The following is a 115,343-nucleotide window of genomic DNA, read 5'->3' on the forward strand; positions in this document are numbered from 1 at the left end:
GCCATCAGGATATGTCACAGTCACTGTAGAACCAGGTTCTGCTGTACCGCTCACTGGGTCAGTTGCATTGATTGGATCAAGTACAGGTGCATTTGGTGCGGTGGTATCAATTGTTACCACTGCTGTATCTGTACCTGCATTGCCTGCTGCATCTGTTGCAGTCACGGTAATGGTGTGTGGACCATCAGTTAATGCAGGAAGTGTATTGTCTGCAAGCGTCCAGGTGCCGTCACCATTGTTCACTGCCGGATAATCAACACCATCCACGTTCACAACCACAGTAGCTGTTGGATCGTTCACTGTACCGGTTAACGCAGGTGTACTGTCATTCGTTAATAGATCAGTTATAACAACTGCTGGTGCAACTGCATCAACAGTAGCTGTACCTGGTAAAGATGGGTTGCCTGCTGGATCTGTAGCAATTGCCTCAACTTCGTCACCATCATTAAGGCCAGGGTTTGGTACTGACCAGCTGCCATCCGGTCCTGCTACAACTGTTGCTGTGTCACCATTAGGATAAGTTACTGTTACGGTTGAACCAGGTTCTGCCGTACCTGTAATCGGGTCTGTCCCGTTAACCGGGTCAATTACTGGTGCTGAAGGAGCAGCTGTATCCAGTGTATAAGTTTGTGTATCGTTAACTGTGCTGCTATTACCTGCTGCATCAGTGAAGGTTACTTTAGCATCAATCGTTTTATCAGCATCAGCAACCAAACCGCTACCTGGTACACTTACTGTCCATGTACCTGCTGCACTGTCTACAGTTGCAGTATAAGTTACCCCATTAATAACAACTGTAACGGCTGTAGTAGCCGCATCTGAAGGAACGTTTTTCAATACACCTGTAACAGTGACATTGCCTGACGCTTCTGATGCATTAATTACATTATCAGAAGTAACAGGATCAACTGCAAAGTTAACACCAGCTGTATTTGGTGCAGCTGTGTCAACAGTCACAACACCTGTATCAGTACCTTTATTACCTGCTGCATCAGTTGCAGTCACGGTAACAGTGTGTGGTCCATCGGTGAGTGTTGGCAATGTATTGTCTGCAAGCGTCCAGGTGCCGTCACCGTTATTTACTGCAGGATAATCAACACCATCAATAGTAACCACAACAGTCGCTGTTGGGTCACTTACAGTACCTGTTAATGCAGGAGTATTATCATTAGTAGAAACATCTTCAAGTACAACCGTTGGTGCAGTCGTATCAAGTGTATAAGTTTGTGTATCGCTAACCGTACTGCTGTTACCTGCTGCATCTGTAAACGTTACAGTAGCATCAATGGTTTTATCTGCATCAGCCTCTAAGCCATTGCCGGGCACATTTACTGTCCATGTTCCTGCTGCACTATCTACAGTTGCAGTATAAGTCACCCCATTCACAACAACTGTTACTACAGTATTGGTTGCATCTGACGGAATATTTTTCAAAACACCTGTAATAGTGACATCACCAGCCGCTTCTGATGCATTAATCACATTGTCAGCTGTTACAGAATCAACCGAAAAATCAACCTCATCCGTATTAGGAGCAGCAGTATCAATCGTATAAGTTTGTGTATCTTTAACAGTACTGCTATTACCTGCCGCATCTGTAAACGTTACAGTCGCATCAATGGTTTTATCTGCATCAGCTGTTAAACCACTACCAGGCACACTTACTGTCCATGTACCCGCTGTTTTGTCTACAGTTGCATTATAAGTTACCCCATTCACAACAACTGTTACTACAGTATTGGCCGCATCTGCTGGAATGTTTTTCAAAACACCAGTAATCGTGACATTACCTGCTGCTTCTGATGCATTAATTACGTTATCTGAAGTAACAGGATCAACAGAGAAAGTGACTCCATCTGTATTTGGTGGAGTGGTATCAGCAGGTGTTGAGTCATCATCATTATCACTATTCGATGCTGCAGCGATAATACCGCCCGCAACTAAAGGAATAGCTGCCCACAACCATGGGTTTACACCCGCATCGTGATAAAGTAATGGTTCAATTGAAGAAATAGGTTGGTAAATAACATCAGATACCAACTCTTGTGGTGCTTCTGCCGGTAAAGCAGCAGGTAAATCCTCAGCTACCAGAGCTTGTGGTTCAACATCACTGTCTGCGTCAGCGTCCGCATCAGCATCGGCGTCCGCATCATTTTCAGCATCTTTGAATTTTGCCCAAATCAACTGTCCATTTTCATCTTGAAAAACAAGACTGTTATCTTTAGGCTCAGCTGTTCCACTAAAGAAGCCTTCAATAACAATAGTCTCGCCATTTTTCAGGCGAATGACTGCATTGGTACCCTCCCTATTCACTACCAATACATCACTGGCAGCCACTTTTACCAATACGACCGACGCTTCCGAAAGCTTTGCAGAAGTTCCCTTGATTGTTGACAAGGTATCGTGACTATCCTTGGCAATAATTTGTATTTCAGGCATATCTGTATTCCTTTTATATTATTGATTTAAATGATTTTATGTATAATTCTTTTTACTTAATCTTTCTAAGTTTTTGACCTATAACTTAAAAACATTAAGTAATGTGATCATTTTTACATTAAACACTTTAAAATAAAAAAAACAAATACTAAAGTACCTAAAGAAAAAATTTTAATTAATAGAAATTATATATAAGTCTTAGTTAAGTTTTTCTTATGTTAATTTAATGAAAAATTACGTTAAACGTTTTATATATAAAACAAATTTATTGTTTTTCTATTTACCATTTGTTGAAAAATCATTTAATTAAAATATTCATATAACAATTATTAATATCTTAATAAAATAAAATATATTATTAATGATATATATAGAAAAAAAAGGCTTTAGGTAATATTTTACTATTACACTAAAACCTCATTTTTAAATATCTTATAAATTTTAAAACTATTTATATTTAGAAATTATCTGGACTCTCAAATCTTTTTACTTCTTGTAACTTATTCGGGTCATGCATTGTCGCAATTCCATCCTCAGTTTTTTGGTCTACAAGAATATCTGGATTATAAACGGTGATTGTTTCTCTACCCAGCGCATCCTCTCCCACAATATACTGAAAACCTCTTCGGTTCATCTTATGGCACAACCTTTGATAAAAGCCTTTTAAGCCTTCAGTTTCTTCGTTGGGGTTGTAATAAAAAGCATTCATCACAGCTGGTAAGCCTAGGCCGCACACAATACCTGATAACAATACACTAATAAATGTATATCCAATCAGGATACTACTATAGGGACTTAAGGCAGGGATATTGGCTACTGCCAAAATCAATGCAAGTGAAATTCCTCCTCGTACCCCACCCCAAGATAAAATAGTCAAACTACCGTTGTAGCTTTTAGTTCTACGCATTGTGGGAAAAAAAGCGAAAGCCATAAAGTTGGCAGCAAAACGAGAAATATGAAGGATAAAGAACGCAACAATACCGCCTAAAATCAGGCTAAAGTTTAGATCAAGAATAAATAACTCTAAGCCAATTAAAGTAAATAAGAATGAGTTAATAATTCCTTCTACAGTGTGCCAGAAATGGTTAACTTCTTGAATCTCTCGCTCTTCTCGTATTTCCTTCCATTTGTTTCCAACAATTAAACCGCCAATTACACAAGCAATCGGTGCTGATGCATGCGCAAACAAAGCAACCAAATATGCTCCACTTGCAAGTAAAGCTGTTGTTAAAATCAGGGACTCCATTTCGTGTTTACCACGTAATAGACGCAACACCCCTACCCCAAATGCCCAACCAATCCCGACGGCGACAACAATTTCATAAAGTAGAGCTTCTAATGTTGCCACCAATGAAAAATGTTCACCCTGTAAAACATTAAGTAAAGTCATAAACAATGCAATACACATTGCATCATTAAATAATGATTCACCTTCTAGCTTAACAATTAAATGATGTGGTGCTCGAATCGAACTAAGTACACCTTTAATACCAATTGGGTCTGTTGCCCCTAAAGCTGCACCTAAAAGTAATAGCACCAGAATTGGCACATGATATCCAACCAGTAACTGGAATCCGTAAAGTAAACTACCAAATAATACGGCGCAAAGTACTAAGGCAATTGTTGCCAAAATACTAATTTGCTTCCAATAACTTTTTAGATCTGAAATTTTAAATTTGAGTGCAGAAGAAGTTAGAATAAAACAAATAACACCATTAATTAAAAAATCATAAAAATCGATATGGCGTACTGCTTCTTCAATATTATGAATGTTAATGGTAATAAATTGGTTACCATTTAGTAGGCTGGCACCCCACTGTAGAATAAAGACAAAAATTGCTGAGACCAGAGGAACACCAATCGCCTGTGGAAAGCCTAAAATACGCTTATTAAAGATTGTGGTTGCAATTGATAGTGCAAAAACCACTGTAAACGCTTGTAATAGAAAAAAATTACCCATGAATACCCTTCTTCTGGGTCAATGACCAAATGAACAACTTTGCTAGATCGACCAAACTTAATAAAAAGCTGACATAAACAATGCCATAATCATAAAAATAGAAATTAGGACACAAGTTTACCGAATTGATTGAACAATCTATCAATCTGTTAAATTTCTTAACATTATTTATAGTTATGATCTAAAAAAAGATGAGCTTATTAAATTATGTTTAACAAGACTCATCCTATAAAATTTTAAACTGGATTATTAAAAGTATCACATTGGTTAATATCACCAGTTTTTAAACCAACCTGAAACCAATGCATTCGCTGTTCACTACTACCATGAGTAAAGCTGTCTGGAACGACCTGCCCCGTAGAGCGCTTCTGTAAATAATCATCTCCAATTTTTTGAGCAGCATCCATCGCTTCTTCAATGTCACCTTGCTCTAAAAATTGAGTTCGCTGTTGATTATGACTCGCCCAAATACCCGCTAAACAGTCAGCTTGCAATTCTTGACGAACAGATAATTGATTACCTTCTCTTTGGCTGACTTGTGCACGGGCTTGCTGTACTTGTGACGAAATACCCAGCAAGGTTTGAACATGGTGCCCTACTTCATGTGCAACCACATAAGCTTGTGCAAAATCCCCAGCTTGATCTTCTCTAGAAAGTTCAGTTTGGTTCTGCTCACCAGAAATTCCCATTTGCTGACGCATATCTTTAAAGAATTCTGTATCGATATAAACTTTCTGGTCTGCCGGACAATAAAATGGCCCCATAGCAGATTGAGCTGTGCCACATCCTGACTGAATCATTCCACTAAACAAAACTAATTTAGGTGGCGTATAACTTTTACCTAACTGTTTAAATATAGGGGTCCAAGTATCTTCTGTATCAGCCAAAACCGTTCCAACAAAATCCGAGGCTTCTTTTTGCTCGGCCGTTAAACTTTCTGGCGCAGTTGCATTTGATTGTTGTGAAGCAGTAACTTGCTGCGTTGCTTGATAAGCCTGTTGTGGATCAACACCAAAGAACTTCCACGCAACAAATGCAACAACCAAACCAATAATACTGATACCACCGGCTCTAACCCCGCCACCACCTCGACGGTCCTCAACATTGCTACTAATTCGTCGACCTTTCCAGCGCATAATTTCCCTCTTCTTTTTAGAATGGCATCATGAACCTGATGCTTTTTTAGGCCACATTTTTTGTATTAAGCTCACAATTAATAGAACAATTGCACCTGCAACAAGTCCTATTCCAAAGTTAATCAATGTTGGTGTTAAAGCACCAATAATATTACCCACTGCTGGTATTGTTTCCACATGATCCACTGTGTCTTCAGTTAAGTGATGAAGTAATGGAATCGTATGATTAATAATCCCGCCACCCACTAAAAACATTGCAATAGTGCCCACAATTGAAAGTAATTTCATCAAAATAGGAGCAAAAGCTAATAGGCCTCGACCTATAGTTTGTTTAAATGAGGTCGACTGTTCTGTTAAATATAATCCCAAATCATCAATCTTAACAATCATACCAACCAGGCCATAAACGCCAATCGTCATTACAACTGCAATAACACTTAAAACGCTTAACTTTGTCATTAAAGTAGCCGTAGCAACTGTACCGAGCGTAATCACCACGATCTCAGCCGATAAAATAAAATCAGTTCTTACTGCTCCTTTTATTTTTTCTTTTTCAAAAGTTGCTAAGTCTAATTCTTCATTTTCAAGCTCTGCTTTTGCTTCCTCTGATGTAGAAGCTTTTTTATGCATAATCGTATGAAGAACTTTCTCTACGCCCTCATAACATAAAAATAAGCCCCCGAGCATTAATAGCGGATTAATAAGCCAAGGTGCAATCACACTAATCAACAATGCTAAAGGAACTAAAATAAGCTTATTAACAAATGAGCCTTTAGCCACTTTCCAAACAATAGGTAGTTCGCGATCTGCGCGCACACCTGTTACTTGCTGAGCATTTAAGGCCAAATCATCACCTAAAACTCCGGCAGTTTTCTTGGCTGCCATTTTGCTCATTAAAGCAACATCATCTAAAATTGTTGCTATATCATCTAGTAATAAAAGTAAGCCACTCGCCATTTCTTATCCAAGTTTGTATTTATTAAGGCTATTGTAAGATGATTTTTTTGAATTTCTGTAATTTTACTGAATAAATTCACAATATTATTTTAAGAAAAGTTTCCCCAATCGCTGACGAAAAAAATTTATTTCCCGTACAATAATGCCAATCTTTTATATTACAGGGCTTACTACCCCTGATTAAGCCAATACGATAGTGGAATAAATAATGAGTAATGTTGATCAGCGTCCAATTATTTTGACAGGCGACCGCCCAACCGGACAACTTCACCTTGGGCATTTTGTCGGTTCTTTGCGTTCTCGTGTAGGTTTACAGGATAGCCATCATCAACATCTCTTGTTAGCAGATGCACAAGCATTAACAGATAATGCAGATAATCCAGATAAAGTTCGTCGTAATATTCTAGAAGTTGCTCTAGATTATTTAGCTGTAGGCATTGATCCAACAAAAACTACTATTTGTGTTCAATCTTGCTTACCAGCACTCAATGAACTCACAATGCTCTATCTTAACTTTGTGACAGTTGCGCGTTTAGAACGTAACCCGACCATTAAATCTGAAATTCAAATGCGTGGTTTCGAACGTGACATTCCAGCTGGTTTCCTCTGCTACCCTGTTGCACAAGCGGCTGATATTACTGCTTTCAAAGCAACTGTGGTTCCAGTGGGTGAAGATCAGATTCCAATGATTGAACAAACGAATGAAATCGTACGTCGAGTAAATCGCCAAATCGGTCAAGATCTTTTGCCTGAATGTAAAGCGTTGCTTTCTAATATGGCACGTCTACCAGGTTTTGATGGTAAAGCGAAAATGTCTAAATCATTAGGCAATACCATCGTTTTAAATGCTTCTGATAAAGACATTAAAAAAGCTGTTAATGCGATGTACACCGATCCAAATCACCTTCGTATTGAAGATCCAGGTCAAGTTGAAGGCAATATTGTATTTACTTATTTAGATGCATTTGATCCAAATAAAGAAGAAGTTGAAGAATTAAAAGCTCACTATCGTCGCGGTGGTCTTGGTGATGGTACGGTTAAAAAACGTCTTGAAGGTGTCTTAAAAGAGTTAATTACACCTATTCGTGAACGTCGCGAAGAACTTGCTAAAGATCCTGACTATATTATGGATGTTTTACGTCAAGGTACAGATAAGTGCCGTCTTATTACTCAACAGACTTTAGACGAAGTTAAAGATGGTTTAGGTTTATTTAAATTTTAATCCTTTTTGAAAACTAAAAGCCCTTCGGGGCTTTTTTTTATTTATTAGATTCAATAATATTTATTTTTTAGAATTACTAATGTATTGATAGCCATTCACAGGCCTTTACCCTATTAACGTGAAGTAACACTTATTAACGCTAATAGCGATGAAGAATATCTTATCTTTATCTATTATCCTCTATGTAGGTTACATCATATGAGCCTCACGACATTTCTCCTTAAACCGAAACTGTTTTTACAGATTCGTTGTTCTACGCAATGATCACCCCAATCATTGCGTATTTTTTTGCCTATAATAATGTTGGCAATTTAGGTTGAAATTCAACTGATTTACAGTAATGTTTCTTTTGAAAATGCTCAAACTTCTTTGTCTGATCAAGTGGTGAATAGCGCGCTACGCTATCGCTCACAAGCACCTTTGATTGATAACTTAATAAATGAATTGGGCTTACAGGGTGGTGATGTCAATGGTTTGACTCAAGGGTTGAAACCAAAAGCTGAGTAAGGGTGATACACTCTGTTTAGTACTCCTATTTCAATGTAGACCGAAATGCTAAATGTTCGATCTACAATTTTCATCTTCCGTTTCACCCATTCCTATGGTGAAAATGAGTAATTAGATACCAAGTTCAGTATAAGGTTAGCAAAATATCAAACAGGGCATCTCTTCCCTTGAATTAAATCTCGCGTTGAAAAAGTATAGCGAAACAGATGCCCAACGTTTAATAAGAGAGGTGCTGACTGCTAGCGACCTCTCGATGGATGAATAAACCTGAGGAACTAAGCTTTATGGACTAGAAGCTGGTAGTAAAGAAATTTGTTTAAGAGGCTCGCGTTTTGCCCCAAGTTCGCGAAGCTTTTCCATAAAACTAGATTCCTTTATTGGTAGACCACCAATGATTTTCCCTACTTCAGCATTGATGATAGCAGCAACAATCAATCCACCGATTGCTCCCCCTGCAGCGCCAGCTCCTGCGGCTTGCCCGTAGCTCATATTTCCTGAGGAAAAGTTCTTACCAATTATGGCACCAGTAGCGCCTCCTACTGCGCCAGCTGTGGCAAAGGATACTAGACTAACCTTATGGGATGCAGACTCTTTAGTATAAGCTAGAGTATTACACGTCACATTGTCAGATGGAACTTCAACAGGTACTGCCTTTGTTGTGAAGTAGCGATAAATTTTGACTGGCTCCTTAGGGTCTTTTGGTAAGTAAAAGCCACCATCAGTTGCTGCAGGTTGTCCTGGAATTGATGGATAGTCTGGGCTTCGAATTGAAATACTACCAGGTGCCCCTCGAAAGAACGTGCCCTTTTCATCTATCTTTTCTGACCAATATGGTCCCCGTTCTAGACGAGTGGTCCACTCCACATTAAGTGGACCATAGAGCCCTGTAGTTGAAAGAGGCTCTTTGAGGAAAATACAAGTAAGTTCAACTGGTGTCTGTAACTTTTCTGGATTTGTGGCACACCCCGAAATTAAAGTGCAGAAGAGAATCACACTAGATATTTTCACATACATGATGATTACCTTTGTCATTGATATTTTTGTAAAGATACGATTAGTCTACTAGATTTTATTTAGTAGACTAAGTCCATGAATACTCCAATTATATTTCCCAGTAAAAAAACTAATATCTCCATTGGGGTTTTAAGATTAAAATCTAATGAATGAGACTAAACATTTCTCTTAAAAAGGTAATATTTATAAGCGATTGAATATTAAGTTATTTATGAAAATTAGTATTAGTCATAAGGCTCTTCTTTTTCATCTTAAAGAATGAAAATAGACAATATGTGGAATTTAAATATCATTGAAAAAAATTAATATTTTTTTTCAATTCTAAAATCACGTCATCTTCACCATACAAGTACTCATCACCTTCAGGACATATAACGCTAGAATTAGCATCATACTTTCTATTATCTCTTCCTCTGAATTTAAGTCATCAAGAAGAACTTCTATTCTTTGTGTATTCTTGATAGAGATATCATTTTTATCTATAAATTTTTCGATACAATAAATTAACTCTTCTCTACTCATTTATTTTTCCCTTGAATTAATTATGTTAATTATTCAATGTTCTACTAGAATTAATATCATTTCATTTTAATAAAAAACCCCAATGTCTCCATTGGGGTTTTTTTAAAGATCAAAATCTAACGAATTACGCTAAACCTTTCTCTTTTAAAACTTGCAACATAGTTGAACCAAGCTCAGCTGGGCTACGAGTGTAAGCCATACCTGCTTTTTCAAATGCAGCGAATTTCTCTTCAGCAGTACCTTGACCACCAGAAATGATCGCACCAGCGTGACCCATACGCTTACCTTTAGGAGCAGTTACACCAGCAATGTAACCTACTACAGGCTTAGTCACGTTAGATTTGATGAATTCAGCAGCTTCTTCTTCCGCTGTACCACCGATCTCACCGATCATGATGATTGCATCAGTATCTGGATCGTCTTGGAACAATTGAAGCGCTTCGATTTGGTTCATACCTGGGATTGGGTCACCACCGATACCGATACAAGTAGACTGACCTAAACCAAGCTTAGTTGTTTGAGCAACAGCTTCATAAGTCAATGTACCTGAACGCGAGATGATACCAATACGACCTGGTTGGTGAATATGACCAGGCATAATACCAATCTTACATTCACCCGGAGTGATCACGCCTGGACAGTTAGGGCCAACTAAACGAGTACCGTTACCGTTAGTTTCTAAGTAGCGTTTTGCTTTAAGCATGTCGATTGTTGGAACACCTTCAGTGATCACAACGATTAGGCCAACACCTGAATCAACCGCTTCAACGATTGAGTCTAAAACGAATGGAGCTGGTACATAGATTACAGATGCATCTGCATTTGTTTCACGTACAGCTTCTTTCATTGTGTTGAATACTGGTAGGTCAAGGTGAGTAGTACCGCCTTTACCTGGAGTAACACCACCAACAACTTTTGTACCGTAGTCTAAAGCTTGTGCAGAGTGGAAAGTACCGTTTTTACCAGTAAAACCTTGTACCAATACTTTAGTGTCTTTATTAATTAATACGCTCATGATTGATACTCCCCTTACGCTTTAACTGCAGCTACAACTTTTTCTGCGGCATCAGACAAGCCGTTCGCAGAAATTAATTTCAAACCAGATTCATCAAGTAATTTAGCACCTAACTCAGCGTTGTTACCTTCTAAACGAACAACAACTGGAACAGTTACGTTTACTTCCTGAACCGCTGCAATAATCGCTTCAGCAATCATGTCACAACGTACGATACCACCGAAGATGTTGATTAAAACACCTTGTACAGATGTATCAGCAAGGATGATTTTGAACGCTTCGATTACGCGCTCTTTAGTTGCACCGCCACCAACGTCAAGGAAGTTTGCAGGCTGACCACCATAAAGTTTAATGATGTCCATAGTTGCCATTGCAAGACCAGCACCGTTAACCATACAACCGATGTTACCTTCTAAAGCAACATAGTTAAGATCAAATTCAGATGCTTTTAATTCACGCTCATTCTCTTGAGATTTGTCACGTAAAGCAGCAACTTTAGGTAAACGGTAAAGCGCGTTAGAGTCGATACCTACTTTCGCGTCTACACATAAAATTTCGCCATTTTCACGAACTGAAAGTGGGTTAATTTCAAATAAAGCAAAATCATTTTCAACAAATGCTTGGTAAGCAGCTGTCATGATTTTTACAAATTGACCGATTTGTTTGTCTTTCAAACCTAAAGCAAACGCAACTTCACGTGCTTGGAATGGTTGTAAGCCAACTAATGGATCAACTTCAACTTTGATAATTTTTTCTGGAGTTTCTTCTGCAACTTTCTCGATTTCTACACCACCTTCTGTAGAAGCCATGAAAGTAATACGACGGCTAGAACGGTCTACAACCGCACCTAAGTAAAGCTCACGCTCAACTGGGTATACGTCTTCAGCAACAATAATACTGTTTACTGGTTGACCATTTGCATCTGTTTGATACGTTACAAGACGAGTACCAATGATATTGTTTGCAAATTCGATAACGTCTTCTTTAGATTTTGCAACTTTAACGCCACCAGCCTTACCACGACCACCAGCATGAACTTGCGCTTTCATTACCGCGAATTTACCACCAAGCTGTTCAAATGCAGCAACTGCTTCGTCTGCATTGGTAGCCAAGATACCTTCTTGTACTGGCATACCATATTCTTTCAATAACGCTTTAGCTTGATACTCATGTAAGTTCATTTAGTTACCTACTTAACTTTGTTTGTTGTCTTCAATTTGCGCAACATTCTCATGTTACATATGCAAATTGCTGTCTACGTCTTTCACCTTGATGCTTTTTTAATCACACCATCGAATGTGAAAAAGAGCGGAGAACCGCTCTTTATTTTATTTACGCTTACGTTGAATCGCGTGAATTGCACGACCATCTACAGCAAGTGCAGCTTCATGAACAACTTCAGAGAATGTTGGATGACCAAATGTCATTAACTGAAGATCTTCAACAGAAGATACAAATTCAAGAGCGATCATACCTTGGTGTACGATATCAGATGCCGCAGGTCCAATAACATGCATACCTAATAAACGGTCAGTTTTTGCATCAGCAACAAACTTAACAAAACCAGCACCTTCACCCGCCGCTAAAGCTCGACCATTTACAGCAAAACCGAATTGACCAGTTTTAACTTCATGACCTTTTTCTTTAGCTTGTTCTTCAGTTAAACCAACCCATGCCGCTTCCGGATGTGTATAGATAACAGAAATGATTGTGTCATAGTTCACTTGAGCTGCATGACCGTGAATACGCTCAACAGCCATTACGCCTTCTTCCATTGCTTTATGAGCAAGCATTGGACCGCGAACCAAGTCACCAATCGCGTATACACCTTCTACAGAAGTTGCACAGTGATCATTTACTTCAACTAGACCACGTTCAGTCAATTTAATGCCTGAATCATCTGCCAATAAACCTTCTGCATAAGCTTTACGGCCTACACAAACGATTAATTTGTCAAAAGTCTGAGTTTTTTCTTCGCCGCCTTGAGTGTATTTAACAGTCACTTCACGACCATTAATTTCAGTACCAGAAACTTTAGCACCGATACGAATATCAAGACCTTGCTTAGTTAAAAGTTTTTGGTAGTCTTTTGCCAAAGCTTTATCAGCCATTGGTAAGAATGCATCCATTGCTTCAAAAACAACAACTTCAGCACCAAGACGACGCCAAACAGAACCAAGCTCTAAACCGATTACACCTGCACCAATTACACCTAAACGCTTAGGTACTTCTGGGAAGTTCAATGCACCAGTTGAATCAACAATAATATCTTGATCTACAGGAGCTACTGGAATATTTACAGGCACAGAACCAGACGCAAGAATAACGTATTTAGGTTCTAAAACTTGAGTTTCACCTTCATGAGAAACGAACTCAACTTTTTTACCAGCAAGTAATTTACCAGTACCTTTTAACCATTCAATGCCATTGCCTTTAAGCAATTGATCGATACCACCAGTTAATTGGTCAACAATTTTGTCTTTACGAGCAAGAAGCTTAGCAAGATCAAAATTCACTTCACCTGTAGTGATACCGTGATCAGCTAAGTGATGTACTGTATCTTCGTAACGGTGAGAAGAGTCAAGTAATGCTTTAGAAGGAATACAACCTACGTTTAAGCATGTACCACCCAAAGATGGCTTACCGTTGTGAATACGTTTTTCGATACAAGCGACTTTAAAACCTAGTTGAGCAGCGCGAATTGCAGCTTCATAACCACCAGGACCACCGCCAATAACAACAAGATCAAATTGTTGAGACATTGTTTATCTCCATGGTCCGAGATAGAGGATCACTCTACCTCGGTAATATTATTCGAAGAAATTAAAGATCAAGGATGAGTTTAGCTGGCTCTTCTAACAATTCTTTGATTGCTACCAAGAAACCTACAGCTTCTTTACCATCGATCATACGGTGGTCATAAGAAAGTGCTAAATACATCATTGGCAAGATTTCAACTTGACCATTTACAGCCATAGGACGCTCTTGGATTTTGTGCATACCCAAGATACCAGTTTGTGGCTGATTCAAAATTGGAGTTGAAAGTAATGAACCGAAAGTACCACCGTTAGTGATTGTGAAAGTACCACCAGTCATTTCTTCGATAGATAATTTACCATCACGTGCTTTAGCAGCATATGCACCAATACCAGATTCAACTTCTGCATAGCTCATACGATCAGTATCACGTAATACTGGTACAACAAGACCACGATCAGAAGATACTGCAACACCGATGTCGTAGTAACCGTGATAAACGATATCGTCGCCATCAATTGAAGCGTTTACAGCTGGGTAGCGTTTAAGCGCTTCAGTTGCTGCTTTAACGAAGAATGACATGAAGCCTAAACGAGCGCCATGACGTTTTTCAAAAGCATCTTTATATTGCTTACGCAATTCCATGATTGGCTTCATGTTAACTTCGTTGAATGTAGTTAACATTGCAGTTTCTTGAGTTGCAGCAAGAAGACGCTCAGCTACACGTTTACGTAAACGAGTCATTGGAACACGTTTTTCGATACGCTCACCAACAGCTACACTTAACGGAGTAACGTTAGCAGCTGGTTTAGCTTGATGGTTTGCAACATCTTCTTTAGTGATACGACCACCACGACCAGTACCTTGTACGTCAGCAGCAGCAATACCAGATTCAGTTAATGCTTTACGAACTGCAGGAGCTTGATCAGATACAGTTTCTGTACGCTCAACAACAGGCGCTGCACCAGCTTGAGTTTGAGCAACTGCTTGCTCTACTGCAGGAGCAGCCGCTGCTGCACCAGCACCAGCTTCAAACTGAGCAATTACTTCGTCAGAAAGAACTGTATCGCCTTCATCTTTAATGATTGCAACTAAGCTACCATCAGCAGGAGCAACAACTTCTAAAACAACTTTGTCGGTTTCAATATCACAGATTACTTCATCACGTGATACAGGTTCACCCACCTTTTTATGCCAAGTTGCGATGGTGCCATCTGCAACAGACTCTGGGAATACCGGTGCTTTAATTTCGGTTGCCATTATTGAGAATCTCCTGATTGTTCAGCTTCGATTGCCAATGCATCATTAATTAGCTGAGCTTGTTGTTTTGCATGCAAGTACGGTGAGCCACAAGCTGGTGCAGCAGAAGCTTCACGACCTGCAAAACTGATACGGATTTGTTTGCCAGATTTTAAGATATCGTCATATAAACGCGGTGCAATAAATAACCATGCGCCTTGGTTCTTCGGCTCTTCTTGTGCCCAAACAAGTTCTTTGACGTTTGGATATGCAGCCAAGATTTCCGCAAGACGTTGCTCTGGGTATGGATACAACTGTTCAATACGTACGATTGCAACATTAGTTAAGTTTTGTTCACGACGTTTTTCAAGTAAGTCGTAATAAACTTTACCGCCACAAAGTACAAGACGAGTTACATCTGACTTGTTAATTTGATCGATTTCATCAATTACAGTTTGGAATGAACCATTTGCAAGCTCTTCTAAAGTAGAAGTCGCAAGCTTATGACGAAGTAAAGATTTCGGTGACATTACAATCAATGGCTTACGAATTGGGCGTACAGCTTGACGACGTAATGCATGGAAAATCTGTGCAGGTGTCGTTGGAGTGATCACTTGCATGTTGTCTTCAGCACATAACTGTAAGAAACGTTCTAAACGAGCTGATGAGTGTTCTGGGCCTTGACCTTCGAAACCGTGTGGTAACAACATTGTTAAACCACAAACACGTTCCCATTTAGTCTCACCAGAAGCAATAAACTGGTCAATCACAACTTGAGCACAGTTTACGAAGTCACCAAATTGTGCTTCCCAAATAATCAAGCTCTTAGGAATTGTAGTTGCGTAACCATATTCGAATGCAAGAACTGCTTCTTCAGATAAAAGAGAGTCATAAATCGCAAAACGTGGTTGGTTCTCTTTCACATGACAAAGTGGAATGTACGTTGAACCATCAGCTTGGTTATGCAATTTCGCATGACGGTGTGAGAAGGTACCACGACCCACGTCTTCACCAGTAATACGAACTAGATAATCTTCATCTAATAAAGTTGCATAAGCTAAAGTTTCTGCTGCACCCCAGTTTAATGGAGTTTCACCAGTTTGCATTTTTACGCGGTCTTCAATTACTTTTTGAACCTGACGCTGCATTACAAACCCTTCAGGAAGTTTGCTCATGCCCTCGCCTAATTCTTTTAAGCGATTTAAGTCAAATGAAGTATCCCAATCGTCTGTGTAGTCATGGCCCAAATATGGAGTCCAATCAACAAACATTTTGGTATTTGGTTCAAGAATCAATGCATTTGCTACATGATTACCCGCTTCTAGATCAGAACGGTAATCTTCAACCATTTGGTCTGCTTCAGCACGATCAAGTACTTTCTCTTGAACAAGTTGATCAGCATAAAGTGTACGAGTAGTCGCTTTCTTCGCAATTACTTGATACATCAATGGCTGTGTACCAGATGGCTCATCTGCTTCGTTATGGCCACGACGACGATAACAGAACAAATCGATAACAACATCTTTACGGAATTCGTGACGGAAATCATGTGCTAATTGAGTAGCAAAGATAACAGCTTCAGGATCATCGCCATTTACATGGAAAATTGGCGCCTGAATCATTTTAGCAACGTCTGTACAGTATTCTGTAGAACGTGCGTCACGAGGATCAGAAGTTGTGAAACCTACTTGGTTGTTCACAATAATATGAACTGTACCACCAACCGTATAGCCACGAGTTTGTGACATCTGGAAAGTTTCCATGTTCACGCCCTGACCTGCAAATGCCGCATCACCATGAACAATAACTGGTAAAACGTCATCACCGCCAATGTCTCTACGACGTACTTGACGTGCACGTACAGAACCTTCAACTACAGGACCAACAATTTCCAAGTGAGATGGGTTAAATGCCAATGCCAAGTGAACTTCGCCGCCTGGAGTCATTACATTACTTGAGAAACCTTGGTGGTATTTAACGTCGCCAGAACCTTTTTTATGAATTGATTTACCTTCGAACTCACCAAATAAGTCCGCAGGGTTTTTACCCATAATATTCACAAGAAGGTTTAAACGGCCACGGTGTGGCATACCGATAACAACTTCTTTACAACCTACAGCACCAGCACGCTGGATAATCTCGTTTACCATAGGAATAAAAGATTCGCCGCCTTCAACACCAAAGCGTTTAGCACCGACGTATTTATTACCAAGATATTTTTCAAGACCTTCTGCAGCAGTTAAACGCTCTAAGAAGCCTTTCTTTTGGTCATTTGAGTAATTGAATTTACCACGGGCACTTTCAAGACGTTGTTGAATCCAACGTTTTTCTTTTGTGTCCACGATATGCATGTATTCAACACCGATCGAACCACAATAGATTGCTTCCATTGCTTCAATCATTTCAGCAAGCGTTGCTTCGCTTTTGCCGATTTCAAGATTGCCGGTATTGAATACAGTGTCTAAATCTGATTTGGTTAAACCGTGAGCTGAAAGATCTAAATCTGGAATCTCTTCACGCTTAGCAAGACCTAATGGATCTAATTTAGCTTTTTGATGTCCGCGATTACGATAAGCAGCAATAAGTTGTAAAACGCCAATTTGACGACGCTCATGCTCAGTACTTACAGTACTTTGTACAACAGGTTGAACACGATTAGCATTACGTCCTAGTAATAGGAATTGCTCACGCACAGCGCTGTGTGGTTGGTCACCCTTTGGATATTTATCGAAATATTGGCGCCAGTCCTCAGCTACAGAGGTTGGGGAAGTCAGGTACTGCTCGTAAAGTTCTTCAATATACGCTGCACTATCAGCGGAAAGTTCAGTGTCAAGACGCAATGCGTCAGCAACTTCTTGCATTTGTGGACCCATTTCCTATTGCAAAAAATATTACAGGCTGCCTTTTAAGCACACCCATGATGCATAATGCCAAATTGGTAAAAAAGGCATTACTTACCCAACAGGTCTCTAAGACCATGGGGCGTCATACTACCTAGAGAGAAAACTCCATAGGTAATTAATGAATCACAACGCCCTCAATGGCATCATCACTCACCTTATACTCGATTAAAACCGAGCAATTTTTTGCAAATCTTTTTAGAAAAATTAACTTTAAAATTAACTTTTCTAAAATGACTTTAACCATAAAAATTAAGCACAGATCTAAGATCGTGCTACTTAAATTAATTTCACTAGTATACGCTTTTTTCACCTATAACTTTGTGGCAAATCGTATCATGTTCTTAAACAACGATTGATTTTTTTGACACATACCACCTATAAATTGGCGAAATACATAAGCGATTTTATCTTTTAATATATGGTGCAATATATAAAATCCTCGCTCATTTCGACCAAAGTCTAAAGTTTACATTATAAAATTAAAAAAAAACGCACATCAAGGATGCGCGTTTTCTATTTGTGCAGAATTAACCCGCTTGATCTAATAGCATGTTACGGATATGACCGATTGCTTTAGTAGGGTTTAGACCTTTAGGACATACTGACACACAGTTCATAATACCTTTACAACGGAACAAACTGAATGGATCGTCAAGACGAGCCAAACGGTCTGCCGTAGCAGTATCACGAGAGTCGATGATAAAACGGTATGCATTCAACAATGCTGAAGGACCCAAGAATTTATCAGGGTTCCACCAGAATGATGGGCATGAAGTTGAACAACATGCACAAAGAATACATTCATACAAACCATTTAAGTGTTCACGCTCTTCAGGAGACTGTAAACGCTCTTTAGGTGGAGCTGGTTGGTTATTGATCAAGAATGGCTGAATTTTGTCATATTGATCATAGAATTGGTTCATATCAACAACCAAATCTTTAACAACCGGCAAACCTGGTAATGGACGAATTACAATTTTCTCAGGCAGGTCGTTTAAATTCCATAAACAAGCCAAACCATTTTTACCATTAATGTTTACACCATCCGAACCACAAATACCTTCACGGCATGAACGACGGAACGTTAATGATTCATCTTGAACCTTCAAAGCAAGTAATGCATCAAGCAACATACGGTGCTTATCAGTCAATTCAAGCTTGAAAGTTTGCATGTACGGCGCTTTATCCTTATCAGGATCATAGCGGTAGATTTCGAATGTACGAGTACCTCTACTCATCTTTATACTCCCGATTAGAATGTACGTGGTGCTGGTGGAATTGCATCAACAGTCAACGGCTTGAAGCGCACAGGCTTATATTCCAAACGATTGTCTGATGAATACCATAAAGTATGCTTCATCCACTCATCATCACGGCGACCGTATGAATAAGTTGGGTGATCAGCTGGCAATTCATAATCAACTACAGTATGCGCACCACGACACTCTTTACGCGCAGCAGCTGAAATTAATGTAGCTTTTGCAACTTCATATAAGTTTTCAACTTCAAGCGCTTCAACACGTGCAGTGTTAAATACTTTAGATTTATCTTTCAAGTGAATGTTGCGCACACGTGGTTCAAGAGCAAGAATCTCTTTAACACCTTTATCAAGCAAAGCTTGAGTACGGAATACACCAGCGTGGTCTTGAACGATATCACGAATCGCATCAGCAACTTCTTGTGCATTTTCACCAGAAGTTGATTCATCCAACTTACGTACGCGATCTAAAGTTTGCTCTAATACGTTTGTTGGAAGTGGCGCATATTCATCACCATGATGCTTAGTTACGTAGTCGATAATGTGCTCACCAGCAGCTTTACCAAATACAACCAAGTCAAGAAGTGAGTTAGTACCTAAACGGTTTGCACCATGTACTGATACACAAGAACATTCACCAATTGCATAGAAACCTTTTACAGGTTTAGTGTAGTTATCTGTACCTGCTTCAGGTAAGCACACTTGACCATGCATATTTGTAGGAATACCGCCCATTTGATAATGGATTGTTGGTACTACAGGAATTGGTTCTTTAGTAATGTCAACGTTCGCGAATTTTTTACCAATCTCAAATACAGATGGTAAACGCTTCATGATTGTGTCAGCGCCCAAGTGAGTCATATCTAGTAAGATATAATCACCTTTTGGACCACAACCACGACCCTCTTTAATTTCTTGGTCCATAGAACGTGATACGAAGTCACGTGGAGCCAAGTCTTTTAAAGTTGGTGCGTAACGTTCCATGAACGGTTCGCCGTCTTTGTTACGAAGGATTGCACCTTCACCACGACAACCTTCAGTTAACAATACGCCTGCGCCCGCAACACCCGTAGGGTGGAATTGCCAGAATTCCATATCTTGTAATGGAATACCAGCACGAGCAGCCATACCAAGACCGTCACCAGTATTGATATAAGCATTTGTTGATGCACGGTAAACACGACCAGCACCACCGGTCGCAAACAATGTCGCTTTTGCTTGGAATACTGCGATATTACCAGTTTCTTGGTCAATCGCTGTTACACCAAGAACATCACCTGCTTCGTTACGGATCAAATCAAGCGCGATCCATTCAACGAAGAACTGAGTACCCATTTTCACGTTGCTTTGATAAAGCGTGTGCAATAATGCGTGACCAGTACGGTCAGCAGCAGCACAAGCACGTGGAACTGGTTTATCACCATAGTTCGCAGAGTGACCACCGAACGGACGCTGGTAAATTGTACCATCAGCGTTACGGTCAAACGGCATACCCATGTGTTCAAGTTCATACACAACTTTTGGTGCTTCACGACACATAAATTCAATTGCGTCTTGGTCACCTAACCAGTCAGAACCTTTTACCGTATCGTAAAAGTGGAAATGCCAGTTATCTTCTTGCATGTTACCTAACGACGCACCGATACCGCCCTGAGCAGCAACTGTATGTGAACGTGTTGGGAAAACTTTAGTAAGTACTGCAACTTTCAAACCTGCTTGAGCAAGTTGGTAAGAAGCACGCATACCAGAACCACCACCACCAACGATAACTGCATCGAAAGTGAGGTTTTGAATATTTGAATAATCTTCTTTAGGGGTTATCGCGCCCATGATATCTTCCTATCAATTCGCCCAGAAAATCTGGATACCCCAGATTGCGTACACAAACACTGCAATAATGACAGCCGTCGTCAGTACAAGGCGTAAACCTTTCGCTGAAGGACCCATTTGACGAGTAGTGACATAGTCAGTGAAAACTTGCCACATACCAATCCATGCGTGTGCGATAAGCGATAAAATTGCCAATAAAGAAAAAATCTTCATTGGTAATGTCATCATGAAGCCAGCCCACTGTTGATAGTCAAATCCACCTTTGCAGAGAATCCAACCAAAAAGAACAACAGTATAAGCTGCTAATACAACCGCACTTACACGCTGGATAAACCAATCACGAGAACCTGAACCAGTTAAACCTGTAGCACTTTTCATTAGAACATAATCCATACAAAGGCTGCGATAATGGCTACCACAGATAAGATCAATGAAATTGTCGCTGCAATACGACCACTTTGCAGTTCTTCAGCAAAACCTAAATCTGCAAGTAAGTGCTTAACTCCAGCAATAAAGTGGAATATTAAGCCGGCTGCAAATACCCAAACAACAAAACGTACAAGGATATTTCCAAAAACGACATTTTTAACGTAGTCAAATCCTTCTGGTGAAGATAATGATTTATCTAGAATCCATAAGAGAACTGGTACTAATAAGAAAACGATGACACCTGATAAACGGTGTAAAATTGATGCAATAGCCACGGGTGAGCGTAAATTTACCGCTAACACCTGACCCATGGACAAATTGACAGGTCTGTTGCTTTTCACAGCGGGCATCCTGTAGGTAGAAACTCCGACCGGAGTTTGTTGAATTAATTCCAAGGAAAGCTGGCATTGTTAGGCAAGCACAGCTCATGCCTAACCTATAAACGACACTGAATTATAAAACGCGAAGTATCAAAATACAAACAATCCACTTTGCCATTTCAGCAAAAAACCATTAAATAAGAATCATTCAAAACAATATTACATTATTAGGTCAATAAAAAAACTATACCTACATACATCATGTCCTTGTTTAAAATAACTTTTTATTTAATTTCATTTTTTCTGAAATTTCTTTTAAATAAGCCGATTTTAGACTAAAGATAAAGTTATAAATTCCTCATATCAATAGAAAAATGATCGCAATACTCTCCTATTTTCAATGTAAGCCACATTTCAAATAAGTGAACAGACTTATATTTCAGATAGATATTAAGCGATCTATACTAATTTTTCGAAAGTGAATTTCATTAAAAAACAGTTCTTATGATTTTAAAGTCGTCTGATGAGCTATTTTTTATACAATTAAACTTAAAAAAAGAACAATATTCTTTGTTACAACTAAATAAAAATACCATTTTTTTTGAGTATAAATTTGAAATTACACCATGAGTTTTATGATTTTTTTAAGCAGATTGGCATTTTCTACCGCCTTATTATTCTAAATTGCAATTTATAAATTTGCTTACAATTGTACTCATCCTTCATTTTTTTTCTGCACGTTCTTGTTGAATTGACTTATTATACCATCCCGATGCAGTGATTTTACTGACTTTTTTGCTCGGGTCTTGATGACTAACTCTCTGTGGGAACGTCATTTTTTATCCATAAGTATAATTGACAAAATTTCAGTACTCACTAATCTTATAGCAAATTTTGACACCGTCTGATTCGCACATGAGAACATTAGGATTTCGAGTCAGATCAACATTCACCAGGACAGGAGATCTATTGAATGTCTGAAGCAAATGGCAAAAAAGCCGTATTACATCTTGATGGCAAAGAAATTGGATTACCAATCTACAGTGGCACTTTAGGTCCAGATGTAATTGATGTCAGCAGCATACTGAAAGAAGGTCATTTTACTTTCGATCCTGGTTTTATGGCGACAGCCGCATGCGAATCTAAAATTACTTTCATTGATGGTGACAAAGGTATTTTATTACACCGCGGCTACCCAATTGATCAGTTAGCAACTCAAGCAGACTACCTTGAAACTTGTTATTTATTATTAAATGGCGAGCTCCCAACTGCTGAACAGAAAGTTGAGTTTGATACGAAAGTACGTGCTCACACTATGGTTCACGATCAAGTTAGCCGTTTCTTCAATGGTTTCCGTCGTGATGCTCACCCAATGGCAATCATGGTTGGTGTTGTAGGTGCATTATCTGCGTTTTATCACAACAACCTAGATATTGAAGACATCAACCACCGTGAAATCACTGCAATTCGCTTAATTGCAAAAATTCCAACGCTTGCTGCTTGGAGTTACAAATACACAGTAGGCCAACCATTCATCTATCCACGTAACGATTTAAGTTATGCGGAAAACTTCTTACACATGATGTTTGCTACTCCTGCTGACCGTGATTACAAAGTTAATCCTGTTCTTGCTCGCGCAATGGATCGTATTTTCACGCTTCATGCTGACCATGAGCAAAATGCTTCTACATCTACAGTACGTCTTGCTGGTTCTACTGGTGCAAACCCGTATGCATGTATCTCTGCTGGTATCTCTGCACTTTGGGGACCTGCTCACGGTGGTGCAAACGAAGCAGTTCTTAAGATGCTTGATGAAATCGGTAGCGTTGAAAACGTTGCAGAGTTCATGGAAAAAGTTAAACGCAAAGAAGTTAAGCTTATGGGCTTCGGTCACCGCGTTTACAAAAACTTCGACCCACGCGCTAAAGTAATGAAGCAAACTTGTGACGAAGTTCTTGAAGCTTTAGGTATCAACGATCCTCAATTAGCACTTGCTATGGAACTTGAGCGTATCGCATTGAACGACCCGTACTTCGTTGAGCGTAAACTTTACCCTAACGTAGACTTCTACTCAGGTATCATCCTTAAAGCGATTGGTATCCCAACAGAAATGTTTACTGTAATCTTCGCTCTTGCTCGTACAGTTGGTTGGATCAGCCACTGGTTAGAAATGCACAGCGGCCCTTACAAAATCGGTCGTCCTCGTCAGCTTTATACTGGTGAAACTCAACGCGACATCAAACGTTAATATTCGAAAGAAAATTAATGAAAAAAAGCTGCCAAAAGGCAGCTTTTTTATTTACGTCTTTTTCTACTCTAGACTTATTCTTCTTCATACATAGTTAACAAGTGATGGCTAATTCCATCTGCTCGCAACCAAGCCAACTCATAGCTCGCTTTAGCCAACGCTAAAACGCGTCGTTCAAACTCAACCCATATCGTTTTGACTTGAGACTCCGAAATACCCAAACCACTCTCATGTGCTAGATGTTTATTCTTTTCACATATTTTTAAGGCATGGTAAAGCTTACGGCCCTGGCTCGCCCCTTCCATTAACCGAACACGCTTACTTAAAATAAAGCCCTCAACATGCTGTAAGTCTGCATGAGGCAGCATCGGTACTAAGATTTGATTCAATTGATCATCTAAACGCTTCCATACAGCTAAACGCTGCTCTGCCGTATAAGTGTTCCATTGAATCACCTCGTGGTTAAAACGGCGACAACCACGACAAACCTGATCACCAAAAACTGTTGAACAACGCCCTGCACATGGGGTGTGAGAGAGCGTTCGATGATCATTACTCAAAACAAACTCCTTAAATAAACCATATACTTTTTATGGTTTTCTCGCTTATTACAAATTTTCGCGCTAAAATATGCGCCTTAAATTTCTATCTTAATACATTTGGAGTTTTCCATGAACGCTACTGTAGAACAGCTTGCACCTGTAGAACAGCAAGCGACCGCAGGTTGGGTTGTTGCAGCACTATATCAATTTAAAGAAGTTCAAGATCCTGCCGATCTTCAACAACGTTTATTAGACCTAGTGAAAACAATTAACCTCTGTGGAACTCTGATTGTAGCAGGTGAAGGAATTAATGGTACTGTTGCTGGTGATCGCGTAGCAATTGATACACTACATCAGTTTTTGCTCAATGAAGGCTTTGGTGCTATGGAATACAAAGAATCCCATAGTTCTGATAAACCTTTCCGCAAAATGAAAATTAAACTTAAAGAAGAAATTGTGACTTTAGGTGTTGAGGTTAAACCTCGTGACTTAGTCGGTCACTACCTTGATCCTAAAGAGTGGAATGATTTAATCGCACGTGATGATGTAATTTTAATCGACACACGTAATGATTACGAATATAAAGCGGGTACATTTAAGGGTGCAATTGATCCTAAAACTGAAACATTCCGTGAGTTTCCAGAATACGTCAAGAAAGAATTAGAGCAACATAAAGACAAAAAAATTGCGATGTTCTGTACTGGTGGTATTCGCTGTGAAAAATCAACTTCTTTACTTCTTCAAGAAGGATTTAAAGAGGTTTACCATCTTAAAGGCGGTATCCTTAAGTACCTAGAAGAAACCCCTGCTGATGAAAGCTTATGGGAAGGTGAATGTTTCGTATTTGACGGACGTACTGCTGTAACTCATGGTGTACAGGAAGGCGTAAATATTAAATGTCATGCTTGCGGCTGGCCTTTAACTCCTGAAGAGTCTGCTCTACCAAGTTACGAACACGGTGTTTCTTGCGTTTATTGCATCGACAAAACCACTGAAAAGCAAAAAGCTGGTTTCCGTATGCGCCAGTCACAAATTGCTGCTGCAAAGCGTAAACGCCTATAAAACTATAATATAGTTTTTAAAGGGCATTTAGATTTCTAACTGCCCTTTTTTATTTATACCACTAATTTTTTTACAATAAAAAACGCCCTAGAAAGGACGTTATTTATTATTTCTTCTAATAAGTTAATTTGGCGTATGATACATCAAGTATAATTCATTCAAATTATCTGGGATTTCTTCTGCCAGTTCATCCATTAACTGTCCATTACGACGGAAAGATTCCATCTGTGGATCTTCTTCATCAATTCCACTAAATACCATCATTGGTAAAGTTAAATCAATTAATTGTTCTTCATATTCAGGTGCAAACCATGCATCTTCATTTAAGAACATCGCATCAACAAATCCAACACTCCAGTCGCCTAAGCTAGACTCAACATCCGCTTCCTCAATTTCAAACGGAAATTCAATTCCATTTTCATTTGCTAAGTCTTGTCGAATTGACTCTAACCACGCTTTGATCTGCTGAATAATTTCGGCAGGAACTTTTTTATGGTTATTATCAAACAATTCATCTAACCAACGATCGAACTGAGGGCCTACTGCAATTGCACACAGAAAACCATGAGTTGCAGCGAAATCCAGACCATACTCATTGTGGTCTCCATCTAGATATTCACTTAATTGGTCTAAATCTAACGCACTCATTGTGTTACCTGACTATAAAAAAGAAATCTACGATAGCATAGCATCTAAGCTGACGATGCCCTATTCAGATTTGATTAGTCTTCATCATCAAGATCATCATCGTCTAAATCGTAATCAAAATCTTTTAACTCACGCTCTAAACGGCGTTGAGCCAATAGATCATCAATTAATCTACGTTTTTCTAATGATTCTTTCGCAGTGATTTTGCCTGATGACTCATCAAAACCGACATCATCATCATCACCGTAGTTATCATCTAATTCAAAATCTGTAGAAGACACTAAAACTACCTCTAATGAAAAAATGTGAATGGGTCTAGCCGCTATTTATCTTGGTTATTAAATCGTGTCAAGTTTTATTTATATTTTTTTCATTAAACTGCATATTTGTACTTTTTTTCGCCCAAAAAATTGTGTATTTATAAAGCTGAACTATTTTTTTGATCAAAAAAAAATTCTATGATTTTTTCGATGATTTAAGCTTGAAAAAAATGATTTTATCCCAATATTCAAAAAACAGAAGTGAATTCAAAGATATTTTTTATTTAACGGTTACTGATCAAAGCCAAAACATTTCAAGCAAATTGTGCTATCATGCACGGTTTTTCACTGCCACAGATTCAACAAAGAGTAAGCAAAGATGAGCGATATGCATTCCCCTACTTCTCAAGTAGCGGCTCTGATTAGCCGAGGCAAAGAACAAGGTTACTTAACTTACGCTGAGGTTAACGATCATCTGCCGGACTCGATTACTGAAAGCGAACAGATTGAAGACATTATTCAAATGCTTCAAGACGTTGGTATTCCTGTACACGAGCGTGCACCTGAATCTGACGATACCATGTTCGGTGAGTCGGCTGACGCAACTGATGAGGTTGCTGAAGAAGAAGCTGCTGCCGTACTTGCATCGGTTGAAAATGAGCCTGGGCGTACGACAGATCCTGTACGTATGTACATGCGTGAAATGGGTACAGTTGAACTGTTAACCCGTGAAGGTGAAATCAGCATTGCCAAACGTATTGAAGAAGGTATCCGTGATGTCCTTAATTCAATTGCTTACTGGCCAAATGCTGTTGAAGTTGTATTAAAAGAATATAATGATTTTTTAACTGGCGAACGCCGTCTTGCAGATATTTTATCAGGCTACCTCGATCCTGAAACTGATGAAGATATTCCAGAAGTTTTAGAAGAAGTTGAAGAACTTGAAGAAGAAGACGAATCATCTTCAAAATCAACGAAAGAAGTTAAGCTTGATGATGACGATGAAGAAGAAGAGTCTGAAGGTGATGATGACTCTGAAGGCGATTCAGGTCCAGACCCTGAGGTTGCAAAAGTTCGTTTTACTGAACTAGAAGCTGCTTGGGCTAAAACAAAAGCTGTTGTTGAAAAACATGGTCGTAACAGTCCAGAGGCTGAAGAAGCTTTAGAAGCTTTAGCTACTGTGTTCATGATGTTTAAATTTACACCACGTTTATTTGACATCATCTCTGAAATGATTCGTGGTACACATGAGCAAATTCGTGCCAATGAACGTGAAATCATGCGTTATGCAGTACGTCGTGGCCGTATGGACCGTACTCAATTCCGTACATCTTTCCCTAAACAAGAATCTAATCCAGCTTGGTTAGATGAACAAATTGCTAAAGCACCTGCTGAAATTAAGGCGCATTTAGAAAAAGTTCGTCCAGATGTTTTAGCATTCCAACAAAAGATTGCAGATATTGAGAAAGAGCTTAGTTTAAGCGTTGCTGAAATTAAAGATATCTCTAAACGTATGGCGATTGGCGAAGCGAAAGCACGTCGCGCTAAGAAAGAAATGGTAGAAGCCAACCTCCGTTTGGTAATCTCGATTGCGAAGAAATATACCAACCGTGGTTTACAGTTCCTTGACTTGATTCAAGAAGGGAACATTGGTTTGATGAAAGCCGTAGACAAGTTTGAATACCGTCGTGGTTATAAATTCTCGACTTATGCAACTTGGTGGATTCGTCAGGCGATTACTCGTTCGATTGCCGATCAGGCTCGTACGATTCGTATTCCAGTACACATGATTGAAACGATTAACAAGATCAACCGTGTATCTCGTCAATTGTTACAAGAAATGGGCCGTGAACCAACACCTGAAGAATTAGGTGAACGTTTAGAAATGGATGAAGTTAAGGTTCGTAAAGTACTTAAAATTGCTAAAGAACCGATTTCGATGGAAACACCTATTGGTGATGATGAAGATTCACATCTTGGGGATTTCATTGAAGATCAAAACATCACTTCTCCAATTGATGCTGCGACTTCAGAAGGCTTAAAAGAAGCAACTCGTGAAGTATTGGAAAACTTAACTGAACGTGAAGCAAAAGTATTGAAGATGCGTTTTGGTATTGATATGCCGACCGATCACACACTTGAAGAAGTTGGCAAACAATTTGATGTAACGCGTGAACGTATCCGTCAGATTGAAGCGAAAGCATTGCGTAAATTACGCCACCCTTCTCGTTCTGAACATTTACGTTCTTTCTTGGAAAATGACTAAGTTTTGAAAGCTTGAAATTTCAAAACCAAGCCCCATTTAATAGAAAGAGCTATAAACGCCTGCGATAATGCAGGCGTTTCAAATCATGAGGTAACTTATGTTAGACCGCACTCCATCTCGCGAACTACAAGAACATCTTTGGGTATTTCCGATGGATTATCCAATTAAACTTATTGGCGATGCGGGTGAAGAATTACGTGTTGCTGTAGTTGATATTTTGGTAAAACATTTTCCAGACTTCGATGACTCAACATTAAAAGTTCAAGAATCTCGCACCGGCAAGTATCATTCTTTAACAGCACAATTGCGCTTTGAAGAATTAGAACAAGTTCATGCACTTTATGCTGACTTGGCTGCTTGTCCGCAGATTAGAACTGCGCTTTAATTTTAAGTTCTTCAATCAATACCACAGTCAGGCATTCTTACTGTGGTATTTTTTTGGAAATTTTAAAAACCTCCCTACCACGAAAAACCTTACAAATATTTAGAATTCCTTTTATAAAATCCTTTAAAATTACAAGGTTTTCGGCTTTTATCTAGTAGATATTAACTGGGCGCCGCATAAACTAATTATAGGAAGAGATTGTGATGAGCCTTGATAAACCTAACTTAATCATTCGGCAATGGAACGATTTACAAGATTATCAAAGCAAGTTTGAAACTATGAAACTCTTAACAAATGAGCGAGATCAAGATACGCCTGATGAGTTATGGTTACTTCAACATCATAATGTTTTAACTCAAGGTCAAGCTGGTAAACCTGAACACATCCTAATTTCATCAGATATTCCTGTAGTGCAAACTGACCGTGGTGGACAAGTGACTTGGCATGGACCTGGTCAACTTGTTGCTTACTTCATGTTTGATCTTAATCGTCTAAAATGGAACGTACGAACATTGGTCAGTTTTGCTGAACAATTCATGATAGATGTTTTAAAAAAATACGGAATTGAAGCGTATGCTAAGCCTGATGCACCAGGAGTATATGTAGATGGCCGTAAGATTGGTTCCTTAGGCTTTAAAATTCGTCGTGGCCGTAGCTATCATGGATTAGCATTAAACTTGGACTGTGCTTTAGATGGGTTCCAAACTATTAATCCTTGCGGTTACGCAGGCTTAGAAATGGTGCGTATACAAGATTTGGTGACTCCTTATCCATCATTCACTCAACTTTGCCAAGACTTTATTGAGTATATTAAGAACACGGGGTACTTTAATGACCCAGAAGTCAAAACCGAATAAATCGCTTTGCGATGAAATAAAAATGGATTAGAGTAATTACTCTAAATTTGCTTTTGCATAATTTTAACAAGGGATACGCGAGTGATTTCGACAAAAGCTGTAAAGCCTACTCTGCAACTTGCCTACGTTAAGCTCATGATGGATGTTGTTGGTCGTGGCTTAGTCATGGCAAGTCAAGTGGACACTGAAATACAAGAGGAAGTATCTAAATTTCCTGTTCACTTTGTACTTTCAATGAATGTTTTCCCAAATGGACCAGCATTTTTTGCTCGAGTCACAGAAGACAAACAGTTAGAGCTACTCAAAAGAGCTGAAAGAAAGCCAGACTTAACTATTACATTCAAACATGTAACTCATGCCTTTTTAGTATTTTCTTTTCAAGAAAGTACTGCCCAAGCATTTGCGAATGACCGAATGATTGCTGATGGCGATGTATCTGCTGCCATTCGCTTAGTACGCTGTCTAAATAAAATGGAATCTCTCATTTTACCTAAATTGGTTGCGTCTCTTGCAGTCAAAGAATACCCAACCGAACTCACCCTAAAAGAAAAATTCAACGAAGCTGCAAATATTTACTTAAAAGTAGCTAAGTCCTATTTCAAGCGGAGCGCATAACATGGCTAAACCATATTACGAATTCTTTTGTCCTGTAAAAGTCATTGCCGGTAATGCTGCGTTAGAACATATTCCGTTTGAACTTGCGACTTTAGGTGCAAAACGTCCGCTCATCATTACAGATAAAGGTGTGCGCGCAAATGGTTTACTCAACCCGATTGAAGCTGCGTTCAGTACGACTGATGCTGTCATTGGTCATGTGTTTGATGATGTTCCACCAGACTCAAGTTTAGAAGTCGTTCGTCTTGCCGCAGAAGCTTATCGCAAGAATAAATGCGATGCGATTATTGCTGTAGGTGGTGGTTCAGTTATCGATACTTCTAAAGCAACTAACATTTTAGTATCTGAAGGTGGAGATGACTTACTTCAATATTCTGGTGCACACAACCTACCAAAACCATTAAAACCATTTTTCGTAATTCCGACTACATCAGGTACGGGATCTGAAGTGACTATGGTTGCCGTGGTTTCAGATACGCAAAAGAATGTTAAATTGGCATTTGCCTCTTATTACTTAATGCCACATGCAGCGATTTTAGATCCGCGCATGACACTTACATTGCCACCTCATTTAACTGCAATGACAGGTATGGATGCCTTAACACATTGTGTTGAAGCCTATACATGTATGGCTGCCAATCCACTTAGCGATGCTTATGCAAGTGCTGGAATTAAAAAGATTAGTGAAAACCTATTTAATGTCCTAGAAAACCCAAATGACTCACAAGGTCGTTTAGAACTAGCACAAGCCTCTACAATGGCAGGTATTGCATTCTCAAACTCAATGGTAGGCCTTGTACATTCCTTAGGTCATGCTTTAGGTGCTGTTGCTCACCTGCCCCACGGTTTATGCATGAATTTATTCTTACCGTATGTGCTTGAATATAATAAGCAGGTAAATGGCCAGAAAATTGGTGAATTACTATTGCCGTTAGCTGGTGCTGATATCTATGCACAAACTCCAGCAACTCAACGTGCAGACAGAGCGATTGCAACAATTTTAGCAATGCGTGATCGTTTATTTACTTTAACCAAGTTACCACGTACTTTACGTGAAACTGGCAAAGTAACGGAAGCACAGCTCGATGAAGTTGCAGAAAAAGCACTAAATGACGGCTCAATTATTTACAACCCTAAAGAAGCAAGCCTAAAAGATATCCGAGAGATCTTACAAAAGGCATGGTAATTCGATAGGTTAAACTCGAGACTTAAATATAAAGACCTGATTTTTATATAAAATCAGGTCTTTTTTATCACTGTGAATTTTTATTCATCTTTTTATTTGGAAATATGGCAAAAAATTTGCTAAAAAATCGATGAAAGTACTGACAATTTGCATCAATTTAGGATAGATTGGCGCACTTTATCTTTTTCTGTAGGGGGGATCGTTCGTCTCAAACGATCCTTAACACCAAGCTGATCCTTGATCAACGATTATGAGGATAACGCCGTTGACAAATTTATCTGGGACTAAACCAACAGCTAAACTTCAAAAGAATCTTGTGCTTTGGCACATTATTATTATTGGTTTAGCTTATATTCAGCCATTAACGTTATTCGATACTTTTGGTTTAGTATCAGAGCGAAGTGGCGGTCATGTACCAACTTCCTACATCTTTGCATTAGTCGCAATCTTATTAACATCGATCAGTTATGGACATATGATTAAGCGCTACCCTTCTTCTGGGTCAGCTTATACGTATGCTCAAAAATCAATTCACCCTAATGTTGGTTTTATGGTGGGTTGGTCTTCTTGGTTAGACTATTTACTGTCACCGCTTGTTAATATTATTTTGGCAGATATTTATCTAAGAGCTCTTTTTCCAGAGGTAAATAACTGGTTATGGGTGATTGGTTTAACCACCCTAATGACTGTTATTAACTTATTTGGTGCACGATTTGTCGCACGCTTTAACAGTACAATCGTTATTATTCAGCTTGGCGTAATTTTTTATTTCGTTTATCAGGTATACATTTTACTCACTCAAGGTGTATATGCAGATGGAACTTTAAATCCAGATAAAGCTGCCTTGTGGTCATTAACTCCTTTTTGGAACGACATGACATCCGTAAGTGCTTTAATTGCTGGTGCAACTGTACTCTGCTTCTCTTTCACAGGGTTTGATGCCTTATCTTCTCTTGCTGAAGAAACAAAAGATGCAGAGAAAACGCTTCCAAAAGCTATTTTTACGACAGCATTACTTGCAGGTATTATTTTCATTGTAAGTACTTACTTCATCCAATTATATTTCCCTAGTAACCCAAATACTTATTTTAATCCTCTCGATGAATCACAGCCTGTAATGGTTGCTGCGATTGGTAGTATTGCATTTAAAACTTTGGTTTTATATTTTGCTGTAGTTGCTGTTATGGCATCAGGTATTTCTGCTCATGCAGGTGTATCTCGTTTAATGTATGTAATGGGACGTGACGGCGTAATCAATAAGAAATTATTTGGTCACATTAGTCCAAAATTGCATACTCCAACTTACAACATTCTTATTGTGGGTGTAGTTGCTTTATCTGCTGGTTTCTTAGATCTTGAGCATATTGTCAACTTGATTAGTTTTGGTGCTTTAACCGCTTTTAGTTTTGTTAACTTCTCTGTTATTTCTCGCTATGCATTAAGAGATGGCAAGAATAAAACGTTTAAAGACATCATCAATTATATTGTTATACCAACACTTGGTTTTGCCAGTGTGTTCATGATGTGGCTTGAGATTGATAAGCTTGCCTTACAAATTGGCTTAGCTTGGGCCGTTATTGGTGTAGGTTATTTGGCCTACAAAACCAAAGGCTTTAAATATAATGCTCCGCAGCATAATGAACATGAATAATAAAAAAGGCGCTTAAAGCGCCTTTTTTATGGTCAAATTGTCAAATTAACCAAAAATTTTGTTCACAATCTTTTGTACACGTTGAGCATAAAGCTTCGCTGTTTCAAGGTCGCCAGTAGGAACTTCCTCTACACTCGCATCAGAAGGTGATTGAACCAAAAGCCCAACTGAACCGCCTAAGTTATTTATATCTTCGCGTGTTGCATCTTTTGTATTCGCTGGTAATAAACCAAGGCTCACCCAAATTCCACCATGCTGCGAAGCTAAAGTTTGTAATTGAATAAGAGTAACCTGCTTATCTCCATTTAAGCTCGCGCTGTTTGTAAAACCTGCAAATACTTTATCTTGCCAACCACGTGTAAACCAAACTTTCGAAGTTGCATCAGCAAACTTTTTAAACTGCCATGGTGCTGTGCCCATATAAGTCGGAGCACCAAAAACAATCCCCTTCGCATCATTTAATGTCTGCCAATCTTGATCAGTAATATTACCTTCTTGATCAATTTGGATGAGCTGAGCATTAATTTCGTTTGCAAACGTTTCAGCCACGACTTTAGTGTGGCCATAACCAGAGAAATATACAACCGCGATATTAGAGTTAGACATGGGAGCAAACCTTTGTTTTATTAAATTCTACTTTATGATATATTTTAGAAACTAGGTGTCAATTAGTTACTAACTGGTAACTATGGTAATTTTTTAAGAAATTAGCAGGTAAAAAGTATGAATGAATGTCTAAAATATAATGTTTTTCAACAACATTGCCCTGCTCGTTTATTTTTTGAAAAAATTGCAGATAAATGGGTTTTATTGATTTTAAATGTGCTTGAAGAGGAAACTCAGCACTTCAATTTGCTCAAAAAGAATATACAAGGCATCTCTCCTAAAGTCTTATCACAAAAACTAAAGATGCTAGAAAGAGATGGTTTTATTGAGCGTAAAATTCAGAATACGTCTCCTATTCGTGTTGATTACTCACTCACTTCTCTGGGGCAAAATGTCGCTTCAATGGCGTTCCAATTAAAAGAATGGGCTGAAACCAATATTGAACAGGTTTTAGCAGCCCAAATGACTTATGACGAAAAAGTGCTAGAGCAAGCTTAACTCATACTTCCTCTAAAATTTTATCGCTCATGAATGGTTCAACTTAATTAATTTTAATCGGTTCAGGTGGTGCACTTATTTTAAATTGGATAGTTAAAGGTTCACATTGTTTTAACTCTTGATCACTCTTCAAATAAGTGCTTTCTAGACCATATTTCCAAGTACCATTCATGACGTCAAATGCTGGATAATTGACAATAAAAGTTTTGGTTTCACCTGGCAGATATTCGTAAGTTTGAGTCTCTTTACACTCATTTTCTGGATAAGAGCGCTTCATGTTTCCAAGTAAATAGAGTTCTAAAGGTACATAACATGCAGGTTGTTTTTCTTGTATTTTCTCTAATCCCTTATTAGTTTGAGTAATCTGCAAAGCCAGAGTACCGTTTAGAGTTAACTGCTGTGCATATTTAAAAACAGTTTCTTTTTCTATGGGTTCACGCGTTACATTATTGAGAAACTGTAATTTGCGATGCAAGCCATTACAGTCATCTTCAACGGGTGCAGGCAACCAAATTTCATTATCTTTTGAGTCGCCTTTCTCACCATCGGCCGGTGTTTCAAAATCACCCGGTTTACCAGGTTTAGTCGGATATCCTGATCCCCCTAAACTTGCACCACCTGCGAATAAATCCTCTCCACAAGCGGTTAAAAGACCACTTGTCAAAATGAAGCTCATGGATATTATTAATTTTTTATAAGTTGTTTTCGTCATATTGATAAGCTCCGAAACGGAAAGTTTTAGTTGCACCCTCTTTTCCTTCATCTAGTGCACAACGTTCAATAGCTAATTTAAGTACTTGTAGCGATAAATCTTCCCATAAGCGCAAACTTGCTTCTTTGAGTAAAGTAATCGATTCATCTGTTAGTTCATCAGCAAAAATTGCTTGTTCTAAATAGGGTTCTTTTTCTGGCTGAAATAAATTATGAACTCCTGCAGCCAAATGTGCCTCTAAGTTATTTGCTAATAATTTTCGAACCTCGAATTGCTCAACATCAGGCATAAAACTACGCTGCTGCAACACCACAAGGCCATTTTCTTCTTTCACAATATTTAGGCGTTCGAGTTCATTCAAAATAGATCTTGGATGCTTTTCAGTTGAGACTTTCTTTACTAAATTTTCAAAACAAATTTGATCATTACTTACAAATGGAATTTTTTCTGCCAATCCCTCTGCAAGCCACAAACCAATCACCCGAGCAGGAACACTTACTGGCTCTGCTACTTTTGCTTCTGTTAAAGGCTGCCCAGCCTGCATCGCCTTTTTAAATGCATTCACATCTTTGCGATGTAACCCTGAAAGTAAACTGACCGCTGAATCAGTTGGCTTTTGCTCTATACGCTCTAGCTCAGTTAAAGCTTGTTGATAGAAAACAGGTTTTAAAGCAGTTACAAAGTCGTTATATCCAACTCCCGAACGAATTAACCATTGCGTCAGGTATTCCATTAACATTAATACCTGCTTTTGATTAAGTTCTGCATTGTTCGTTTGGAGTGTGGTCATAGGGTAACAATTTTCCTTCATATTTGAAAACAGTATGGGCCGAGCAATTGTCACACTGAACGGTTTAAGATGCAATTTTCATTCTTAGACCTCTTTGGGAAACCGATCAATATAATGATTTGGTGCATTAAAATGGGTAAAAGAAATACTGATTGAGACATCCAAACTTTCTACGCTATGCCACCAACCAATCGGGATGAATAGAGCTTCCCCTGCATTCAAAATACATTCAACAGGAGTAATTGATTTTGCTAAAGGATATTTTTCAAAATCAATTTTATTTGTATCACTCAACTCACTAAATACCCAATGATCGTTATATAGATGAGGAACTTGCAATGCAGGAATTAAAGTTACTTTTTTGCTTCCATAAATTTGAACTAACATATTATTCGTTAAATCATGATGTAAGGGCGTAAATGTTCCTTTAGGTCCAAACCATAAAAAACTACGGTCATCCTTTAAAGCCAAATCACAGTAACCATCTGCAAAATCCTCTATATCTGAAAATAATTCTTGAAGCATCTGATGACTATTTGATGCATTATTTGCAGTCATATAAAAATCGTTACTAGCATCAACTGACATAACTTTTGATACAAACTCTGACATCTTCATTTTCTGCTTTAATGATGGAGAATGTCTTTCAAACTGTTCATCTAAATTTCTATTCATCTGAACTTCAACTAAATGATGACCAAATTTAGAAGCAAAATATTGCGGAGACCATTTGTGCAAAGCTGGCCAATGTTCTATTCCTTTTTTTAAAATCACAGGGCGATGTTGACTATAGTAATCCTTTATAAAACTAGAGAACCGTGGAGCAGTAATTGAAGGAATTTCTTTACTATAGTCAGAGTTTAGCTGTGCTAATTGATCTACAGTTTCTATTAACCATTCACGTTTTTTAAGTTGATGATGCTTTTTCTTCAAAATTTTATATAACTTATTATTTTCTAAATTATTTAAATATTCTTTTACTTTTAAACCATCATGCCCCTGCTCTATTAATATTTTTATAATTTTCGCAGACGTTATCTCATTTAAAACTTGTTCAATTATCCACTCTTGATCATGATCCAATAAAGTCTGAAATTTCAAATCATTCATTTCAAACTTTGGTTCAAAACCATTTGCTTTTAATACATCGACTAATTGTTCAACCCCACACCCTTTTTCTAAGTTTTCTTCAAGCCAGTTTTTCCACTCTAATGGCAACTGGTCAAACCATTTTTGGCTTTGTTCGAATATTTCAATTTGATTATAAGCTGCCATGTTGAACCTTTTTTCAAATTTGATCTTTACAACTGCATTATAATTGATCTATTTTAAAATGTTAAATTTTCACATTTTTAATAAAAAAAGGGTTCATGTGATGAATAACATAGTAAAAGGAAGCAGCATTGCTTTGATTTTTATAGCTTTAAGTGGTTGCGGATCTGATGATAACGATTCGGAACCGACACCGACACCGACACCGACACCGACACCGACACCAACACCAACACCAACACCAACACCAACACCAACACCAACACCAACACCAACACCAACACCAACACCAACACCAACACCAACACCAACACCAACACCAACAAGTGTAGCGGATCGCTTTGTTGGAAGTTGGTTAGCAGGTAAAGGAGGTTGTATTAACGGCTCTGCTCTAAAAATGAATGTCATTAAGGTTTCTGATAACAGCGTGCGATTTGCCAGTGAAACAGTACGTTATGAGAATGAATCGAACTGTACAGGTAACATTGTTGCAAGTTACCGCCAAGCTGAAGATTTTAGTCTGGTTTCAAATATTGGAGCACCTCAGACAGTACAAACCTCAAGCTATAACAAAGTAGATTGGCAGCTTGTAGTAGCAGGAAAGCTAACGCAGAAACAGCCAGCTATTCTACGGTTTAAAAATGCAAACCAATTCTGTCTAGTTCCTACAGATGAACCAAATGCGATACATAATTATTTGCAGCAAGCAAACTTTGATCTCACAAATACCTGCTTCACAAAAACAAATCCACCAGCAAGCATGCAAAAGCCAACTCAAGTATTGGCAACAGCAAGTTTTAGACTAGGAGATAATAAGGAATCTTGGGCAGACGTATTAAGTCAACTTAATGATCAAGGACGCCAAGGCTACGCTCTTCTCACGCCATCTGTAAGATTAGATAATCCGGATGGAAGCTTTGCGCTGTATAAAAATTTATATGTTAAAAACAATAAATCCACTGACACATACACCTATAAAACAGTTGATGTTAAAACTAATTCGGTAGCTAACCGTTATTTACTATGGGTGAATGAGTTAAATAAACAAGGTAGCTTAGGCTATATATATAAGCTTTCATTTGGTGAAGTTACATCTGATACAGATAAATATTTATTTGTGAAAAATGATAAGAAACCTGCAACCTATTCGTATTCTAATCGCTTCTTAACCAACACTTCTCGCACAAGTATTCTAAATGCCTTCAATGAACTTGGTGCACAAGGTTGTAAGCTAATTTACGCAAACTCAGAATTCACTAATAATGGCACAACGAATGGAACCTTCTATGTACCTACTTGCGTAAATAGCAGTACCCATAACGGAACCTATGCATATCGCTATTTTGAAGTTCCACAACATATTCCTTTCAACAAGGATGATGCAATTAAACTTGAAAAACTTCTTAAAGAACAGGCAGCTGAAGGTTATAGATTAGTCGACGCGAACAATAACCTAGGCTTCTTTAATATTGATGGTTATCTATTTGAGCGCGACAGTGAAAATACAGGACCTATTGAATATAAAGTATTTATTGAAGATGCTGCATCCGAAACAGATGAGCCTTATATCTTTGAAAATCGGATTCAAGACCAAGGTACATTAGGCTGGTTCTTTGCAGTTCGACTTGGATCGGTCTATACCAACTCACCAACAAATTATGATTTAGCAAGTGGTGTTGTTTTCCCTAAATAAGACATCTAAAAACAAATAAGGCCACAACTGTGGCCTTATTTTTATTTAAAAACTATTAACTTATCCTAAGTCTTTAAAACCCTGCTGACGCCATGCTTCATAAACAATCACAGCCGTTGCATTAGATAAATTTAAACTTCTTGAGTTTTCAGCCATTGGCAAACGAATCCACTGTTCTTGTGGAAACATCAAGCGAACATGCTCAGGCAAACCGCGTGTTTCTGGTCCCATCAGTAAAGCCACAGGTCGATTCAAATCAACTGTATGCGGAGTTGCAGAACCTTTAGTAGTGAGTGGAAAAACATGCTCAACCCCTTTAGCTTTCAGGTCAGCAAGGCAAAGTTCTATGTTGTCCCAAATTTGCATACGTGCCCATTCATGATAATCAAGGCCTGCTCGTTTGAGCTTTTTATCATCTAATTCAAAACCTAAAGGCTTGACCAAATGTAACTGTGCACCAGTATTAGCACATAAACGAATGATATTGCCTGTATTGGCAGGAATTTCAGGCTCGTATAGGACAACATGAATCACAAATTTTCTCGACTTTAATGACCAACAATAAACTCAAATGAACTTATTGCCATTTTAACTGTTCACGTAAATTCACCACTTCACCAATAATGGTTAAAGTCGGTGCTACGATATGATGTTCAGACACTTTTGTTGCGATATCAGCTAATGTTCCAACTACAACTTTCTGGTCTGGTGTGGTTCCTTTAGAGATTAAAGCTACCGGCATATCAGCACGTTGACCATGAGCAATAAGTTGCTCACAAATGCGTTCTAAACCAACTAACCCCATATAGAGGACTAGAGTTTGATTTTCATAAACTAGTTCATTCCAAGGGAGTTCAGGGGAACCTTCCTTTAAATGCCCAGTCAAGAAACGTACACTTTGTGCATAGTCACGATGAGTTAATGGGATCCCTGCATAAGCTGAACAGCCTGATGCTGCAGTTATCCCCGGCACAACTTGAAAAGTGACATTCGCCTCAACTAGCTCTTGAATCTCTTCACCACCACGCCCAAAGATAAATGGATCACCACCTTTTAAACGACAAACACGCTTTCCTTTTTGAGCATATTCAACCAGTAAAGCATTGATACCATCTTGAGGAACAGAGTGATTTGAACGGGCTTTACCTACATAAATTTTGGTCGCATCGCGACGGCAAAGCTCTAAGATCGGTGCAGACACCAAACGATCATAAATCACGACATCTGCTTGCTGCATAAGACGCAATGCTTTTAATGTCAGTAGCTCAGGATCACCTGGTCCAGCACCTACCAAATAAACTTCACCTTTAGGAGCAGTCCATTCTGTTAAGGCTTGCTGAATCAAACCATTTGCAACTTCTAAATTGTCATTGAAAACTTGTTCTTTTAATGGGCTAGCATAGAGATTTTCCCAAAAAATCCGACGCTCATCTGGATTGGGAATTTTTTCTTTTACCTGCTTACGCCACTGACCAGAAAACTCAGCCAACTTACCCATGCCATGCGGAACTATTGTTTCTATTTGAGTACGAAGTTGTCTCGATAAAACTGGTGATGCACCATTTGAAGCGACAGAAATAATTAACGGAGAACGATCAATAATAGCTGGAACCATAAAGCGACAATGTGGAATATCATCAACACTATTGACCAATAAATTACGCGCTTCGCATTGTTCAAAAACAGCTTTATTCACTTGCGCATCATTAGTTGCAGCAATCACCAATCGATATGGTGTATTTAATATTTTTTCAGCAAAGGACTCGGCAAAATACTCTCCGCCTGTCGTTTTGACTAACTGTAAAAGCTGCTCTTCAATTGCAGGAGCAATAATATCGATTACTGCTCCCGCTTTGGCTAAAAGGTTTGCTTTGCGCAATGCAATATGCCCACCACCCACAATCAGACAATGTTGCTGTTGCAACTTTAAAGAGATTGGAAAAATATCCACCTTAAACCTCTACATTAATCATCTGATTTGGGTTAAGCAAAAATCGTGCACAATTTAGATGCAAAGCTTAGTCAATAAACGTTGCACCACCCATATATGGGCGTAATACTTCTGGAATCTCGATAGAACCGTCTTCACGTTGGTAATTTTCCATTACAGCAAGCAAAGTACGTCCAACTGCCAGACCTGAACCATTTAGTGTGTGCACCAATTCGGTCTTCTTTTGATCCATTCTGTAGCGTGCTTTCATGCGGCGTGCCTGAAAATCACCCATATTAGAGCAGCTAGAGATTTCACGATAAGTATTTTGGCTTGGAACCCAAACTTCTAAGTCGTAAGTCTTAGTTGCACCAAAGCCCATGTCACCACCACAAAGCAAAATCTTGCGGTATGGCAAACCTAGTGCCTGCAAAATGCCCTCAGCATGTGCAGTAAGCTCTTCAAGTGCTTGCATAGATGTTTCAGGTTTAACGATTTGCACCATCTCAACTTTATCAAATTGATGCTGACGAATTAAACCACGGGTATCACGACCATAAGAACCAGCTTCACTACGGAAACATGGCGTATGCGCTGCATATTTTAAAGGCAAACGTTCGGTATCAATAATCTCATCGCGAACGAAGTTAGTAACTGGAACTTCTGCTGTAGGGATGAGGTAATATTCTTTTTCACCTTGAAGTTTGAATAAATCTTCTTCAAATTTTGGCAACTGACCAGTACCACGAAGTGAATCAGCATTGACCAAATAAGGCACGTAAGCTTCTGTGTAGCCATTCTTTAAAGTATGGGTATCAAGCATGAACTGTGTTAATGCACGTTGTAGGCGTGCTAAAGAACCTTTCAATACGCTAAAACGTGAACCAGTCAATTTAGTAGCGGTTTCAAACTCTAAACCACCCATCCACTCACCTAAATCAGTATGATCTTTGATTTCAAAATCAAACTGACGAGGCGTACCCCATTTTGAGATTTCAACGTTATCATCTTCATCTTTACCAGCAGGAACAGACTCATCTGGTAAGTTAGGAATACTCAACGCTTTTTGTTCAATCTCGTTTTGTAACTCTGACAAAGCAACTTCAGCAGCTTTGATTTCGTCGCCAATGGCTTGCATACGCGCCATGATTTCAGAAGCATCACCACCGGATTTTTTAATCTGACCCACTTGTTTTGCACCGGCATTACGTTCTGCCTGCAATTTTTCAGTTTTTGATTGCAAATCTTTACGGCGAGTTTCTAAAGAAGCCCATTCTTGAACATCTAATTGAACACCGCGTTTTGCCAAAGCCGCATTAACGGCTTCAATATTATTTCTGAGTAACTTAGGGTCGATCATAATCAATCATAATATGGGTAAAAAACTGGCTATAGTGTAAGGCCTTAACACTAAAAAATATAGTGATCATCTTCATAACGAATAGCTTTCACACAATTCTTAGAATAGATCACTTATTTTAAAAGTTATAGTTTGGCACACTTGGCAAATACTCAGGTTTAATGAACTTACCCGCTTCAAAATATGGCAGCGTTAATTCAGACATTCCCTCTGCATATGAAGCTAGCTCATAAATTGGATAGACAAATACAATGCCATTAGCGCCATAGTAAAAATTATCGCTTAGCTGAAGTTTTTCACGGCTAATATTATGTGCTTGAAGCCAATTTGTATTTGCTTCAAAAAGAGCATCAACCAACTGTTTTTCAACATCTGGCTGAATAAGTTCAGCAACAGTAATGTGCTTTTTATTTAATAAATCAAAATTTACAAATTCTTGATGAGACATGCCATGTGCAGCACCAGCTGAGTATGAATAAGTCTGTAATGCAAAGGTAGCAAGATTATAGTTTTGCCCTAAATAGCGAACATAAATTGCACTTTGACTTGAACTTGGTTCACCTTCAGGTACTTCAACTGGTTGATCGGCTAAATTTGCAAAAGCATTCGGATCTGCTTTCTTTATACGATTGGTGAAGTAATCATTAATCCATTTTTGATTGGTCTGTACTGTTTGAAAATCATACTCAGTACAACCATCTTCTAAGCAAACTTTTGATTTTGGCAATTTTACTGGGATTACTTTTGCTTGAATTACAGGAACACCAGCCTCTTTCGTTTCTTTAACTTTTGCAGTCGAAGCAGCCTGCTCTTCTTTGGCTGCCGACTTTGGTTGGCAACCAGTCACCATTGCCATTGCAGCCATTAATGGAAGAATACAAATAATTTTCTTATCGTAAAGTCGCATAATAATCCCCATGAATTTACTTCTAACACTATACAAAGCGTAAGAATAAGACGGGGTTAAAAAATGTATCTGTTTCTCTTATATAAAAAAAGCTACCTTTTACGGTAGCTTTTTTGAAGAGGCTTTAATTATTGGTCAATAACATCCGTACCCTTTGGCGGTGTAAAGTTAAAGACTGATGCCGGAATTGAAGCATTTACTTTAACGTTCTTAAAGCGTACATAGGTGGTTTGACCTAATGAGTCTTGTAATACCATAAGTGTAGGCGCTTTATTTGCTCCAAAGCTAATCGTTAAGCTTTGGAATGCCCCATCTTCTTTCTTAGGGAATAATGTGAAATAAAGTTTAGATTTATCAGGTTGTGTTACACGATAAGACTTCATGATTTGGTTGGTATTACCAGAGAGTAATAATGCTGGTGTATCTGCAACCTGATCATCTAAGCTTTGGCGGACCGCTTGTTGTAAATCTGGATCATAGATCCAAACTGTTTTTCCGCTCGTTACAATAGTTTGTTTAGCAGGACTTACTGTTTCCCAATAAAATTTCCCCGGACGCTCAACTTTCATTGAGCCTTTAAATGTCTGGTTCATATGCTGTGCACTTAAACTCTTTTTCTGTGCCACAGTTTTTGTATTGGCTTTAGTTGTTTGTTCAAAGTCGGCAGTTAAACGCTGTAAACCTGATAACTGATTAACCAGGTTCCCAATTGCCTGTTGCTCCGGTGCTGCTACAGGCGCAGCAAACACTGTAGTACTCATTACAGGAGCAAGCACTGACGCGCTAAGTGTAATAGCACACATAGTTTTACGAAGCATATTCATGTCATCACCTTTTTAGTTGCTGTAAGACAACTTACTCTCTTTCATAGTTATGAAACTGAGTAAGCTCTTAATTCAAGACTCATATTAACCGACAAACTCTGTGCTAATCATTGAGAAAATAAGATATTTTGTTATGTTATTCATGTTGTTTGTAGAATTTCATTCATCATGATGAAGATGAATAAAAATAAATGCCATAAAAAAAGCCCACAAAATGTGGGCTTTTTTCGAGCTAAAACTTATACAGTTTCAACTTTTACGTAGCGACGGCCAAATTGACCTTTCACTTCGAATTTTACTACGCCGTCAGCAGTAGCAAATAAAGTATGGTCACGGCCCATACCAACATTTGCACCAGCATGGAACTCTGTACCACGTTGACGAACGATGATGTTACCAGCAGTTACAGCTTGACCGCCGTAAACTTTAACACCTAACATTTTTGGGTTTGAATCACGACCGTTCTTCGTCGATCCACCGGCTTTTTTAGTTGCCATGTCTCTTACTCCTCGTGATTAGCCTGAAATACCAGTAATTTTCAACTCAGTGAACCATTGACGGTGACCTTGTTGTTTACGGTAGTGTTTACGACGACGCATTTTGATGATGCGGATTTTGTCGTGACGACCATGACCAATCACTTCTGCAGTTACTTTAGCGCCAGCTACAACTGGAGCACCGATTTGAATGTTGTCACCGTTTACAACCATTAATACATCATCAAATGTAATAGTCGCACCAGATTCAGCTTTCAATAATTCAACTTTAAGGGTTTCGCCCTCAACTACACGGTGCTGTTTACCACCGCTTTGGATTACTGCGTACATAATGTACTCCAATCAGCCCGTGTCGTCGTGTCGATAAAGGGATATATCGATCTTAAAACGATCGCCACTGGGGTTATACAAGGCGACAGATTTTAAGTGAAATTTGATCAAACGACAAGTATTTTCTATCTATCAGTAAAGCATGATCCCCTATTCTTACAAAATCAAACAGCTTGGACTGGAATTTAGCAGTTTTCATTGATTCTGAATGAAAATTAAAATACAGTTCCAAACACAAATTGCGTCAAGAACAAGTTGTATTAATGCTGATGTCATTAAATTTATTGTTTTGCCGAAAACATCGTATTTTGCTTAAATAAAGAACAAAAAACGCTTAAAAACAATAGAAATGATTAATATCAGCCACTTGTTAACCTGTGCAACACATCTTTAATTGATACACTAACGCCACTTATCTACCAATACGGGGTTTTTCTTCATATGGTCATCGATTTCAAGCAAGACATTCTTGCGCCTGTTGCTTCAGACTTCGCTGCGATGGATCACTTGATTAATGAAGGAATTAGCTCAAAAGTCGGTTTAGTCATGTCTGTCAGCAAACACGTCGTTGAAGCTGGCGGAAAGCGTATGCGTCCAATCATGTGTTTGCTTGCAGCACGTGCTTGTGGTTTAGATAACATGGCAAATGCACAGCGTTTAGCTGCAATCATTGAAATGTTACATACCGCGACACTGGTCCATGATGATGTGGTAGATGAATCTGGCCTTCGTCGTGGTCGCCCTACAGCAAATGCTACATGGAACAATCAGACAGCTGTTTTAGTCGGTGACTTCCTGATCGCCCGTGCTTTCGATTTACTGGTCGATTTAAACAACATGACTTTATTGAAAGACTTTTCAACAGGTACATGTGAAATTGCTGAAGGTGAAGTATTACAACTTCAATCACAGCATCAACCAGATACAACTGAAGAAACTTATTTAAAAATTATTCATGGTAAAACGTCTCGCCTGTTTGAGCTGGCTACAGAAGGTGCTGCTATTTTGGCGGGGCAAGAAGCGTATCGTGAGCCATTAAGATTGTTTGCCGGTCATTTTGGTAATGCATTCCAAATTATTGATGATATTTTAGACTACACCTCTGATGCTGAAACATTAGGTAAAAATATTGGTGATGATTTAATGGAAGGTAAGCCAACTTTACCGTTAATTTCTGCATTAGCACGCTCAACAGGTGAAGAGCATGCGATTATTCGTCGCAGTATCGCAACCGGTGGAGTAGACCAACTATCTCAGGTCATCGAAATTGTACAGAAGTCTGGTGCTTTAGATTATTGCAACCAACGTGCCCAAGAAGAAACAGAAGCAGCACTGCAAGCTTTATCAAACCTACCCGATACACCGTATCGTCAGGCTTTGATTAACTTAACTCAGCTTGCGTTACATCGAATACAATAGATATTATTTTGCCTATGCATATAAATTTTTCAGATCTTTTTTTAAAAATAGAGAAGCAGCTTGAGGATCCTCAAGCTGTCATTGATGAAAATCTACTGATTGAACTCGTCAATGTCATCCGACCATCCAACCCACAAGATACGGATGAAATTAAGAAAAAAATACAGGCTTTTATTGAAAGTCTTTTGCGCACACCTACAGCGCCCTTCTTACTACAAACTTTTTTATTACGTTTAATTAATCGCTATAAGCAAGTTAGTTTATATGCTGATAGTGGAATTTTGTCTTTAGATGGTTTCTGGAACCAGCTTGGGCAAAGACTCGGAGCACATTTTTTACCGCTAATTGAAGACTCAAGCCAACTCAAAATATTAATTGGTAAAATTTTCTATTTAGAAAGTGACAAAATTTGGCTCAATAATATTGATGATGAAGATTGGGCAAATTTATTTAGCCTTATTGGACAAAGCCAAAGTAATGTCGATGAGAAGTTAGTCATTCAAAGTGAAATGATTAAAGCCATTACAGTCCTATCTTATCGAATTAGTGGAATTGGTCTTTATCCCGAATTTATTAACGCTCAGCCAGAATTAACAGAATATGAGTCGCCATTTTTAGTTCAGAACCGTGAAATTATTGAGTTTATTGAAAAGTATAAAAAACAAGAAATTTCTGAACATGAAATTGCAGTTATTTCCCCGCCCGATGCATCACAAGCATTTGTTATGTTGGAACAGTGCCGAGATGTGGTTTTAAAGATTCGCCGTGCGACCAAAAGAATTGGTGTCAGCTTAAGTTTGACTTACTTACTGTCATTACTTGAGCAATGTCTTGATCGAATTGAGTTATTACTTTATCTGGTCGTAGATAACACTAAAGGAAAATATGTTTCTTTAGGACATCTGATTTCCGATTTAACCAAGGCACATTACAGCGAAAAAAGTGTTCGCTCATTACTCAGTACGACCAGTGAACTCATTGCTTTTCAGGTAACAGAAAATGCTAGCCGAACAGGTGAACATTACGTAAGTACAGATACCAAAGGCTTCTGGGGAATGTATAAAGCTGCCGCTGGTGCAGGTGTCATTATTGCCTTTATGGCATCTTTAAAAATTCTTGCTGCAAGAATGACAATGGCCCCGCTCATGCAAGCCTTTACTTTCAGTATGAATTATTCCCTAGGTTTCATTCTGATTCATGTTCTGCATTTTACAGTTGCGACCAAGCAACCCGCTATGACGGCGGCAGCTCTTGCTGCAACAGTACAGCAACGTAAAGGCTCTAAAACGGCTCAAATTGCAGAGTTAGCGGCGCTTATTATTAATATTATCCGAACGCAATTTATTGCTATTTTAGGCAATATTTCAATTGCAATTCCTACTGCCGCACTCATCACTTTTGCATGGCAATTTTATCTTGATGAACCGTTATTAACCCATACTAAAGCCACTTATCTTCTACACAGCCTAAATCCATTCACTTCATTAGCAGTTCCACATGCAGCAATTGCTGGAGTATGTCTGTTTTTGTCAGGTCTCATTGCAGGATACTTTGACAACATGGCTGTTTACCGAAAAGTCGGCCCGCGTCTAAGAGCACATCGCCGTTTAGCTAGCTGGTTTGGGCAAGATCGCCTTAACCGTTTTGCTGAATATATTGAACGTAATTTAGGTGCGTTAGCCGGTAACTTCTTATTCGGTATTATGTTAGGAAGTATGGGAACCATAGGCTTTATCCTAGGTCTACCTTTAGATATTCGCCATATTGCCTTTGCATCCGCTAACTTTATTCAAGGTTTAATGACTATTAACGGCAGCCCAGATATCGGACTGATTATCGTGTCCTTTCTCGGTGTGTTATGTATTGGTCTCACCAACTTATTTGTGAGTTTCACCTTAACAATTATTGTGGCATTACGAGCGCGTCGAGTCCGCTTTGAACAATGGAAACCTTTAGCCAAATTGGTCATGACTCATTTTTTAACTCGTCCAAGTGATTTTTTCTGGCCACCGAAACAACCATTAGAACTTGAAGAAAACACCTCAACAAATAACGGGAAAAAAGCAGACCACTAAGAATTTTGCTTTGTACACAAAATGTGATTTTCGTCAATTTTGTTGTGATTGTTTTTCCAAATGTTAAAAAATTTTCAAAATGAATTTACGATGATCTATCAGGCTTGAAAAAAAGTGTACTGGCAAGTACACTTTTAACGGCTTTCAGTAGTAGACACTGCTTGAACAAGCAAAGGTATATACATGCCCTATTTATTGCTTTTTATTGGTTGTATTTTTTTAGGATTAGGTGTTCTTGGTCTTTTTGTACCAAGACTTCAATCTTTGGATCTTCTCACCGTTCAAATATTGAGTGAAAATCGATCAGATTATCTTAACTCTATTACGACCTTTCTAGCACGTGTAGGTGGTATGCCTTTTGTATGTTTTTTATCCTTATTGGTGTGTATATATCAAGCATGGTATAAAAAATATATTACTGTTATTTTCATTAGCGTGGGTGTTCTTGGCAGTATCATCACGGGTTGGCTGCTCAAGTGGTGTGTTGACCGTCCAAGACCTCCACAGGTATATCATATTGTCGAAAGTTATGGTGCATCGTTCCCAAGTGCACATAGTGTTTATGCATCAACACTGGCTTGTATGGCAATGATAATGTTATGCCATAAGCCCAACACTAACTCTCCTTATATCATTTTGATTTCCTGTCTTTGGTTTATCTGCATGGGGCTTTCAAGAATATATGCTGGAGTTCATTTTCCAACAGATGTACTCGCCGGTTGGGGCATAGGTTTTATTTGGATTGCACTGCTTTGGCTCTGGTTATTACAAACACAAAGTAGGTTAAGTAGAAAACAAATATATTTTTAGATTTTATCTAAACGAGGTGGAACAATGATGTCGGCTAAGCTTTGGGCTCCTGCCCTTACTGCTTGCGCATTAGCAACAAGTATCGCACTTGTTGGTTGTAGCAAAGGCTCCGATGAGAAACAGCAAGCTGCTGCTGCTCAGAAAATGCCGCCTGCAGAAGTAGGTGTTATTGTTGCTCAACCACAAAGTGTTGAACAAAGCGTTGAACTCTCCGGCCGTACTTCAGCATATCAAATTTCTGAAGTTCGCCCTCAAACAAGTGGTGTGATTTTAAAACGCTTGTTTGCTGAAGGAAGTTACGTTCGTGAAGGACAGGCTCTATATGAACTGGATTCTCGAACTAACCGTGCAACGCTTGAAAATGCAAAGGCTACCCTTTTACAACAACAGGCAAATCTAGCTTCACTACGTACTAAGTTAAACCGTTATAAGCAACTTGTTTCAAGTAACGCTGTATCTAAACAAGAATATGACGACTTACTTGGTCAGGTTAATGTTGCCGAAGCACAAGTTTCTGCTGCAAAAGCTCAAGTAACGAATGCAAATGTTGATCTTGGCTACTCTACAATTCGCTCACCAATTTCTGGTCAGTCTGGACGTTCTTCTGTAACAGCAGGTGCTTTAGTCACTGCTAACCAAACTGACCCTTTAGTGACGATTCAACAGTTAGATCCGATCTATGTTGACATTAACCAGTCTAGTGCCGAGTTATTACGTTTACGTCAACAACTTAGCAAAGGCAGTTTGAACAATAGTAACAACACGAAAGTGAAATTGAAGCTCGAAGATGGTTCAACTTACCCAATCGAAGGACAACTTGCTTTCTCTGATGCCTCTGTAAATCAGGATACAGGAACGATTACTTTACGTGCCGTATTCTCAAACCCGAATCATCTGTTACTTCCAGGCATGTATACCACTGCACAGATTGTTCAAGGTGTAGTTCCTAATGCTTACCTGATTCCTCAAGCTGCAATTACACGTTTACCTACAGGTCAAGCTGTAGCAATGCTTGTTAATGCCAAAGGTGCTGTTGAGAGTCGTCCTGTTGAAACCTCTGGTGTTCAAGGACAAAACTGGATTGTGACTAACGGTCTTAAAGCTGGTGATAAAGTGATTGTTGACGGTGTTGCCAAAGTTAAAGAAGGGCAAGAAGTTTCAGCAAAACCTTACCAAGCTCAACCAGCGAATCCACAAGGTGCAGCTCCAAATGCGACAAAACCGGCTCAATCAGGTAAACCTCAAGCAGAACAGAAAGCATCTAATGCATAAGGGGTAGATTGAATGGCACAATTTTTTATTCATCGCCCCATTTTTGCGTGGGTGATTGCATTAGTCATTATGTTGGCAGGTATTCTCACGCTAACAAAAATGCCTATTGCACAGTATCCGACGATTGCACCACCGACAGTTACAATTGCTGCAACTTATCCTGGTGCATCTGCTGAGACTGTTGAAAACACTGTAACCCAGATCATTGAACAACAAATGAATGGTCTAGATGGTTTACGCTACATTTCATCTAACAGTGCTGGTAACGGTCAGGCCTCTATTCAATTAAACTTTGAACAAGGTATTGATCCAGATATTGCACAGGTTCAGGTTCAAAACAAATTGCAATCTGCAACTGCGCTTTTACCTGAAGATGTACAGCGTCAAGGTGTAACAGTAACTAAATCTGGTGCAAGCTTCTTGCAAGTTATTGCATTCTACTCACCAGATAACAGCCTTTCTGACTCGGACATTAAAGACTACGTAAACTCATCAATTAAAGAACCACTTAGCCGTGTTGCTGGTGTGGGTGAGGTACAGGTCTTTGGTGGTTCATACGCAATGCGCATTTGGCTTGATCCAGCTAAGTTAACCAGTTATCAACTAACTCCTAGTGATATTGCGACAGCTTTACAAGCGCAAAACTCACAAGTAGCAGTAGGTCAATTAGGTGGTGCACCAGCTGTACAAGGTCAAGTGCTTAATGCAACAGTGAATGCACAAAGTTTGCTGCAAACACCTGAACAGTTTAAAAATATCTTCTTAAAGAACACAGCATCTGGTGCTGAGGTTCGTTTAAAAGATGTTGCGCGTGTAGAGTTAGGTTCTGATAACTATCAGTTTGACTCGAAGTTTAACGGTAAACCTGCTGGTGGTCTTGCAATTAAAATTGCAACTGGTGCCAACGCACTTGATACCGCAGAAGCTGTTGAACATCGTTTATCTGAATTACGTAAGAACTATCCAACAGGTCTTGCAGATAAACTAGCTTATGACACGACTCCATTTATTCGTCTTTCAATTGAAAGTGTTGTACACACATTAATTGAAGCGGTAGTTTTAGTATTCATTGTGATGTTCTTGTTCTTACAGAACTGGCGCGCAACGATTATTCCAACACTTGCTGTACCTGTTGTTGTGTTAGGTACATTCGCTGTTATTAATATCTTTGGCTTCTCAATTAACACCTTAACCATGTTCGCCATGGTATTGGCAATTGGTCTTCTGGTCGATGACGCCATCGTTGTCGTCGAAAACGTCGAACGTGTTATGAGTGAAGAGCATACCGATCCAGTCACGGCGACGTCACGATCAATGCAACAGATTTCTGGTGCGTTAATTGGTATCACAAGCGTATTAACAGCGGTATTCGTACCAATGGCATTCTTTGGTGGTACAACTGGTGTAATTTACCGTCAGTTCTCGATTACCCTTGTAACAGCAATGGTTCTATCGTTAATTGTAGCGTTAACATTTACACCGGCACTTTGTGCAACCATTTTAAAACAGCATGATCCAAACAAAGCACCAAGTAATAATATTTTTGCTCGTTTCTTTAGAGGCTTTAACAATGGTTTTGACCGCATGTCGCATAGCTACCAAAATGGTGTTAACCGCATGCTTAAGGGCAAAATCTTCTCTGGCGTGCTTTACGCTGTAGTTATTGCTTTATTAGTGTTCTTGTTCCAAAAACTCCCATCTTCATTCTTACCGGAAGAAGATCAGGGTGTGGTAATGACACTTGTTCAATTACCGCCAAATGCAACGCTTGACCGTACAGGTAAAGTGATTGACACCATGACAAACTTCTTTATGAATGAAAAAGATACAGTGGAATCGATTTTCACCGTTTCGGGCTTCTCATTCACAGGTGTTGGTCAAAATGCTGGTATCGGCTTCGTTAAATTGAAAGACTGGAGTGAACGTACTTCACCAGAAACTCAAATTGGCGCATTGATTCAGCGTGGTATGGCATTGAACATGATCGTTAAAGACGCATCTTACATCATGCCTTTACAGCTTCCAGCAATGCCTGAACTCGGTGTAACAGCCGGATTCAACTTGCAACTTAAAGATTCAAGTGGTCAAGGCCATGAGAAACTTATTGCCGCACGTAATACGATCTTAGGTTTGGCTGCACAAGATAAACGTCTTGTGGGTGTTCGCCCTAATGGTCAAGAAGATACACCTCAGTATCAAATTAATGTAGACCAAGCTCAAGCTGGTGCCATGGGTGTGAGTATTGCCGAAATTAACAATACGATGCGTATTGCATGGGGTGGCTCATACATTAACGACTTCGTTGACCGTAGCCGTGTGAAAAAAGTTTATGTTCAAGGTGATGCGGGTAGCCGTATGATGCCTGAAGACTTAAACAAGTGGTATGTACGTAATAACAAAGGCGAAATGGTACCGTTCTCTGCATTTGCTACTGGCGAATGGACATATGGTTCTCCACGTCTTGAACGTTATAACGGCGTATCATCGGTTAACATTCAAGGTACACCTGCACCTGGCGTGAGCTCTGGTGACTCGATGAAAGCGATGGAAGAAATTATTGATAAGTTACCATCTATGGGCTTACAAGGTTTCGACTATGAATGGACAGGTTTATCACTTGAAGAACGTGAGTCTGGTGCTCAAGCTCCATTCTTATATGCGCTTTCATTGTTAATCGTTTTCCTTTGCTTGGCTGCATTGTATGAAAGCTGGTCTATTCCGTTCTCGGTTTTACTTGTGGTACCACTCGGTATTATTGGTGCAATCGTATTAACTTACTTGGGTATGATTATTAAAGGAGATCCAAATCTCTCAAATAACATTTACTTCCAGGTGGCGATGATCGCGGTAATCGGTCTTTCTGCAAAAAATGCGATCTTAATTGTTGAGTTCGCAAAAGAGCTGCAGGAAAAAGGTGAAGACCTGATTGAAGCAACTTTACATGCTGCAAAAATGCGTTTACGTCCAATCATCATGACTACCCTTGCCTTCGGTTTCGGTGTACTTCCGCTTGCCCTTTCAACAGGTGCAGGTGCAGGAAGTCAGCACTCTGTTGGTTACGGTGTACTCGGTGGCGTACTCAGTGCAACGTTCTTAGGTATCTTCTTTATCCCTGTATTCTATGTGTGGATTCGTAGTATCTTTAAGTACAAACCAAAAACCATAAACACTCAGGAGCATAAATCGTGATGCAAAACGTATGGTCTATTTCAGGTCGTAGCATTGCGGTATCTGCACTTGCGCTTGCTTTGGCAGCTTGTCAAAGCATGCGCGGCCCAGAACCAGTCGTGAAAACCGATATTCCACAAAGCTATGCATATAGCGCTTCTGGTACGTCTATTGCTGAACAGGGTTACAAACAGTTCTTTAGCGATCCTCGTTTGCTCGGAGTGATTGATTTGGCACTTGCCAACAACCGCGACTTACGTACAGCAACGCTCAATATCGAACGTGCTCAACAGCAATATCGAATTACACAGAACAATCAGCTTCCAACAATCGGAGCAAGTGGTAGTGCAATTCGTCAGGTTTCTCAAAGCCGTGATCCGAATAACCCCTACTCTACTTATCAAGTAGGTCTGGGTGTAACTGCCTATGAGCTTGATTTTTGGGGCCGCGTACGTAGCTTAAAAGATGCTGCGTTAGATAGTTATCTTTCAACGCAAAGCGCACGTGATTCGACTCAAATCAGTCTAATCAGTCAAGTGGCTCAAGCATGGTTGAACTATTCTTTCGCAACTGCCAACTTAAGACTTGCAGAGCAAACACTTAAAGCACAGCAAGATTCTTACAATCTCAACAAAAAACGTTTTGATGTGGGCATCGACAGTGAAGTTCCACTACGTCAGGCACAGATTTCTGTAGAAACTGCGCGTAATGATGTAGCAAACTACAAAACACAAATCGCTCAAGCGCAAAACTTGTTGAACTTGTTAGTTGGCCAATCAGTTCCACAAAACTTGTTACCAACCCAACCTGTAAAACGCATTACTCAACAAAATGTATTTACAGCGGGTTTACCAAGCGACTTGCTTAACAACCGTCCAGATGTAAAAGCTGCTGAATATAACTTAAGCGCTGCCGGTGCGAATATCGGTGCTGCAAAAGCACGTTTATTCCCAACCATTAGCTTAACGGGTTCTGCAGGTTATGCATCAACTGACTTAAGTGATCTATTTAAGTCAGGTGGTTTTGTATGGTCAATTGGACCAAGCTTAGACTTACCAATCTTTGACTGGGGCACTCGTCGTGCTAATGTAAAAATTTCTGAAACTGATCAGAAAATTGCATTGTCTGATTATGAAAAATCAGTTCAGTCTGCGTTCCGCGAAGTTAATGACGCGCTTGCAACTCGTGCCAACATTGGTGAGCGTTTAACAGCTCAACAACGTCTAGTAGAAGCAACTAACCGTAACTACACACTTTCAAATGCCCGCTTCCGTGCTGGTATTGATAGTTACTTAACAGTTCTTGATGCACAGCGTTCATCTTATTCAGCAGAACAAGGTTTGTTATTGCTTCAACAAGCAAACTTAAACAACCAAATCGAGTTATACAAAACTCTAGGTGGTGGTTTAAAAGCAAATACCTCAGATACAGTGGTTAATCAACCATCTAGTGCTGAACTTAAAAAGCAATAAGTTTTAAATAACTTATTCACAAAAGCTCACTTCGGTGGGCTTTTTTATTGCAACTCATCTGAATATTTTTTATCTTGAAACCTTAAGAATTTAGATTGATAAAAAACAATGTTATTAAGTAATTTAGAAAGTGTTCCAGGCCACCAGATTGTAAAGCAGCTGGATGTTGTTTACGGAAGTACCGTTCGTAGTAAGCATGTTGGCCGTGACTTGATGGCAAGTTTAAAAAATATCGTGGGTGGCGAACTGACGGGTTATACCGAATTATTAGAAGAATCTCGCCAAGAAGCCATGCAGCGTATGATTGTAAAAGCCCAACAACTTGGTGCGAATGCAATTGTGGGTATTCGCTTTTCAACTTCCAATATTGCACAAGGTGCTTCTGAGTTATTTGTGTATGGCACAGCAGTGGTTGTGCAGCCTCAAGCACCTCATCTACCTGATCCATTTAATGCATAGGTAGAAAATGGACAATCTTATTTTTCAGCTTGTTATTTTTCTCATTCTTTTCAGCATTGGTTGGGCTTTTGGCCGCCATATTGAACGAAAACATTTGAATGAACTTCTAGAAAAAGAGCAACAATTTGCCCATATCAGAATTGATACCAATCGCTTTACAACAAGCGATCAGCTAGGCCACTTTATTAGCAGTAATGTTGTGATTTCTCATGATTACTTTAAATATGTATTGGCATCTATAAAAAATGTTTTGGGCGGAAGACTGACCAGTTATGAAAGTATTGTTGAGCGTGCTCGCCGAGAGGCAATTGTACGTTTAAAACAACAAGCTCAAAGTGTCGGTGCTACTCATATTATGGGAGTTCGGTTGAGTACAACCGAACTTGGTATGCAAGGCGGAATGGTCGAAGTTTTTGCTTATGGAACAGCAGTTAAAGATTAATACTGCCCAACCTCAGAAAAATGAATGCGCGGGTTGCCAATATTTTTAGTTAAGTGTTGGCAAATTCGGGTAATTTTCCATTGGTCTTGTTGTTTTGCCAAAGTAAAATAATAACGACCAAAAGAATGAAAATAATCATTTTCTGAAAAACGATAAATTTGATAATTACATTCTAGCCATGCTTGATCTTGTTCAATCCGAATTAAAGGATTGCTCAAATTGTGCTGTAGTCGTAAATGGGATAAAGCTTGTTGCCGAGAACCTTTATATTCATGACAAGACACGACACATAAAGGCTCTCCTCTAAATTGGAAATAGTCCACCTCAAGTTGATCTGCCAACAACTCATCAAAAGCATCCCAATTTTTCTGGTCAAAGACCAATTGAAAACGCGTGACGACTTCTAAAATACGGTGATAATCCTGATCCATGGTGAACCTTCTATGCGGGTTTTTCACCAATTTAGCACGGCGAAATCACTTTTTTATTTTACTTTTGTTTTCCGAATCATTTTATAAAGAAGTTTTGGTGACATCCGAGAAACCATCACCCCTAGTTTTTCTTTGGCCCCACCCACAACAATATATTCTTGCCCCTGTACTAAAGCTTTTACAGCTTGCTCTGCAAAAACATCTGCCTCTAAACCATTTTCAATTGCTTCATCTTGATGGCCTTGAGGTTGCCCTGCGCCATTGAGTGCATTAAAAGAAACATTAGTTTTTACGAAACCAGGGAAAATAACTGAAACTTCAACACCTTGATCTGAAACCTCAGCACGTAAACTATTTGCCCACATGTGAATTGCCGCTTTAGCAGCCGAGTAGCTTGCACGGTACTGTGTACCTAATAAACCCGCTACACTCGACACAAATACAACTCTGCCAGACTTCTGTTTTAGCATAGTTGGTAGGACGGTTTTGGTGAGTGCAACTTGTGAGAAATAATCGACTTCCATGATGGCGCGTTCGGTTGCCATGGTCGTGTCTTGAATTAAAGCACGTTGACTCAAACCTGCATTATTGATGAGCCAATCAATACGACCTTTCGCCTTTAAAATCTGCTTATAAGCCTCTTGAACCTGCTTTTCATCAGTAATATCTGCGACCACAGACAAATGATGGTCGGGATTTAATAAACCAACCCGAACCTCTTCTAATTCTTCAAAACGACGCGAGGTCAAAATCAGCTTTGCGCCTTGTAAAGCGAGCTCTCCTGCTAAGGCCTTACCCAAACCAGAAGATGCGCCCGTAATCCATACCACTTTATTTTGCAAAGTATCAAGTTTGGCCATGTGATGTTCCTATTATCTTTTTAAATTATGCTGCTTGATGCATGAAGGCCAAAAAGTGGTTGATATAATGAGTTGCTGTGGTCTGATCGACCTGTGTCCCTAACTTTTCCAAACGTTTATAGCCCAAATGCGTCGTCATGTTGATGACTCCGTTAAGAGTTTTATCGACAACCAAATTAAATTTTAAACGCTTTTTAGGTTCACGTACTAGGCTTGTTACGCCTAAATCCACAATTTGTATGAGCGTTTCAAATGCAGCCGTAATGCTTTGCATATTACCGTCACGAATTTGCTGGGTAAGGGTTTCGGCTTGTTGTACGAGTTGAAGTGTGACCGGATAGGTAATATAAACTTGCTGCCCTTGCTCTTTCATGAGAGATGTCATGTAGTCAACTAAAGGTAAAAGACGTTCATTTCCAAAGAATGAAACTGACCAAGGCATGTATTTTCGAAAAGTCTCTAAAACTTGCTGAATAACTTTTTCAGACTCAGCTTGTTGTTTTGGAGACATGCTTGCATTTCCTGACTGTAAAAGCACAGAAAAAACCTGCTCAATAATTTCACAAGAAAGGTCAGACAATACATCCCCCAAAACTTTTGCCTGACTTTGGCTTACTCCATCATGTAGTTTTTGCCGAATGGCCTCGAATTGGGTATAAGTCGAATCGGAAATTTTCAAAAAAACTTCATAACTCATCAGCAGCATCCTTTTTCAATTCTTTTGTAATTTTTGTGCCGTGTCGCCACACGATTAAATTGTGATCCATCTTTCATAAATCTACCGTTTTTTGAAAAAAATACAAAACCGTTTATCTGTTTTCAGCACATTAATTTCGAGGCATTTTTTTGCTACAATAGATGCAATTTTTTATGCATATTCGATCTAAGCTACTATGACTGACGCTCAAACCGCTCAAAATATTGCAACCACATACGATCCAACCGAGATCGAAAAGAAGTGGTACAAAACGTGGGAAGAACAAGGTTACTTCAAACCTTCTGGTCACGGTGAATCATTCTGTATCATGATTCCGCCACCAAACGTCACTGGTAGTTTGCACATGGGCCATGGTTTTAACAATGCCATTATGGATGCCCTGACCCGTTATAACCGCATGATGGGTAAAAACACTTTGTGGCAACCGGGTACAGACCATGCTGGTATTGCAACTCAAATGGTTGTTGAGCGTCAACTTGGCCTACAAGGTGTAACTCGTCACGACTTAGGCCGTGAAAAGTTCATTGAAAAAGTTTGGGAATGGAAAGAACAATCTGGCGGCACAATTACGAAACAAATTCGTCGCTTAGGTTCTTCGGTAGACTGGTCACGTGAACGCTTCACGATGGACGAAGGTTTATCAAACGCAGTTAAAGAAGTATTCGTTCGTTTGCACGAAGACGGTTTAATTTACCGTGGTAAGCGCCTTGTAAACTGGGACCCTAAACTTCAAACAGCACTTTCTGACCTTGAAGTAGAAAGCAAAGAAGAAAAAGGCTCACTTTGGCACTTTAAATATTTCTTTGAAGACAAATCAGTTAAAACTCAAGACGGCAAAGACTATTTAGTTGTTGCAACAACTCGTCCTGAAACTTTACTCGGCGATACTGCCGTTGCCGTTCATCCAGAAGATGAGCGTTATGCACACCTTGTTGGTAAAAATATTGTATTGCCAATTACGGGTCGTTTAATTCCGATCGTTGCTGACGACTACGTTGAAAAAGACTTCGGTACTGGCTGTGTAAAAATCACGCCTGCTCACGACTTCAATGACTATGACCTAGGTAAACGTAATAGCTTGCCAATCATTAATATCTTCAACAAAAACGCCGAAGTTTTAGGTGAGTTTGAATATATTGCAAAAGCTGGCGAACAAATTTCTAAAACTATTATTGCACCTGCGGACTATGCTGGTTTAGAGCGTTTTGAAGCACGTAAAAAATTAGTTGCTCAAGCTGAAGCTGAAGGTTGGTTAGATCAAATCCAACCGTATGACTTAAAAGCGCCACGTGGCGACCGTTCAGGCGTGATCATTGAACCGTTACTGACTGACCAATGGTATGTAAAAATTGCGCCTCTTGCTGAGCCTGCAATTGAAGCAGTTCAAGATGGCCGTATTAAGTTTGTTCCAGAGCAGTACAGCAACATGTACATGGCGTGGATGCGTGACATTCAAGACTGGTGTATTTCACGTCAGCTTTGGTGGGGTCACCGTATTCCAGCTTGGTACGATGCGAATGGCAACATCTATGTGGGTCGTAACGAAGAAGAAGTACGCGCGAAAAACAACATCGCTGCTGACGTTGAACTTAAACAAGACGAAGATGTTCTTGATACATGGTTCTCATCTGCACTTTGGACATTCTCAACTTTAGGTTGGACTGGCGACGCACAAAAAGATGCAGCAAATGATTTCTTAAAAACTTTCCACCCTACAGATGTGTTGGTGACTGGTTTTGACATCATTTTCTTCTGGGTTGCCCGCATGATCATGATGACCCTACACTTCATGAAAAATGAAGATGGTTCATCTCAAGTTCCATTTAAGACTGTTTACGTTCACGGCTTGGTACGTGATGGTGAAGGTCAAAAAATGTCGAAGTCTAAAGGTAACGTACTCGACCCATTAGACTTGATTGACGGTATTGATTTAGAAAGCTTAGTTGCGAAACGTACAACTGGTCTCATGAACCCGAAAGATGCAGCGAAGATTGAAAAATCAACGCGTAAAGAGTTCCCAGAAGGCATTAATGCTTATGGTACTGACGCAGTTCGTTTCACGTTCTGTGCACTTGCAAACACTGGTCGTGATATCAAGTTCGACTTAAAACGTGTTGAAGGCTACCGTAACTTCTGTAACAAAATCTGGAACGCAACTCGTTTCGTTCTCATGAATGTTGAAGGCCAAACTGTTGGTCAAGAAGCGCGTCCTGATCTATGGGAACTTCCAGAACAATGGATTATCAGCCGTTTGCAAAAAGCAGAAGCTGCTGTACATCAAGCGTTTGCAACGTATCGTTTAGACCTTGCTGCTCAAGCGATTTACGACTTTATCTGGAATGAATACTGTGACTGGTACGTTGAGTTAACTAAACCAGTTCTGAACGATGCAGAAGTTTCAGAAGAGCGTAAAGCTGAAGTACGCCGTGTATTACTTGCAGTGATGGAAGCTTCTTTACGCTTGGCTCATCCGTTAATGCCGTATTTGACAGAAGAAATCTGGCAGACTCTTGCACCAATGCTTGGTCAAGGTGGCCCAACGATTATGACTGCTCAATACCCTATTCCTGAGCAAGCGAAAATCAATGAACAAGCTGAAGCAGATATGCAATGGCTTCAAGGTTTGATTGGTGCAGTACGTAACATTCGTGGTGAGTTAGGCTTAGGTAATGCGCGCTTGTTGCCAGTATTACTTCAAAACACATCTGACGCTGAACGTGAACAAATCATTCGTATTGAAGCATTGTTCAAAGCATTGGCTAAAGTTGAAAGCATTGAGTTCTTGAATAAAGACCAAGAGCCACCTTTGTCTTGCTCTAGCGTTGTTAGCCATGCATCGGTATTTGTACCAATGAAAGGTTTAATTGACCCTAAAGCTGAGCTTGCTCGTTTGCAGAAAGACTTGGATAAAATCCAAAAGCAACACGACCAAATTGCGGGCAAACTTGCAAACGAAGGCTTTGTATCTAAAGCACCAGCAGCGGTGGTTGAAGGTGAAAAAGCGAAGCTTGCTGAGTTTGCTGCTCAGTTAGAGAAAGTTAAAGCGAATATGGAACAGATTGCTGCGCTTTAATACAGTAATTTGATTCAAAAAATCCCCTCTTAGCGAGGGGATTTTTTTTAATTCCAATATGTTTGGATAATTTCTTTCATCCAATTAAATAAGGGAACTATCAATACCATTAACACCTGCTGCCAATATCGCGAACTTTTTGGTTGCTCTTTAATAATGATGATTGGCTGAGGTTTAGCAATATTAGTTCGCTTTTTAGCTTTTGACTTTTTACGTCTAGCCATGAATTCTTTACCTTATAAATAGAATTTTGGACTACACGTTTGAGTTTTTTAATGATATGTCCCAAACGTGTAAATAAATACAGTTTGGTCATAACTCAGGTCTCAAGCAGAAATAGAGAGATTTTTTTGAATGGAAAAATTACGAGTAGTTATAAAAATAATTGGTAAAAATATTAATAGAAATAATTTAAGAATTAATAAAAGTATGCCTGCATTTAATGCACGTTTTTCTAAATTTTTAAGGCATACCACCAAAGCTGACTTTGCAATCTCTTGTTTAACTTCAGACTCGAAATCAAAATAGGATAAAAGTTCAGTTCGTCTAGAATATTTCGAATAAATTTGGTTACTTAGGTACTCTCGATCTTCAAAAGCCCTAAAACTCTGATCTAAAATATGTGATAAAGCGTCTAAGTAATGTTTTAAAGATAGAACTGGTACACCATCCTTAGCCTGTTTAGGCTGATGGCTTTCTTTCTCTTTCAATCTAGTACTTCTATAAGAAATCCAAGATTGTCTGAAACTTATAGCTCTTTCCAAATTTAATATTCTCCAAGTTTAAAAAATTAAAGTTAAAGTATAAACTCCATATATTGTTATCAGGTTAAATAATAAATACTATATATAGGAAAATCAATCTTCAAAATTATACATTGAATCTCTTCCACTCTACCTGAGTGAGCTAGACTAAAGCACCCCATGCCCCAACAACATCTCTACCCCACTCACCTTTTTCATGTGCTTTAAACGTTCCTTTTCCCACTTCAACTGCTGCTTTAACTCAGCACAATCAGCATCTACAGCTTTATAAACATCACTGATATGTACATGCTCTGCTTTTACATTCTTGGCTAGCTGAAAAGAATCTAAAATCTCAGCTATTTGACTTTCAAGCTGCTGACTTTGTGCATCTAAAGCCAGTTTATAAAACCGCAACTGCTCAGCAGATAAGTCTTTAGCACCTAGCCCTTTATTCTGTTCAAGCTGTAACTGGAGTTTGAGTAAATAAAACAAATCCTGCTTTTCGTAGGCCTGACTGGCCTGTTGAAACAGCTCGGTTTTTTCTAATTTTTTAGTTTCATCTTGCTCACGGTCTGGGTGAATCATCGCGGCAATTTTTAAATAAACTGTTTTGAGTGACTGCGCTGCCATTTGCTCAGCTTGTTCACGTTTCTGTTGCTGTCTTTGCTGCTTGGCTTGTTCTCGTGCTTGTTGTTGCTCTGCAGCATACTGTTCAAAGTCTTCTTCTAACTCTGCACTTTGCTCAGTACTTTCATCATATTCAGATTTTATTGGCTGAATTTTTTTAGTCTTTTTTACCAACTCCCCCACATGTTGCTGATAAAAGGTATCGATCTGCTTTACCAGCTCTAACTGTTCAGCAGATAGCATTTTGGAGCGCTTCAACGTTTGTGCAAGTTGGGCAATTTTTTCATCTAGTTGTTGTATATCCGCTTTGGAAAACTCATGGCTATGTAACATATTCCAAAGTTGAGACAACTGCTGAAATAAGACTTCATGTAAATCACTATACACAGGCATCAGTTTTTGCCGTATGTGCTGTTGAATCTCGGCTTGCGCATTTTGCCAAGTGCTCAGGCTAACTTTTTGCTGTTCTATTTTATCAATCAGGCGATTCAGTTTTTTCTGCTGTACAGACGGTTCAGACCTTTGCTGCAAGCTCACTTTGAGATCAAAGGACATACTCATCCACCTGAAAAAGAAAAAAGTGTAGCAATAATCAGATGAGGAAGGTAGCAAAGCATTCTTTAAATACGACTTATCTAAAATTTATATCTTAAGAAATCCACCAAATCACTAATGGCAAGGTTACTGCGGCACATAGAGTTTGAAAGCTAATCACGGCTGCCATGAGCTGACTATCGCCACCCAAAACTTTGGTTAAAATGTAGGAAGCGGAAGCAGTCGGTAGTGCAAAGAAAATAACTAAAATTTGTGTTTGCAAACTTGGCAAACCAAACCACATGCAGACCGCGTAAGCCAAAGCAGGCACTGCTAAAAGTCGTGCAAAAGTGTCTGCCGCCAACACGACAATATCTTTTTTAATTTGCATAAACTGTAAAGCTGCACCAACACATAACAAACCTAATGGCAAACTCGACACTGAAAAAAGCTTAATAAACTGACTAAAGCCTTCCCAAATCGGGATGTGAAGTGCATTGACTGCTGCCCCTACTACACACGATGCAATTAAAGGATTTTTAAGAAGTGCAATTAAAATAGGTTTAATTGCCATGTGTTCTTTAGAAGTTAATGCAAGTACCGAAATAATGTTCACAAGTGGAATGCAAAGCGCCAATAAAATTGCCAGTATTGCCATTCCTTCACTTTTAAAAAGCGAAGTGACTAAAGCCAAACCAATATAGGTATTAAAGCGAACCATACTTTGTACATGCACACCAAAACGTGCAGGCGGTATGTGCCAAAACATTCGGAGTATGTATAAAAAGATAGTCACAGCTAAAACCACAATCACCATCGCAATAATGGCTGTACTTAAGCTTTGTAAGTCAATTTTTGTGGTCGATAGCGTACTAAAAAGCAAAGCTGGAAATAAAATATAGTAATTTAGCTTCTCTGCCCCAGCCCAAAACTCATCGCTAAAAAAACGATATTTTTTAAATAAGTATCCCGATGCAATTAATGCAACTAAAGGAAAAAGAGATAAAACAATACTATTCATTTCTTTACTCGAGTTTTGTTGGAACTTGCTGGTTTGGCAACTAGCATGGCTTACTCATATATTAAAGATAATGAAAACTCATGATAAAATGAGTTTTTACTCATAACAAATACGACATGACATTTACCCAGCTTGAAATTTTTGCACTCATTGCTGAACTAAAAAGCTTTACTGCTACAGCAGAAAAGTTGGGCATTTCACAGTCGGCAGTTTCCCATGCACTTAAATCATTAGAACAACAATGGGGCATTAACCTAATTTCAAGAACCCAAAGTGATATTGAACTCACCACGACAGGTCAGCAGCTTCTTACTCATGTAAAAGAGTTATTGAGTATTTCCGATACATTAGAAAAAGAAGTGGCGGCCATCCACGGTTTAAATGAAGGAACATTACGTATAGGGTCTTTTGGAGCTTCATCATCCATTTATCTATTACCTGAAATTTTAGAAAGCTTTCGGCAACGCTACCCTAAAATCGAAATTTATATCGATGAAGGTGAAGATAAAGAAGTTGCTCAGTGGTTATTGGAACGGCGCATAGAGGTTGGTTTTTTGATTATGCCAGATGAGCGTTTTGATACATTTCCATTAATTGAAGATCGTTTTGTTGCCTTAATTCCGAGTGGTTACCCGCTCGCGCAGCAGCTCTATATTGATCCAGCACAGCTAGAAAATTGCCCTTTTATTATGACGATGGCTGGCAGTCGACATCAGGTCGAATTAATTTTAAAAAACTTTAATGTGAAACCAGACATCAAATTTTATGTGTCACAAATTCTAAGTATCGTTAGCATGGTTCACAATCAATTAGGGATTTCGATTGTCTCTGATATGGTACTCACTAAAGAGTTACTCTCACTTTATCCCAACGTGGTTAAACGTCCTTTTAAACCAAACCTTAAACGTTCTATTGGTCTCGCAGTCAAAAATAAAAAGCACATGAGTCCCGCTGCGAAAGCTTTTATTGAAGTCGCGCAATCGGTTTGGTCTGATCATTAATTGAATATAGATAATTTTTAAAAAATTTAATAACGATCTCTTTCAGGACAATTTATAAGCGTATTAGATGACTTATAACGTAAAAAGCGCCAAAACTGCCCCTCTTTAACCAAATCAACGCACCATTTATCGCCAAAAAACCCTTATTTAATCCAAATTGGTGCGCTTATTGCATATTCACTTTTATGCAATTGAGTTTGTTTCGACAAGCTTAGGTTTTTAGATTCCTTAAATCTATTTTGGTGCAATTTACAGACCCAGATTTGTTCCAAAATGGAATTTAGCACTTTTTTCGAGCATGCTATGCAAAATGTAGATCTATTTTTCTTATTACTTGGTGCAGTTTTGGTTCTTGCCATGCACGCAGGTTTTGCATTCTTGGAACTTGGTACGGTTCGCCATAAAAATCAGGTGAACGCACTTAGTAAAATTCTGACTGACTTTGCCCTTTCTGCAATCGCATATTTCTTTGTTGGCTACTACATCTCTTATGGCCAGCACTTCTTCCATGATGGTACGGTTTTATCAAGTGATCATGGCTATAACCTTATGCGTTGCTTCTTTTTACTCACTTTTGCTGCGGCAATTCCTGCCATTATTTCTGGTGGTATTGCTGAACGTGCAAAAATGCGTTCACAAGCAATTGCCACACTCGCTTTAGTTGCGTTGGTATATCCATTTTTCGAAGGTATGGTCTGGAATGGCAACTACGGTCTGCAAAAGTGGTTAGAAACAACCTTTGGCGCAACGTTTCACGACTTTGCGGGTTCAGTCGTAGTTCATGCCATGGGCGGTTGGATTGCACTTGCTGCTGTGATTTTATTGGGTGCACGTTCTGGCCGTTATAAGAAAGATGGTCGTGTAAGTGCTCATCCCCCTTCTTCTATTCCATTTTTAGCGCTTGGCTCATGGATTTTAATTGTTGGCTGGTTTGGCTTTAATGTGATGAGTGCGCAGCGTGTTGATGCTATTTCTGGGTTAGTTGCTATTAACTCGCTCATGGCAATGGTTGGCGGTACAATTACAGCCAATGCGATTGGGAAAAATGACCCAGGCTTCTTACACAACGGTCCTCTTGCTGGTTTAGTGGCAATCTGTGCAGGCTCTGACATTGTCCATCCAATCAGTGCACTTGTGATTGGTGGTGCAGCTGGGGCTATGTTTGTGTATCTATTCACCTATACTCAAAACAAACTTAAAGTTGACGATGTGTTAGGTGTCTGGCCTTTACACGGCGTATGCGGAGCATTTGGTGGTATTGCAGTAGGCCTATTTGGTCAACAATGGCTTGGTGGTTTAGGCGGCGTATCGTTTGCCTCACAACTCATCGGAACAGCGCTCGCGATCGCTATTGCACTTGCTGGCGGCTTTATTGTTTATGGCATTCTTAAAGCGACCATTGGCATTCGCTTATCTCAAGAAGACGAGTTTCGTGGTGCAGATTTGTCTATTCATAAAATTTCGGCGAACTCTGAAGAGGGTATGTTTTAATACTTTCTAAAGTGCTCAAGGCGACGATACTTCTCGTCGCTTTTTTATTTTTTAAAGAAGATTGAACTCTTTCTTCAGTATAGTTTAAGAGCAATTTAAGTTTTATTTTATGTAATGCCTTTACTCACAATCTAATTGATGTTGCATGGTATGAATCAACAAAAACAATTTTTCCAAATTAATATCATCTTTCTTTTTCTCAGTTTTTTGCTGCTTTTAATCGTTTTTCCAGTGGGTGGGAAAATTGATATGTACCTCATCCAACCTTGGATTGATTCAACAGGTCATTTTTTCAATCGAGACAATTGGTATCTGGAAAGACTTAATCATGAGATTGTAAAGCAGATCATTACTGGCATTTATGTCATTTTTTTCGGTCTATGGCTTGCGTCATTTAAAGTTGAGAAATTAAAGCTTTATCGCTGGCAATATGGTTATATGTTTTTCGTGAGCATGGTTGGCAGCGCACTGGTTGGTCTCTTAAAATCACAATCTGCTCATGCCTGCCCTTGGAATATGATTCATCCTAACAGCTTAGGTGGCTATATTTGGGACTTTACTGCGAAACATGGGCATTGCTTTCCGGGTGGACATGCAAGCGCTGGCTTTATTTTAATGACAGGTTATTTTGTTTATCGTCTTGAACAACCCAAACGTGCCTATTTTTATCTCATTTCAGGCATTTTATTAGGCTTTATGATGGGATGTGCACAAATGATGCGTGGAGCACATTTCCTAAGTCATAATTTATGGACAGGTTGGGTCATTTGGGCGGTAAATATCTTATTTTATGCCGTTTGTATTCACCGCTTTGAGTTTGAAAAACGAGTCAAACAAGAACTTGTCTAACTCAAGTTCTTGTTTCGTGAACATGTAAAATCTTTGGAAGTTTAACCAAAACCGAAAGTCCACCAAGCTCTAAACTTCTGTCTAGTGTCAAAGTCCCACCTAAACGTTGAGTTGCTCGGTCAACAATGGATAGACCTAAACCACTCCCCACTTCAAGATGATGATGTACACGATAAAAACGCTTTAGAACTTTATCATAATGTTCTGGGTCGATCCCCGCGCCGCTATCTTCAATTTGTATACACGCATCGCCATCTGTAGCAGTGAAAACAGAAATATTAATCATCCCCTCATGAGGGGTATATTTGATGGCATTATCAATTAAGTTAAAAATAATTGAATGAACAGTTGGCTCAACACTATGCATTTCAATTGGCTCGTTACGAACAAAGCCCAAGTCGATTTCTTTTTGCATAGCCAGATTAACAAGCTGTTCAACACAATTTAAAGCGACATCATTAAGCTGAAAAGCTCTCGTCGGTTCAATCACACTTAAAGATACATCCTGCTTAGCCAGCGCTAAAAGCTGTGTCACCAAGTGCTGAATACGCGCTAATCCTTTACTCAAATTTTGCAGCGATTCCTGCTCAGGAAATTGACTAATTAAAATTTTAGTTTGTAAATTTAAAGCAGTCACAGGGGTTCGAAGTTCATGGGCTGCATCTGCAATGAACTGTTTCTGCTCGTTTTGTGCCTTAGAAATGCGCTCGAAAAGTCGATTCATTTCATCAATTGTGGGTAACAATTCTTGAGGATAATCTACAACTTCAATAGGCGTCAGCTCTTCTGAGTCACGATGGGTCAGTTCATTTTTAAAGTCATCAATCGGCTTTAGCCCACGACGAATAATTGCAGCTAAAGCAAAAATCGCAAATGGTAAGATAATCAAATATGGAATGAACATGCTACCTGCAAGTTCCCAAGCAAAAGCCTCACGAACCTTTTCTTGCTGGCTAATCTGAATCTGGTAATCCTTTAACGGTAAAACATAGGTACGGATTAAGCCGTTACTGGTTTTATGTGAGTAAAAGCCAGCTTGTGCAACAGGTGGAACCAATAAATGGAGATGGTGTGATAAATGGGCTTGATCTTTATAAGCCCAAATATCTACAAATAGATCTTCTTCATGATAAGTTTTATGAAAATCAAACTCACTGCTTACCGTTTTCAATGGATATTCAGCTGTTCGTTCAGCTAAATAACGCATTTGCGTATCTAAAATTTCATCAACTTCTTGCAGTGCAACTTTATACGCACTAAAAATTAATATACAACCTAAGATGACACTGAAAATTGAGGTGCCCCAAATCAGTCGTTTTTTTAATGAATAATGCACTGTTATGAAGTTCCAAAATTAAGTTACGATTGCCCTAAACGGTAACCCAATCCTCGAATCGTTCGGATAAAGTCTTTCCCGAGTTTAGCTCTCAGGTGATGTACATATACTTCAATCGTATTACTGGTCACATCACTATCGAAATCATATAACTTATCTTCAAGATTTGCTTTAGAAAAGATTTTATTTGGGTGACTCATTAAAGGAATCAGAATTGCCCATTCACGATTAGACAAATCAATACGCTGTCCTTTAAACGTTGCAATATGTTGCTCAACATTTAAAACCAGATCACCACTTTGTAATAGTTGCTCATGATTCGCAAGCTGAGCCTCTACGCCACTACGGCGTAATAGCGCATGAATACGGGCAAGTAACTCATCAAACTCGTATGGTTTGATCAAGTAATCATCTGCACCATGATTTAAGCCATCAACACGGTTTTGTAACTGATCTCGCGCTGAAATAATTAAGACGGGAGTTGCTGCTCTTTGGCGAATTTGCTTTAAGACCTGCATGCCATCCATCATAGGTAGCCCTAAGTCCAAAAGAATTAAATCGAATTTATTTTTAGCCAACTGAGCCAGACCGTCTAAGCCATTATTGACCCACTCCACTTCAAATTGATGATATTGCAGCAACGTTATTGTTGACTCTGCAATCATAAAATCATCTTCAATCATCAAGATTTTTGTCATGTTCTAGGCTCGCTCTAATTCACATGGGCACAAGAGTGCAGCATATCCAGTTGAGGGTTGATGACCTGAGTTTTTACACCTAACAAACTCAGTAAGCTTGGGAATAAATTATCCTGACTTAACTTTTCTTTAGTTTGTTGGCCTAAACAACTCACTTGTGCAAGGTTGTGTTGTTTCCAGCTATCAGAAAACCACATTATCATTGGTACATGCGTTTGTTGGGTCGGTGCAATTGCATATGGTGAACCATGTAAATATAAACCATGTTCACCCGTCGATTCACCATGATCAGATAAATACCATAAACCTGTTTGATATTTCGATAATTCTTTTAGGTTATTAATGATCTGACTTAACACATGGTCTGTATATACAATAGTGTCATCATAACTATTTAATAACTCTGTTTGAGAACAGCCCTGTATCGCATTAGTATCACAAGTCGGTTTAAACGGTTGATATTGGGCAGGTGCACGCTTGTAATAGGCTGGACCATGACTTCCGACTTGGTGTAAAACAATGAGTCGCGGACGAGTGTCTTCTTTAGGAATAGTCGCTAAATACTCATTTAAGCTATCAATTAAAATATCATCATAGCATTCGCCATCTTTACACCATTTTTGCTTTAACTTTTCTGGTATTTTGTACTGTTCAACACGATCACAAGTACCCTTACAGCCAGAGTTATTATCAATCCAAGTTACTTGGTAACCCGCACGTTTAGCAATGTCCAATAGACCTTCACGATGGCTTGCTAGTTGTTCATCATAGTCAACGCGAGGCATTCCAGAGAACATACATGGAACCGACACAGCAGTTGCTGTACCACATGAGCTGACTTGGGAAAAATTCAAAATATCTTGTTTAGAAAGTTCCGGATTCGTATTTTTCAAATAACCATTTAATGCAAAACTTTCTGCACGGGCAGTCTCACCAACAACGAGTACCATTAATTTAGGCAAGTTGCTTTGTACTTGCTGAACTTGATGAGCATCTTCTCCATAATGTATAAGTGGCAAGTTCTTCTTAGGCGCCATTTTATGGTAATAAGACATTAAGGAAGAAATGCTATTTTGTGGTGAGATCATACCTTTCAAATCACGATGCTCACGAAAAATAGATGCAAAATCAACATAATAAACAAATAGTAAAATACCCACGATTGCACATGAGGCTACAATCGAACCAAGCTTTTTCATTAATAAGTAAGATACTTTTTCTTGTTTAAGCTTTACCTGAGTAATTAGAATAATAGGCAAAACAACAAAGAAAACTGTCCAAAGCCCGAAACGTAATGAAATTAAATCAGAAACTTCAGAGACATCAGTTTGTATCATATTTTGAATCTGATCAGGTGAGATAATTACACCTAAGGTATTGACGAAATAAGAGCTAAAACCACCAATCACGATGAGTAAAATTGCAAAAATTTTAGCGGTCCATTTCCAGTTTAAAATCTGTAAAAGCGCATAATAAGCAGCAACCACAATAACTACTGTAGCAGCTAAAAATAGAATAGCCTTTATTCCAAAATATGGAGTTAAAAGGTGCACTTGGTGATAAAAACCAATATTTAGAATTGCCCCTAACCAAATGGCTATAATCAAATTAAACATAAACAGCGAAATCTGCTTATGTTTTAAAGTAGAAAAAAAATTCAGCATCTTGGGTGACTACAATCTTTTTATGATGCTCTAATGTAGAAATTGAAACTTAAAAATGACTTAAATAAAAAATGATCTAATTCAGAAGCTTTAAAGCATGCTAATTCTTTTAATTTATATAAAAAAAGACGAGGTTAGATTTAACCTCGTCTTTTGAGCTTTTAACTAAATATTGTTTTTAGAAACTGTATTTAGCCATTAAACCAACACGGTTGTCTTTGTAATCATCACCAGCAAAGGTTTCGCGTTTACCATTAACATATTCAATACCTAAGTCAATTGGTTTAACTGGTGTATAAATGACGTTGAGCCATGCTTGCTGAACTTTTTCATTACCCGCAGTATATGCTTTAGCATAGTCTGTGCCATCATCAGCGAATTGAGCACCGTATGCTAAAGTAGCACGTAGGTTAGGTAAAATCTTATAAGTTCCACCCACTTGTACAGCTACAAATTCATTTTGCTCAATATTATCATTAACTAAAGTATAAGCAGAATTACTACCATATAAGTAGTTACTGTTACCTACAACATAAGAAGCATCAGCAAAGAGTTTTAAAGGATCTGCTACTTTAAAGTCAGTACCTGCAGCAACGCCCCACCCAGTCTGGTCATCGCCCTTTCCTGATTTGTAGTTTTCAACAAAAGCTCGAGCAGAAGCATTACCATTACCACCAGCATAACCTTGAGTAATTTTAGCTGTTAATACAGGTAATCTATATTTAACTGAGTCACCTGTTGCTGAACTATTACCTTCCTCAGCTGAAACAAATAATTGAGTCGCAGGAGCTAATTTATAGTTATAACGTACTTGTGGAATACGCGTTGTACCACCACCAATGTTCGTCGAAAAGTCGATCATTTCTGGTGCGTGGCTCGCCAAGAAGTTAGATGTAGTTTGACCAAACAACCAGTTGTTATAAGTTAAGTAAGCATGACGAATACGTACATTTTCAGATTTGTTATTGTCACCACTTGCAAAGTCCAACTCAATTTTACCACCAACTTTGGCATTGCTTACAGGAGCAGTAAAATCTAAACCTAGACGAGTCGTTTTAGCAGTAGCACGCAATTTATCTTTTGCTTCACCATTAGACTTACTTACATCAGCGAAGTCACCATCCGCACCTTCGATAATATAGTTAGCATCGCCACGAACAAAACCATATAGATTCACATCAGCACCAGTTTTAGATTTTAATGATGCTAATGGAGAAGCTGGTGCAGCAGCTTGAGGTTGTGCCTTAACTTCAGCTAACTGTACTTGCTGTTGTTGCTGTACTTGCTGTTGTTGTTGCTGAACTTGACGTTGTTCTTGAATTAAAGCTTTTAACGCTTCAACTTCTTTACGAAGCTGTTGAATTTCCGCTTTGTCGGAAGTCGCAGCATGTGCCCCACTCATCATTAAAGCTGTAACTGTAAGAGCTAAACTTTTAATAACGAAAGATTTACGATTAAGGAATAGATCCATCAAAAACTCCTAAAAATATATTTTATGTTGCCTATCCATGCCAAGTTGATTTACGCCATTAAACTAGGGGCTAAAAAATCAACTCTCCTCCACATTGGTTACATTAATTTTATTACCGCAACCAAAACCAATTTCAACGTTGTGCAAGACTAAAACCGATAAACAAAGACATAAAAAACATACTTTGATTTACAGATTTTTACCTTAACTTCATGTTGTAACGAATCCTACACAACTCTCTTATCTTATAGAATGATTAAATCGTTATTTCATTATTCTTTTTTAGACTTTAGGCTAATAACCAATCTAATTGAACATTTTTCTGCCCATTTTGATTGATTCACATGATTTTTCTTGTTATCCAAATCCATTTTTTCTCCATTTAGCTTCCATTTGCTACCCACACAAGATGGCACAATTAATTGAGCATTTAAATAGCTAAAAATATACATTTTTAAAAACATAGACAAAGGTAGTAGATAAAGCTTAGATCACTGCTTGAGCAATATTAAAGTTCTTTATTTCATTTAGTTAACATTATTTTTCCTGTAGTTTCTCATGTTTCCAGAGGAAAATAGGCAGTAAACTGATCACTGCAATAATGACAATAGCTATCAAATAATGGAAATAACCGAGTAAATCTCCAATCACACCGCTAAAACTATAAAGAAGACCGCTAACAGTCGCCATAACTGAAACCTGAAAGGTAAAATCTGTCCCCGCATATTCTTTTCGACTGTAATGCATGACTAGAGTCAACATAGCTACCAATAGCATTGCCGAGAATGCATCTTCTAAAGCATTGACTGTATATATAACCCAGACATTCAACTGAATTTTTTGTTCATAGGCATAGGCTAAATAAGCATAGGCTCCTACACTCATAATTTTAAAAATTGAAAAGCCAATTAATGCTGCTGGTCTTGAAAAGTATTTAAGCACGCCTCCTGCTATTGCCGCCCCAGCGAGTGCTGCTACTGCACCGAGCATCGTGATGTAAACACCAATTTGAGTAAAACTTAACCCCATATCAACCATTAAAGGTTTAAGTAATGGTCCAGCTAAGCCGTCTGCTACTTTAAAAGTGATCAGTACCACCAACCAAGAACGGAGTTCTTTATTTTGAGAGAAATATCTTAGGTAAGCTTTAATTTTTAGGACTAAATTTTGCTGATTAAGTTTGAGTTCGCGACTCGCATGAGAAGTATGTTGAGGCTCTTTAAATAACCAAATAGGTAAAGTATTTAAAAATACTATGGTTGCTAATAGCAAAAAAGTGGGTTGCCATGTTAACCAGTCTAAGCACCAAAGTACGGCACCTCCCCCAACAATAAAACCTAAGCGTGAACCAATGACCTGAAATGTATTGCCCCAATGCTGCTGATCATGTTTTAACAAGTTGACTGCTAAAGCATCGGTAGCAATGTCTTGTGTTGCTCCAGTTAAGTTCATAAAAAGTAGTGAAATAAAAAAGGCTAATAAATAAATAGGTTGATCTAAAGCTTGAACGGGGAAAAAAGATAAAATACACAGTACAGCTACCGTCAAAAACTGAGTAGGTAGAATCCAACTACGATAATGTCCTAAACGGGAAAGTGCGTGTCGGTCGACCCATGGCGCCCAAAAAATCTTGATTGACCACGGCAACATTAATAAGCCAAAGCCACCAATGTGGGCGAGTGAAACTCCTTCTGCCCTTAAAATCACAGGTAAAGCATGAGTCATAAACCCAACAGGCAGTCCTTGTGCCCAATATAAAGAAAATAGCAGAAGATAAAGATTTTGCTGCCGCAACATAGAAACCTACTTTTTATTTGTTTAATGAGGAATAACATCAAATGTCATGTTGTTCTTACATTTTGCCAATGAAGCATATATTTCAAAAGATTAAGATAAAACTAGGACAAGTTAAAATTTAAAAAAATATGGATCAACATTTCCCTAATTTACCTGATTTAGTACCTCAACGCGGTACTGCTTTAAGCCGAGCGCTATTTAAAAAACTTTTTTTAGCGCAAGGTTGGACAATTGAAGGTGAAGTTCCTAATTTGCCAAAAGCAGTGGCGATTATTTCCCCCCATACTTCCAATATTGATGGATGGTATGGCTTTCTTGCAATTTTTGGATTAGGTATTCAAATTACGGTCCTAGGTAAAGATGCCCTTTTTAAACCACCGTTTAAACGAGCTTTAGATTGGGCTGGGGTCATTCCAGTTAAACGTGACACAGCCAATGGACTTACTGAGCAAGTCGTTGCAACCATTCAAAAATATGACAAGATCTGGATTGGAATGGCGCCCGAAGGCACACGTAAAAAAGCAAAAAAAATGAAAAGTGGTTTTTACCATATCGCAGCAAAAGCCAATATTCCCATTGTGATGTTTTCTTTTGATTATGATCACAAGACGATTCACTGCTTAGGTCACCTAAACCCAAGTGGCAACTACGACGAAGATCTCGCCAAGATTTTTGAGCGTTATGAAGGAAAAATATCACCTAAAAATCGTAATTGGCTTGCTGAACCTTTACAAAATCTAGTGAAAAAAACCTAGCAAAAATTGAGCAAATCTGGTCTCATGAGCCCTCTTAATTTATCTCGACGTAGATTATTTTTAAAGATGAAAATTGCTCAATTTGCCAGTATTGGATTTATCTCTCTAGCACTATTTGGCTGTGATAAATTTAGCAAAACACCAACACCGACAACCTCAATGAAAGCCCGTGAACCTGTGATTGCACTTGCTTTAGGTGGCGGTGGAGCAAAAGGATTTTCACATATTGGTGTAATTAAGGTTTTAGAGTCTCACGGAATTAAACCTAAAATTGTCACGGGTACCAGTGCCGGTAGCTTTGTTGGAAGTATCTACGCAAGTGGACAAACGCCTTATCAATTGCAAAGTCTGGCTCTAAAGTTACAAGAGTCAGATATCCGCGATTTAACACTTAATCGTCAGGGTATTATTCTTGGACAAAAGTTACAGGACTACGTTAACCGTAATGTAGGCAATAAACCGATTGAGAAGTTTCCAATCCGTTTTGCTGCCGTGGCAACACGCCTTGATAATGGTCAAAAAGCTGACTTCATTAAAGGTAATGCAGGCCAAGCAGTACGTGCATCTTGTAGTATTCCAAATGTGTTTGTACCAGCGACAATTGGCAAGCAGAAATATGTCGATGGTGGATTGGTTAGCCCAATTCCTGTTAAAACAGCTCGTGACATGGGTGCAGATATTGTGATTGCTGTTGATATTTCCGCGCGTCCAGCAGGAAATCGCCCAGCCAATATGTGGGGACTACTGGATCAAACCATTAATATCATGGGTCAACAAAGTATTAATGAAGAGCTCAAGCAGGCCAATGTTGTCATTCAACCTAAAGTTGGTCATCTAGGTACTCTTGATCTCAAATCAAGTAATCAAGCAATTTTGGAAGGCGAAAAAGCAGCTCAAGCGCAAATACGCCAAGTTGAAACTGCAATTGCAAACTTCAAAAAATCTCCAGCTGCGTTTAAGCCTGCACCACGCCCTAAATTCTAATTGAGGTGGTTTTTTTCTATCCACACTCCCTATCATCTGCTACAGTGGTAAAAGTGATATTGAGTCACTTTTACCCATCATAAAGATATATAAAAGAGCAGATCTATGGAGTTTGTTATACAACCTTGGCACTGGTTTGTATTGGGTATCTTACTTATTCTTTCTGAACTGATTCTACCCGCCTTTGCCGCGCTTTGGTTTGGTATTGCCGCCATTATGGTGTGCTTTCTCTACTGGTTATTTCCAGATATTAGCCTCACAACGCAAATTGTATTGTGGATAGTTCTGTCAGTGCTATGCACCATTCTTTGGTTCAAATTTATTAAACCATTATCAATTGATAAAACTAAAGCGGGATTACCCCGTGAAGCGACTATTGGTCAAATTGGTATGGTGATTCAAACTGGTCTTGACCATGACCAAATTATCGTTCGTTTTCCAATGCCCATTTTAGGGGCGGATGAGTGGAACTGCCGAAGCACCACACCAGTCAAAGTCGGTGATCGTGTGAGAGTTATTGATATTTCGGGTAATGACTTAATTGTCCAGTCCCATGGTACTTCATAAACATTAAAGATAAAGAGAGGGTATTTTCATGCCAGTCGGTACTATTATTGTTTTAGCCTTTTTGGCTTTTGTGGCTGTCACCATTTTTAAAGGGGTTCGTATTGTTCCTCAGGGTTATAAGTGGATTGTTCAACGTTTAGGGAAATATCATTCTACCCTTAATCCCGGGCTTAATTTCGTGATTCCCTATGTTGATGAAGTGGCTTATAAAGTTACCACTAAAGATATTGTGTTAGATATCCCATCTCAAGAAGTGATTACGCGTGACAATGCTGTATTACTCATGAATGCTGTGGCATATATTAATTTAACCACACCAGAAAAAGCGGTTTATGGTATTGAAAACTATACATGGGCTATTCAAAACCTTGTACAAACTTCGTTACGTTCTATTGTCGGTGAAATGGATCTAGATGATGCTTTGTCTTCACGAGATCATATTAAAGCGAAGCTCAAAGCTGCGATTTCCGATGATATTTCAGATTGGGGGATCACTTTAAAAACTGTTGAAATTCAAGACATTCAACCCTCTTCTACCATGCAAGCTGCCATGGAAGCTCAAGCTGCGGCAGAACGTCAACGCCGTGCTACAGTAACGAGAGCTGATGGTGAAAAACAAGCTGCAATTTTAGAAGCTGATGGTCGCTTAGAAGCATCTCGCCGTGATGCAGAAGCACAAGTTGTTTTGGCTGAAGCTTCACAAAAAGCCATTGAGATGGTGACAAGTGCAGTGGGTGATAAAGAAACGCCAGTTGCCTACCTATTAGGTGAACAGTATGTCAAAGCGATGCAAGATATGGCGAAATCAAGCAATGCTAAAACTGTGGTTTTACCAGCCGATGTTTTAAATACAATTCGCGGAATTATGGGAAAACATAATTAATTTAGTTACTTTGAATACGTAATTGAAGTCAAAACGGCGACCACTATGTCGCCGTTTTTTATCTTTTATATTATTGGTTTTTTAATCTTTTCTGATCTTTCAAAGGGAGTTTTTTTACAACCAAATCATAAGAGTCGCGAATTAAATCTTGAAGTAAATCGGTTGTTAAGTTCTTATGCGGTGTAATCGAAATCCAGTGCTTTTTATTCATGTGATAGCCCGGAATAATAAATGAATAGAGCTCCTGATATTCCTGACTTTTATAGGGATCACATTTGACATTAACTATTTTGACATCAGCTACTTCTGCGGTCAGCATGAATATTTTTTCTAAAATTTTAAAAACTTCATATTCGGGCCCAAATGGATGATCCTGTTGGCTAAAAGGAAGATTGCGAGCGATTTCAATTGCTTTTTGATGGAGTTGTTCACCATTCATTCTTTTCTCCCTTATTCATTGAATATGAATAGAAGCACGAATATTGATTTAATATTATTAATTGGTACGTGCTAAAAGAAATTGTGAGATATCTACTAATTCTTTTGCATCGTCACCAAAATGAGCTAAGGCTTCAAAAGCTTGATCATGCAATTCTTTAGCATACGACTTTGCTTGTTCGAGCCCCATTAAGGCTGGGTACGTCGATTTTTGTACTTGTTCATCCTTACCTGCAGTTTTACCCAAGGTTTCAGTACTCGAAGTAATATCAAGAATATCGTCTAATACTTGAAAAGCCAAACCTATCGTTTGCCCATATTGACGCAACTTTGGAATTGCTTGATCTGTTCCAGAGAAGATAGTCACTGCACCCATCATAATGGCCGCCTGAATGAGCGCACCGGTTTTATTGCGATGAATATTTTCAAGTTCGTCTTGAGTAATTTGCTTGCCTTCAGCTTGCAAATCTAAAACCTGTCCAGAGACCATTTTGGAGCTAGCAGTTGCTAAAATCTGCATTTGTTTTAATACAATCGCGGCATCGGTACCCTGGCCTTGTTCATCGAACAAACGGCTCCCTAAAACCTCAAAAGCCATTGATTGTAAAATGTCGCCTGCAAGCAAAGCAGTATCTTCACCAAACGCAACATGGCAAGTCGGCTGACCACGACGCAGTAAATCATTATCCATGCAAGGCAAATCATCGTGTGCTAGTGAGTAACAATGAATAAGTTCAACTGCAACCGCAGCACGGCGAGCCGCAGCAAAATTCGGATTTGGCTGTAAAGAAGCCGTGGCATAACATAAAGCTGGACGCACACGTTTTCCACCAAGCATGACTGCATGGTGTACTGCACTTTTTAAAGGTTCTGGAATTGAAAATGCGGCCAGTGTCGTCAATAAATCTTGTTGAATACGTTGTTGAGCTTGTTTTAAAACATCCGCATTAACTTGAGAGAGTGATGACACAGTCGCCTCGATAAAATCAGTAGAGAAATTTTATTGAATGTCATGAAGCATTCATGCGCTACATCATACACGATTCACTATGAAAAGTGCGTGATGAGTTTTCGAAGGCCCATGTAAAAAAGCCTCTACAAAATGGAGAGGCTTTTTTCATTTTTAAGTGACTTTTAGAAACTGTCACCTGGAACGCGTACCCAACCTTCCATTAACACACGCGCACTACGGCTCATAATTGCCTTTTTAACAACCCACTGGCCATTTGTAAGTTCAGCTTGAGCACCAACACGTAATGTCCCAGATGGATGACCAAAGCGTACTGCTTCACGTTCACCACCGCCAGCTGCTAAATTTACCAATGTGCCCGGAATAGCAGCTGCCGTACCAATCGCTACCGCTGCTGTTCCCATCATGGCATGGTGAAGTTTACCCATCGACAAAGCACGAACCAGTAAATCGACATCACTTTCTGAAACTGACTTACCACTTGAAGCGATATAGTTTTTAGGTTTAGAAACAAAAGCAATTTTTGGTGTGTGCTGACGCGCAGCCGCTTCTGAAATATCTTTAATTAAACCCATCTGTACTGCGCCATAGGCACGAATTTTTTCAAAACGTGCTAGTGCTGCTGCATCACTATTAATATGATCTTGTAATTCTGTACCTTGGTAACCCAAATCTTCTGCATTTAAGAAAATAGTTGGAATACCTGCATTAATGAATGTCGCTTGGAAACGGCCAATATCAGGAACATCTAATTCATCAACGATATTTCCTGTCGGGAACATATCGCCGCCGTCTTCACCGTCATCGGCTGGGTCTAAAAACTCAATTTGAACCTCAGCGGCAGGAAACGTCACCCCATCAAGTTCAAAGTCGCCAGTTTCTTGAACTTGTCCATTGGTAATAGGCACATGCGCAATAATCGTTTTTTGAATATTTTTTTGCCAGATTCGAACCGTGCATAGGCCATTTTCTGGAATACGATCTGCACCAACCAAACCATTTGAAATCGCAAAAGAACCAACAGCAGCAGTCAAATTACCGCAGTTACCACTCCAATCTACAAAAGCTTGATCAATTGAAACCTGACCAAATAAATAATCGACATCATGATCTGGCTGAGAACTTTTAGCGAGAATAACAGTTTTGCTGGTACTCGAAGTGGCTCCTCCCATCCCATCAATTTGTTTTCCATAAGGATCTGGACTACCAATGACTCGTAGTAACAGCTGATCTCTTGCTTGACCCGCAACTTGAGCTCTTTCCGGCAAATCATCAAGTTTAAAAAAGACACCTTTACTCGTTCCACCACGTATATAAGTTGCTGGAATTTTAATTTGCGGTACTGAGCTCATATCAACTGTTATCCTTACTATTATGTTCTTCTATATCAAAACAAGCATTCTTGTTTTACCCTTCTCTTCATCTTAAATTGTTTTAAGGTCAAGAGATAGCGATCTGATTTATACATCAATCGTATTGACGCGAGCATATTTTGTGAATTTAACAATGCTCTTGCAATGACTTAATCTAAGCAAAATCTAAGAAAAAAAGTCTATCTGAAATTATATTTTTTAGAGTACTTTTCACTCGAAATAGAAATATTAAAAGCAAGATTATGATTTTAAATAGTTTTTATAATTACTTTTCAGTCACTGCTTATTAATTTGTAGTCTAGGCTAAAATAACTCCATCTATTAGAATAATTTACTTATTCATAGTGAGTGAAGACCTTTGACCAACGAATCTTCTACACTTCAACGAGGACTAAAAAATCGACATATCCAATTAATTGCTATGGGTGGAGCAATTGGTACCGGATTATTTTTAGGCTCGGCGCAAGTGATTCAATCTGCGGGACCATCCATTATTTTAGGATATGCCATTGGTGGCTTAATTGCTTTTTTAATTATGCGCCACCTGGGAGAAATGATTGTTGAAGAACCTGTTGCAGGATCGTTCAGCCATTTTGCGTATAAATACTGGGGGAAATTTCCCGGATTTTTAACCGGATGGAATTATTGGATACTCTACGTTCTGGTTGCGATGAGCGAACTCACCGCAGTGGCCAAATATATTAATTATTGGTGGCCTCATATTCCAGCGTGGACGTCTGTCTTATTTTTCTTTGTCGTGATTACGGCAATTAACCTAACAAACGTCAAATTTTATGGTGAGTCCGAATTCTGGCTCGCTATTATTAAAGTTGCTGCGGTCATCTCTATGATTGTTTTTGGACTCTATTTGCTATTTACAGCAGATGTAGGCTCAAATATTTCATTTAGTAACCTTTGGTCTCATGGTGGATTTTTTCCAAATGGCTTTAGCGGCCTCTTCTATATGTTGGCTTTCTTGATGTTCGCCTTTGGTGGTATTGAACTGATTGGTATGGCCGCAGCAGAAGCAAAAGATCCGAAAAAAACGATTCCAAAAGCAATTAACCAAGTCGTTTTCCGTATTTTGATTTTCTATATCGGTTCACTAGCGATCTTACTTTCATTAGTGCCATGGAACCAATTAGATCTTGGCGGTCTCGACAAAAGTCCATTTGTTATGATTTTTAGCCAAATGGGAATTGGTTGGGCTGCACACTTACTTAACTTTATTATTTTAACTGCTGCTCTATCTGTTTATAACAGTGGGATGTTTGCAAATAGTCGTATGCTATACAGCCTCGCTCAACAAGGGAATGCACCAAAAGTTTTTGCAAAAACCAATAAACAAGGGGTTCCTATTCCCGCTGTTTTACTTTCTGCTTTATTAATCTTTGGTTGTGTTCTTTTAAATTACTTTGTACCTGAAGATGCTCTTGGACATCTTATGTATGTTGTAGTTGGTGCACTTGTTCTAAACTGGGCAATGATATCAATTACACATTTGAAGTATAGACGCTTTGTTAAGCACGCGAATATTAAGACATCTTTTCCAGCGTTATGGTCGCCTTTTAGTAATTACTTAGTTTTAGCGTTTATTGCTGTGGTTCTCTATATTATGTGGACTCAAGGCTTCAAAGAGTCAGTAATGATGATCCCTATTTGGATTACTGCAATGCTCGTACTTTTTGACTATTTAAATCCTAAAAAACTAGATTCCATTGAGAATCCTGAAGAATAAATAAATCTAAAAAGCCATTGTCTAGACAATGGCTTTTTTATTTAAAACTATAAGATTAAAGCCATATCTGAATCTCAGTTTAAAGCCACTGCTTCGTATCATCAGCGACAGGTGTGCCATGAATAACGTGCATAATCATTGCATGAGCAATACTGCCCTTAAATGGAATTTCAGGTAATTGATTAAATTTGAAAAACTGAGCATCGCTAAGTTCTTTCTCCTGAATTTCAATTTCGTCCGCTTCATATTCAGCTTTAAAAGCCAACATTAAGTTACTCGGAAATGGCCATGGTTGACTCGCCAAATACTGAATATTCTTAATGTGTAATCCAACTTCTTCTAATGTTTCACGTCGAACAGCATCTTCTAGTGTTTCCCCTACCTCGACAAAGCCAGCAATTAAACTGTACATCTGGCTCGTATTTCTAGCATTTTTAGCCAGCAAAATCTCGTCTTCACCACGCGTAATAATGGTAATTACACAAGGATTGACCCTAGGATATTGATTAAAATTACATGCTAGACAAGTCATTGAATATTCAGTCTTATGCTGCTGGGTTTTATGTCCGCAACGACTACAAAACTGATGATTACGGCGCCACTCTAGCAACTGAAAAGCGCGACTTGCCTGCTCAAACTGAGATTTAGTCCAATACTGTAAGAGTTGGCGAATGGGTATGAACTGATATCCATTTGGTATAAGTTCGCTTTCTTGGAAATCTCTTGCTATTACTAGAGGGTCTGCTTGTATAGGTAAATCATATTCCTGCTGTTCAAGGCAAGGTAGATTAAAATTCGCATCAACCAAAAGTTGTTGCTGCTGAAAAATATAAGCAATAGGAAGGTTGTTGGTATCCATTTATATACTCGAGTGAAGAACCTTTCGATGGCCTCTATGGCTCCTTCAAAAGGATCAAGCTTAAACATATTTTTTAAAAATCTTACGCATACTGGCAAACATCTTCAATTCATTTAATTTGTATCTTTTTGATTAAAATCACATTTTATTCACGCGCGCTATGCTTTTAAGTTATATCTATGACTTTATAGCTAACTGACCAGTGATGAACTTAGAAGCTCTGCTTCACATAAAATTGATCTCTGAAAACTTAAACTAGTTTTAGTTCCATCTCATGAAGCAAAAATATGCGATTTGGTTTAATTCTGGGTGATCAATTAAATCACCAACTCGCAACGCTCAAGTATTTAAACCGTAATGAAGACGTTATTTTGATGGCTGAAGTGCTTGAGGAAACGTCTTATGTTGCTCATCATCCACAAAAAATAGCACTGATTTTTAGTGCAATGCGTCACTTTGCAAAAGAATTAAAAGCACAGGGCTGGAAAATCCGTTATCACACATTTAAGCGCGAAAGTCATATAAAAAAGTTAGTCGACTTTATTGCTTTGCAGCAGCAACACTTCTCGGCGAATACTCTCGTCATTACCCAATGTGGTGAGTATCGCTTACAACATGAAATCGAAACTTCATGGGCTAACAAGCTAAAACTACCTGTTATTTGTTTAGAAGATGATCGATTCTTTTGTACCGTAGAACAATTCAAGCAATGGGCAAACAAATATAAAACACTAAGAATGGAATACTTTTACCGAGAAATGCGCAAGCAAACTCATTATTTAATGCATGACCAACAACCCGTTGGCGGGCAATGGAACTTTGATCAAGCCAATCGAAAAGCTTGGTCAGGCAATCCACCTTTGCCACCAAAATTAACCTTTGAGCATGATCAAATTGATATAGATGTTATTCAACTGGTCAAGAAAGAATTTTCTCAACATATCGGCAATATCAACTCCTTTCAATGGGCAACAACCCGTCAAAATGCCCTACTTGCTCTAGATCATTTTATTTCTAACAACCTACCCCACTTTGGCGATTATCAAGATGCCATGGTTTATGGTTCAGATTTTATGTTTCATAGTCTGCTCTCGCCTTATTTAAATTGTGGATTGTTATTGCCAAAAGAAGTGTGTGACGCTGCCCAAACAGCTTATTACAACGGACAGGTTCCCTTAAATGCAGTAGAAGGATTTATTCGGCAGATATTAGGGTGGCGGGAATATGTGCGTGGAATCTATTGGTTGTGTATGCCTGACTATAGCGATCAAAATACCCTTCAAGCCAGCACGCCGCTGCCACAATATTACTGGACGGGTAATACAAAAATGGCATGTATGGCCGAGTGTTTCAGAAATACCTTTGCACATGGATATGCTCACCATATTCAGCGTTTAATGATTACAGGCAACTTTGCGCTTTTAGCAGGTGTAAACCCATCAGAAATTTGCGAATGGTATTTAGCTGTCTATGTAGATGCTTATGAATGGGTTGAGTTACCGAATACATTAGGTATGGCAATGTATGCAGATGGCGGCACCATGGCAAGTAAACCCTATGCTGCATCAGGTAATTACATACATAAAATGTCAAATTATTGTCAGCAGTGTACATATAACGTCAAAACCAAAACTGAACCAGACAGTTGTCCATTTAACAGTTTGTATTGGTATTTTATGAGCCAGCATGAGGCCATATTTCGTCAGAATCCCAGAATGTCGATGATTTATAAAAACCTTGATCGTATGAAAGATAAAGCTTCTGTCATGAAGCATGCAAAGTTACTTATTCATCAACTTGATGAGCTTTAATATCATGAAAAAACAGCATCTACCCCAGAAAATATGTGTCTATTGCCAACGCCCTTTTGACTGGCGAAAAAAATGGGAACGTTGCTGGGAAGAAGTAAAATATTGCTCTGAAAGATGTAAAAGACAAGCCCGTTCAAATAAGTAAATATTTCACCAGATTATTTTAACTGATTCAACACGACTCTTCATTGTTGAATCAGATGTATTTCAATTGGTTATATATGATGATGTTAAGCATATTTATACTGACGAGAGCAGTAAGCTCGTTCAACGGCTGGTGAACGTAATTGTTGATGTTTAGTTTTACGCCCTGCCATACGTTTACGCCAAAGTTTAAAACTATTGGTTTTCAGGTTATATCTCATTAAACGAATCACTTCGCTTTCACTTAAGCCATATTCTCGCTCAATTGCTTCAAATGGGGTTCGATCTTCCCATGCCATTTCAATAATTCTAGATAAGTCCTGTTCATCAATTTTTTTCATGCTATGCCCTTTTGAATTATAGGTAGCTAAATCTGATTTTTAACAAACAACCTTTCGGGAACAGTTTCATTTACTCAATTGCTTGTCTTAAACCTTTTCGTGTTTTGCTTCAGATCATAGAAAGATCAACATGAAGTTTTTGTGATTTTTTAGCTTTATAAACTGTTTTTCTACAGATATAAGTGTTTGAAACCGTTGAATGGTTCAACTTTATCTTTATTGGCCACTCTGGCAAAATTTTTAATAACTAAAACGTAAAAAAGCCATTGCCTTCGCAATAGCTTTTTTGTTTATAATCATAAAATTATGCGCCCTTAGCTTAACTGGATAGAGCAGTTGCCTCCTAAGCGACCGACGTGGGTTCGAGTCCCGCAGGGCGTACATATTTCATCACTTAATCCTTCACTTCAGCCAACAATGTTTCAGCTGCAAGTTTCCCTAAATTATTAGAAGCAAGCGGACTATCACCAGTTAGCAATTTACGGTCTCTATGACATTGACCTGTAATGCCCTTATTTAAAATTTCTACACCGAGTTTTTCAAGATTTTCACCCACTAACCAAGGTAAAGCTCCAGGCATATAACCAATATCAATATTTGCTCCTTTATCTAATGAATCAGGGAATACACAAATTTGATAGCCTTTAAAAATATAGTTTTCTGGCTGTTCATTAACTGCCGCAGCCAGTAATGAGGCTGGACCATGGCATAACGTAATAATAAATTTATCTTGTTCAACCGCCCATTTAAGAACTTTCTTTACCTCAAGACTATGTGGAATTTTAGCTAATACGCCATGCCCACCCAGAATAAATACAGCCGCATAGGGTGAGTTTTCACCAACTGCATTTTCTAAAATGTCAGCTAGTTTTAGCGGATTTTTTAATTTATCTGCATATTTCTGAAAGGTATCTAACACCACTTGTTCTTGCTTTGGCATTGCCCACATTTCAAGTTTGGCTGGATTTCCTGAAAGTGTCGCAATATCAATTTCGAAGCCTGCATTATCTAAATGAAACATCGGTAAAAGCATTTCTACAGGATGGTTACCTGTTGAAAAGAACTTACCGTTTTGCATCTGGATGTAACGTTCATCAGTTGCAATCATTAAGACCTTTTTATTGCCTGTATACGGCGTTGAATAAGTCGTACCATCGTAATCGGTTTTAGGAGCAGTATATTGACTCAGTGAATAAGGTGATGGGAAAAAGGCATTATCTTCAGCCAAATCTGGAGTAGGATTTTTATCATCAATATTTGCAGTATTCATTGTTACTATCCTTTTTCATCAGTAAGGAAAGAAATAAGGTAAAAACCAATTGTTATTTCTTACTCAATTTATAGGTGAAGTTATAGAAGTGGTGCAATCTGCCAATAGAATTTGGCAATTTTTATAGAGAAATAGGCAGAATCTAGAATTATAAAATTCAGTTTAGGCGAACCTGTCGTTCGCCCAAACTTCAATGATTACAGCGTTACGCATTCATTTCTAAAACGATCTTTCCAATATGATCACCTTGTTCCATACATGCGTGAGCACTTTGTACATCTGAAAAAGCATACGATTTATAGATTTGCGGTAAACATTTACCTTGAGCCAATAATGGCCACACATGCTCACTCAAAGATTGGGCAATTTGTGCTTTTTCTTGGCTATTACGTGCTCGCATCGTTGAACCCGTAATTGTGGCACGTTTTAAAATCAGTTTTTGTAAATCAAATTCTTTTGCGATTCGTCCCCCCATAAAACCAATAATGACCAATCGGCCATCACGTTTTAATAGATTTAGGTTTTTCGTGAAATAAGAACCACCTACAATATCTAAAATGACATCAACACCTTGACCTTGAGTGTGCTTCAAAACTTCCTGCTCAAAATCTTGGGTTTTATAGTTAATTGCTGTGGTGAAACTAGAGAGTGCTTTAATTTTATCTTCACTACCAACCGTAGCAAAAGTTTTAATCCCTAAAGCTTGGCAAATCGCTAAAGCTGTGGTTCCAATACCACTTGCCCCACCGTGAATCAATGCAGTTTCATGTTTCTTTAAACGGCCAATATCAAATAGGTTTGCCCAAACCGTAAAAAATGTTTCCGGAATCGCAGCAGCTTGTGTAAAAGATAAATTTTCAGGAATTGGTAATACTTGAGTTGCTGTTACCGCACAGTACTCAGCATAACCACCGCCATTTGTTAGGGCGCAAACTTTATCTCCAACCTTGAATTGATCGACTTGTTCACCTACAGCAACCACGACACCAGCGACTTCAAGTCCGGGTATTTGAGTAACACCTTTAGGCATTGGATATAAACCCATACGCTGCAATACATCAGGGCGGTTAATTCCAGCAGCCTTTACCTCAATTAAGACTTCATCTGCTTGAGGTGCTGGAATATTTGCATCTTGAACTTTTAGAACCTCAGGTCCACCAGGAGCCGTAATTTCAATAATTTTCATGGTTGTTGGAAGGGTCATATAATGCTCCATGTTTGATTTATATTTCAAAATACTAATCTACGTTAAATAATTGAAGACTTGGGTGGAACTCCAAACAGTCGCTTAAATTCTCGGCTAAATTGAGAAGCACTAACATATCCAACTTCATAGGCGGCTTCTGCGACTCCCATTTTATTGTTCGTGATTAACTCGCGTGCCTTATGTAACCGAGTAATTTTGATGTACTGTAAGGGCGAATAATTCGTCACCTTTTTAAAAGTTTGATGAAAAAGCGATATGCTCATGCCCGCTTGTTTCGCCAACTCTTGAACCGTTAAGTTATGATAATAATCACGTTGAATAATTTCACAAATGGTGTAAATCACGCCATTTCGACTTGCCATAGCCGATAAGCTCTCGACTAGATTGCCGCCTGAAGCCTGCACCACACGATAAACCAATTCTCTTTTAACTTGCTCACCCAATATAAAAGTATCTTGTTTAGAACGAAGTAAATTGAGCAATCTGAGAGCAACATCTGAAATGGTGGCATTCATGTCAATCACTCTAAGCCCACAGCTTAATTTTAAATCTTTTGAATGAGCATCTTCAGTAACCACTTGTTGCTGTTTATCCATTTTAGTAATGAGATCAGCTATCATTTGTGGTTCAAACTTTATTGCGATTGCCAACATGGGTTCATTATTTTCAACTACAGTATCGCAATCAAACGGTATTGCAATTGAGATAAATAAGCACTGTCCTTGTTGAAACTGAAAGATTTCTTTACCAATATATCCGCGCTTTAACCCCTGTATCACTAAAACAATTGAGGGTTCTTGCAGCACGGCAATAGGTGGTGTGGAATGATCTACACGCATTAAAGTGATATTAGAAATAAAAGTAGGATAGAGGCCTTCTGCTGGAGCCAAGTGCAAAAATGCATCGACCAAATGTTCTGTAAGATGATTTTGCGGCATAGTTTTATTGTGAGAGATAATCTAATAGTCAATATAACAATGAACCCAAAATGAAAACATCTGTCTTACGTTTACTTTGTATAAATAGGCAATCCAAATCAATTTTTAGGCATAAAAAAACCTAGAGCATTCTAGGTTTTTTCACTTTATCAGGCTATTTAAGCCGATAAATTAAAGAACATTGCTGCAATCAAAATAATTACACCGAGGACAATTCGGTACCAAGCAAATACACGTAAAGTGTGACGTTCTACAAACAGTACCAATGCTTTTACAACAAACAGCGCGGCAATAAAAGCAGCAACGAATCCCACCCCAATATTAACCATATTGTCTGAGGTCAATACGTCAGCATTTTTAATCAAGTCAAAAGTCGCAGCCCCCAGCATGGTCGGCATAGCAAGGAAGAAAGAAAACTCTGTAGCAGCTTTGCGTGATAAACCTGCAAACATTCCGCCTACAATTGTTGCGCCTGAACGCGAAGTTCCCGGAATCATCGCCACACACTGAGCAAGACCTACTAAAAGTGCTTGTTTAAAAGTAATTTTAGTTGCATCAAGTGTCTTATGTTCAAACTGTCTAGATTCAACCCAGAAAATGATCAGGGCGCCGACAATTAAGGCAATCGCAACCACAATTGGGCTAAATAGAACACTTTTAATAAAGTCGACAGCTAGAACACCAATAATGACTGCTGGAAAGAATGCAATAAGCACACTAATCGCAAAATGACGTGACTCCACATCACCGCTAAAGAATCCCTTAATCAAGTTAATAATTTTTTGTCGGTATAACCAGCACACTGCCAAAATAGCACCTAACTGGATTACGACCTCAAATACACGACCGCCGTCTGAGTGGAAATCGATAATATGACCAAATAAAATTAAATGGCCTGTACTCGAGATAGGTAAAAATTCAGTTAAGCCTTCGACAAAGCCTAAAAACAGTGCTTTTATAACTTCAAAATTTTCCATAACTTGCTCAAAGAAAGTTAATCATTAGAACGACCTAAAATTTGTTTTATCGAAATTGGTAAGTCCCAAATTAGACTTAACACATGTTCAATATCAGATCATTTCTAACGTTTGTGGTTATTGCCCCTAGTTAAAGGCAGTTTATTTAAAGTGCGATAATGTATCACATCATGATGACAAACTTGGGTTAACTATCGTAAAAAGATAAAACTTGGTTAAGAACTGCCAAAGTTTTTCTTGTTATAGACAAAGCTTTTTACCTTTACTTACTCTACAAAATGATCTTAAAAAGTCCTTAAAAAAACATGATATTATTCTGATCAAATGCAACTCATATCAAAAATTCAATCTGAATGAAAAATATCAAAATTAATGCACGCCATCTCATTATCGATTTATTTCTTTCCTCTGCTTACCCTCAGCTCACGATTAGACAAATATTAATTGCCGCTAAACTTTTTAATATGAGTGACAACGGTATTCGTGTGGCTACGACTCGGCTATTAAATGAAGGCATGATAGAAAGTGTAGAACGCGGTATTTATCAACTTTCGCCATCAACCAAAGAATGGGCAAAAGTCATTTTGAATCGTAAAAATGGCATTAAGCAGACTAAAGAATGGCAACAACACTATCTGGCAGTATTTACGGGGACATTAGGTCGTATTGATCGAACCGCTTTAAAAAAGAGAGAACACGCTTTACGTCAATTTGGTTTTAGAGAACTCGAAACTGGAATTTATATACGTCCAGATAATTTAGCGTATAGCTTTGAAAAAACATGTGAAGAGCTCATTTTAGCGGGTCTTGAAAATGAAGCTAAAATTTCTATTATTCAAAAATTTGACGCAAAAACAGTTGCGTTAATTCCTTCCTTGTGGGATACCAAGCAGCTTGAAAAAAACTATGAAATGTATAGTCAAGATATCCAAGAATGGCTTTTGAATTATAAAAATTTATCCTTAAATGAGGCTGCTACCCAAGCTTTATTATTAGGACGTGAAACCATTACCTTACTCATGAATGATCCTCTACTGCCTTCTCCATTTGTTGATGAACATGCCCGCAATCAGTTTGCTCAAAATGTACAACAGCTCGATTCGATTGGACAAAAGCTATGGCAGAAACTTTATGAAAATGAATTAGCCCACTAAAGGGCGATTTATTTTTTTACAAACAAATATTTCACATTTTAAAATTTTATGATTATATTTGTAATATAAGATATGGATACCAAAATCTGATTTGGGAGAATAAAAATGAATGCACAAGTGAGTGTGACCGATCTATTTAGCAGAGAAGAAATACAAGAACTCACACAACCCTCAGATATATACGGTGCTTGGGCTGTTGCAAGCACATGGGCCGTTATTGGCGGAACATTTGCAAGCTTAATCATGATGTGGGATTACTTACCTAGCTGGGGCAAATTACTTGCTTGTATGCTAGCTTTAGCTATATTGGCAGGTCGCCAGTTATGCCTAGCAATTTTGATGCATGATGCATCTCATAAAAGCTTATTCAAAAATAAAAAAATAAATGACTTTGTAGGTGAATGGCTATGCGCCCGTCCAATCTGGAATGATCTACAAAAATATCGCGTACATCATGTTCGTCATCATGCAAAAACCTCTACTCCAGATGACCCTGACCTTTCGTTAGTTTCTGGTTTTCCTGTAAGCAAAAAATCTCTTACTCGTAAATTTTTACGCGACTTAACAGGTATGACAGGATTAAAGTTTAGCTTTGGTCGAGTGTTAATGGACCTAGATTTAATGAAATGGACTGTTGCAAATGATCAAGTCTGGCTAGATCGAAGCAATAAAGATTTCGTTGACTATGCCAAAAGCCTAATAAAAAACAGTAGCGGAGCTATTGCAATCAATGTAGCTCTTTATGGTGTTTTAAAAGCTTTTGGTCAGCAACGGTTTTATTGGTTATGGCCTTTAGCGTATTTGACACCGTTTCCTTTATTTTTAAGAATTCGCTCAATGGCCGAACATGCAGGTATGCAAACGAGTAATACAGCTTTAACCAATACCCGTACTACACGTGCAGGTTGGATTGCTAGAAGTTTTGTAGCGCCTATTCATGTCAATTACCATATGGAACACCATTTAATGGCTTCGGTGCCCTACTTCAAACTGCCGCGTATGCATCGTCTATTGAGAGACCGCGGCCATGTTCCAGTACCACCTAGCTATTTTGAAGTGATTGAATCACTCTCATCTAAGCCAGAACAATCTACTTAATTGACTTAAATCATAAATGAAAAGCCACGAATTTAAATTTGTGGCCCTTTAATTTGAATCCGCCATTTTATGCTGGCTTTGGAAATATTTAGGCGTTACTCCCATCCAGCGCTTAAATGCACGGGTGAAGTGAGAAGTCTCGGCATAACCTAGCATTAAAGCGACTTTTTCGATCGACATGTTATTTTGAGCTAAAAGTTTCTGGGCATGCTCCTTTTTGAGAGAGTCTACCAAGAGGGTAAAACTAGTATCATCAAGAGCTAAATAGCGTTGCAAAGTTCGCTCTGACATATTCATGATATGAGCCACTTGCCCAACTTTTAATGTCTCAATCTCCCCATTCAAAAGCAATTTTTCGGCAACTTGTTTGACTTGTCCTTTCCAACCACTTTTTAAGTTTAATTTCTCTATATCCCGCTTACATTGCGCATTTAATAACGGCGCTAGCATTGGGTCTGCCGTTAATACAGATTGTGCTAAATACTCTTTTGGAAATATCCAACGATTACCCTTTTGGTTAAATAAACAAGTCACAGCCAGTTGATGACTGATTTGGTCAAAACCTATCGGCTCTGGCATTTGTAATTCAACTTTTCCCAAATGAGAAAGCCCTGTTAATTTTTTCGCAATTTGAACAAAACCGAGTAACAAAAAAATGTTGGCATTTGGGCTCAGTTGAAATGCACTGACAGGCTGATGAATTGACCAACATGCATCATTATTTTCTTGTTTTAATTCCGGTTTAAAAACCTTACAACGTGAAGCAATGAATTGTTCAAGTATTTTCAATGCTTCTCCTAAATTTGGAGAAACTATGGCAGCCATTCCGACTGAACCATAACATGAAGCCGTCATACTTAAAGCTAAATAACCTGCTAGTGCTGGCTCTTTGCATAACTCGATTGCCCGTTCAATAAACTGATTTAAGATATTGAATTCAACATACCAGTAAGGCTTTTCTAATTGGTCTAAAGTTATTCCACTACCATTTAAAAGCTGCTCACCAGAGACACCCCACCGCTTAACAGTCTCAACGATTAAATTAATATAAGTTCCGGGTAATTCTGGATTCATAAACAACCCATATGAGCAAAATAAAATGGCGTAAAATGGTAAAAACTGTCAGTTCATGAACTATGCCATGCTTTTAAATTGATGCATAGTTATTCAAAACAAAATCCGCTGAATTGCACCAGACAGCAAAATTTCTGAAAAAGAATACAGGTCCTCCCCTATGAACATTCTAATTGTCCATGCTCATCCAGAACCACAGTCTTTTACCACTGCTCTAAAAAGTACAGCTAAGCAAACATTAGAAAAATTTGGGCACAGCGTAGAAGTTTCAGATTTATATGCGATGCAATTTAACCCTATTGCATCCAAAGCGGATTTCTTAGAGCTTAATCAGCCTGAGTATTTTAACTATGCACTTGAACAAAGAAATGCCAGCAAAAATCAGCTTCTAGCTCCAAATATTCAAGCTGAAATTGAAAAGGTAAAAAAAGCTGATCTCGTCATTTTAAATTTCCCACTTTATTGGACATCTGTTCCAGCAATTTTAAAGGGCTGGATTGATCGTGTGTTTGTCTCTGGACTTTTTTATGGGGGCAAGCGTTTTTACAACCATGGCGGCATGGCAGGTAAAAAAGCGATGTTGTGTTTAACACTCGGTGGTAGAACACACATGTTTGGAGAAAACTCAATTCACGGACCAATCGAAAATTATTTATCGCCGATTCAACGTGGTACTTTGGCATATGCTGGTTTTGAAGTCCTACCTCCATTCATTGCTTACCATGTACCGTATATTAGCCAAGAAGCACGACAAACCCTTCTTGAAGACTATGTAATCTACCTTACTCATCTGGACCAGCTCGAGTCATTAAAATTTCCCAAACTTGAGCAATTTGATGAAAAGTTATACCCACTCTAATGCTGTGTTTTAGCTCTAAAAATAGAATAGCCGAATTTAGATCATTATTTTCGGTTTTTTATTACACATAACTTTCAAATATAGAATCCAAATTCGCTCAAAAAATAGATCAAATGGTAAAAAAATTAAGGTAAACTTTTTCATAAAATGAATAATATAAAATTTAATCAATAATATACAGATGTAGAGAAACTGGACTTATCAACTAAAAATGACAACTAATACTCATTTCATAATCACTTAATTCATATTTTTACAAAAAAATCTTTGACCATTTTTCTTGAATTTGTGACAAAAATGTCATAAAAACAAAGGTCACCACTAATAGATAAAAATATAAATATCAATTAATTAAATTAATTTAACAATACAAATATTCCTTCATATTTCATCCATTATTGACTCTATTTGTATAAAAAGTGAGTACTCCTCAGTTCATATAACAGATTTACTCTTATTGTAATTATGCTATTTTTGTTACATGGAGTTATCAAAGCTTCTATTACTTGTAATTTGGAGCTTTGAAGGCAACACAGTTTAAACGGTTTAACTCTGTTACTTTTAAAAAAATGTCTTGAAGTTCAAGGAAAGATTAAAATGAAATTAAAACATCTGAGCACTGCAATGATTTTAGCAACGCTGCCTGCAACTGGGGTTTTTGCAGCAGCATTGGATCGCTCTGGACAATCAATGTCTGCATTTTTGCAGCCTGGTAACTACTTTGAAGCTGGTATTTCTGTTTTAGACCCAGATGTATCGGGTAAAGAAGCAGGATCAAGCGCAACACGCCGTGATATTAGCGATATGGGTGAGGATTATTTTTTCCCAAATGCAGCTTTAAAACTACAACTTAACGATAAATTCTCATTTGGTTTACTGTACGATCAGCCATTTGGTGCAGATGCAGAATATTCTGGGAAAAATGTATTTGTATCAGATTCTTCTAACACAATTTTAGCGCAAGACAGACTAGATGTAATTCGTGCCAATACTATTGATACAACATTTAACGGATTAACTAGCGATCAGCGTGTCGGTGCTGTTCTGCAAGCCCAGGGAGTTGATTTAAGCTCTGATGCTGGGAAAGCACAATTTGCTGCTACTTTAAGTGCGTATAATAATAATGCAGCTACTAAAGCTGCTATCGATACAGCTGTAAAACAAAGCGTCACAGAAAGAGTAGATGCTGGAATAAATAACATTAATGGTTTACTCGGCAAAGGTGGCACTAAAGTTGAAGTTGATACTCAAAACCTTGCTATGGTTTTTGGTTTCCAACCAAATAAAAATTGGAACCTCTATGCAGGTGGTGTGTATCAAACAATTAAAGGAAATATTAGCCTTCGTGGACAAGCTTATAGTATCTACAATGGCTATGATGCAGATATCAAAGAAACTGGCGGTGTGGGTTGGCTAGCAGGTTTTGCTTATCAAATTCCTGAAATTGCACTTAAAGCTTCTTTAACTTATCGTTCAGAAGTTGACCATGACGTCAATATTCGTGAAAATTTGCCTACACTTCCCGCTCTTTCATTATTAGGGCAAGCTGCAGCGGCCGATGCAATTAAAAATAGCTCAGCAGATACCACAATTACTACACCTCAATCTGTTAACTTTGATTTCCAAACAGGTATCATGGCTGACACAGTTGCGTTTGCAAACATTCGTTGGGTGAACTGGAAAGATTTCTCTGTTCAACCATACAAATTTGGACAGCTATCAAAAGTTGTAGGGCCTATTGTCAACCGCCCAAATGGTTTCGATTTAGTGAGCTATACAGATGACCAATGGACAGTAACCACAGGTGTTGGTCGCAAACTTACCGACAAGTGGGCGGGTAACGTTTCTGTAGGTTGGGACTCTGGTGCGGGTGACCCAATCACAACTTTAGGTCCAACTGAAGGTTACTGGAACGTAGGTTTAGGTCTTCAATATAGCCCTACTCCACAAACGTTTATTGCTGGTGGTGTAAAATACTTTTGGTTAGGTGATGCTAAAGCTCAAACTGGTGCGCAAGCGGGCGGTGATGAATATGTTGCAGAGTTCTCTGACAATAATGCAATCGCTTATGGTTTAAAACTTGGTTATAAATTCTAAGTTTAAAAACCATAAATAATAAAAAAGGCGCTTAAAGCGCCTTTTTTATTATTTATATTAAGCTGGGATATTACGCTGTGAAACTGAACGGATTGCTTCTTTTAATGCATCATAGCCGTGAATAGCTGGGAACTGTGGAAACTCAGCAATCACATTTGCAGGTGCATCAAACAAGAAACCATGGTCCGCTTCACCCAGCATGGTTGTATCATTATACGAGTCACCCGCTGCGATTACTCGGAAATTTAGACCATGTAGAGCTTTAACAGACTCACGTTTTTGATCGGGTTGACGTAGTTTATAAGCGGTAATCATACCTTCTTCATCTGTCTCTAACTTATGACAGAAAATTGTTGGCCACCCTAATTGCTTCATTAAAGGATGCGCAAATTCATAGAAGGTATCTGACAAAATCACAAGTTGAAAATGGGTACTCACCCATTCAACAAACTCTTTTGCACCTGGTAATGGCCCCATCTCAGCAATGACTTCTTGAATATCGTTTAAGCCTAAACCGTGTTGTTTTAAAATATTAAGACGCTGAGTCATTAAAACATCATAATCCGGAATATCACGAGTTGTTGCTTCGAGTTCTTTAATCCCTGTTTTTTTAGCGAAATTGATCCAAATTTCAGGAACTAAAACCCCTTCAAGATCTAGGCATACGATTTCCATGAATGCTTCCAACGTTGGTTAAAAATTGCTGTATCATACCATTAAGATTTTCAGTTTTGCGTTGTTATTGATCAAATCAATTTTATTCATAAGGATCGAAATTAAAGTGCTAAGCACTTTATCAACTATCCTTTAGAATATTTTTCATAACTCAATGCGCCCAAGCCTTTTGCCAGGAACACACATGACCGTTATTCCGACTATTGATATCGTAGATGCTCTTGCTGCTGAATATGCAACCAAAAGCCCTCGAGAAATTTTAGAACTTGCCTTAAGCCAACAAGGTGAAATTGCAATTTCATTTTCGGGTGCAGAAGATGTTGTGTTAATTGATATTGCTTCACGCTTAGGCAAACCTTTCCGTGTATTTAGTCTCGACACGGGTCGCCTGCATGCCGAAACTTATCAATTTATTGAAACTGTCCGTAAACACTACAATATCAATATCGAAGTTTGTTTCCCTGAATCTGAAGCTGTTCAAAACATGGTAAACGAAAAAGGTTTATTCAGCTTTTTTACAGATGGGCATCAAGAATGTTGCGGTATTCGAAAAGTTCAGCCTTTGCGTAAAAAACTTGCGACTTTAGATGGCTGGATTACGGGTCAACGTAAAGATCAAAGTCCTGGTACGCGTACAGAGATTCCTGTAGTACAAGCTGATGCAGGTTTCTCTGGCCCAGGTAAGCAACTCATTAAATATAACCCTCTAGCGAACTGGACAAGTGCTGAGGTATGGAGCTACATCCGTATGATGGAAATTCCATATAATCCTCTTCATGAGCGCGGTTTTGTTTCTATTGGCTGTGAACCATGTACACGACCTGTATTACCAAATCAACATGAGCGTGAAGGACGCTGGTGGTGGGAAGAAGCCACCCAAAAAGAGTGTGGCTTACACGCAGGTAATATGAAAAAGTAATTGGATATCAAAAAACCACTGGTAAATCAGTGGTTTTTTTTATGTCATGTTCCGTACACAAAGTCATATTTTCTCTACTCTAAACGCTATATACTTAATTTTACGGTTCTATAATTCTAATAAGAGCTCATATAAGGGCTTCTTAGAAAAATGCATGAGGCACAATGATTTATGCGTCCATTACACCCAATTGATTTCATTTTTCTGTCACTTGAAAAAAGACAGCAACCCATGCATGTCGGTGGATTATTTTTATTTGAAATTCCTGAAAATGCACCAGAAACCTTTGTACATGATTTAGTAGAAGATATTAAACGCTCAAAGAGCATTCCTATTCCGCCCTTCAATAACCGTTTAAGTGGTCTATTTTGGGATGAAGATGAAGAGTTCGATATCGATCATCACTTTCGCCACATTGCTTTGCCTCACCCGGGCCGTATTCGTGAACTACTGGTTTATATTTCACAGCAGCATAGCTCACTAATTGATCGTGCAAAGCCACTTTGGACTTGTGACATTATTGAAGGAATCGAAGGCAATCGTTTTGCCATGTATTTTAAAATCCATCATGCGATGGTCGACGGCGTTGCGGGTATGCGTTTGATCGAGAAATCTCTATCAAAAACACCAGAAGAGAAACATGTTGTCCCTTTATGGTGTGTTGAGAGCAAAAGAGCTAAGCGTCTAAAAGTACCAACTCCAAGTACTAGTAAAATTAAAAGTATTTTAGGCGGTATTAAGTCTCAACTCGACATAGCTCCAAAAGTCATGCACGAGCTATCTCAAACAATATTCAAGGAAATGGGTAAAAATCCTGATTATGTTTCTACTTTTCAGGCACCAGTTTCTATTTTGAACCAAAGAGTCAGTGCTTCACGTCGTTTTGCGGCCCAATCATTTGAATTAAGCCGCCTTAGAAAAATTTCAAAAGCATTAGGCGTGACGATTAATGATGTTGTCCTAGCTGTATGTTCAGGCGCTTTACGTCAATATTTGATTAGCCAAAACAGCTTACCTAAAAAGCCACTTATTGCCATGGTTCCAGCTTCATTACGTACAGATGATTCTGACATGAGTAACCGGATTACTATGATTCTGGCAAATTTAGGGACGCATAAAGATCAACCGTTAGAACGCCTAGAAATCATTCGTCGCAGCATGCAGAATTCAAAGCAACGCTTTAGCCGTATGACTGCGAATGAAATTTTAAACTATAGTGCGGTTGTTTATGGTCCGGCAGGATTAAACATCATGTCAGGAATGCTTCCTAAGCGTCAGGCGTTCAATTTAGTGATTTCCAATGTACCAGGACCACGTGAACCGCTTTATTGGAATGGCGCGAAATTAGATGCACTCTACCCTGCTTCGATTGTCATGGATGGACAAGCTCTAAACATTACCATGACCAGTTATTTAGATAAGCTTGAAGTTGGATTAACAGCTTGTCGAAATGCTTTGCCAAAAATGCAAAACCTTTTGACTCATTTAGAAGATGAGATTCAACGTTTTGAAGAAATTATTGCAGAGAAACAACTGAAACATCATTCAGCAAGTTAAAAAAAGTTAAGGGGCTTTGATTTGGCCCCTTATTTTTTGATTGTGCGGCACTGGTTAAGCAACTGATGACATACTGAACGAATCATTGCAGTTGTGATTGGTACTTCTTTACCTTGGTCATTCAACATATAGCAGCTATTTACTGGCGTGCTTTCTAAAACATGTTTAAGACCGTTGCTAATTAAGTTTTCACTTACATTCATGGGTTATACCTCTTATTGTTTGCTAAGACGTTTAATAGGGAGAACGTCTAGGGCTACTGTATGTAAGTAGTATTTAAAATTCATGAATGAAAGTAAAATTTCAGTTGTAACAAGGATTAAGCGATATCTTGTTACAACTTTAACTTAAAATGATATCGTATTGCTCTTGCGTATATAAATTTTCGACCTGAAATTTAATAACACGGTTAATAAAATGCTCTAAATCGGCTACTGCTGGTGCTTCTGCTGTTAATAATCGGTCAATCACAGAAGGATGGGCAACAACAGTAAAGCCACTCGTTGACTCAAATGCGCGGGTATATCGTAATATCTCACGAAATATTTCGTAACACACTGTCTCCGCTGTTTTGACAAAACCACGCCCTTGGCATGTTGGACATGATTCACATAACAAGTGTTCTAATGATTCACGAGTTCGTTTACGCGTCATTTCGACCAGACCAAGTTCTGACACTTGAGTAATTTTGGTCTTCGCGTGATCTCGCTCAAGCATTTTCTCAAACTGACGCATCACCTCTTCACGGTGAGTTGCTTCTTGCATGTCAATAAAATCAATAATGAGAATACCCCCCAAATTACGCAGTCTAAGTTGACGCGCGATAACTTGAGTCGCCTCCATATTGGTTTTAAAAACCGTATCCTCAAGACTACGACCACCTACATATGAACCTGTATTAACGTCAATCGTTGTCATGGCTTCAGTCTGGTCGATCATCAGATAACCGCCCGACTTCAAAGCTACGCGAGTTTGTAAGGCTTTTTGAATATCTTCTTCAACATTATAAAGATCAAATAGTGGTCGCTCGCCCGGATAATGAATGAGACGACTCTTCATATTCGGGACAAATTCATCTACAAACTCAAGCAGTTTTGCATGAATCTCTCGCGAATCTACATAAATCTTTGCAGTTTCTTCGCTTGCTAAGTCGCGAATAATACGTTGAGGTAATGGAAGTTCTTCAAAAATTAAAGAAGGAACAGCAACATCCGTCTGCTTGCGCTGGATGTACTCCCACAATTTGCTCAGATAACACATGTCCTGTGCAATTTCTGCCTCATCCACACCTTCTGCAGCCGTACGGACAATCACACTACCGGGTAAATTATGTTCAGATTGAATACCTTCAATAATATTACGCAGACGGTCTCGCTCTTCTTCAGACTCAATACGCTGCGAAACACCAATATGGTTGCCATACGGCATTAAAACCAAATAGCGAGAAGGGATTGAAAGATCTGTACTTAGACGTGCACCTTTTGTGCCCAACATATCTTTCATTACTTGGACAGTAAGGGTTTGCCCAGGATGTAATAGCTCAAAGACATTTGGGGTAGGCTGCGAACGAGGCCAAACCATATCATTGATATGTAAAAAGGCTGTTCGAGACAAACCAATATCAACAAAGGCAGCTTGCATGCCCGGAAGCACTCGTACAACTTTACCCTTGTAGATATTGCCGACTAGACCGCGTTTAACTGTACGCTCGACATACAGTTCATTAACAGTTCCATTTTCGATTAATGCCACCCGACACTCCATAGGCGTGACATTAATAAGTAGTTCTTCTGACATACATAAACTCAAAGCATTATAAAATTTTTTATTAAAGAGTCAGAGAAGCTGTTAACTTTAACGTTGTCTAGTGTTTATCGACAATGCTATTCAATGAAGAATGATAACAACCCCTTATGTCTTTACTCTTTTGAATAACTGTGCAAATTCGTATAAAGGAAGTCCTACCACATTACTATAACTTCCTTGAATTTGGGGAATATATTGCGAGGCAATTCCTTGAATTGCATATCCACCCGCTTTTCCAATAGGCTCACCCGTGGTCCAATAATCTTCCATATCCTGTATAGTCAGGAGCTGAAACTCAACTTGTGTTTGCACTACCTGACTTAATATCTGTTGTTGAGTCGCAACGCACAGTCCAGAAAACACATCATGCCAACGTCCAGATAATTGTTTCCAGATTTCAAAGGCATGATTTTTCGATTCAGGCTTACCAATAATTTGACCATCAAGTCCCAGAGTTGTATCGGCAGCAATAACAATTGCTTCGGGAAAAAGCTTCAATACAGTCTGAGCTTTTTCTCTAGCCAACCGTTCAACATAATGATGAACCAGCTCATTTTCATGAACAGACTCATCAATGTCTGGACTATAGATTTCAAAATCTAAGCCTAGCTGTTGCAACAGCTCCTTCCGACGAGGAGAGCTAGATGCTAAAACTATATGCGCCATTTTGCCAAACAATAATAGACGACTGGCCACGTGATGATACTTGTCATCAAAGGTTGCCAATGTCTAGCAATCGAAAAATGAATTCCACCCATCGTCTGTGTTACCCACATAAATGCTAAATGGGCAATAATGACCAGCGTTGCTATCGTCCATAAATTAACAAAAGTTAAAATACGGCGTTCCCGAATTAAAAAACGGGTAAGAAAAGTCACAATTACAAAACTTAAGGCATTGAGCCCTAAAGGCGCATCAAGCAGTAAGTCTGTAAAAATCCCCATCCCAAATGCAAACCAGACCCCACACCATGTTGGCTGACATACTACCCAAAATAGCATGATCATCAACATGAATAGTGGCCGCCATCCTGAAATATCATAAGATAGCGGATAAACCATGAGTACAGAACCCACAATAACGGAGAGAATAATTCCCCATAATGGGTCTTTACGCTTTTCTCGTTTAAGTTTAGCGATCGGCATACGGCTGCTCCTTCGCTAATGATTCAGAGAAAAGTACAACTACATGATGGCCTGTTGCCAATTGTGCTGATGGTGTTACATCAATTTCAGCAAACTCACCTGAATTATGGCGTTTTATTTTGGCCACTGTACCCACTGCGTAACCTGCTGGGAAATGTTCACCCAAGCCTGAGCTAAACACTTTATCACCCACCTGAATATTCGCACTGGTCGGGACATATTCCATTTTTAAACGGCCCAAATCGCCTGTACCAGAAACAATCGCCCGCATTCCAGTACGCTCAAGACGTACCGACAGTGAATGTTCTTTATCTGATAACAACATCACACGTGAGCTATGAGGGTATACATTAATAATCTGCCCCATAATCCCCTTATCATCCAGAACCGTTTGACCTACCTTTAGATGGTCCGTAGAGCCTCGGTTAATAATGATGATATGGCGTAATGGGTCTGCATCTGTCCCAATCACTTCGGCAATTTCCATACGACCATCAATAATTAACGGTGTATCAAGAAGGCCTCGTAAACGGGTATTTTCAGCTGACAGTTCAGAAAGCTTCTGTAAGCGGACTTGAGCTTGTAAAAGCTCAGCCTGCATCGCGGTATTTTCACGACGCAGTTGTGCTTCAGATTTTGTTTGTTGATTCAGCCATTCTCTCGACAGTACCGGATAACTAGCCAATGCATAAATTGGGTTATATGCAGCGTACAAGACATCCCTTGCTGGCTGAATTACATAAGGCATGCGCCAATCAAAGAAGAGCACAACCAAACATGTAACGACCGCAATAATGAACGAGCGGAAAGATGGCGGCTGTCTTGAAAAAATATTCGGTTGCACCGCCTAATCCTTAAACTTAACCGACGAAAAGCATGTCATGGTTCGGGTTGTCGAAGAATTCTAATACTTTACCACCACCACGGGTTACGCAAGTAAGAGGATCTTCAGCAACAACAACTGGTAAACCAGTTTCTTGAGCCAATAACTTGTCAAGGTTACGAAGTAGCGCACCACCACCTGTCAACACAATACCGCGCTCAGCAATATCAGAAGAAAGTTCAGGAGGAGTTTGCTCAAGAGCAGATTTCACAGCGCTTACAATGCTTTGTAACGGATCAGAAATGGCTTGAGTAATTTCGTCAGAAGTTACGGTAATTGCACGAGGCACACCTTCTGCAAGGTTACGGCCACGTACTTCGATTTCTAATGTTGTACCATCAGAAACAGCCATACCTACTTCTTTTTTAATAATTTCAGCAGTGGTTTCACCAATCACACAACCGTGAGCTTTACGAACATAATTGATGATTTGCTCATCAAAAACATCGCCGCCGATGCGTAAAGAGTCAGCATAGACACAACCTTGCAATGAAATAATTGCAATTTCTGTTGTACCGCCACCAACATCCACAACCATAGAACCACATGCTTGTTCAACTGGCATACCTGCGCCAATTGCTGCTGCCATAGGCTCTTCAATCAAACGAACATCACGGGCACCAGCATTAAATACTGCTTCGCGAATCGCACGACGCTCGACCAAAGTTGATTTACATGGTACACATACAACTACACGAGGTGCAGGTGGGAACAAACGTTTTTCGTGAACTTTACCAATAAACTGATTCAACATGGTTTCAGTCACTTCAAAATCCGCAATTACACCGTCTTTCATTGGACGAATTGCAGAAATATTCGCAGGCGTACGGCCCAGCATTTGCTTAGCATCTAGACCTACAGCAGCAACAATTTTTTGTGAACCACTGTGACGAATTGCCACAACTGTTGGTTCATTTAATATAATGCCGCGGCCTGGTGCATAAATAAGTGTATTTGCTGTACCTAAATCAATGGCTAGATCCGGCGAAAACAAGCCAATTAGTCGTTTTAGAATCACGGTTCGTTCTCAGTTAAACTTTCATGTGGATGCAAGGTGGCAACTTTAAACTAAATGTGATGATTTGAACAAGTCAATCGCTTATTATAACGCACGATATTTTGAAAATTTTTAATACTGATTAGGTGATGTTATGTCTACATCGGATGCACAGCATTCAGCAGATTTAAATGCACAAACAGTTTCAGCAATCGCCAATCTTGCTCGATTGTCGCTCAATGATACGCAATCTGCTGAATATGCTCAAAGTCTAAATAAAATTTTAGGCATGATGGAAACCTTAAAAGGCATTGATACGGAAGGCGTAGAACCTTTGAAAAGTCCTTTTGACAATCCTCAACCTTTACGTGCTGATGTGGTAACTGAAAGCAATCATCGAGATGAATACCAAGCAGTTGCGCCTGCAACTCAAGATGGTTTGTATCTTGTTCCTCGCGTGATTGAATAACTTTTACTCAATTAACCCATCTTCCCTATTTTGAATGTAAAGAAATTTTACTCATGACTGATTTACATCGCTTATCAATTCGTGAACTTGCTGAGGGCTTAAGCCAAGCGAAGTTTTCATCTCGCGAACTGACTGAACACTATTTAAAACGTATTGCTAAAATTGACCCACTGGTAAAAAGCTACGTGACGGTTACGCCTGAACAAGCGCTTGCTGAAGCCGACGCTGCCGATGCTGCATTAAAAGCAGGTAATGCAACCGCTTTAACGGGTATCCCTCTTGCTCATAAAGATATCTTTTGTACCAAAGGCATTAAAACGACTGCTGGTTCAAAAATACTAGACAACTTCATCTCTCCTTACGATGCAACTGTTGTTGAAAAAACTAAAGCAGCTGGTCTGGTCACTTTAGGTAAAGTGAACATGGACGAGTTTGCGATGGGCTCAACTTCAGAAAGCTCATATGTTGGGGCAACAAGCAACCCATGGGCACTTGATCACGTGCCTGGTGGATCATCAGGTGGTTCTGCTGCGGCTGTAGCGGCTGATTTAGCACCTTTTGCAACAGGTACTGACACAGGTGGTTCAATCCGTCAACCTGCGTCATTCTGTGGCTTAACAGGCTTAAAACCAACCTATGGTCGTGTATCTCGCTTCGGTATCATTGCTTATGCATCATCTTTAGACCAAGCGGGTCCAATGGCTCGTTCTGCCGAAGACTGTGCTTACCTCATGAATGTAATTGCAGGTCACGATGCGAAAGACTCAACTTCGGTTAAAAAAGAGGTTGATGACTACGTTGCAAACTTGAATAACACATCTGTAAAAGGTTTACGTATTGGTATTCCTAAACAATACTTTAACGTTGCAGGTTTAGATGCTCACGTAAAAGCACGTGTTGAAGAGTCTTTGAAAAAGCTTGAAGAAATGGGTGCTACACTTGTTGAGATCGATCTCAACATGACTGAAGCTTATGTACCGACGTATTACCTGATTGCGCCAGCAGAAGCATCATCTAACTTGTCACGTTATGACGGTGTTCGCTACGGTTACCGCTGTGAAAACCCAGCTGACTTGATGGATCTTTACAAACGTTCGCGTTCAGAAGGTTTCGGTCCAGAAGTTCAACGTCGTATTCTCATTGGTACTTACGCGCTTTCTGCGGGTTATTACGATGCTTATTATGTGAAAGCTCAAAAAGTACGTCGTTTAATTCAACAAGACTTCTTAAAAGCATTTGAAAATGTGGATGTGATTGCGGCTCCTGCTGCGCCAACAACTGCATATAAAATTGGTGCGAACTTAAGTCCAACTGAAATGTATTTAGGCGATATCTATACACTTGCAGTGAACTTGGCAGGCTTACCAGCGATTAATGCTCCTGTTGGTTTTGATAAAGACAGCTTACCTGTCGGCTTACAATTAATTGGTAACTACTGGTCAGAATCACAATTGTTGTCGATTGTTCATCAATACCAACAAAACACCGATTTCCATACTCAACGTGCGGCAATTGCTGAGGAGAATGCATAATGGCTGAAGCTCAAAAGTTGAAATTGATTGACGGTTGGGAAGTCGTTATTGGTATCGAGATTCACACTCAGCTTGCAACCAATTCTAAAATTTTCTCTGGTTCATCGACTGAATTTGGTCAAGACCCAAACACGCAAGCGAGCCTTGTGGACTTGGCAATGCCGGGTGTACTTCCAGTTTTGAATGAAAAAGTGGTTGATCTTGCAATTCGCTTCGGTCTTGGAATTGATGCTTACATCGACCAAGCATCAGTATTTGCACGTAAAAACTACTTCTACCCTGACTCGCCAAAAGGCTACCAAATTAGCCAAATGGATAACCCAATTGTGGGCTTGGGGCACATCGACATCCAACTTGAAGATGGTACGACTAAACGTATTGGCGTAACTCGTGCTCACCTTGAAGAAGATGCCGGTAAATCTGTACATGATCAATTTGAAGGTATGTCTGGCATTGATTTAAACCGTGCTGGTACACCTTTGCTTGAAATCGTTTCTGAACCTGACATGCGTTCGGTTGAAGAAGCGGTTGCTTATATCAAAGCGATTCACACATTAGTACGTTGGTTAGGTATTTCTGACGGTAACATGGCAGAAGGTTCATTCCGTGCGGACTGTAACGTATCTTTACGTCGTCCGGGCCAACCTTTTGGTACGCGCTGTGAACTTAAAAACCTCAATTCATTCCGTTTCATTGAGCAAGCGATCAATGTTGAAATTGAACGCCAAATGGAAATTTTGGAATACGGCGGAAGTATCGACCAAGAAACTCGTTTGTTCGATCCGAACAAAATGGAAACACGCTCAATGCGTTCTAAAGAAGAAGCAAACGATTACCGCTACTTCCCAGATCCAGACTTGTTACCGGTGATTATTGCAGATGAGCAAATCGAAGCTGCTCGCGCTGCACTTCCAGAGCTCCCTGCTGCTCGCCGTGCACGCTTTATCGCAGACTTTGGTGTAACTGAGTACGATGCTCACGTACTTACGCTCTCACGCGAAATGGCAGACTTCTATGAAGCTGTTGTGGCTGCTGCTGGCGGTGCGAAGCAAGGTAAAGTGTCTGCAAACTGGGTAATGGGCGAATTCTCAGGTGCTTTAAACAAAGCAGGCCTAGATCTGGCTGACTCACCTGTTTCTGCTGAACAGCTTGGCGGCATGATTGCTCGTATTGTTGACAACACCATTAGCGGTAAGATTGCTAAACAAGTTTTTGGCTTTATGTGGGAATCGGAAGGTAAATCTGCCGATGACATTATTGCGGAAAAAGGCTTAAAGCAAGAAACTGACACAGGTGCAATTGAAGCGATCATTAAAGAAGTACTTGCAGCCAATGAAAAAATGGTTGAAGAGTACAAGTCTGGTAAAGAAAAAGCCTTTAACGGTCTTGTTGGTCAAGTCATGAAAGCATCTAAGGGTAAAGCCAACCCTGCTCAAGTCAATGAATTAATGAAAAAATTGATTGGTTAATTTGACTAGCCAACTCAAGAAAAAGCCTCGATTTATCGGGGCTTTTTTATATCCGTCTAAAGCATTCTTCGACTAAAGAATGCACTTTTTTCCTAAAAAATTACTCAGTGACTGTGCTAATTTAAATTAATAATTTAGATAAATTATATTTTAAAAAGAGAGATAAATTATGTCTAAAAAGATTTTAATGTTGGTCGGTGACTATGCCGAAGACTATGAAACTATGGTTCCATTTCAGTTCTTAACTGGTTTAGGTTATACCGTGCATGCTGTTTGCCCGAATAAAAAGAACGGCGACCATATTGCAACGGCTATTCATGATTTTGAAGGTGAGCAAACTTATAGCGAAAAACGTGGCCACAACTTTGCGATTAACTATGATTTTGATGCCGTTAATACCGAAGACTATGTAGGTCTAGTGATTCCGGGTGGTCGTGCACCAGAGTATTTACGCATGAATGAACGTATTATCGAAATTGTGCGTGAGTTTGATCGAGTGAAAAAACCAATAGCAGCCGTATGCCATGGCGCTCAGTTACTAGCAGCGGCAGATGTATTACAAGGCCGCCTCTGTTCTGCTTATCCAGCATGTGCTGTCGAAGTAAAATTGGCAGGTGGACAATACGCAGATATTGCTGTGACTGAAGCAGTTACAGATGGTCATTTGGTGACTGCTCCAGCTTGGCCTGCACATCCAGCTTGGTTAGCTCAATTTGTGAAAGTTTTAGGGGCTACAATTACGATCTAAAAAGATCTCTTTATCCCAAATACAATAAAGCCTACTCTTAGATAGCAGGCTTTATTACTAAAATAGAAAACTAGACTTTTATCTTGTAATCCCTAATTTATTCCAAATTTCTGGTGTTAAAAACGTCGTCACCAATTTATTTAAGTCAATATAGCGTAATGTGCCCTGCAACTGCTGTTTAACGGCTGGGTCTTTAACAATATCTTCACCCGCACTTTGACCTAACTGTTGAAAGGCCTCTCCAACTGCCTTCACACCTTCAGCCTGAATTACAGCTTTAGTTTGGGTAGAACATTGCTCCACAATCACACGTTGTAAAACCTGCGCCAGTTTTTGATCTAACTGATCCTTTTTCTCAGGTGTTACATTACTAAATGCTTTTAAATCTGGATGAGCAGCTAAAGCCGTAAATGTCCATTGAAGTACAGTAGTTTTGTCTGAAGCCGTTGTAGCCTTAACTAAACAGTCACTTAACTGATCAACTGTTGGGCCAGCCATCGCAATTTGGGTAGTTCCCAACACAGCAGCAGCCACACATATTGAACGGCTCAGGTGTGAAAACTTACGGCGAACAATAGCGTAAAGATGATGTGACATAGCTCTGGCTCCAATAAACAATCTGTTCTTTTTATCACAGAGTCACCAAAGTTACCTGTTATGACTCTGTAACCGCAAAATACTTATTTCACCACAGACTCTATTCGATCCAGTTCCCACACTCCACCTGCTGCCAAGCCTTTACACATACCCGTCCACATATCCTTAGTATGTACAAAACTCTTGCCATCCCACACCCATTCTTCACTTGCCCAGCAGTCTCCAATGCCTCTTCCCTTTTGAGCACTGCTGATCATACCGCTATCAAAATCTGAAGCAGATTCAGTCACAAACACGGCCTTACCATTTAATGACTCATCTAGCACCCAAGCGCCATATCCTTCGTTATAAGCCCCTCTCCAGCACAACGTAGTCGCCAAAACTTTCTTATTGGTTAGTTTATATATCTCAATTTTTTGTGGTTCAGCTCCATCACTATTACCACCATAAATTCCTTCACAAAAGTCTTCTTTAGGATTCGGATTAGCTACCATCAAGCTACGGTGTATTGCTTGATACTGCTTGCTTTTCAGTTGTAGCGTTAAATAAGGTTTGACTGTAGTTTTAATGCGTTTAACAAGTAGTTTTGGCTCAGGCATAAGTACTTTAGTTTCATTGGCGCTGCCCTTTTTAACCAAAGCACCAACAGTTCCGATACGCTTCTGAAAATCATCCATTTTTAGTAACACAGCAGTCATTCCTGCATCAGAAATTTTCCATTCATGCTGAGCATTTTTAAATACAATTTCGGTCTTCTGTTTGGACTGCTGTAGTAAAGCATTGACTTGTGAGCTGTTGAGTTTACCCATAAGTGGTAACTCAGTACCATCTACAGTCACAGCGCCTAAATCTTTGCCATTTATATAAAAATGAATATTTTTAAGCTGGTTTGCTGGCATGCTTTGCTCATAGTCTGACAAAGCAAATTCAATCTGCACAGGTTGTTTTGGGCCTGTTTTACGTGTTAATAAAATTGAAGCTGGGTTATCACCATTTTCTTCATTTTGATACCCTGCAGCCTTACATGTTCCCGTATTGCTGCAAGAAACTTCCCACTCTTGGTGTGAAAATGAAATACCTTTGATGTCTTGAGCAAAACTATAAGAACTCATTACCGCTAAACAGCAGATTGAAAGCATATTTTTCATTATTTCATATCTCGATAGGTCTGTTTTATTATGAAGTTAATAATAGCGTTAAATTTTGAATTACCGTCTAGTTTAAAAGAATATGCTAGATTTATATAAAATTTAAATTGATTACTTTCTAAAAATGAAAAAACTAAATTTTTTATTATGGGCAACATTAGTCAGCCTAAATTCAACTGCTTATGCAGAAGTAAAAAGCTTTACACCTCATTTTCCAAAGTTTTATAGCTCTGCTGCAACCCGCAAAGCAGATAATCAATTCTACGCTCTAGGAGAGGCAAAGTTTTTAAACGGCGTTGTAGTCCCTTTTTATGGTGTTACTGCACAGAACCCAATGGAGGATGGTTTACTTAAAGATTTTGAAAAATGCACGCCTAAAAGCTGCCGTTTTAATTTTCAACTCGATGCTCAACACGCCAAACAATTAAAACTTCTTGCATTACCTGAAATAGGTTTAATACTTGTTCCACGTAACTGGCAAGATGTTCAAGCAAATGCAGGGGCAAATGGAGCTGGTTTTGCTCTAATAATGAGTCCAGATCAAAAGCAAGCGATTAAGCTTTATGACTCTTCTTTTTGTGTTGGGTGTGGATTACCCAATGCAACGCTTTATTTTCCCGAGCTATTAAAACAAAGTCTGGAAAATGAATTTGGCGGATTTAAAGATCCTAAAAAACTCATCCATATTGTTCACCCTTCTAAAAAAGTGGCTTTTTTTAGTTATCAAATTCCACAAGTGAACAATAAAACCCATGGTATTGCTAAATATTATGATGAAGACACTTTTAACTATAAAGAGATTCAAGTCACCTTAGATAAATCGCAGCAGTCTTTAGTTGGCCCTATCCTTAATTTTTATAATGCAACACACTAATCCAATACTTATAAAAAAACCCGCTTTCGCGGGTTTTCTTAATCACCAAATAGTTACCCGCTTCTCTGGTGGTAAATACATCTGATCATCTTCGTTTATTTTAAAAGCCTCATAAAATGGTTTTTGATTCATTAAAGCTCCATTGCCACGTACTTTATCAGGAGAGTGAGGATCTGTTTTTAAATAGATAATCGCTTGAGCTTCGCGGGTTTTCGCACGCCAAACTTGAGCCCATCCCATATAAAAACGTTGCTCCCCAGTCTGTCCATCAATTACAGGAGCTGGCTTACCGCCTAGTGCAATTTGGTAAGCCTTATAGGCAATTGCTAACCCAGAGTTATCTGCAATGTTTTCACCTAATGTTAATTCACCATTAACATGATAACCAGCAATCGGTTCATAACGGTTATATTGTTCAATCAACGCTTGTGTTTTAGCTTTAAAATGCTGATGATCTTCAGCATTCCACCAGTTTCTCATATTGCCCAATTCATCAAACTGACTACCCTGATCATCAAAGCCATGACTAATTTCATGGCCAATCACAGCACCTATACCACCATAGTTCACTGCATCATCTGCGTTTATATTAAAAAAAGGCGGTTGTAATATCGCTGCTGGAAATACAATTTCATTCAATGATGGATTGTAATAAGCATTCACCGTTTGTGGTTTCATATACCATTCATCACGATCAACCGGCTTACCCAATTTATTAAGTTCATATTGGTATCTAAACTCACTTGCGCGAATTATATTTCCAACTAAATCATTTTTAGCGATGTGCAGACCAGAATAATTACGCCACTTTTTTGGATGACCGATCTTTATTGACATGTGAGAAAGCTTTTTACGAGCTTGTATTTTCGTCGCAGGACTCATCCAGTCCAATTCTGTAATGCTTTGGTCATAAGCACGAATCAGATTTTGAACCAATAATTCCATCCGTTGTTTTTTCTCAGCAGGAAAGTATTTTTCAACATACAGTTTGCCAATACCATCTCCCAGAATCTTATCAACAAGCTGTACACCCCGCTTCCAACGTGTTTCTTGTTCAGTAATATCTCGAAGTGTCTTGTTATAAAAATCAAATTTATTATCTACAAAAGCGCTATTTAATAATGGAGAAAAATTATTTATCAAATGCAATTTAAAATAAGCTTTCCATATATCTAAGGGTGTATCTTGAATAATTGTATTTAAGCCCTGAAAGTAGTCTGGCTGATTTACCTGAATAGTATCAATTTTTCCTTTTAATTCAGTTGCAGTTAGATAACCTTGCCAATCAAATGCAGGGGTCAATTTATACAAATCTGCGAGTTTATATTTATTGTAGCGTTTTGCAAGATCGCGGTTTTGAACGTTGCTCCACTGTATTCGTGCTAACTGAGTTTCAAGTTTTAAGATTTCCTGAGCATGTTGCGCGGCTTGCGAGTCTCCAGCAAGTGTTAAAGTTTTTTCAATATACTTTAAATACTGTGCACGAGTTTCAATAAATTTTTTATCATCTTTCAAATAATAATCACGGTCAGGTAGACCCAAACCACTTTGCTCCAACCCAGCCACCATTTCAGTAGATTGTTTCATATCCTGTTCAATGCTTAGACGGATTGGGCTATTGACATCAATACGAGCAAAATGTGCCATTAAAATTGCAATTTGATTCTTATTTTTCAATTTATCAATTTGATTTATCTCATTTTTTAGAGGACTAACACCTTGCTTCTCAATACTTTTTTCATCCATAAAGCTAGCATATAGAGTAGCTATTTTCTGCTCTAAACTACCATCCACCCACTTTTGACCAGATAGCTCTTCTACAATTCCATGTACTTGGGTGATTGATAACTCACGGAGCTGATTAAAAGCTCCCCAACTTGCTTTATCAGCTGGGATTTCAGTATTTTTTAACCAAATACCATTTACATGTGAATAAAAATCGTTCTTTTCATTAATAGAGGAATCAATATATTGTTGATCTATACCTGATATTTTTTTGATTTGAGAATTTGTTACTAATTCCGCACGTACCAAATTAGCAGAAGTCATAAGTGCAATCGTAAGAGCACTTTTAAGTAAAATAGATTTCAAAGACTTAACCTCATATTTAAATATTTAATGATCTAAAACAATGGTTTAAAGTGATTATTTTTTATCAATTAAGCGAATGGCAAAATTAAAACCAATATAGAAGCAAGTTTTATACCGCGAAAATATAATATTTTCAAAAATATATTTTTATATAAATCAAAATTATAAACGAAGAAACTTACCAAATCTTTTATTCTACTAAATACTTAATATTCTAAAGATGCCCTGACTTAAACCAAGGCATCTTACAGAGCGATGATTACTTTTTAATTTAAAATTTTCTCAAATATTCTCAAACGCTTATAAATTGAAAGCAGCTCAATAATTGTTTTCCATGAACTAATTAAATATTGGAATGATTCACGGACTTTATCAAAAACATTACCTATTTGCGTAATTAAACCCAATGTCATTTTACCTGCGGCAATAGAAGGGAATAAAACAACTAGACTATATAAAATATCTAATTGGATATACCAAATACTAACTAAATTAAAATAAGAGTAATGCAGATATAAACGGAAATAATTCAGCCTAACACTTGAGAACAATTCTCTTAATGTTTTTGGCTGTGCGCGCTCCTCATGATCCTCACCATAGACAAGTTCTTTACGATAGGCTGCTTCTACTTTTTGATTATTAAACTGTAAACCAGGTAATTTAATACCAACAACCATTAATAGAACAGTACCAAAAACAGCCCATACAATTGCAGCCCAGACCAATGAATGATCAATTTCACCTACAATAGGTAATACTTTAACTTGTTTAGAAAGTTCAAAAAGAATAGGTAAAAAGGCAATTAAAACCATTATAGCCTTAACAAAATTCACTCCCAGATCTTCTAAAACAGAGGCGAAACGCATGGTATCTTCTTGAACACGCTGTGAAGCCCCCTCGATATGACGAAGCTTTTCCCAATGCTCTGTGTAATATTCATTCATTGCTGTACGCCAGCGGAATACATAATGACTAGCAAAAAAAGCATTAATAACAGCTAAAGTCACACCGACCATCGCAATTAAAAGAAATGTAACTGTTCCCATATAAAGTTTATTAATATCACCACCACCGTGATCTAACATACTTTGAATGAGATTATAAAAAGGCCCATACCATGCATTAACAGCTACACTAACCTGAACGCTAAACCAGATATTGAATAAAATAAACGCCGAGCCCCACACAGACCAACGTTGCCAAGGGTTATTCGATATAGTCCTCCAGAAACCAGCAAAAAGCGCAGTAGAGACTAAAAACCAAACATAAAACCATAAGAAAGTGGGAGACCAAAAACGGCTCACACCTAATGGTGGTTGAACATCATGGTAGCCCTTAGCAAAGCCGATAAAAGTTCCCCATGTGTTCCCACCTGAGTACCAGAGCACCATATTGAGCGCGATCCAAATGACCGCAGATATAAAGAAATACCTTGGTGATGGAAAAAATGATTTGAACATTGAGCGTGGATATCCCTATATTTCTTCAAATTTACAATGAAAGGAATACTAAAACCTAAACCTTAAAATTGTGAAGGGTAAAGTTTAGAGAATTGTCAGTTTTTCCTGTTCCATTGAAGGATTTGATCGTTTTTTTGTAAATTAATCCCTTTTTTGGCAATTTAATCCATTTAAATTACCTTGTATATGACTCTTGATAGAGCCATATACAGCTTTTATAACACAGTGATATCAGAGATTAAATCTCTTCTTTACGAACAATATAGCCTTCCAATTGCATTGCTTGAATGAGTAAATCTAGGTCCGAGGCACTTTTTAACTCTACATCAACGCTCACAGCGCTTTCTTTGGCACGGCTTGTTGCCGCAAAGCGTTCATGACGTAACTCATAAATATTACCACCTTGCTCAGCAATAATGGCCGTTAAACGAGCTAAAGCACCTGGATTGTCTGGTAATTCAACACGAATACGAACCATACGACCTGTACGGGTTAAATGGCGTTGTAATACAGAGACCATAACACGTGTATCAATATTGCCACCTGACAGCACCACGCCCAATTTATGACCTAAAAACAGATCGGGACGCGACATAATTGCAGCAATACCTGTTGCCCCCGCTCCTTCACATACTGTTTTTTCAATATTAAGTAAGAGTGCAATAGCCTCTTCAATCATGTCTTCAGTGACAACGACAATGTCATCAACATATTCTTTAGCAACTTGGGTCGTAAGCTCACCTGGAGTTTTTACCGCAATGCCCTCAGCAACAGTAGAGCCCATTGAAACCGCATGTTGATAATTACAAAGTAGTTTTGCCATACTTGGGTATACAACTGATTGCACCCCAATAATTTTAATTTTTGGATTGATCGCTTTAGCAGCAATTGCAATACCAGAAATTAAACCACCACCACCAATTGGCACAACCAAAATATCCAGATCAGGCACAGCCGCAAGCATTTCAAGTGCAATGGTGCCTTGACCCGCAATAATTTCAGCATCATCAAATGGGTGGATAATCGTTAAAGATTCTTCTTGTGCAACACGATGCATTTCAGCAGCAGCTTCTGAAAAGTCCTGCCCATGCAAAATAACGCGCGCACCATACTCACGTACTCGTTGCACCTTAACATTTGGTGTAGATTTCGGCATTACAATAGTTGCAGTCACACCTGTCCGCTGAGCATGGTAGGCTACACCTTGTGCGTGATTGCCTGCCGAAGCTGCAATAACACCATGTTGCTTTTCTTGCTCAGATAAACACAACAGTTTATTCAGAGCACCCCGCTCTTTAAATGAAGCTGTAAATTGTAAGTTTTCAAATTTCAACCACATCTCAGCCCCTAAGGTT

General features: G+C 38.8%; 106 protein-coding genes, 1 tRNA gene and 1 pseudogene (1 of these 108 running past the window's edge). 44 read left to right on the plus strand and 64 right to left on the minus strand.

Annotated features, from left to right (window positions below):
- From WBW42_RS03225 to WBW42_RS03240, 4 genes are all read right to left on the minus strand, one after another.
- Positions 1-2,439 (minus strand): Ig-like domain-containing protein (locus WBW42_RS03225; RefSeq protein ID WP_498478327.1); only part of this gene is annotated, 2,439 nt, incomplete at its 3' end.
- A 457-nt stretch (positions 2,440-2,896) separates the two neighbouring features.
- The gene (locus tag WBW42_RS03230) at positions 2,897-4,399 is read right to left on the minus strand and encodes a cation:proton antiporter (protein WP_002116022.1); all 1,503 of its coding nucleotides are present in this window, start codon (positions 4,397-4,399) and stop codon (positions 2,897-2,899) included.
- Positions 4,400-4,635: 236 nt separating this feature from the next.
- Positions 4,636-5,535, minus strand: a complete 900-nt coding sequence (gene ypfJ / locus WBW42_RS03235; protein WP_032056621.1) for a KPN_02809 family neutral zinc metallopeptidase — start codon at positions 5,533-5,535, stop codon at positions 4,636-4,638.
- A gap of 27 nt (positions 5,536-5,562) precedes the next feature.
- Positions 5,563-6,492, minus strand: a complete 930-nt coding sequence (locus WBW42_RS03240) for a DUF808 domain-containing protein (protein WP_032056622.1) — start codon at positions 6,490-6,492, stop codon at positions 5,563-5,565.
- Positions 6,493-6,700: 208 nt separating this feature from the next.
- Between WBW42_RS03240 and trpS the strand changes: the two genes are divergently transcribed.
- Both trpS and WBW42_RS03250 read left to right on the plus strand, forming a co-directional pair.
- Positions 6,701-7,714: a tryptophan--tRNA ligase gene (gene trpS / locus WBW42_RS03245; protein ID WP_002116097.1), complete on the plus strand. Its 1,014-nt coding sequence runs from the start codon at positions 6,701-6,703 to the stop codon at positions 7,712-7,714.
- Positions 7,715-8,065: 351 nt separating this feature from the next.
- Positions 8,066-8,221: pseudogene (locus WBW42_RS03250) on the plus strand (flotillin domain-containing protein); the annotation flags it as partial.
- Positions 8,222-8,503: 282 nt separating this feature from the next.
- On the opposite strand, the gene WBW42_RS03255 reads toward WBW42_RS03250, so the two are convergent.
- The 11 genes from WBW42_RS03255 to sdhC all read right to left on the minus strand — a co-directional run bounded on the left by WBW42_RS03255 (position 8,504) and on the right by sdhC (position 21,538).
- Positions 8,504-9,235, minus strand: a complete 732-nt coding sequence (locus WBW42_RS03255; protein ID WP_032056623.1) for a hypothetical protein — start codon at positions 9,233-9,235, stop codon at positions 8,504-8,506.
- Positions 9,236-9,881: 646 nt separating this feature from the next.
- Entirely contained in the window at positions 9,882-10,772 is an 891-nt protein-coding gene (gene sucD, locus WBW42_RS03260) for a succinate--CoA ligase subunit alpha (RefSeq protein ID WP_000114637.1), read from the minus strand.
- Between the two features lie 14 nt (positions 10,773-10,786).
- Entirely contained in the window at positions 10,787-11,953 is a 1,167-nt protein-coding gene (gene sucC, locus WBW42_RS03265) for an ADP-forming succinate--CoA ligase subunit beta (RefSeq protein ID WP_001048573.1), read from the minus strand.
- Between the two features lie 147 nt (positions 11,954-12,100).
- A complete protein-coding gene (gene lpdA / locus WBW42_RS03270) occupies positions 12,101-13,534 on the minus strand; it encodes a dihydrolipoyl dehydrogenase (protein WP_002116053.1) in 1,434 nt (477 codons plus the stop codon).
- Positions 13,535-13,595: 61 nt separating this feature from the next.
- Entirely contained in the window at positions 13,596-14,789 is a 1,194-nt protein-coding gene (gene odhB / locus WBW42_RS03275) for a 2-oxoglutarate dehydrogenase complex dihydrolipoyllysine-residue succinyltransferase (RefSeq protein ID WP_032056625.1), read from the minus strand.
- Complete coding sequence (locus tag WBW42_RS03280; RefSeq protein WP_032056626.1) at positions 14,789-17,629, minus strand: 2-oxoglutarate dehydrogenase E1 component; 2,841 nt, start codon at positions 17,627-17,629, stop codon at positions 14,789-14,791. Before WBW42_RS03280 ends, odhB begins: the two co-directional genes overlap by 1 nt.
- Before the next feature lie 157 nt (positions 17,630-17,786).
- Complete coding sequence (locus WBW42_RS03285) at positions 17,787-17,915, minus strand: hypothetical protein (RefSeq protein ID WP_002116082.1); 129 nt, start codon at positions 17,913-17,915, stop codon at positions 17,787-17,789.
- A gap of 283 nt (positions 17,916-18,198) precedes the next feature.
- Entirely contained in the window at positions 18,199-18,909 is a 711-nt protein-coding gene (locus WBW42_RS03290) for a succinate dehydrogenase iron-sulfur subunit (protein ID WP_002116292.1), read from the minus strand.
- A 14-nt stretch (positions 18,910-18,923) separates the two neighbouring features.
- The gene (gene sdhA / locus WBW42_RS03295; RefSeq protein WP_002116225.1) at positions 18,924-20,759 is read right to left on the minus strand and encodes a succinate dehydrogenase flavoprotein subunit; all 1,836 of its coding nucleotides are present in this window, start codon (positions 20,757-20,759) and stop codon (positions 18,924-18,926) included.
- A gap of 12 nt (positions 20,760-20,771) precedes the next feature.
- Entirely contained in the window at positions 20,772-21,137 is a 366-nt protein-coding gene (gene sdhD, locus WBW42_RS03300; RefSeq protein WP_000833672.1) for a succinate dehydrogenase, hydrophobic membrane anchor protein, read from the minus strand.
- Positions 21,137-21,538 (minus strand): succinate dehydrogenase, cytochrome b556 subunit, encoded by a 402-nt coding sequence (sdhC, locus tag WBW42_RS03305; protein WP_075384165.1) that lies wholly within the window; start codon positions 21,536-21,538, stop codon positions 21,137-21,139. Before sdhC ends, sdhD begins: the two co-directional genes overlap by 1 nt.
- A 474-nt stretch (positions 21,539-22,012) precedes the next feature.
- Between sdhC and WBW42_RS03310 the strand changes: the two genes are divergently transcribed.
- Both WBW42_RS03310 and gltA read left to right on the plus strand, forming a co-directional pair.
- The gene (locus WBW42_RS03310) at positions 22,013-22,138 is read left to right on the plus strand and encodes a hypothetical protein (protein WP_014207478.1); all 126 of its coding nucleotides are present in this window, start codon (positions 22,013-22,015) and stop codon (positions 22,136-22,138) included.
- Positions 22,139-22,481: 343 nt separating this feature from the next.
- Positions 22,482-23,756, plus strand: coding sequence for a citrate synthase (gene gltA, locus WBW42_RS03315; RefSeq protein WP_002116327.1), 1,275 nt, complete (start codon positions 22,482-22,484; stop codon positions 23,754-23,756).
- 74 nt (positions 23,757-23,830) lie between these two features.
- On the opposite strand, the gene WBW42_RS03320 is transcribed toward gltA, so the two are convergent.
- On the minus strand, positions 23,831-24,316 hold the full coding sequence (locus tag WBW42_RS03320) for a DUF1289 domain-containing protein (protein ID WP_032056627.1): 486 nt from the start codon (positions 24,314-24,316) through the stop codon (positions 23,831-23,833).
- A gap of 111 nt (positions 24,317-24,427) precedes the next feature.
- Here WBW42_RS03320 and trhO point away from each other — a divergent pair, with 111 nt between their 5' ends.
- Positions 24,428-25,360 carry an oxygen-dependent tRNA uridine(34) hydroxylase TrhO gene (trhO, locus tag WBW42_RS03325; RefSeq protein WP_032056628.1) on the plus strand — a complete coding sequence of 311 codons (933 nt, stop codon included), beginning with the start codon at positions 24,428-24,430 and terminating at the stop codon, positions 25,358-25,360.
- Positions 25,361-25,483: 123 nt separating this feature from the next.
- Here trhO and WBW42_RS03330 read toward each other — a convergent pair whose 3' ends face one another.
- Together WBW42_RS03330 and WBW42_RS03335 are read right to left on the minus strand one after the other, a co-directional pair.
- Positions 25,484-26,008 carry a YecA/YgfB family protein gene (locus WBW42_RS03330; protein WP_002116105.1) on the minus strand — a complete coding sequence of 175 codons (525 nt, stop codon included), beginning with the start codon at positions 26,006-26,008 and terminating at the stop codon, positions 25,484-25,486.
- A gap of 74 nt (positions 26,009-26,082) precedes the next feature.
- Positions 26,083-26,289: a PA3496 family putative envelope integrity protein gene (locus WBW42_RS03335; protein WP_002116495.1), complete on the minus strand. Its 207-nt coding sequence runs from the start codon at positions 26,287-26,289 to the stop codon at positions 26,083-26,085.
- Between the two features lie 358 nt (positions 26,290-26,647).
- On the opposite strand from WBW42_RS03335, the gene rpoD reads away from it, so the two are divergent.
- From rpoD to WBW42_RS03365, 6 genes are all read left to right on the plus strand, one after another.
- A complete protein-coding gene (gene rpoD / locus WBW42_RS03340; protein WP_002116414.1) occupies positions 26,648-28,534 on the plus strand; it encodes an RNA polymerase sigma factor RpoD in 1,887 nt (628 codons plus the stop codon).
- A 97-nt stretch (positions 28,535-28,631) separates the two neighbouring features.
- Entirely contained in the window at positions 28,632-28,919 is a 288-nt protein-coding gene (locus tag WBW42_RS03345; protein WP_016143210.1) for a YbeD family protein, read from the plus strand.
- Between the two features lie 203 nt (positions 28,920-29,122).
- On the plus strand, positions 29,123-29,776 hold the full coding sequence (gene lipB / locus WBW42_RS03350; RefSeq protein WP_005064548.1) for a lipoyl(octanoyl) transferase LipB: 654 nt from the start codon (positions 29,123-29,125) through the stop codon (positions 29,774-29,776).
- Positions 29,777-29,857: 81 nt separating this feature from the next.
- Positions 29,858-30,391, plus strand: coding sequence for a hypothetical protein (locus tag WBW42_RS03355; RefSeq protein ID WP_005072911.1), 534 nt, complete (start codon positions 29,858-29,860; stop codon positions 30,389-30,391).
- A gap of 1 nt (position 30,392) precedes the next feature.
- Positions 30,393-31,577: an iron-containing alcohol dehydrogenase gene (locus tag WBW42_RS03360; RefSeq protein ID WP_017386748.1), complete on the plus strand. Its 1,185-nt coding sequence runs from the start codon at positions 30,393-30,395 to the stop codon at positions 31,575-31,577.
- Positions 31,578-31,842: 265 nt separating this feature from the next.
- Positions 31,843-33,228 carry an APC family permease gene (locus WBW42_RS03365; RefSeq protein WP_014207482.1) on the plus strand — a complete coding sequence of 462 codons (1,386 nt, stop codon included), beginning with the start codon at positions 31,843-31,845 and terminating at the stop codon, positions 33,226-33,228.
- A gap of 45 nt (positions 33,229-33,273) precedes the next feature.
- Here WBW42_RS03365 and WBW42_RS03370 read toward each other — a convergent pair whose 3' ends face one another.
- Entirely contained in the window at positions 33,274-33,834 is a 561-nt protein-coding gene (locus WBW42_RS03370; protein ID WP_032056629.1) for a flavodoxin family protein, read from the minus strand.
- 117 nt (positions 33,835-33,951) lie between these two features.
- Here WBW42_RS03370 and WBW42_RS03375 point away from each other — a divergent pair, with 117 nt between their 5' ends.
- Positions 33,952-34,332, plus strand: coding sequence for a winged helix-turn-helix transcriptional regulator (locus WBW42_RS03375; RefSeq protein WP_002116344.1), 381 nt, complete (start codon positions 33,952-33,954; stop codon positions 34,330-34,332).
- Positions 34,333-34,375: 43 nt separating this feature from the next.
- On the opposite strand, the gene WBW42_RS03380 is transcribed toward WBW42_RS03375, so the two are convergent.
- From WBW42_RS03380 to WBW42_RS03390, 3 genes are all read right to left on the minus strand, one after another.
- The gene (locus WBW42_RS03380; RefSeq protein ID WP_080777160.1) at positions 34,376-35,008 is read right to left on the minus strand and encodes a hypothetical protein; all 633 of its coding nucleotides are present in this window, start codon (positions 35,006-35,008) and stop codon (positions 34,376-34,378) included.
- A gap of 16 nt (positions 35,009-35,024) precedes the next feature.
- Positions 35,025-35,834: a DUF6502 family protein gene (locus WBW42_RS03385; RefSeq protein ID WP_032056631.1), complete on the minus strand. Its 810-nt coding sequence runs from the start codon at positions 35,832-35,834 to the stop codon at positions 35,025-35,027.
- Positions 35,835-35,918: 84 nt separating this feature from the next.
- Positions 35,919-37,109 (minus strand): cupin-like domain-containing protein, encoded by a 1,191-nt coding sequence (locus WBW42_RS03390; RefSeq protein ID WP_032056632.1) that lies wholly within the window; start codon positions 37,107-37,109, stop codon positions 35,919-35,921.
- 100 nt (positions 37,110-37,209) lie between these two features.
- Between WBW42_RS03390 and WBW42_RS03395 the strand changes: the two genes are divergently transcribed.
- Positions 37,210-38,799 carry a PT dipeptide repeat lipoprotein gene (locus WBW42_RS03395; protein ID WP_498478339.1) on the plus strand — a complete coding sequence of 530 codons (1,590 nt, stop codon included), beginning with the start codon at positions 37,210-37,212 and terminating at the stop codon, positions 38,797-38,799.
- A 60-nt stretch (positions 38,800-38,859) separates the two neighbouring features.
- On the opposite strand, the gene WBW42_RS03400 is transcribed toward WBW42_RS03395, so the two are convergent.
- The 7 genes from WBW42_RS03400 to rplU all read right to left on the minus strand — a co-directional run bounded on the left by WBW42_RS03400 (position 38,860) and on the right by rplU (position 44,647).
- Positions 38,860-39,333, minus strand: coding sequence for a tRNA (cytidine(34)-2'-O)-methyltransferase (locus tag WBW42_RS03400; RefSeq protein ID WP_005072891.1), 474 nt, complete (start codon positions 39,331-39,333; stop codon positions 38,860-38,862).
- Between the two features lie 43 nt (positions 39,334-39,376).
- Positions 39,377-40,750 (minus strand): siroheme synthase CysG, encoded by a 1,374-nt coding sequence (cysG, locus tag WBW42_RS03405; protein WP_005072889.1) that lies wholly within the window; start codon positions 40,748-40,750, stop codon positions 39,377-39,379.
- 67 nt (positions 40,751-40,817) lie between these two features.
- Entirely contained in the window at positions 40,818-42,089 is a 1,272-nt protein-coding gene (gene serS, locus WBW42_RS03410) for a serine--tRNA ligase (RefSeq protein WP_005072887.1), read from the minus strand.
- A gap of 118 nt (positions 42,090-42,207) precedes the next feature.
- A complete protein-coding gene (locus WBW42_RS03415; RefSeq protein ID WP_032056634.1) occupies positions 42,208-43,008 on the minus strand; it encodes an RsiV family protein in 801 nt (266 codons plus the stop codon).
- 116 nt (positions 43,009-43,124) lie between these two features.
- Positions 43,125-43,820: an outer membrane lipoprotein periplasmic chaperone LolA gene (lolA, locus tag WBW42_RS03420; RefSeq protein WP_004789378.1), complete on the minus strand. Its 696-nt coding sequence runs from the start codon at positions 43,818-43,820 to the stop codon at positions 43,125-43,127.
- A gap of 239 nt (positions 43,821-44,059) precedes the next feature.
- Complete coding sequence (gene rpmA, locus WBW42_RS03425) at positions 44,060-44,317, minus strand: 50S ribosomal protein L27 (RefSeq protein ID WP_002116037.1); 258 nt, start codon at positions 44,315-44,317, stop codon at positions 44,060-44,062.
- 18 nt (positions 44,318-44,335) lie between these two features.
- Positions 44,336-44,647: a 50S ribosomal protein L21 gene (rplU, locus tag WBW42_RS03430; protein ID WP_000271409.1), complete on the minus strand. Its 312-nt coding sequence runs from the start codon at positions 44,645-44,647 to the stop codon at positions 44,336-44,338.
- Between the two features lie 441 nt (positions 44,648-45,088).
- On the opposite strand from rplU, the gene sdsA reads away from it, so the two are divergent.
- The 8 genes from sdsA to WBW42_RS03470 all read left to right on the plus strand — a co-directional run bounded on the left by sdsA (position 45,089) and on the right by WBW42_RS03470 (position 55,764).
- Positions 45,089-46,066: an All-trans-nonaprenyl-diphosphate synthase gene (gene sdsA / locus WBW42_RS03435; RefSeq protein ID WP_002116233.1), complete on the plus strand. Its 978-nt coding sequence runs from the start codon at positions 45,089-45,091 to the stop codon at positions 46,064-46,066.
- Positions 46,067-46,080: 14 nt separating this feature from the next.
- Positions 46,081-48,141: a site-specific recombinase gene (locus tag WBW42_RS03440; protein WP_017386318.1), complete on the plus strand. Its 2,061-nt coding sequence runs from the start codon at positions 46,081-46,083 to the stop codon at positions 48,139-48,141.
- 183 nt (positions 48,142-48,324) lie between these two features.
- Complete coding sequence (locus WBW42_RS03445; protein WP_005064516.1) at positions 48,325-48,951, plus strand: phosphatase PAP2 family protein; 627 nt, start codon at positions 48,325-48,327, stop codon at positions 48,949-48,951.
- Between the two features lie 24 nt (positions 48,952-48,975).
- Positions 48,976-50,223, plus strand: a complete 1,248-nt coding sequence (gene adeI, locus WBW42_RS03450) for a multidrug efflux RND transporter periplasmic adaptor subunit AdeI (RefSeq protein ID WP_002116482.1) — start codon at positions 48,976-48,978, stop codon at positions 50,221-50,223.
- Positions 50,224-50,235: 12 nt separating this feature from the next.
- The gene (adeJ, locus tag WBW42_RS03455) at positions 50,236-53,412 is read left to right on the plus strand and encodes a multidrug efflux RND transporter permease subunit AdeJ (RefSeq protein WP_284105282.1); all 3,177 of its coding nucleotides are present in this window, start codon (positions 50,236-50,238) and stop codon (positions 53,410-53,412) included.
- A complete protein-coding gene (gene adeK / locus WBW42_RS03460; protein WP_032056635.1) occupies positions 53,412-54,863 on the plus strand; it encodes a multidrug efflux RND transporter outer membrane channel subunit AdeK in 1,452 nt (483 codons plus the stop codon). Before adeJ ends, adeK begins: the two co-directional genes overlap by 1 nt.
- A 108-nt stretch (positions 54,864-54,971) precedes the next feature.
- Positions 54,972-55,322, plus strand: coding sequence for a YbjQ family protein (locus WBW42_RS03465; RefSeq protein ID WP_002116377.1), 351 nt, complete (start codon positions 54,972-54,974; stop codon positions 55,320-55,322).
- A 7-nt stretch (positions 55,323-55,329) separates the two neighbouring features.
- Positions 55,330-55,764, plus strand: a complete 435-nt coding sequence (locus tag WBW42_RS03470) for a YbjQ family protein (RefSeq protein ID WP_032056636.1) — start codon at positions 55,330-55,332, stop codon at positions 55,762-55,764.
- Here the strand turns inward: WBW42_RS03470 and WBW42_RS03475 are convergent.
- From WBW42_RS03475 to WBW42_RS03485, 3 genes are read right to left on the minus strand one after another with little or no spacing between them, the layout of a single operon-like run.
- Complete coding sequence (locus tag WBW42_RS03475) at positions 55,761-56,195, minus strand: nuclear transport factor 2 family protein (protein WP_002116099.1); 435 nt, start codon at positions 56,193-56,195, stop codon at positions 55,761-55,763. The two genes, WBW42_RS03470 and WBW42_RS03475, sit on opposite strands and share 4 nt — an antisense overlap.
- Before the next feature lie 53 nt (positions 56,196-56,248).
- Positions 56,249-57,055 (minus strand): SDR family NAD(P)-dependent oxidoreductase, encoded by an 807-nt coding sequence (locus WBW42_RS03480; RefSeq protein WP_032056637.1) that lies wholly within the window; start codon positions 57,053-57,055, stop codon positions 56,249-56,251.
- Between the two features lie 25 nt (positions 57,056-57,080).
- Entirely contained in the window at positions 57,081-57,752 is a 672-nt protein-coding gene (locus WBW42_RS03485; RefSeq protein WP_002116504.1) for a hypothetical protein, read from the minus strand.
- Positions 57,753-57,948: 196 nt separating this feature from the next.
- Between WBW42_RS03485 and WBW42_RS03490 the strand changes: the two genes are divergently transcribed.
- Entirely contained in the window at positions 57,949-60,846 is a 2,898-nt protein-coding gene (locus WBW42_RS03490; protein ID WP_032056638.1) for a valine--tRNA ligase, read from the plus strand.
- 47 nt (positions 60,847-60,893) lie between these two features.
- Here WBW42_RS03490 and WBW42_RS03495 read toward each other — a convergent pair whose 3' ends face one another.
- The 4 genes from WBW42_RS03495 to WBW42_RS03510 form a co-directional block, all read right to left on the minus strand.
- A complete protein-coding gene (locus tag WBW42_RS03495) occupies positions 60,894-61,070 on the minus strand; it encodes a hypothetical protein (RefSeq protein WP_153884502.1) in 177 nt (58 codons plus the stop codon).
- Positions 61,071-61,172: 102 nt separating this feature from the next.
- Positions 61,173-61,556, minus strand: coding sequence for a hypothetical protein (locus WBW42_RS03500; protein WP_032056639.1), 384 nt, complete (start codon positions 61,554-61,556; stop codon positions 61,173-61,175).
- A gap of 201 nt (positions 61,557-61,757) precedes the next feature.
- Positions 61,758-62,774 carry a molecular chaperone DnaJ gene (locus tag WBW42_RS03505; RefSeq protein WP_032056640.1) on the minus strand — a complete coding sequence of 339 codons (1,017 nt, stop codon included), beginning with the start codon at positions 62,772-62,774 and terminating at the stop codon, positions 61,758-61,760.
- Positions 62,775-62,868: 94 nt separating this feature from the next.
- Positions 62,869-63,774, minus strand: a complete 906-nt coding sequence (locus WBW42_RS03510) for an AEC family transporter (protein WP_032056641.1) — start codon at positions 63,772-63,774, stop codon at positions 62,869-62,871.
- A 116-nt stretch (positions 63,775-63,890) separates the two neighbouring features.
- Here WBW42_RS03510 and WBW42_RS03515 point away from each other — a divergent pair, with 116 nt between their 5' ends.
- The 3 genes from WBW42_RS03515 (at position 63,891) to WBW42_RS03525 (ending at position 67,115) form a co-directional block, all read left to right on the plus strand.
- Positions 63,891-64,775, plus strand: a complete 885-nt coding sequence (locus WBW42_RS03515; protein WP_032056642.1) for a LysR family transcriptional regulator — start codon at positions 63,891-63,893, stop codon at positions 64,773-64,775.
- A gap of 303 nt (positions 64,776-65,078) precedes the next feature.
- Positions 65,079-66,266 carry an ammonium transporter gene (locus WBW42_RS03520; protein ID WP_032056643.1) on the plus strand — a complete coding sequence of 396 codons (1,188 nt, stop codon included), beginning with the start codon at positions 65,079-65,081 and terminating at the stop codon, positions 66,264-66,266.
- Between the two features lie 138 nt (positions 66,267-66,404).
- On the plus strand, positions 66,405-67,115 hold the full coding sequence (locus WBW42_RS03525; protein WP_080776804.1) for a phosphatase PAP2 family protein: 711 nt from the start codon (positions 66,405-66,407) through the stop codon (positions 67,113-67,115).
- A gap of 1 nt (position 67,116) precedes the next feature.
- Here the strand turns inward: WBW42_RS03525 and WBW42_RS03530 are convergent, their stop codons facing one another.
- The 6 genes from WBW42_RS03530 to WBW42_RS03555 all read right to left on the minus strand — a co-directional run bounded on the left by WBW42_RS03530 (position 67,117) and on the right by WBW42_RS03555 (position 74,081).
- A complete protein-coding gene (locus WBW42_RS03530; protein ID WP_002116013.1) occupies positions 67,117-68,451 on the minus strand; it encodes a two-component system sensor histidine kinase PmrB in 1,335 nt (444 codons plus the stop codon).
- Positions 68,452-68,474: 23 nt separating this feature from the next.
- Positions 68,475-69,149: a DNA-binding response regulator PmrA gene (locus WBW42_RS03535; protein WP_002116411.1), complete on the minus strand. Its 675-nt coding sequence runs from the start codon at positions 69,147-69,149 to the stop codon at positions 68,475-68,477.
- Positions 69,150-69,163: 14 nt separating this feature from the next.
- Positions 69,164-70,813, minus strand: coding sequence for a phosphoethanolamine transferase (locus WBW42_RS03540; RefSeq protein WP_032056645.1), 1,650 nt, complete (start codon positions 70,811-70,813; stop codon positions 69,164-69,166).
- A gap of 178 nt (positions 70,814-70,991) precedes the next feature.
- Positions 70,992-72,284 (minus strand): DcaP family trimeric outer membrane transporter, encoded by a 1,293-nt coding sequence (locus tag WBW42_RS03545; RefSeq protein ID WP_002116353.1) that lies wholly within the window; start codon positions 72,282-72,284, stop codon positions 70,992-70,994.
- Positions 72,285-72,556: 272 nt separating this feature from the next.
- Complete coding sequence (locus tag WBW42_RS03550; protein WP_014207513.1) at positions 72,557-72,748, minus strand: hypothetical protein; 192 nt, start codon at positions 72,746-72,748, stop codon at positions 72,557-72,559.
- A gap of 73 nt (positions 72,749-72,821) precedes the next feature.
- Positions 72,822-74,081 carry an MFS transporter gene (locus tag WBW42_RS03555; RefSeq protein WP_032056646.1) on the minus strand — a complete coding sequence of 420 codons (1,260 nt, stop codon included), beginning with the start codon at positions 74,079-74,081 and terminating at the stop codon, positions 72,822-72,824.
- 128 nt (positions 74,082-74,209) lie between these two features.
- On the opposite strand from WBW42_RS03555, the gene WBW42_RS03560 reads away from it, so the two are divergent.
- The 4 genes from WBW42_RS03560 to WBW42_RS03575 all read left to right on the plus strand — a co-directional run bounded on the left by WBW42_RS03560 (position 74,210) and on the right by WBW42_RS03575 (position 77,270).
- The gene (locus WBW42_RS03560) at positions 74,210-74,836 is read left to right on the plus strand and encodes a lysophospholipid acyltransferase family protein (protein WP_032056647.1); all 627 of its coding nucleotides are present in this window, start codon (positions 74,210-74,212) and stop codon (positions 74,834-74,836) included.
- A 66-nt stretch (positions 74,837-74,902) separates the two neighbouring features.
- The gene (locus WBW42_RS03565) at positions 74,903-75,820 is read left to right on the plus strand and encodes a patatin-like phospholipase family protein (protein ID WP_014207516.1); all 918 of its coding nucleotides are present in this window, start codon (positions 74,903-74,905) and stop codon (positions 75,818-75,820) included.
- A 105-nt stretch (positions 75,821-75,925) separates the two neighbouring features.
- The gene (locus WBW42_RS03570; RefSeq protein ID WP_016143172.1) at positions 75,926-76,387 is read left to right on the plus strand and encodes an NfeD family protein; all 462 of its coding nucleotides are present in this window, start codon (positions 75,926-75,928) and stop codon (positions 76,385-76,387) included.
- A 28-nt stretch (positions 76,388-76,415) separates the two neighbouring features.
- The gene (locus tag WBW42_RS03575) at positions 76,416-77,270 is read left to right on the plus strand and encodes an SPFH domain-containing protein (protein ID WP_002116544.1); all 855 of its coding nucleotides are present in this window, start codon (positions 76,416-76,418) and stop codon (positions 77,268-77,270) included.
- Positions 77,271-77,340: 70 nt separating this feature from the next.
- Here WBW42_RS03575 and WBW42_RS03580 read toward each other — a convergent pair whose 3' ends face one another.
- The 3 genes from WBW42_RS03580 to prpF form a co-directional block, all read right to left on the minus strand.
- Positions 77,341-77,709, minus strand: coding sequence for an MmcQ/YjbR family DNA-binding protein (locus WBW42_RS03580; protein ID WP_032056649.1), 369 nt, complete (start codon positions 77,707-77,709; stop codon positions 77,341-77,343).
- A 57-nt stretch (positions 77,710-77,766) separates the two neighbouring features.
- Entirely contained in the window at positions 77,767-78,678 is a 912-nt protein-coding gene (locus WBW42_RS03585) for a polyprenyl synthetase family protein (RefSeq protein ID WP_014207519.1), read from the minus strand.
- A gap of 164 nt (positions 78,679-78,842) precedes the next feature.
- Positions 78,843-80,030, minus strand: coding sequence for a 2-methylaconitate cis-trans isomerase PrpF (gene prpF, locus WBW42_RS03590; protein ID WP_032056650.1), 1,188 nt, complete (start codon positions 80,028-80,030; stop codon positions 78,843-78,845).
- A gap of 379 nt (positions 80,031-80,409) precedes the next feature.
- On the opposite strand from prpF, the gene WBW42_RS03595 reads away from it, so the two are divergent.
- Positions 80,410-81,789, plus strand: coding sequence for an amino acid permease (locus tag WBW42_RS03595; RefSeq protein ID WP_031946772.1), 1,380 nt, complete (start codon positions 80,410-80,412; stop codon positions 81,787-81,789).
- A gap of 79 nt (positions 81,790-81,868) precedes the next feature.
- On the opposite strand, the gene nudC is transcribed toward WBW42_RS03595, so the two are convergent.
- The gene (nudC, locus tag WBW42_RS03600) at positions 81,869-82,648 is read right to left on the minus strand and encodes an NAD(+) diphosphatase (RefSeq protein ID WP_032056651.1); all 780 of its coding nucleotides are present in this window, start codon (positions 82,646-82,648) and stop codon (positions 81,869-81,871) included.
- Positions 82,649-82,935: 287 nt separating this feature from the next.
- Here nudC and WBW42_RS03605 point away from each other — a divergent pair, with 287 nt between their 5' ends.
- Together WBW42_RS03605 and WBW42_RS03610 are read left to right on the plus strand one after the other, a co-directional pair.
- A complete protein-coding gene (locus WBW42_RS03605) occupies positions 82,936-84,459 on the plus strand; it encodes a cryptochrome/photolyase family protein (protein ID WP_017386292.1) in 1,524 nt (507 codons plus the stop codon).
- 4 nt (positions 84,460-84,463) lie between these two features.
- Positions 84,464-84,604: a DUF2256 domain-containing protein gene (locus tag WBW42_RS03610; protein WP_077162469.1), complete on the plus strand. Its 141-nt coding sequence runs from the start codon at positions 84,464-84,466 to the stop codon at positions 84,602-84,604.
- Between the two features lie 85 nt (positions 84,605-84,689).
- Here WBW42_RS03610 and WBW42_RS03615 read toward each other — a convergent pair whose 3' ends face one another.
- Positions 84,690-84,944, minus strand: coding sequence for a TIGR03643 family protein (locus WBW42_RS03615; RefSeq protein WP_017386291.1), 255 nt, complete (start codon positions 84,942-84,944; stop codon positions 84,690-84,692).
- 308 nt (positions 84,945-85,252) lie between these two features.
- Between WBW42_RS03615 and WBW42_RS03620 the strand changes: the two genes are divergently transcribed.
- A tRNA-Arg gene (locus WBW42_RS03620) sits at positions 85,253-85,325 on the plus strand.
- A gap of 13 nt (positions 85,326-85,338) precedes the next feature.
- Here the strand turns inward: WBW42_RS03620 and hchA are convergent.
- The 4 genes from hchA to WBW42_RS03640 all read right to left on the minus strand — a co-directional run bounded on the left by hchA (position 85,339) and on the right by WBW42_RS03640 (position 89,336).
- The gene (gene hchA / locus WBW42_RS03625; RefSeq protein ID WP_032056652.1) at positions 85,339-86,214 is read right to left on the minus strand and encodes a glyoxalase III HchA; all 876 of its coding nucleotides are present in this window, start codon (positions 86,212-86,214) and stop codon (positions 85,339-85,341) included.
- Between the two features lie 205 nt (positions 86,215-86,419).
- On the minus strand, positions 86,420-87,430 hold the full coding sequence (locus WBW42_RS03630) for an NAD(P)H-quinone oxidoreductase (RefSeq protein ID WP_080776805.1): 1,011 nt from the start codon (positions 87,428-87,430) through the stop codon (positions 86,420-86,422).
- A 32-nt stretch (positions 87,431-87,462) separates the two neighbouring features.
- A complete protein-coding gene (locus tag WBW42_RS03635) occupies positions 87,463-88,359 on the minus strand; it encodes an AraC family transcriptional regulator (RefSeq protein WP_032056654.1) in 897 nt (298 codons plus the stop codon).
- A 158-nt stretch (positions 88,360-88,517) separates the two neighbouring features.
- On the minus strand, positions 88,518-89,336 hold the full coding sequence (locus WBW42_RS03640; protein WP_002116515.1) for an undecaprenyl-diphosphate phosphatase: 819 nt from the start codon (positions 89,334-89,336) through the stop codon (positions 88,518-88,520).
- Positions 89,337-89,689: 353 nt separating this feature from the next.
- On the opposite strand from WBW42_RS03640, the gene WBW42_RS03645 reads away from it, so the two are divergent.
- Complete coding sequence (locus WBW42_RS03645; RefSeq protein ID WP_032056655.1) at positions 89,690-90,490, plus strand: PaaX family transcriptional regulator C-terminal domain-containing protein; 801 nt, start codon at positions 89,690-89,692, stop codon at positions 90,488-90,490.
- Between the two features lie 105 nt (positions 90,491-90,595).
- Positions 90,596-91,588: a fatty acid desaturase family protein gene (locus WBW42_RS03650; protein WP_017482120.1), complete on the plus strand. Its 993-nt coding sequence runs from the start codon at positions 90,596-90,598 to the stop codon at positions 91,586-91,588.
- Positions 91,589-91,636: 48 nt separating this feature from the next.
- On the opposite strand, the gene WBW42_RS03655 is transcribed toward WBW42_RS03650, so the two are convergent.
- Positions 91,637-92,662 (minus strand): AraC family transcriptional regulator, encoded by a 1,026-nt coding sequence (locus WBW42_RS03655; RefSeq protein ID WP_498478359.1) that lies wholly within the window; start codon positions 92,660-92,662, stop codon positions 91,637-91,639.
- 160 nt (positions 92,663-92,822) lie between these two features.
- Between WBW42_RS03655 and WBW42_RS03660 the strand changes: the two genes are divergently transcribed.
- Positions 92,823-93,521, plus strand: coding sequence for an NAD(P)H-dependent oxidoreductase (locus WBW42_RS03660; protein ID WP_032056657.1), 699 nt, complete (start codon positions 92,823-92,825; stop codon positions 93,519-93,521).
- Positions 93,522-94,118: 597 nt separating this feature from the next.
- Entirely contained in the window at positions 94,119-95,618 is a 1,500-nt protein-coding gene (locus WBW42_RS03665) for an outer membrane protein transport protein (RefSeq protein ID WP_017400223.1), read from the plus strand.
- 57 nt (positions 95,619-95,675) lie between these two features.
- On the opposite strand, the gene thrH is transcribed toward WBW42_RS03665, so the two are convergent.
- Complete coding sequence (thrH, locus tag WBW42_RS03670; protein WP_017400224.1) at positions 95,676-96,293, minus strand: bifunctional phosphoserine phosphatase/homoserine phosphotransferase ThrH; 618 nt, start codon at positions 96,291-96,293, stop codon at positions 95,676-95,678.
- Positions 96,294-96,477: 184 nt separating this feature from the next.
- Here thrH and WBW42_RS03675 point away from each other — a divergent pair, with 184 nt between their 5' ends.
- Both WBW42_RS03675 and WBW42_RS03680 read left to right on the plus strand, forming a co-directional pair.
- On the plus strand, positions 96,478-97,212 hold the full coding sequence (locus WBW42_RS03675) for a phosphoadenylyl-sulfate reductase (RefSeq protein ID WP_017400225.1): 735 nt from the start codon (positions 96,478-96,480) through the stop codon (positions 97,210-97,212).
- Positions 97,213-97,383: 171 nt separating this feature from the next.
- Positions 97,384-98,769, plus strand: a complete 1,386-nt coding sequence (locus WBW42_RS03680; protein ID WP_005072836.1) for a WS/DGAT/MGAT family O-acyltransferase — start codon at positions 97,384-97,386, stop codon at positions 98,767-98,769.
- A gap of 29 nt (positions 98,770-98,798) precedes the next feature.
- Here WBW42_RS03680 and WBW42_RS03685 read toward each other — a convergent pair whose 3' ends face one another.
- The 6 genes from WBW42_RS03685 to WBW42_RS03710 all read right to left on the minus strand — a co-directional run bounded on the left by WBW42_RS03685 (position 98,799) and on the right by WBW42_RS03710 (position 103,621).
- Positions 98,799-98,972 (minus strand): PA1571 family protein, encoded by a 174-nt coding sequence (locus WBW42_RS03685; protein ID WP_002116397.1) that lies wholly within the window; start codon positions 98,970-98,972, stop codon positions 98,799-98,801.
- 139 nt (positions 98,973-99,111) lie between these two features.
- Positions 99,112-100,566, minus strand: coding sequence for a ribonuclease G (gene rng / locus WBW42_RS03690; RefSeq protein ID WP_005064412.1), 1,455 nt, complete (start codon positions 100,564-100,566; stop codon positions 99,112-99,114).
- A gap of 114 nt (positions 100,567-100,680) precedes the next feature.
- Positions 100,681-101,241 carry a Maf-like protein gene (locus WBW42_RS03695; RefSeq protein WP_032056658.1) on the minus strand — a complete coding sequence of 187 codons (561 nt, stop codon included), beginning with the start codon at positions 101,239-101,241 and terminating at the stop codon, positions 100,681-100,683.
- The gene (gene mreD / locus WBW42_RS03700) at positions 101,229-101,720 is read right to left on the minus strand and encodes a rod shape-determining protein MreD (RefSeq protein ID WP_002116279.1); all 492 of its coding nucleotides are present in this window, start codon (positions 101,718-101,720) and stop codon (positions 101,229-101,231) included. The genes WBW42_RS03695 and mreD overlap by 13 nt, the downstream gene beginning before the upstream one ends.
- Entirely contained in the window at positions 101,707-102,564 is an 858-nt protein-coding gene (gene mreC, locus WBW42_RS03705) for a rod shape-determining protein MreC (RefSeq protein ID WP_032056659.1), read from the minus strand. The genes mreD and mreC overlap by 14 nt, the downstream gene beginning before the upstream one ends.
- A gap of 16 nt (positions 102,565-102,580) precedes the next feature.
- Positions 102,581-103,621, minus strand: a complete 1,041-nt coding sequence (locus WBW42_RS03710) for a rod shape-determining protein (RefSeq protein ID WP_000601379.1) — start codon at positions 103,619-103,621, stop codon at positions 102,581-102,583.
- Between the two features lie 133 nt (positions 103,622-103,754).
- Between WBW42_RS03710 and gatC the strand changes: the two genes are divergently transcribed.
- The 4 genes from gatC (at position 103,755) to WBW42_RS03730 (ending at position 107,818) form a co-directional block, all read left to right on the plus strand.
- Entirely contained in the window at positions 103,755-104,069 is a 315-nt protein-coding gene (gene gatC, locus WBW42_RS03715; RefSeq protein WP_000107699.1) for an Asp-tRNA(Asn)/Glu-tRNA(Gln) amidotransferase subunit GatC, read from the plus strand.
- A gap of 53 nt (positions 104,070-104,122) precedes the next feature.
- Positions 104,123-105,601, plus strand: coding sequence for an Asp-tRNA(Asn)/Glu-tRNA(Gln) amidotransferase subunit GatA (gatA, locus tag WBW42_RS03720; RefSeq protein ID WP_032056660.1), 1,479 nt, complete (start codon positions 104,123-104,125; stop codon positions 105,599-105,601).
- Positions 105,601-107,070, plus strand: a complete 1,470-nt coding sequence (gene gatB / locus WBW42_RS03725) for an Asp-tRNA(Asn)/Glu-tRNA(Gln) amidotransferase subunit GatB (protein ID WP_000796643.1) — start codon at positions 105,601-105,603, stop codon at positions 107,068-107,070. Before gatA ends, gatB begins: the two co-directional genes overlap by 1 nt.
- Before the next feature lie 169 nt (positions 107,071-107,239).
- Complete coding sequence (locus WBW42_RS03730; protein WP_005064406.1) at positions 107,240-107,818, plus strand: DJ-1/PfpI family protein; 579 nt, start codon at positions 107,240-107,242, stop codon at positions 107,816-107,818.
- A 78-nt stretch (positions 107,819-107,896) separates the two neighbouring features.
- Here WBW42_RS03730 and WBW42_RS03735 read toward each other — a convergent pair whose 3' ends face one another.
- The gene (locus WBW42_RS03735; protein WP_214285927.1) at positions 107,897-108,415 is read right to left on the minus strand and encodes a hypothetical protein; all 519 of its coding nucleotides are present in this window, start codon (positions 108,413-108,415) and stop codon (positions 107,897-107,899) included.
- Positions 108,416-108,498: 83 nt separating this feature from the next.
- Positions 108,499-109,563 carry a DUF1176 domain-containing protein gene (locus tag WBW42_RS03740; protein ID WP_032056661.1) on the minus strand — a complete coding sequence of 355 codons (1,065 nt, stop codon included), beginning with the start codon at positions 109,561-109,563 and terminating at the stop codon, positions 108,499-108,501.
- Between the two features lie 124 nt (positions 109,564-109,687).
- On the opposite strand from WBW42_RS03740, the gene WBW42_RS03745 reads away from it, so the two are divergent.
- Positions 109,688-110,437 (plus strand): DUF4850 domain-containing protein, encoded by a 750-nt coding sequence (locus WBW42_RS03745; RefSeq protein WP_032070543.1) that lies wholly within the window; start codon positions 109,688-109,690, stop codon positions 110,435-110,437.
- 42 nt (positions 110,438-110,479) lie between these two features.
- Here WBW42_RS03745 and WBW42_RS03750 read toward each other — a convergent pair whose 3' ends face one another.
- From WBW42_RS03750 to WBW42_RS03760, 3 genes are all read right to left on the minus strand, one after another.
- Positions 110,480-112,528, minus strand: a complete 2,049-nt coding sequence (locus tag WBW42_RS03750; RefSeq protein WP_032056663.1) for a M13 family metallopeptidase — start codon at positions 112,526-112,528, stop codon at positions 110,480-110,482.
- 266 nt (positions 112,529-112,794) lie between these two features.
- The gene (gene sbmA, locus WBW42_RS03755) at positions 112,795-113,988 is read right to left on the minus strand and encodes a peptide antibiotic transporter SbmA (protein WP_032056664.1); all 1,194 of its coding nucleotides are present in this window, start codon (positions 113,986-113,988) and stop codon (positions 112,795-112,797) included.
- Positions 113,989-114,226: 238 nt separating this feature from the next.
- A protein-coding gene (locus tag WBW42_RS03760) for a threonine ammonia-lyase (RefSeq protein ID WP_005064397.1) crosses the window boundary here: on the minus strand, positions 114,227-115,343 show its 3' portion. Its footprint extends 119 nt past the window's final position; the window shows 1,117 of its 1,236 coding nt (coding positions 120-1,236); its start codon lies beyond the right edge, outside the window; the stop codon is at positions 114,227-114,229.

This window comes from Acinetobacter sp. LT1 (assembly GCF_059800965.1).

Coding starts and splice junctions, on each gene's coding strand:
- sbmA (WP_032056664.1), bottom strand. CDS start 113,988: ATGTTCAAATCATTTTTTCCATCACCAAGGTATTTCTTTATATCTGCG.
- serS (WP_005072887.1), bottom strand. CDS start 42,089: ATGATCGACCCTAAGTTACTCAGAAATAATATTGAAGCCGTTAATGCG.
- WBW42_RS03495 (WP_153884502.1), bottom strand. CDS start 61,070: ATGGCTAGACGTAAAAAGTCAAAAGCTAAAAAGCGAACTAATATTGCT.
- thrH (WP_017400224.1), bottom strand. CDS start 96,293: ATGGAAATCGTATGCCTAGATCTTGAAGGGGTTTTAGTTCCTGAAATT.
- WBW42_RS03345 (WP_016143210.1), top strand. CDS start 28,632: ATGTTAGACCGCACTCCATCTCGCGAACTACAAGAACATCTTTGGGTA.
- WBW42_RS03660 (WP_032056657.1), top strand. CDS start 92,823: ATGAACATTCTAATTGTCCATGCTCATCCAGAACCACAGTCTTTTACC.
- WBW42_RS03565 (WP_014207516.1), top strand. CDS start 74,903: ATGAAAATTGCTCAATTTGCCAGTATTGGATTTATCTCTCTAGCACTA.
- WBW42_RS03485 (WP_002116504.1), bottom strand. CDS start 57,752: ATGAGTTATGAAGTTTTTTTGAAAATTTCCGATTCGACTTATACCCAA.
- WBW42_RS03490 (WP_032056638.1), top strand. CDS start 57,949: ATGACTGACGCTCAAACCGCTCAAAATATTGCAACCACATACGATCCA.
- WBW42_RS03475 (WP_002116099.1), bottom strand. CDS start 56,195: ATGGATCAGGATTATCACCGTATTTTAGAAGTCGTCACGCGTTTTCAA.
- WBW42_RS03575 (WP_002116544.1), top strand. CDS start 76,416: ATGCCAGTCGGTACTATTATTGTTTTAGCCTTTTTGGCTTTTGTGGCT.
- WBW42_RS03510 (WP_032056641.1), bottom strand. CDS start 63,774: ATGAATAGTATTGTTTTATCTCTTTTTCCTTTAGTTGCATTAATTGCA.
- sdhC (WP_075384165.1), bottom strand. CDS start 21,538: ATGCCCGCTGTGAAAAGCAACAGACCTGTCAATTTGTCCATGGGTCAG.
- WBW42_RS03630 (WP_080776805.1), bottom strand. CDS start 87,430: ATGGAGCATTATATGACCCTTCCAACAACCATGAAAATTATTGAAATT.
- WBW42_RS03525 (WP_080776804.1), top strand. CDS start 66,405: ATGTTGCATGGTATGAATCAACAAAAACAATTTTTCCAAATTAATATC.
- adeJ (WP_284105282.1), top strand. CDS start 50,236: ATGGCACAATTTTTTATTCATCGCCCCATTTTTGCGTGGGTGATTGCA.
- WBW42_RS03370 (WP_032056629.1), bottom strand. CDS start 33,834: ATGTCTAACTCTAATATCGCGGTTGTATATTTCTCTGGTTATGGCCAC.
- WBW42_RS03665 (WP_017400223.1), top strand. CDS start 94,119: ATGAAATTAAAACATCTGAGCACTGCAATGATTTTAGCAACGCTGCCT.
- WBW42_RS03685 (WP_002116397.1), bottom strand. CDS start 98,972: ATGAATGTAAGTGAAAACTTAATTAGCAACGGTCTTAAACATGTTTTA.
- WBW42_RS03360 (WP_017386748.1), top strand. CDS start 30,393: ATGGCTAAACCATATTACGAATTCTTTTGTCCTGTAAAAGTCATTGCC.
- rpmA (WP_002116037.1), bottom strand. CDS start 44,317: ATGGCAACTAAAAAAGCCGGTGGATCGACGAAGAACGGTCGTGATTCA.
- WBW42_RS03550 (WP_014207513.1), bottom strand. CDS start 72,748: ATGTTTTTAAAAATGTATATTTTTAGCTATTTAAATGCTCAATTAATT.
- WBW42_RS03240 (WP_032056622.1), bottom strand. CDS start 6,492: ATGGCGAGTGGCTTACTTTTATTACTAGATGATATAGCAACAATTTTA.
- WBW42_RS03310 (WP_014207478.1), top strand. CDS start 22,013: ATGATTTTAAAGTCGTCTGATGAGCTATTTTTTATACAATTAAACTTA.
- WBW42_RS03570 (WP_016143172.1), top strand. CDS start 75,926: ATGGAGTTTGTTATACAACCTTGGCACTGGTTTGTATTGGGTATCTTA.
- WBW42_RS03675 (WP_017400225.1), top strand. CDS start 96,478: ATGACCGTTATTCCGACTATTGATATCGTAGATGCTCTTGCTGCTGAA.
- sdsA (WP_002116233.1), top strand. CDS start 45,089: ATGGTCATCGATTTCAAGCAAGACATTCTTGCGCCTGTTGCTTCAGAC.
- sucC (WP_001048573.1), bottom strand. CDS start 11,953: ATGAACTTACATGAGTATCAAGCTAAAGCGTTATTGAAAGAATATGGT.
- WBW42_RS03555 (WP_032056646.1), bottom strand. CDS start 74,081: ATGTTGCGGCAGCAAAATCTTTATCTTCTGCTATTTTCTTTATATTGG.
- sdhD (WP_000833672.1), bottom strand. CDS start 21,137: ATGAAAAGTGCTACAGGTTTAACTGGTTCAGGTTCTCGTGATTGGTTT.
- WBW42_RS03635 (WP_032056654.1), bottom strand. CDS start 88,359: ATGCCGCAAAATCATCTTACAGAACATTTGGTCGATGCATTTTTGCAC.
- WBW42_RS03385 (WP_032056631.1), bottom strand. CDS start 35,834: ATGACCACACTCCAAACGAACAATGCAGAACTTAATCAAAAGCAGGTA.
- WBW42_RS03650 (WP_017482120.1), top strand. CDS start 90,596: ATGAATGCACAAGTGAGTGTGACCGATCTATTTAGCAGAGAAGAAATA.
- WBW42_RS03445 (WP_005064516.1), top strand. CDS start 48,325: ATGCCCTATTTATTGCTTTTTATTGGTTGTATTTTTTTAGGATTAGGT.
- WBW42_RS03375 (WP_002116344.1), top strand. CDS start 33,952: ATGAATGAATGTCTAAAATATAATGTTTTTCAACAACATTGCCCTGCT.
- WBW42_RS03605 (WP_017386292.1), top strand. CDS start 82,936: ATGCGATTTGGTTTAATTCTGGGTGATCAATTAAATCACCAACTCGCA.
- WBW42_RS03470 (WP_032056636.1), top strand. CDS start 55,330: ATGGACAATCTTATTTTTCAGCTTGTTATTTTTCTCATTCTTTTCAGC.
- WBW42_RS03535 (WP_002116411.1), bottom strand. CDS start 69,149: ATGACAAAAATCTTGATGATTGAAGATGATTTTATGATTGCAGAGTCA.
- WBW42_RS03290 (WP_002116292.1), bottom strand. CDS start 18,909: ATGAGTAGAGGTACTCGTACATTCGAAATCTACCGCTATGATCCTGAT.
- adeI (WP_002116482.1), top strand. CDS start 48,976: ATGATGTCGGCTAAGCTTTGGGCTCCTGCCCTTACTGCTTGCGCATTA.
- WBW42_RS03505 (WP_032056640.1), bottom strand. CDS start 62,774: ATGTCCTTTGATCTCAAAGTGAGCTTGCAGCAAAGGTCTGAACCGTCT.
- WBW42_RS03440 (WP_017386318.1), top strand. CDS start 46,081: ATGCATATAAATTTTTCAGATCTTTTTTTAAAAATAGAGAAGCAGCTT.
- WBW42_RS03640 (WP_002116515.1), bottom strand. CDS start 89,336: ATGGAAAATTTTGAAGTTATAAAAGCACTGTTTTTAGGCTTTGTCGAA.
- WBW42_RS03480 (WP_032056637.1), bottom strand. CDS start 57,055: ATGGCCAAACTTGATACTTTGCAAAATAAAGTGGTATGGATTACGGGC.
- lolA (WP_004789378.1), bottom strand. CDS start 43,820: ATGAATATGCTTCGTAAAACTATGTGTGCTATTACACTTAGCGCGTCA.
- gatC (WP_000107699.1), top strand. CDS start 103,755: ATGTCTACATCGGATGCACAGCATTCAGCAGATTTAAATGCACAAACA.
- WBW42_RS03645 (WP_032056655.1), top strand. CDS start 89,690: ATGAAAAATATCAAAATTAATGCACGCCATCTCATTATCGATTTATTT.
- WBW42_RS03380 (WP_080777160.1), bottom strand. CDS start 35,008: ATGAGCTTCATTTTGACAAGTGGTCTTTTAACCGCTTGTGGAGAGGAT.
- ypfJ (WP_032056621.1), bottom strand. CDS start 5,535: ATGCGCTGGAAAGGTCGACGAATTAGTAGCAATGTTGAGGACCGTCGA.
- rplU (WP_000271409.1), bottom strand. CDS start 44,647: ATGTACGCAGTAATCCAAAGCGGTGGTAAACAGCACCGTGTAGTTGAG.
- WBW42_RS03740 (WP_032056661.1), bottom strand. CDS start 109,563: ATGAAAAATATGCTTTCAATCTGCTGTTTAGCGGTAATGAGTTCTTAT.
- lpdA (WP_002116053.1), bottom strand. CDS start 13,534: ATGTCTCAACAATTTGATCTTGTTGTTATTGGCGGTGGTCCTGGTGGT.
- gltA (WP_002116327.1), top strand. CDS start 22,482: ATGTCTGAAGCAAATGGCAAAAAAGCCGTATTACATCTTGATGGCAAA.
- WBW42_RS03540 (WP_032056645.1), bottom strand. CDS start 70,813: ATGCTGAATTTTTTTTCTACTTTAAAACATAAGCAGATTTCGCTGTTT.
- sdhA (WP_002116225.1), bottom strand. CDS start 20,759: ATGGGCGCGATAACCCCTAAAGAAGATTATTCAAATATTCAAAACCTC.
- rng (WP_005064412.1), bottom strand. CDS start 100,566: ATGTCAGAAGAACTACTTATTAATGTCACGCCTATGGAGTGTCGGGTG.
- rpoD (WP_002116414.1), top strand. CDS start 26,648: ATGAGCGATATGCATTCCCCTACTTCTCAAGTAGCGGCTCTGATTAGC.
- WBW42_RS03560 (WP_032056647.1), top strand. CDS start 74,210: ATGGATCAACATTTCCCTAATTTACCTGATTTAGTACCTCAACGCGGT.
- WBW42_RS03695 (WP_032056658.1), bottom strand. CDS start 101,241: ATGGCGCATATAGTTTTAGCATCTAGCTCTCCTCGTCGGAAGGAGCTG.
- lipB (WP_005064548.1), top strand. CDS start 29,123: ATGAGCCTTGATAAACCTAACTTAATCATTCGGCAATGGAACGATTTA.
- WBW42_RS03465 (WP_002116377.1), top strand. CDS start 54,972: ATGTTATTAAGTAATTTAGAAAGTGTTCCAGGCCACCAGATTGTAAAG.
- mreD (WP_002116279.1), bottom strand. CDS start 101,720: ATGCCGATCGCTAAACTTAAACGAGAAAAGCGTAAAGACCCATTATGG.
- trpS (WP_002116097.1), top strand. CDS start 6,701: ATGAGTAATGTTGATCAGCGTCCAATTATTTTGACAGGCGACCGCCCA.
- hchA (WP_032056652.1), bottom strand. CDS start 86,214: ATGAATACTGCAAATATTGATGATAAAAATCCTACTCCAGATTTGGCT.
- sucD (WP_000114637.1), bottom strand. CDS start 10,772: ATGAGCGTATTAATTAATAAAGACACTAAAGTATTGGTACAAGGTTTT.
- WBW42_RS03285 (WP_002116082.1), bottom strand. CDS start 17,915: ATGGTTAAAGTCATTTTAGAAAAGTTAATTTTAAAGTTAATTTTTCTA.
- odhB (WP_032056625.1), bottom strand. CDS start 14,789: ATGGCAACCGAAATTAAAGCACCGGTATTCCCAGAGTCTGTTGCAGAT.
- WBW42_RS03255 (WP_032056623.1), bottom strand. CDS start 9,235: ATGTATGTGAAAATATCTAGTGTGATTCTCTTCTGCACTTTAATTTCG.
- gatB (WP_000796643.1), top strand. CDS start 105,601: ATGGCTGAAGCTCAAAAGTTGAAATTGATTGACGGTTGGGAAGTCGTT.
- WBW42_RS03515 (WP_032056642.1), top strand. CDS start 63,891: ATGACATTTACCCAGCTTGAAATTTTTGCACTCATTGCTGAACTAAAA.
- WBW42_RS03615 (WP_017386291.1), bottom strand. CDS start 84,944: ATGAAAAAAATTGATGAACAGGACTTATCTAGAATTATTGAAATGGCA.
- trhO (WP_032056628.1), top strand. CDS start 24,428: ATGAACGCTACTGTAGAACAGCTTGCACCTGTAGAACAGCAAGCGACC.
- WBW42_RS03610 (WP_077162469.1), top strand. CDS start 84,464: ATGAAAAAACAGCATCTACCCCAGAAAATATGTGTCTATTGCCAACGC.
- WBW42_RS03655 (WP_498478359.1), bottom strand. CDS start 92,662: ATGAATCCAGAATTACCCGGAACTTATATTAATTTAATCGTTGAGACT.
- prpF (WP_032056650.1), bottom strand. CDS start 80,030: ATGAGCTCAGTACCGCAAATTAAAATTCCAGCAACTTATATACGTGGT.
- WBW42_RS03395 (WP_498478339.1), top strand. CDS start 37,210: ATGAATAACATAGTAAAAGGAAGCAGCATTGCTTTGATTTTTATAGCT.
- WBW42_RS03330 (WP_002116105.1), bottom strand. CDS start 26,008: ATGAGTGCGTTAGATTTAGACCAATTAAGTGAATATCTAGATGGAGAC.
- WBW42_RS03735 (WP_214285927.1), bottom strand. CDS start 108,415: ATGTCACATCATCTTTACGCTATTGTTCGCCGTAAGTTTTCACACCTG.
- WBW42_RS03230 (WP_002116022.1), bottom strand. CDS start 4,399: ATGGGTAATTTTTTTCTATTACAAGCGTTTACAGTGGTTTTTGCACTA.
- WBW42_RS03415 (WP_032056634.1), bottom strand. CDS start 43,008: ATGGGGATTATTATGCGACTTTACGATAAGAAAATTATTTGTATTCTT.
- adeK (WP_032056635.1), top strand. CDS start 53,412: ATGCAAAACGTATGGTCTATTTCAGGTCGTAGCATTGCGGTATCTGCA.
- WBW42_RS03520 (WP_032056643.1), top strand. CDS start 65,079: ATGCAAAATGTAGATCTATTTTTCTTATTACTTGGTGCAGTTTTGGTT.
- WBW42_RS03730 (WP_005064406.1), top strand. CDS start 107,240: ATGTCTAAAAAGATTTTAATGTTGGTCGGTGACTATGCCGAAGACTAT.
- gatA (WP_032056660.1), top strand. CDS start 104,123: ATGACTGATTTACATCGCTTATCAATTCGTGAACTTGCTGAGGGCTTA.
- WBW42_RS03745 (WP_032070543.1), top strand. CDS start 109,688: ATGAAAAAACTAAATTTTTTATTATGGGCAACATTAGTCAGCCTAAAT.
- nudC (WP_032056651.1), bottom strand. CDS start 82,648: ATGGATACCAACAACCTTCCTATTGCTTATATTTTTCAGCAGCAACAA.
- WBW42_RS03580 (WP_032056649.1), bottom strand. CDS start 77,709: ATGAATGGTGAACAACTCCATCAAAAAGCAATTGAAATCGCTCGCAAT.
- WBW42_RS03545 (WP_002116353.1), bottom strand. CDS start 72,284: ATGGATCTATTCCTTAATCGTAAATCTTTCGTTATTAAAAGTTTAGCT.
- WBW42_RS03680 (WP_005072836.1), top strand. CDS start 97,384: ATGCGTCCATTACACCCAATTGATTTCATTTTTCTGTCACTTGAAAAA.
- WBW42_RS03280 (WP_032056626.1), bottom strand. CDS start 17,629: ATGCAAGAAGTTGCTGACGCATTGCGTCTTGACACTGAACTTTCCGCT.
- WBW42_RS03390 (WP_032056632.1), bottom strand. CDS start 37,109: ATGGCAGCTTATAATCAAATTGAAATATTCGAACAAAGCCAAAAATGG.